We start from the raw sequence: 115,343 nt of genomic DNA, 5'->3' as shown, positions 1-115,343 counted from the left end.
GGCGCCGCCCGCGCGCTGGGTTTGACCCAGCCGACGGTCGGCCGTCATATCGACGCGCTGGAGCAATCGCTGTCGCTGTCGCTGTTCACGCGCTCGCAGTCCGGCTTTATCCCGACCGACGCGGCTTATGCGCTCCAGTCGTACGCGGAGACGCTGGCCGCCACCTCCTCCGCCCTGCTACGGGCGGCTTCAGGCCTGGGCCATGGGGAGATCAAGGGTACCGTCAGGATCACCGCGAGTGAAGTGGTCAGCGTCGAAGTGCTGCCGCCCATCCTGGCGCGGCTGACGCGCGCGCATCCCGGCATCACCATTGAGCTGGCGACGTCCAACCGCATCGAAAACCTGCTGCGGCGCGACGCCGACATCGCCGTGCGCATGCAGCGCCCGGAGCAGGATGTGCTGGTCGCGCGCCGTATCGGCAATATCGAACTGGGTTTCCACGCAAGGAAGGACTACCTGAAACGGCGCGGCACGCCGCAAACGTGGGAGCAGATGGCGGAGCATGCCCTGATCGGCATCGACCGCGAAACGGCATTCACGCGCAAGCTGCAGCACCTGATGGGCGGCCTGCAGAACGCTTCCTTCGCGCTGCGCAGCGACAGCGACCTGGTACACCTGGCGTCAATCCGCGCCGGGCTGGGAATCGGCATCTGCCAGGTCAAGCTGGCCGAGCGCGATGCGCGGCTGGTGCGCGTAATACCCGACCTGTTGACCATCCCGATGGACACCTGGCTGGCCATGCACGAAAACCTGCGCAGCAACCCGGCCTGCGCCACCACCTTCGCAGCCTTGGCCGAGGGGCTCACCGAATATGCCAATTAGATTGCGAGTTACCAGACAAAACTGGTCAATACTGCGCCATCCGGCAGGAACTCAAAAGCGATAGCGCCCTTGCTGCCCTGCTGCCATTCAGGAGTCAACGCGGCCTGGCAAACGAAGTGCAGTTCACCGCGCTCAGTGTCCAGGCCAGTCAACTGGACCGCCTCGAAACCAAAGAAGCGGCCGACTCGATAGAAGAGTGCTTTGTAAAAGGACTCCTTCCCCGAGAACGCGAGCGCCAGCAGGACCGGATCGGGCAGCGCGCTTTCGCTGCGCAGCGCGTCAAGCTCACCTGCTGTCACGGCCATCTGCTCCACCGCTTCTCTTGCGTCGTCCGAAATTGGGGCTTCAATGTCGATACCGATTCCGTTGACCGCGTCTGTGGGCATGACCGCAGCCCCTGCGTACGGGCCCTGGTGGGTAATGGAGCCTGTCATACCGGCCGGCCACACCGGCTCGCGCTGCGCACCGGTCAAGACGTCGGCATCGATGGCGCCAGCGGCACGCAGGGCGATACGCGCGGCCAGCCGCCCGTGGAAGTACTCGGCCTGCCGTTTAGGCACGCTGTGCGAGATCGTTGGGGGCAACAGCAAACCGGTTTGACTGAATGCTTCAACGCTGAAGTCCTCCAGAGCGTACTCCAGCAGACACAGGTCGATACCGCCTCGCAGTTTATGCCACGTCGTCCGTGAAGTGTTCAATGTGAAGGGAATTGAGGATGGTGTCGCGAGAATATCCGATTCAACGACACCGTGCAAGCCAGGTCGCCAGGATGAATGGCAGCGTAAAGTACGCAAGACCGGCGTCTCCCAGGGCCACGGACAGCGCGATGCCGAGGGCTGCTCCCGCAAGGCGCAGCGGCCAGCGGGTTTGACTAGCGCTCAACGCCAGCATGGTCAGCGTGCCGTTGATGCCGGCGCCGGCGGCATGGACTTCGATGCCGGAACCCGGCCAAAGCCGACCTGCCAACGCAATCGACAACCAGGACAATGCAGCGCCGGATAGCCCCCACATCGCCATATGCCAGCGGCGGCGAGCCATGGCGGCCCACAGCAGCATGCCCAGCGGGGCGACGCCGATGAACACCGCCTGCCCCATCGAGCAAAACAGATAGCTGACAGCACTCGTGCCGCAAGCGCCCGCAGGCGGCGCGACCCCTTGCAGGCCATAGCCCGCGCCCGCCACGCCGGCGAGCCACATCATCAACACAAACGGCAGCGTCAATGGCGGAATGCGTGCACGTTCGGCGGCATAGGTCAACACAACCGTCAGCGCGCCTGCCGCCGCGATCCATAGCAGCAGCGTTCCACCCAACTGATAGCTGGCGCACAGGCCGACGCCGGCCAGCGCGCCGTTGTAACCGTATAAACCGTTATCACGGCGCTCGGCGGGAAGCTTCAACGCCCATGCCGCCAGCGCGGCGCTACCAACGCCAAACACACAACCCAATGCCAACACCGGCCCGCTCAGATACAGGCAAAGCAGCAGCACGGTGCCGAATATCGGCGAATCCTGGAAGTAGATCTGCCCTATCGCCGTCAACTGGCGTTGCAGCACCAAAGGCACTGCAACGCGAGGCACCGACGACAGGATCATGCCGCTGCCGGTTCGTCGGTCGGCCAGATCTGCGCGATGCGCAGCAGGTTGGTGCTGCCCGGCTGGCCGAACGGCACACCCGCCGTGATCGCGATCTGGTCGCCGGGCTGGCCGAAGCCTTCCCGCAACGCTGCCTGGCAAGCCGCAGCCACCATGCGGTCGACATTGCGCACGTCCGGGCTGACCGTCGAATGCACACCCCACGCCAGCGCCAGGCGACGCGCGGTCGACAGGTTGGGCGTGATGCTCAGGATGGGCGCCATCGGACGCTCGCGCGCCGCGCGCAGGCTGGTGTGGCCGGAGCTGGTGTAAGTCACCGTCGCCACCGCGCCGACAATCTGCGTTACTTCGCGCAGCGCCGAGCAGATCGCGTCGCCGCTGTTGGGCATAGGGGCCTGGTTCTGGGCATCGATCATCTGGCGATACAACGGATCCTTCTCCACCTCGCAGATGATGCGATTCATGATCGACACCGCTTCCGTCGGATAAGCGCCGCTGGCCGATTCCGCCGACAGCATCACCGCATCGGCACCGTCGTAGATCGCGCTGGCGACGTCGGAGGCTTCCGCCCGCGTCGGCACCGGCGCCGATATCATCGACTCCAGCATCTGCGTGGCGATCACAATCGGTTTGCCTTGCAGGCGGCAGGCGCGCAGGATGCGCTTCTGTACGCCGGGAACACGTTCCGGCGGCACTTCCACGCCCAGATCTCCACGCGCCACCATGATGGCGTCCGATACGGCGACGATAGCGTCCAGTGCATCCAGCGCCGCCGGCTTTTCCAGCTTGGCCAGCAAGGCCGCGCGGTTGCCGACGATGGCGCGGGCCTGTACCAGATCCTCCGGCCGCTGCACGAAGGACAGTGCGATCCAGTCCGCGCCCATCTCCAGCGCGAAGTCCAGGTCTCGCAAGTCCTTCTCCGTCAGCGCGGGAATCGGCAGCACCACGTCCGGCACGTTGACGCCTTTGCGGTCCGACAGCACACCGCCATTGACGACGCGGGTGCGGATCACGCGGCCTTCGTTGCCCAGCACCGCCAACCGCAGCTTGCCATCGTCCAGCAGCAGCGACTGGCCGGCGCCTATCACTTCGAACAGCTCCGGGTGCGGCAGGCACACGCGCTGCGCCGTGCCGGGCGCGGGATCGCGGTCCAGGGCAAACTCCTGGCCCGCGACCAGCGTTACCTTACCCTCCGCGAACTGGCCCACGCGCAGCTTGGGGCCCTGCAGATCGGCCAGGATGGCGATCGGCCGTCCGGCAGTACGTTCGATCTCGCGCACGATGTTGCAGCGCGCCTGATGGTCCTGATGGGTGCCATGGCTGAAGTTAAAACGGAATACATCGGCGCCCGCTTCGAACAATGCCTGAATGGCTTCCTTGCTGCTGCTGGCCGGGCCGAGCGTGGCCACGATTTTGGCCTGACGTTGACGTCGCATTGGGTGTTCCTTTTTTACAGAATTAAGACGGCGCGAAAGTCGTTGACGTTGGTGCGGGTCGGGCCGCTGACCACCAGATCGTTCAACGCGCTGAAGTAGCCGTAGCCGTCGTTGTTTTCCAGCAGAGTCTTGGCACGCAGCTTCTGCGTCAGGCCGCGTTCCAGCGAATCGGGGCTGTACAGCGCACCAGCGTTGTCCTCGGAACCGTCGATTCCGTCGGTATCGCAAGCCACCGCGTGAATGCCGGGATGGCCATCCAGCGCCACCGCAAGGCTGAGCAGAAACTCGGCATTGCGCCCGCCACGTCCCGAACCGCGCACCGTCACCGTGGTCTCGCCGCCGGAGATGATGACGCAGGGACGCTGGAAAGGCTGGCCGCGCGCCGCCACCTGCTTCGCCATAGCCGCGTGGACGATGGCGACATCGCGCGATTCGCCCTCGATGCCGTCGGACAGAATGTAGGGCGTGATGCCGACCGCACTTGCATGCGCGGCCGCTGCCTCCAGCGCATCCTGCGCGATGGCGATGACATGATGGCTGTTGCGGGCGAAGCGCGGGTCGCCCGGCTTCGGCGTTTCGCCTGCGCCGGATTCCAGGTGCTCGCGGATGCTGTCCGGGATGGCGATGTCGTACTTGCGCAGCACCGCCAGCGCGTCAGCGCAAGTGGTCGGATCGGGCAGCGTCGGGCCGCTGGCGATGATGCCAGGGTCGTCGCCCGGCACGTCGGAGATCAGCAGCGTCACCACGCGCGCCGGTGCGCAGGCCAGCGCCAGCCGGCCGCCCTTGATGGCTGACAGGTGCTTGCGCACGCAGTTCATCTCGGAGATGGCGGCGCCACTCTTCAGCAAGGCCTTGTTCAGCGCCTGCTTCTGCTCCAGCGTGATGCCGGGCGCGGGCAGCGCCAGCAGCGAGGAGCCTCCGCCGGAGATCAGGCACAGCACCAGATCGTTCTCGCTCAGGCCCTTGACCATCTCCATCATGCGGCCCGCTGCGGCGCGGCCGGCTTCGTCCGGCACCGGATGCGCGGCCTCGATCACTTCGATACGCTCGCAGTCCACGCCATGCTCGTAGCGCGTGACGACCAGGCCGGAGATGTCACCCTTCCAGTGACGCTCGACGGCGCGCGCCATGGCGGCTGCACCCTTGCCGGCGCCAATCACCAGCGTGCGGCCGTTCTTCGGCGGCTCCGGCAGGAACGCCGGCAGGCATTTCTCCGCGCTGACAGCGTCCACCGCGCTGCCGTACAGATCGAGCAGGAATTGGCGTGGATTCAGCGTGCTCATTATGCCTCGGCGATCTGGTGGTTGGACATCAGTTCGATCGCGCGGCACAGGGCCGAGTGGTCCATGCCGCCCAGGCCATTGGCCGCGCAGGCGTTCATCAGTTCCTGCGCCATCGCGGTGTTAGGCAGTGACACGCCCATCGCCTTGGCGCCTTGCAGCGCCAGGTTCAAGTCTTTCTGGTGCAGTTCGATGCGGAAGCCGGGGTTGAAGGTGCGCTTGACCATGCGCTCGCCGTGCACTTCCAGGATGCGCGAGTTGGCGAAGCCGCCCATCAGCGCCTCGCGCACCTTGGCAGGATCTGCGCCCGCCTTGGAGGCGAACAGCAGCGCTTCGGCCACGGCCTGGATGTTCAGCGCTACGATGATCTGGTTGGCGACCTTGGTGGTCTGGCCGTCGCCGTTACCGCCGACTAGGGTGATGTTCTTGCCCATCAGTTCAAACAGCGGCTTGACGATATCGAACGCCTCCTGCGAGCCGCCGACCATGATGGTCAGCGAACCGGCCTTGGCGCCGACTTCACCGCCGGAGACCGGCGCATCCAGGTATTCGCAGCCGAGGGCATTGATCTTCTTGGCGAACTTCTTGGTTTCGATCGGCGAGATCGAGCTCATATCGACCACGATGGTGTTCGGACGCAGGCCCTTGGCCACGCCTTCTTCGCCGAACAGCGCCGTTTCAACGTGCGGCGTATCCGGCACCATGACGATGATGATGTCGGCGCGGGCGGCCACTTCGGCGGCCGAGGTGCAGACCGTGGCGCCGGCTTCGATCAGCGGGAACGGCGGGTTCTTGATGTCGTGCAGGTACAGCTTGTGGCCGCCGTTGAGCAGGTGCTGCGCCATCGGAGCGCCCATGATACCCAGACCAATAAATCCAACTCGAGACATGATATTTTCCTTGTAAAGATGTGGTTCAAACGTCTAATCAAACGCCGTGGGCGGCGCGCCAGCCCAGGCCTGCTTCCGTTGTGGTGCGCGGCTTGTATTCGCAGCCGATCCAGCCGGTGTAGCCCGCTGCATCCAGCTGCTGGAACAGGTAGCGGTAGTTGATCTCGCCGGTGCCCGGTTCGTTGCGGCCCGGGTTGTCCGCCAGCTGCACGTGGCCGATCAATTGCAGGTGCTTCTTGATCGTGTTCGTCAGCTCGCCCTCCATGCGCTGCATGTGGTAGATGTCGTACTGGATGAACAGGTTGTCCGATCCAACCGCCGCGATCAGCGACGCCGCCTGCGCCGTATTGGTCAGGAAGAAGCCGGGAATGTCGTAGCTGTTGATCGGCTCAATCAGCAGACGTATGCCTTCGTCCTTCAACGCCTCGGCGGCGAAGCGCAGGTTGTCCACCAGCGTTACCTGCGCGTCCTGCCGCGTCACGCCTTGCGGCACAATGCCGACCAGGCAGTTCAACTGCTTGACGCCCAACTCCTTGGCATAAGCGATGGCAGTCCAGACACCGTCGCGGAACTCGGCCACGCGATCCGGATGACAAGCGATACCGCGTTCACCCGCTTCCCAATGGCCGGCCGGCAGATTGTGGAGCACCAGTTCCAGCTTGTTGGCCTTCAGGCGCTCGGACAAATCGCGGGCGCTGTACGCATACGGGAACAGGAATTCCACCGCCTGGAAACCGGCGCGGGCCGCCGCTTCGAAGCGGTCGATGAACGGCACTTCGGTGAACAGCATGGTCAGGTTGGCTGCAAGTTTGGTCATGACATTGTCCTCTCAGTCCAGCAGGGAGATAGCGGTCGGTGCGTCGGCGCCGCGCAGCGCCAGCTCTTCGAACTCGTTGATCTTGTCGATGTCGGTACCCATGGCGATGTTGGTCACGCGCTCCAGAATCACTTCCACCACCACCGGCACCTTGAACTCTTCCATCCACTTGTTGGCCTGCTCGAAGGCGGCCGGCAGATCGTCGGCGTTGGTGACGCGGATGGCTTTGCAGCCCAGGCCTTCCACCACGGCGATATGGTCGACGCCATAGCCGTTCAGTTCCGGCGCGTTGATGTTCTCGAACGACAGCTGCACGCAGAAGTCCATGTCGAAGCCGCGCTGCGACTGGCGGATCAAGCCGAGGTAGGAATTGTTGACCACCACATGCAGGTAAGGCAGCTTGAATTGCGCGCCCACGGCCAGTTCTTCGATCATGAACTGGAAGTCGTAGTCGCCCGAAATCGCCACGACCTTGCGCTGCGGGTCGGCGGCCACCACACCCAATGCGGCGGAGATGGTCCAGCCCAGCGGGCCAGCCTGGCCGCAGTTGATCCAGTGGCGTGCGTTATACACGTGCAGGAACTGCGCGGCGGCGATCTGCGACAGACCGATGGTGCTGACGTAGCAGGTGTCGCGGCCGAAGGCCTTGTTCATCTCTTCGTACACGCGCTGCGGCTTGACCGGCACCTGTTCGAAGTGGGTCTTGCGGTGCATGGTGCGCTTGCGTTCATTGCACTGCGCTACCCATGCGGAACGGTCTTTCAGCTTGCCGGCGGCCTTCCACTCGGTCGCCACTTCGATCATCAGCTTCAGCGCGGCGCCGGCGTCGGAGACGATGCCGAAGTCCGGGCCGAACACGCGGCCGATCTGGGTCGGTTCGATATCGATGTGGACGAATTTACGGTCCTTGGTGTACACCTCGATGGTGCCGGTGTGGCGGTTGGCCCAGCGGTTGCCGATGCCGAACACGAAGTCCGACGCCAGCAGCGTGGCATTGCCGTAGCGGTGGCTGGTCTGCAGGCCGACCATGCCGACCATCAGCTTGTGGTCATCGGGGATCGCGCCCCATGCCATCAGCGTCGGGATCACCGGCACGCCGGTCAGCTCTGCAAACTGCACCAGCAGGTCGGAGGCATCGGCGTTGATCACGCCACCACCTGCCGTGATCAGCGGATATTCGGAGTCGTTCAACATCGTCAGCGCTTTTTCAATCTGGGCGCGGGTGGCTTTCGGCTTGTAGGCTTCCAGCGGCTGATAGGTGTCCGGGTCGAATTCGATTTCAGCCATCTGCACGTCGAACGGCAGATCGACCAGCACCGGGCCTGGACGGCCGGAGCGCATGATGTGGAAGGCCTGCTGGAATACCATCGGCACCAGCGCCGGTTCGCGCACGGTCACCGCCCACTTGGTCACGGGCTTGGCGATGGATTCGATATCGACTGCCTGGAAGTCCTCCTTGTACAGGCGAGCACGCGGCGCCTGCCCGGTAATGCAGAGGATAGGTATGGAATCTGCCTGGGCCGAATACAGGCCGGTAATCATGTCGGTGCCGGCCGGCCCGGAGGTGCCGATGCACACGCCGATGTTGCCGGCCTTGGCGCGGGTGTAGCCCTCGGCCATGTGCGATGCGCCTTCGACGTGACGCGCCAATATGTGCTTGGCGCTGCCCTGCTTCTTCAATGCCGCGTAAAATGGGTTGATCGCAGCGCCCGGAACTCCGAACACCTGATTCACGCCCTCTTTTTCCAAAACGATTGCTGCTGCCTGCGCTGCTGTCATCCGTGCCATGATTGTCCCCTGATGGTTAAGTACTGAACTTGATGGGATCATCGTAGCGGGAAAGACCTGCTGTGATAAGAAGACAAACTCTCGCTTTATTCGATACTCAAAATATTGAATAAATGTGGAATAATCGGGTTATGGATAAACTGACGCAAATCGAGGCCTTCGTCGACGTGGCCGAAAAGGGCAGCCTGGTACGCGCCGCGATGGGTCAGCACATCACGCCCGTCATGCTGGGCAGGCGTATCGACGCGCTGGAAAAGCGCCTCGGTGTAAAGCTGATGCACCGCACGACGCGGCACCTGACGCTGACCGAACAAGGCACGCTCTATCTGGACCATTGCCGCAAATTGCTCGCGGATCTGGGCCATGCGGACCGCATGGTGTCTGAAGGACGGCACCGCGCCACCGGCCACCTGATCGTGTCGGCGCCGGCGGCGTTCGGCCGCAAGCACGTGGCGCCGCATGCTGCGGGCTTTGTGCGCGCGCATCCCGACGTGCAGATCTCCTTTAATCTCACCGACCGCGTGGTCGACCTGGTGCGCGACGGCTACGACGTCGGCATCCGCATCGGCGGCGTGATCGACCCGAGCTTCGTCGCCGTCAAGCTGGCCAACAACCGCCGCGTGGTCTGCGGCACGCCGGAGTACTTCGAGCGCCACGGCATACCGCGCACGCTGGACGATCTCTCCCACCACAATTGCCTGGCCTTCAATCTACAAGGCGGGCAGCAGCGCGGCTGGTATTTCCAGCATCAGGGCAAGCAGGTGACGGTGCGCGCGGACGGCAATTTGAACTGCAATGACGGCGAGCTGCTGCACCGCTGGGCCACTGAGGGACTCGGCCTGGCGTGGCGGTCTTCATGGGAGATCGAATCGCAGCTGGCATCCGGCGAACTGATCACGGTGCTGGACGATTTCGCTTTGCCTCAATACGACATCATGGCGGTCTACCCGCAACAACGGCACCTGCCCGCCAAGGTGCGTTTCTTCATCGACATGCTCAAGGAGATCTACGCACGGCCGGATTATTGGCTGCGGCGCTAGCGGTTTGTATCCAATTTGTCACGCAAAGGCGGCCAATGGCCGCCTTTTTTTATTTTCAATAAAAAAATATCGTTCGCGCTGACAACATCCCAGTTTTTTTTGACAATTTTGTGAGTTTTGTTACTCTTTGGCACTATTTTTGTTAAATCTTTGATATCAAAATGGCACTTACTTTTAACTTGATAGCTAGATTATTTTTATAACAACTTGCATAAGGCAAGCAAATCGTGCAAAAGCGCGCCTTATACGGATTATAAAACGTACGCGGTATACCACAAATTGACAGAAAAGATTATCTGTTGGATAAAAGTGACGGAAAGGCATTTACGTAAAAAAGTGTAACAACGGTGCTATATTTTCGTTGGTAAATAGACATCGACTATCAATCATATGTCTATGAAGAAAGATGGTCACAACCCATCTCGCCCCAACTTTTTTTGCGACGTGCCGACATGGTTTTGAGCAACTCAGTTTTGGAAATCCCCGCTTTTCAGCCGGTTCCCTCCGATTTCAACGCCACCGCCCGCCCCTATCCCCGGGATGGATTGGTCCACCAGGTTTTCGAGCAAATCGCCGCGGCGGCGCCGGATCGCACCGCGATCGACTGCGGCGGCCGGACCTTCAGCTACGACGACGTCAACCGCCGCGCCAACCAGCTGGCCCATCGCCTGATCGCGCTCGGCGTGCGGCCGGACCAGCGCGTCGCACTGGTGCTCGACCGCAGCGCCGAGATGGTGATCGCCACCCTCGCCGTGCTGAAGGCCGGCGCCGCCTACCTGCCGCTCGATCCGGCCACGCCGGCCGAACGCCTGGCCGCCATCCTGGCCGACGCCGCGCCGGCGGCCATCCTGTGCGACGCCCACGTCGCCGGCCAGCCATCCACCATCGTGCAGCTGTCGCTGCGCAGCGAGGCGGAACACATCGCCCGGCTGCCGACGCACAATCCCGACGCCGCCGCGCTGGGACTGAACGTGCACCACCTGGCCTACGTGATGTACACCTCCGGCTCCACTGGCATGCCCAAGGGCGTGATGATCGAGCACCGCAACGTGCTGCGGCTGGCCGTCAACGCCGGCTTTGCGCCGCTGACCGGGGCCGATTGCGTGGCGCACTGCGCCAACCCCGCCTTCGACGCCGCCACCTGGGAGATCTGGGGCGCGCTGCTCAACGGCGCGCGCCTGCTGGTGATCGCATCGGAGACGCTACTGCGGCCGCGCGAGTTCTGCCAGGCCCTGATAGCCGGCGGCGCCACGGCGCTGTGGATGACCGCAGGCCTGTTCAACGAATACGCCGACGAGCTGGAACCGGCCTTCGCCGGCCTGACCTGGCTGCTGGCCGGCGGCGACGTGCTCGATGCGCGCCGGGTGGCGCAGGTGCTGTCCAAGCCGGGACGCCCGCGCCATCTGCTCAACGGCTACGGCCCGACCGAGACCACCACCTTCGCCACCACCTTCGAGATCGATGAGGCGGCGGCGCAGGCGGGCAGCATTCCCATCGGCCGCCCGATCGCAAACACGCAGATCCACATCCTCGACGAGCAGGGAAAACCGGTGGCGCTGGGCGTCACCGGCGAGATCCACATCGGCGGCGACGGCGTGGGACGCGGCTACCTCAATCGCCCGGAGCTGAGCGCGGAACGCTTCATCGCCGATCCGTTCAGCGACGATCCGGCGGCGCGGCTGTACCGCAGCGGCGACCTGGGACGATGGCGTGCCGATGGCGTGGTCGAATTCATCGGCCGCAACGACTTCCAGGTCAAGCTGCGCGGCTTCCGCATCGAGCTGGGTGAAATCGAAGCCCGCCTCGCAGCGTGCGATGGCGTGCGCGAAGCGCTGGTGCTGCTGCGCGAGGACAGCCCCGGCGACAAGCGCCTGGTCGGCTACCTGGTCGGCGCCGGCATCGACAAGCAGGCGGTGCGCGAGCGTCTCAAGGCGGAACTGCCGGCCTACATGCTGCCGGCCAGCCTGGTGGTGCTGGAGCGTTTTCCGCTGACTGTCAACGGCAAGGTCGATCGCAAGGCCCTGCCCGCGCCGGATCGCGAGGATGCCACAGCCGGTGACTTCGAAGCGCCGCAGGGCGAACACGAAACCGCACTGGCTGCAATATGGATGGACTTGCTGGCGTTGCGGCAGATCGGCCGCCACGATAACTTCTTCGAACTTGGCGGCCACTCGCTGATGGTGCTGCGGCTGGCGGCGAGGCTGCGCCAGGATCTCGGCGTCGAACTGTCGCCGCGCGCGCTGTTCGAGCAGGCCAGCCTGGCCGGCATGGCGGGCCTGATGGCCGGCGCTGCCCAAGCCAGTTGGACGCCGATGACCATCGGCGCGCATGACGGCGCGGCGCCGCTGTCGCACGCCCAGCAGCGCCTGTGGTTCCTCAACCAGCTCGATCCGGCCGCAGGCCTGGCCTATCACATGCCCGTCTGCTACCGCTTGAGCGGGCCGCTGAACGAGGACGCGCTGAAGGCCGCGCTAGCGCGCATCGTATCCCGCCACGACAGCCTGCGCACCAGCTTTGTGGCGGCCGACGGCGTGCCGGTGCAGCGTGTCGCCGCGTCCGGGCAGACGGCTCCTTTGCTGGAGCAGGATCTGAGCTATCTGTCGCCCGAAGACCAGGCAGCGGCGCGAGGCGCGCTGTACGCAGCCGAAATCTCCCGCCCCTTCGACCTGGCGGCCGGCCCGCTGTTCCGCGCGCTGCTACTACGCCTCGCACCCGAGACCCACGAACTGCTGCTGATCCAGCATCACATCATCTCCGACGGCTGGTCCATGGGCGTGATCAAGGCGGAGCTGGCGGAGCTGTACGGCGCCTATCTCGAAGGCCGGGCCGATCCGCTGCCGCCGCTGCCCCTGCAATATGCCGACTACGCCGCCTGGCAGCGCCGCCCCGAGCAGGCCGCCGCGCTGCAACGCCAGCTGGCCTACTGGCTCGGCCACCTGGCAGGCGCCCCGGCGCTGCTGGAGCTGCCGACCGACCGTCCGCGTCCCGAGCGCCAAAGCTATCGCGGCAGCCGCATCTTCTTCGCCCTCGACGCGGATGCCACCTCCGCGTTGCGCGCCCTGGCGCTGCGCCACAACGCCACGCTGTTTATGGTGCTGCTGGCCGGCTGGTCCTGCGTACTGTCCCGCATGAGCGGCCAATTCGACATCGTCGTCGGCACGCCGGTCGCCAACCGTCCGCGTCCCGAGCTGGAGGCGATGATCGGCTTCTTCGCCAACACGCTGGCGCTGCGGGTGCAGCTGGACGGTAATCCGACCGTCGCCCAGGTGCTGGCCGGCGTTCGCAGCGGCACGCTGTCCGCCTACGAGCATCAGGAACTCCCCTTCGACCATCTGGTGGAAGCACTCAACCCGCCGCGCAGCATGGCTTACGGCCCCTTGTTCCAGACCGTCGTCGCTCTCGACAACACGGCGAGTGAACACGGCGGCGCGCTGGCGGGACTTGTCCTGGCGCCGGCCACACTGCCACAGAGCACCACGCACTTCGACCTGTCGCTGCTGGTGGCCGACAATGGCGCGGGTATCGCAGGCAACCTGGAATACGCCAGCGACTTGTTCAACCACGCCAGCGTCCAGCAACTGGGCGACTGCCTGAAGTCGATACTGGCGGCGATGGCGGCCGACGACACCCAGACGCTCAGCCGCCTGCCGCTGCTGTCGGTCCCGGCGCGCGAGAAGCTGCTAAAGGCGTTCAACCCCGCGCCCACCGCTTATCCGCGCGACGCGCTGGTGCATCAACTGTTCGAACAGGCTGCCGCAGCCAACCCGGATGCGCTGGCCATCGAGCACGCCGGGCAGCACATCGCCTACGGTGATCTTGACCGCCGCGCCAACCAGCTGGCGCACGAGCTGCTGGCCCGCGGCCTGCAGCCAGAGGACCGCGTGGCGCTGGTGTTCGAACGCAGCCCGTTGCTGATCGTCGCCATGCTGGCGGTGCTGAAGGCCGGCGGCGCCTACGTTCCGCTGGAAGTGGACACCCCGCGCCCGCGCATCGTCCAGATCCTCGGCGACTCCGCAGCGAAGCTGGTGCTGTGCGCCCGGCCGCTGGAAGACCTGGACGCAGCCTGGCCGCAACTGGCGCTGGCCGGCGCGGATGCCACCGCCCGCGTGTCGGCACGGCCGACGCACAATCCCTGCGTAACGGGACTGCAGGCCCGCAACCTGGCCTACGTCATGTACACGTCCGGCTCCACAGGTGTGCCGAAAGGCGTGATGATCGAGCACCGCAACATCGTGCGCCTTGTCGTCAACAGCGGTTACGCCCCGCTGGCTGCGCACGACCGCGTCGCGCACTGCGCCAATCCCGCCTTCGACGCAGCTACCTGGGAGATCTGGGGCGCCCTGCTCAACGGCGCGGGCGTGGTGGTGATCGACAGCGCCACGGTACTGCGGCCGGAGGCCTTCAACCTGGCCTTGCTCGATGGCGGCGTTACGGCGCTGTGGCTGACGGTCGGCCTGTTCAATCAATACGCCGACGACCTGGAACCAGCCTTCGCCACGCTGGGCTGCCTGCTGGTCGGCGGCGATGTGCTTGACGCCAGGCGCATCGCTCATGTCCTGGGCAAGGCGCGGCGGCCGAAGCGCCTGCTCAACGGCTACGGACCGACCGAGACCACCACCTTCGCCACCAGCTTCGAGATCGGCATGGCTGCGGCCAATGCGCGCTCCATCCCTATCGGCAAACCGATCGCCAACACCACCGTGTACATCCTCGACCAGGAAGGCCAGCCGGTGCCAGCCGGCGTGGCGGGCGAGATCTGGATCGGCGGCGACGGCGTGGCGCGCGGCTACCTGAACCGCCCGGAGCAGACCGCCGAGCGTTTCGTCCGCGACCCGTTCAGCGCCGATCCGGAAGCGCGCCTGTATCGCAGCGGCGACATCGGACGCTGGCGGACCGACGGCAATATCGAATTCATCGGCCGCAACGACGCCCAGGTCAAGCTGCGCGGGTTCCGCATTGAACTCGGTGAAATCGAAACCCGCCTCGCAGCATGCGCAGGCGTGCGCGAAGCGCTGGTGGTGCTGCGCGAGGACAGCCCCGGCGACAAGCGCCTGGTGGCCTATCTCACGGCCATCCCGGGTGCAGTGCTCGACACGGCCGCCATCCGCGACCAGGTCAAGGCAGTGCTGCCGACCTACATGGTGCCGGCCGCCCTGCTGCCGTTGGAACGTCTTCCGCTGACACCGAACGGCAAGGTGGACCGCCGCGCACTGCCGGCGCCGCAGACCACGCCATCGCGCAACGATGCAACGACACCACTCAACGACGAGGAAGCGGCGCTGGCCGAGCACTGGCGCGAACTGCTGCGCCAGTCGCACATCAACGCCGAGGATAGCTTCTTCGACCTCGGCGGCCACTCGCTGCTGGCCGCCCGGCTGGTAGCGCGCATCGAACAGCAGCACGGCATCGAGTTCCCGCTCGGCGCCGTGTTCGAAGCGCCGCAGTTGCGACAGATGGCGGCGCGCATCGCCATCGAACGCGCCAACTGCCAACCCGACGTCCTGCATCAACTGCTGCAACAGCTCGACAACCTGAGCGACGCACAAGCCAGCGCGCAGCTCCATCGCACCGCCAGCCAGTGACGCGCTCTCACAACCACCACGGATAATCACATGACCGATCTGAATCAACGCCTGGCGGGCCTCTCGCCAGAGAAACGCGCATTGCTGATGCAACAGCTGAGCAAGCAGGCCGCACCCGCCGTCAGCAAGGCAATCGGCCGCAGGGCGCGGCCGCAACGCCTGCCGCTGTCGTTCGCCCAGCAGCGGCTGTGGTTTCTCGACCAGCTGGAACCCGGTTCGCCCGCCTACAACGTGCCAAGCGCGATGTGGCTGCGCGGCCGCACCGAGCGCCACATCCTGGAGCGCGCCCTGAGCGAGATCGTCGCCCGCCACGAAGTGCTGCGCACCGTGATGGCGCGCGACGAGCAGGGGCCGTATCAGAAGGTACTGCCGGCCGCGCCGTTCGCGCTGGCCTTGCACGACGTCGGCGCGCTGCCGCCCGCAGAGCGCCGCGACGCCGCCCTTCATCTTGCGCGGCAGGAGGCGCGTACCCCGTTCAAGCTGGACGTCGGCCCGCTGCTGCGCGCCACGCTGATCCGGCTGGACGATGCCGAACACCTGTTTGTGCTCAACGCCCACCACATCGCGTTTGACGGCTGGTCCAACGGCGTTCTTTACGGAGAGCTGTGCACGCTGTATGAAGCGTTCCAGGCCGGCCAGCCCTCGCCGCTGCCGGAACTGCCGGTCCAATATGCCGACTACACCTTGTGGCAGAACGAGCTGCTGGCCGAGGACAGCGAAGCGCTGGCCAAGCAGCTGGCGTACTGGCAGGAGCGCCTGTCCGGCCAGTTGCCGATACTGGAGCTGCCGGGCGACCGCGCCCGCCCCGCCGTGCAAAGCAAGCGTGGCGCGGCGCGCTGCCACCGGATCAGCGCGAAGCAGTACGAAGACATCAAGCGTTTCGGCCGCGACGAAGGCGCCACGCCTTTCATGGTGGTGGCGGCCGCGTTCCAGACGCTGCTGGCCCGCTACACCGGCCAGCAGGACCAGATCGTCGGCGTCGGCGTGGCCAACCGCCGTCGCCAGGAGCTGGAACCGCTGGTCGGCTTCTTCGTCAACACGCTGGCGCTGCGCACCGACCTGTCGGGCGACCCAAGCTTCCGCGAACTGCTGGCCCGCGTCAAGGAAGGCACGCTCGGCGCCTATTCGCACCAGGATCTGCCGATCGAACGCCTGCTGGAAGAACTGGAGCTTGAACGTTCGATGAGCCACTCGCCACTGTTCCAGGTGATGCTGTTCTTCCAGAATTTCCCCGCCCAGGAAGTACAACTGCCAGGCCTGACCTTGCATCCGACCGCGCACGGAGCGCTCGACGCCGGCACCAGCCGCTCGGACCTGACGCTGTTCGCCGGCGAGGAAGACGGCGGCCTAACGCTCTACATTGAGTACGCCACCGATTTGTTCGAAGCCTCTACCATCGACGCTTTCGCCGGCCATCTGACGCAGCTGCTGCGCAGCGCCGTCGGCGCACCGCAGCAGCGCCTGTCCGCGCTGGAGATCCTGGCGCCGCAGGAACGCCGCCAGCTGCTGCGCGACTGGAACGATAGCGCCTGCGACACCACGGCCTTTTCCAGCGTCCACGCGATGATCGAGGCGCAAGCGGCGCGCACGCCTGACGCGGAGGCGCTGCGCCACCTTGGCAGCAGCATGTCCTACGGTGAGCTGGACCAGCGCGCCAACGCCCTGGCGGCCCAGCTGCTGGCGCGCGGCGTGGGCGCGGGCGATCTGGTCGGCCTTTTCATGCGGCGCTCGCCGGAAATGCTAGTGGCGCTGCTGGGCATACTGAAGGCTGGCGCAGCCTATGTGCCGCTGGATCCAGCGTATCCCGCCGACCGCATCGCCTTCATGCTCGACGACAGCGCGGCCAAACTGGTCGTATCCGAACGGGTACTGCGCGCCGAACTGCCGCAAACGGCGCTGCAATTGCTGATGATCGACGACGTACCGGCCGGCGCGCCCGCAGTCGACGTGGCGCAGGACCGCGACGCCATCGCCTACGTCATCTACACGTCCGGCTCCACCGGCCGCCCGAAAGGCGTGCGGCTGCCGCATGGCGCCGTGGTCAACTTCCTGGTCTCGATGGCGCAGCGCCCCGGTATGACGGAGGCCGACAGGATCTGCGCCGTCACCACGCTGTCGTTCGACATCGCGGTGCTGGAATTGCTGCTGCCGCTGACGCTGGGCGCCAGCATCGAGATCGCAGATCCCGCCACCGCAGCCGACGGCGCGGCCCTGGGCCGCCTGCTGGACAACTCCAACGCCACCATCATGCAGGCCACGCCGGCTACCTGGCGCATGCTGCTCGGCGCCGGCTGGTCCGGCCGCCCCGGCCTGACAGCTCTGAGCGGCGGCGAGCCGCTGACGCGCGACCTGGCCGACAGCCTGCTGGCGTGCACCGGCGCACTGTGGAATATGTACGGCCCCACCGAAACCACCATCTGGTCCACGCTGGAGAAGGTCCAGCCGGGCGCGGAGCCGATCACCATCGGCCAGCCGATCGCCAACACGCAGATCTATATCGTCGACGCCAATATGCAGCTGCTGCCGGCCGGCGTGCCGGGAGAAATGCTGATCGGCGGCGCCGGCGTCGCCAGCGGCTACCTGCACCGCCCGGAGCTGACGGCGGAGAAATTCATCGCCGATCCCTTCGTCCCTGGCGGCACGCTGTACCGCAGCGGCGACCTGGCCCGCCGCACCCGCGACGGCCGCATTGAAGTGCTGGGCCGGATCGACAACCAGGTCAAGCTGCGCGGCTACCGCATCGAACTGGGCGAGATCGAGTCTGTACTGCAGGAGCATGCCGCCGTCGGCCAGGCGGTGGTGATCTGCCGCGAAGACCGCCCCGGCGACAAGCGCCTGGTCGCCTACTTGGTAGGAGCAGGCGATGGCGCGGCACGTCCGTCCGCCGCAGACCTGCGCAACCACGCCGCCGCGCACCTGCCTGAATACATGCTGCCGTCGGCCTATGTGTACCTGGAACAGCTGCCGCTGACACCAAACGGCAAGATCGACCGCCGCGCCCTGCCCCAGCCCGACGCCTCTGCCAGCGCGGCCGCCGGCTATCGCGCTCCGCGCAACGCCGAAGAAGAAGTCCTGTGCGGACTGTGGGCGGAGGTGCTCGGCCTGCCGCAGGTCGGCATCGACGACGACTTCTTCAAGCTGGGTGGCCACTCCCTGCTTGCCACGCGGCTGATGATGCGGATCCAGCAAAGCCTGGGCGCAGAACTGGCCTTGCGCACGCTGTTCGAAGCGCCCAGCGTGGCGGCCTTCGCCGACCTGCTGATGCGCGACCGTCTGGACGGCATCGACGACAGTGCATTGAACGGCATGCTCGACCAACTCGAAGGCCTATCCGATGAACATATCGAAGCGTTGCTAAGCGGCGCACTGGAAACCCCATGACTCAAGATCAAGCAAGCGGCGGCGCTGCGGCGCCGCTCGATGCGCGCCTTGCGCGTTTGACTCCGCAGCAGCGCGAACTGCTGCGGCAGCGGCTGAGCGGCGCGGCCCCCTTCGCCGCATCGGCGTCAGGCATCGTCGAAGCAGTAAGCCAGCTCGCACCGGTGGCGGACGGCGTCCCTTTCCAGCAAGCCCCGGCTCAGCAGCGCATCTGGTTCTTCGAGCGGCTGCAGCCTGGCAGCGGCGCCTACAACCTGTATCAGCACTACCGCCTGCGCGGTGCGCTGAACGAATCGGCGCTGGCCACCGCCTTCGACGCGATCGTCGCCCGTCATGCCGCGCTGCGCACCAGCTTCAGAGAGATCGACGGCAAGCCCGTACAAACCGTCCATGCGTCAGCCACGCTGGAAATCGAACGTCACGACCTGTCGATGCTGGAACCGGCCGCGCGGGAGCTGCGCATCACGCAACTGCTGGCACTGGAGAACACGCGTCCCTTCGACCTGTCGCGCGCACCGCTGCTGCGCGTCGGCCTGGCACGCGTCGGCGAAGACGACCATGTGCTGATGGTCGTCATGCACCACATCGTCGGCGACGCCTGGTCCTGCGGTGTGCTCCACGAAGAGCTGCAAGCCTGCTACAACGCCGCCATTTGCCGCCAACCGCTGAACGGTTTGCTGGCAGCTTTGCCTGTTCGCTATCCGGACATCGTTCAATGGCAAGCCGGCCAGCTGCAACAGCAAAAGCTGGCGAGCCAGGTCGACTTCTGGCGCAACGCCATGGCGGGCACCAGCGGACTACTGGCCCTGCCGACCGATAAGCCGCGTCCGGACATATTGGGCACGCAAGGCGCATCCCATATGTCGCTGCTGCCGCAATCCCTGGTCGAACGCCTCGAACAAATGGCGCGCGCCGAACACGCAACGCTGTTCATGGCGTTGCTGGCCGCCTTCCAGTCGCTGCTCGGCCGCCATGCCGGACAGGATGACGTGGTGCTCGGCACGCCGTTCGCCAACCGCGGCGCCAAGGAATTCGAACCGTTGATAGGCCTGTTCGCCAACACGCTGCCGCTGCGCGGCGACTTGTCCGGCGATCCGTCCTTCCGTCAACTGCTGGCGCGTACCCGCAGCCACTGTCTCGATGCCTTCAGTAACGCCGATGCCCCTCTTGAACGCATAGTCGATGCGCTCACGCTGGAGCGGGTGCCGGGACGTAGCGCGCTGTTCCAGACCATGTTCGTTCTGCAGCCGGGCAAAGAGCCGCCGCTGCAACTGCATGGACTCGCCTCCACTTCGCTGCGCACCGGCATCGACACGGCGCGCTTCGAGCTGACGCTATCGCTGTCGGCGCAGGACGATGGCATGCTGGCGACCTTCGACTACAACACCGAACTGTTCGAGCACGCCACCATCGCGCGGCTGGGCGATCAATATGCGGCGCTGCTGGTGCAGGCGTTGGCAGATCCCGATTGCCCGATGTCGCAGCTGCCGCTGCTGGACGAGGCCCAGCGCAATGAATTGCTGGCACTGGCCGACGGCGGTCCCGCCGCTGCGGTGCTGGCGCCGCCGGACGGCGGCAACCTGTATGGCTGGATCGCGGCGCAGGCTGCGCGTAGCCCGCAGGCTGCCGCCGTCGTCGCCGATGGCCATAGCCTGTCGTACGCCGAATTAACGCGGCGCGCCGGCGCCGTGGCCCAGCGATTGCTGACGCTGGGCGCGGCGCCCGGTACGCGTATCGCGCTGATGGCCGACCGCTCCGCCGAGGCCATGATAGGCCTGCTGGCCATCGTCGCAACCGGCGCCGCCTACGTGCCGCTGGACCCGTCGCATCCCGACGAACGGCTGCGCTTCATGCTGGACGACTCACAGGCGCTGGCTGTGCTGACGCCCGATGCGCTGCACCAGCGTGCAAGCACTCTCGCCGCACCATTGGGCTTGGCCGTGGCGTCCACCACGCAAACCGCCGGCCAGCAGTTCACCGTGGTCGCGGTCGCGCCAACGGATGCCGCCTACGTCATCTACACGTCCGGCTCCACAGGCACGCCGAAGGGCGTCGCGGTCAGCCACGCCAACGTCATCAATCTGACACAGGCCTTCCTGCAGCGCCACGAGTTTTCCGGCCAGCGCCTGCTGATGCTGCCGTCGCTGCAGTTCGACGCCTCCGTCGGCGACATCTTCCCGGCCCTGGCGTCCGGCGCCACGCTGGTGCTACATCCGTCACCGAATGAACTGGGGCCGCACGAACTGGAAAGCTACTGCGAGCAGTACGCCGTCACCGCCATCGACGCCCCGGCAGCCCTGTGGCGACGCTGGACCGACGGCTATGCGCAGGTGCGGCATGACGACGGCCTGCTGCCCGGACTGCGCATGATGATGTTCGGTGGTGAAGCCGTGCCGCTGTCGCAGGTGCGCCGCTTCGCGCGCCTCACCGGCGGACGCGTCACCTTGACCAACCACTATGGCCCGACCGAGGCGACCGTCTGCGCCGCCATGCTCAGCACCTGCGACGGCGCCGGTTTCGACGGCGCGGAACTGCCGATCGGCCGTCCGCTGCCCGGCGTGCAGGTGCATATCCTGGACAGCCATGGCCAACTGGCGCCGCGCGGCGTCATCGGCGAACTTTGCGTCGGCGGCGCCGGCGTGGCGCTGGGCTACCTGAACGCACCGGACATGAACCAAACGCGCTTCGTCGCCGACTCGTTCGCCGCCGCTGCCGATGCCGGCGGCTCGGAAGCGCCACGACTGTACCGCAGCGGCGATCTGGCACGCTGGAACGCCGACGGTACGCTACATTTCGTCGGCCGCCGCGATCATCAGGTCAAGCTGCGGGGATTCCGCATCGAACTGGGCGAAGTGGAAAGCGCCATCTCCGAATGCCCGGGCGTCAGCGCGGCCGTGGCGACCGTGCACGAACTGGCGCCGGGCGACCGCAGGCTGCTGGCCTACTTTGTCGCCGGCCCCGGGTTGAGTGTCGCCGACCTGCGCGGCTACCTGGCCACCCGCCTGCCGGACGCCATGCAGCCATCGCTATACCACCGCCTCGACGCGCTGCCCTTGACCGTCAACGGCAAGATCGACCGCCGCGCCCTGCCACCGCCGTCGGCACAGCAAACGCCGGCGCGCGTACTCAAGCCTGCGGCGACCGACACCGAAGCCGCCATCATGCAGCTCTGGCGCGAGCTGCTCGGCCGCAAAGAACTGAGCGTGGACGACGAATTCTTCAATGTCGGCGGCGACTCGCTGCTCACATTGCCGCTGGTATTCCGGCTCGGCCAGACGTTCGGCGTCACTGTTCCGCTCAGCGCGGTGTTCTCCGCGCCCACCATCGAAGCCATGGCCAAGCTGGTCGACGACCTGCGCGCCGGCGTGGCTGCGCCGGTGCTGGACCTCGCTGCGCAAGCCGCCTTGCCGGCCGATATAGAGCCCGCCCGCGCCGCAGCACCGACCGCACCGCGCGCCGCGCCACGGTCACTACTGATCACCGGCGCCACTGGCTTCCTCGGCGCCTATCTGCTGCGCGACCTGCTCGACGCGACCGATGCCGAAATGGTGTGTCTCGTGCGCGCCGCCACGCTGCCGGAATGCCTGCAACGCATTCGCTCCAACCTGCACAGCTACGGTTTATGGCGTGACGGCGACGAGCGGCGCATCGTGCCGCTGCAAGGCGATCTCTCCGAACCGGACCTGGGGCTGGACGCCACAACCTTCGCCGCGATGGCGGCGCGCGTTGACGTGATCTTCCACAACGGCGGCCAGGTCAACTTCCTGGCGCCTTATGAAAGCCTGGCGGCGGCAAACGCCGGCGGCACGCTGGCGGTACTGCGGCTGGCGTCCAGCGTTCGGCTCAAACCTGTGCACCTGATCTCCACGCTGGGTGTGTACGTCACCGAAGACCAGCTGGAAGCGACCGTCAGCGAGGACTCCGCGCCACCCAAGGCGGAAGGCCAGCAAGGAGGCTACAACCAAAGCAAGTGGGTGGCCGAACAACTGGCGCTGGCGGCGCGTGCGCGCGGCCTGCCTGTCGCCGTCTACCGGCCGGCCCGCATTACCGGCGATAGCCGAACCGGCGGCTGCAACCTGGGAGACTACTTCAGCTCCTGGATCAAAGGCTGCGTGCAACTGGGCCTGGCGCCACGCATCGACGGCGACGGCTTCGACATGGCGTCGGTGGACTATGTCAGCCGCGCCATCGTCCAGTTGGCACTCGGCGCCGGCGACCAGAATGGCAATTTCCACTTCCTCAATCCGCACCGCATGTCGCTGGAAGAACTGGTAGCGACGCTGCGCGCCGCCGGCTACGCGGTGGACCAGGCGGACTACGGAACCTGGAGGACCGCGCTGCAGGACGCCGCCGCCAAGTCACGCGACAATGCGCTGGCCACTTTCGCACCGCTGTTCCCGGAGCAGGTCGATCCGCGCGAACCAGCCTTCGATTGCAGCACGACGATGGACGCGGTGGCGCCGCTGGGCACCGTCTGCCCGCCGGCGGACCGCGCGCTGTTGGAGACCTACATCGGCTTCATGCAGCAGCGTGGCTTCCTGCCTGCGCCGCGCCGGAACGAGGCCGCAGCATGAGCCGCGTTGTGAGCCACGACCGTGGACTGCGCAACTTCCTGCTGATCTGGTTCGGCCAGCTGATCTCCGGCGTCGGCTCGCGCCTGTCGGCCTTCGCGCTGGGCATCTGGGTCTTGCAGGAGACCGGATCGACGACACGCTTCGCGCTGATCTTCGTCGCCATGTCGGTGCCGGCGCTGCTGGTGTCGCCGCTGGCCGGAGCGCTGGTGGATCGTTGGGACAGGCGGCGCGTCATGCTGTGCTGCGAGCTGCTGTCGGCCGCCACCATGCTGTCGCTGGCGGGACTGCTGGCCGCCGGACGCCTGGAGCTATGGCACATCTACGCCGCCGTCGCCGTCACGGCGGTGGCCAATGCCTTCCTGGCGCCGGCCTACTCGGCCAGCATTCCGCTGCTGGCCAACCGCGACCAGCTGACCCGCGTCAACGGCCTGGTACAAACCGGCGCCGCCGTCGCGCAGGTGGCCGGGCCGCTGCTGGCCGGCGTGCTCGTGACCACCTTCAGCCTGCACGGCGTGCTGCTGATCGACGCCGCCAGCTTCCTGGCCGGAGCCGTCGCGTTGGCGCTGGCCCGGGTGCCGCGGCCGGAACGCAGCGAAGGCGGCGAAAGCCTATGGCGCGAGGCCGGCGACGGCTTCCGTTACGTACGCCAGCGCGGCGGCCTGCTTGGTTTGCTGTCGGTCTTCGGCGTCAACAACTTCCTGTTCGGGATCGCCAGCATCGCCATCACGCCGCTGGTGCTGTCGTTCGCCGATCCGGCGCGACTGGGGCTGCAGATGGGCATAGGCGGCGCCGGCCTGCTGCTCGGCGGCCTGGCGATGACAGCGACCGGCGGCCCACGCCGCCGCATCCATGGAGTGCTGGGCTGCTCGCTGCTGGCCGGATTAGCAATCGCCGTGCATGGCCTGGCGCCGTCGCTCGTGCTGGTGACGGCGGCGGGCTTCGCGATGTTCGCGGTACTGCCGGCCATCAGCGCCTCCAACGACAGTATCTGGCAAAGCAAGGTGCCGGCCGAACTGCAGGGCCGCTGCTTCGCTATCCAGCGGCTGCTGTCGGAGGCCGCCATGCCGCTCGGCTACTGCCTCGCCGGGCCGCTGGCCGAGCACCTGTTCGAACCGATGCTGACGCAGGGTGGCGCGCTGGCCGGCTCGGTCGGACTGGTGATCGGCACCGGGCCCGGTCGCGGAATAGGCCTGATGTTCATCGTCCTCGGTCTGCTGATGGCGGCAGTCGCCGTGGCGGCCTACTGCATCAAGGCGATACGCCAGGTCGAACAACTGCCGGACGCTATCAGCGGCCCGGCGCAAACAGAAACGGCGCGGACGCCGCCAACCACGACGTATCGCGAGCCGGCATGAGCTTAACTCCGGCGACCGTGCATAACAACTTCTCACGATGGTGACATGATGACTCAAAAAGATCCTCAATCCACGCAGCCGCAGGCGACCTGCCCGATGGCGGCGGCCCGCGCGGAGACCGCAGCCCATCCTGCTGCATCTCCACGCCTGATGCGCGTTTCCGAAGTCGACCGCGAATACCCGGGCGGCACGCCGCTGGCCCAGGTGATGGATTGGGTGCGCGCCTTCCTGGCCCGCCCCCATCCGGAACTGGGACGCAAGGGCGCGGTATGCCCGTTCGTGCCTGTCTCGCTGCTACAGGACAGCATCTGGCTGGCGGAAATCACCGACCGTGACTTGAGCCTCGACAAGATCAGCGCGATCATCAGCGAATACCGCGATCTGTTCCTGGCCACCGAGCCGACCCGCGGACCCGATGCCATCAACAAGGCGTTCATGGTGGTCTTTCCGAACCTGGGTACGGAAGGCGCAGCCGTGGTCGACGAAGTGCAGTACCGGCTCAAGCGCGACTTCGTCGACATGGGCCTGATGTTGGGCGAATTCCACTCGGCGAACGAGAGCGAAGGCCTGCGCAACCCCGAGTTCCGGCCACTGCGCAGCCCGATCCCGATGCTCGCCATCCGGCACATGGTCGATTCCGACCTGCCCTTCCTGCTGCGTGCCGGCTATCCGGCCAGCGTGCGCGCCGCCTTCCTGCGCTCCTACCTGTACCGCATGGCCGGCACGCTGCCGAGCACCAAGCTGGAACAGGCATTGGACGGCGTGATCGAGGCCGAAGTCGAACAACGCATCGATATCCGCCTGGCGCTGCTGCCTGCCGTTGCCGCCGTCGATGCCGCGGCGGTTGCAGGCGCAGGCCCTACCGCCGTAGTGGCCGATGCTGCCGGCACCTTGCTGGGAGGCCGTCCATGACCACGGCGATCAAACCCGCGCAGGACGCCGACAGCACCCGCATCGCCATCGTCGGCGGTGGACTGGCCGGCTCGCTGCTGGCACTGGCGCTAGCTCGGCAAGGCCACGGCGTGGACCTGTACGAACGGCGGCCGGACCCGCGCCGCCAGTCGGCCGGCGCCGGCCGCTCCATCAACCTTGGCCTGTCCAAGCGCGGTATGCAAGGCCTGCGCATGGTCGGCCTGCTGGACGATGTGCTGGCCCGCTCGGTGGTGATGAGCGGCCGCGTGATCCACGCGCCAGACGGCAGCACCCGCTACCAGGCCTACGGCAAGGACGCCGGCGAAGTGCTCCATTCCATCGACCGCAACGAACTCAATCACCTGCTGCTGGACCGCGCGCAGCAGCATCCGCAGGTCAGGCTGCATTTCGAACACCGGCTGGTACGCGCGGACAAGGCCAACCGTACGCTGGAATTCGACACCCCGGATGGAAGCGTGACAGTGCAGCCGCTGTGGGTGGCCGGCGCAGATGGCGCCTTCTCCGCCATGCGTCGCGAGCTGCAGCACGGCGAACGTGCCGACTACCATCAGGAATACCTGGAATGGGGCTACAAGGAACTTACGCTGGCCGCCCGCCCGGACGGCAGTTCGGTGATCGAGCTGACCGCGCTGCACGTCTGGCCGCGCAGCCACTGCCTGTTCGTCTCGCATCCCAACTTGGACGGCTCGCACACACTGACCTTGTTCCTGCCGTTCGAGGGCGAGGAAAGCTTCGCTACCGTGCGCACGCCGGAACAGGTCAGCGCGCTGTTCGCCAAGTACTTCCCCGACCTGCTGCCGCTGCTGCCAGGGCTGCTGGATCAATGGGAGCGCCATCCGACCGGCTCCCTGATCACCACCCGCACCGCACCGTGGCGCTTCGGCGACTGGGCCGTGCTGCTGGGCGACGCCTGCCACGCCGTCTATCCGTTCTACGGCCAGGGCATGAACTCCGCCTTTGAAGACTGCTGCGTGCTGATGGCCGCATTGGCAGACCAGCCGAAGGATCTGGCCGCAGCCTTCAGCCGTTACGAACAGCAGCGCCGTCCCCACACCGACGTGCTGGCCGAACTGTCGAAGGCCAACTTCGTCGAGCTGCGGCAGAAAGTGCAGTCGCCCTGGTTCATCGCCCGCAAACGGCTGGACCTTGCGCTGAACCGATTGTGGCCGCGCAGCTGGCTGCCGCTGTACACCATGATCGCCCATTCCACCATGCCTTACGGCGAAGCGCTGGAACGCTCGCACCGCCAGGAACGCCTGCTGCGCACCGCGCTGGCCGGCATCGCCGCGCTGTGCTGCGCCGGACTGGCCTACGCCATCGGAGTCAAACCATGAATCGACCTGTTTCCATCTCCATCGAGCGGCGCGTAATTGCGCTGCTGCTGGCCGCGTTGTTCGGCATGTTCGCCGCCGTTGGCAGCAGCGTGCTGTTCGTGCCGTCGTCGCCGCAAGCCTTGCTGGCGCTACTGCCGCTGGCCGCCGCACTGCTGCTCAGCCCACGGCTGGCGCGCAGGTTGCCGGTGCAGTTCGACGGCATCTCCAATGGCCGCCGCCTGCTGTCCATCCTGTGGCTGCTGCTGGCACTGACCGCGCTGGCGCGCACCGCCGGCCTCGGGGTCTACATGGCCGATCCGCAGCGCCCGCAGGCATCCGCGATCTGGTTCGATCCGTTCTACGTCAACCACAGCTGCCTGTCCGGTTACTGGAAAGCCTCGGAACTGGCCAAGACGGGTGGCGTGAACATCTACGAAGAGACCCCGTACGAAGGCAATGAGGGCCGCTTCAAGCTGGACGCCTACCTGTATCCGCCGCAGTTCCTGCTGCTGCCGCGCGCCGTCGGCGCCGTTGGCGGCGGCTTCCTGCAACTGCGGGCGGTATGGTTCGCGCTGGATGCCGCGCTGCTGGCCGGCGCCATGCTGGCCTTGTGCGGTTGGATCGGCGGCCAGGCCGGACGTCGCGCCGCCCTGCTGCTGCCCGCCGCGTGGCTCGCGCTGCCGACCTTGATCACGCTACAGACCGGGAACTTCCAGCTGCCGGCGCTGGCCCTGTCGGTACTGGCCATGCTGCTGTTCCAGCGCGGCCGCGACCTGGCGGGAGGCGCGCTGCTCGGCGTCGCCATGGTCAAGATCTTCCCCGGCATCCTGTGCGCCTACCTGCTGTTCGGCCGCCGCTGGCGCGCGCTGGGCTGGAGCGTGGCGTGGTCGCTGGCCTACGCGGGCCTCGGCCTGGCGCTGCTGGGCGCCGCGCCGTTCAAGGACTTCATCGGCTTCGAACTGCCGCGCATCGCCAGCGGTGAGTTGTGGAGCTGGCTGGCGCTCGACGGCCTGGAAGGCGTCGCCGCCATCAACGACTCGGTTCCCGGGCTGGTATTCAAACTGCGCCTGCTTGGCCTGTCCGGCATGGATCATCACATGGTGGCCGGCGCCGCGTGGGTCTGGTCGCTGCTGCTGGTGGCGATCGCCGCGATCGCAGCCTGGCGTACGCAAGGCGCATCGCAACTGCGCCAGGCCACGGTCTGGATTTCCCTGCTAGGACTGGCGGCGCTGCGCAGCCCCTTCGTGCCCGACGACTACGGCCTGTTCCCGGCACTGTGGCTCTGGTGCCTGCTGGCCGGCTCGATCACCGTCAACGCGGCGCGCATCGCCGGGCTGGCCGTGCTCTGGCTGGGGTTCGCACTGGTCATGCCATTCAGCCTCGCCGCGCCCGGACAACTGCCCCTGCTGCTGACCGTGTCGACAGCAAGCCAGCTGCTGGCGCTGGGCCTGTGGCTGTGGGCCACGCTGCGTCCGCGCGACGGCGCGGCGCATGACCGGGCCGGGGCCGCCCATCACCGCAGTACCGCATCCAACACCGCTACCGCGCCGGCCATGGCCCAGGTGCGTTCCGATTCCTACCAATGAAAGCAATATGATGCAACTGACTACCCCTTCCCGCCTGCGCCGCAACCTGTTGTCGGCCCTGATCTTCGTCACCGCTTCCGCCGCCGCCGAGGATAAACTGCGCATCCCGCGCGCCTCGCATGCGCCTGTGCTGTCCGACTATGTCTCAGGCATCCCGGCCGATGCCGGCGTCGAAGTCAAGGGCTTCCGCCAGTTCCAGCCGGGCGATGGCCAGCCGGCGTCGCTGGAGACGCGCGCCTACCTGTCCTATGACGACCAGAACTTCTACGCCGTCTTCGTCTGCAAGGACGATCCTAAACTCGTGCGCGCCCGCATCGCCCGCCGTGAAGACCTGCCTGGCGACGACGCCGTGCAGCTGGACCTGGACACCTTCCACGACAAGCAGCGTTCATTCCGCTTCTACGCCAATCCCTACGGCGTGCAGATGGACGCCAAGCACACCGAGGGCGTGGGCGACGATTTCAACTTCGACACCCAGTGGACCTCCGACGGCAAACTGACCGCCGACGGCTACGTCGTCATGATGGCGATTCCGTTCAAGAGCCTGCGCTTCCGCAGCGCCGACGTGCAGGACTGGGGCGTGTCGGTGGGCCGCATCGTGCCGCGCCTGAACGAGTTCTCGTACTGGCCCTACATCACCCAGCGCCAGGAAGCCTTCGTGCCGCAGATGGCTGCTGCGGAAATCGCCGCCCCGGTATCGGCCGGCCGCAACATCCAGCTCAATCCCTACGCATACCTGGGCCGCAGCCGTGCGCTTGACCAGAGCGATCCGACGCGCCCCGGCTGGCAGCACGACAACAAGAACCAGGCCGGCCTGGACGCGAAGTTCGTGCTGGCCGACGCCTTCGCGGTCGACCTGACCTTCAATCCCGACTTCAGCGAAGTCGAATCGGATGAACCGCAGGTCATCATCGATCAGCGCTATGAAGTGCAGTTCCCGGAAAAGCGCCCTTTCTTCCTGGAGAATTCCGGCTTCTTCGCCACGCCGCAGCAGCTGTTCTTCTCGCGCCGCATCATCGATCCGCAACTGGGCGCGCGCATCACCGGCCGCACCGGCGACTGGTCGCTGGGCGGCCTGCTGATGAACGACGAGGCGGCCGGCAAACTGGCGGCTCCGGGCGACCCGGCCTATGGCAAGAAGGCCCGCATCACCGTGGCACGCGGCCAGCGCGACTTCGACACCGATTCGAACCTGGGCGCGATGGTGACAGACCGCCGCATCGCCGGCCATGCCAACACCGTCGCCGGGGCCGACCTACGCTGGAAGCTGAACGAGAACTGGGTGGCCAGCGGCCAGGCGGCCAGCAGCCGCACCAGCGACAGCGGCACGCCGGACAGCACCGGCAGCCTGGCCTACGCAGAGCTGCGCCGCACCGACCGCAGTTTCAATTACGCGACCACCTACCTCGACGTATCGCGCCGTTTCGAGAGCGAACTGGCCTTCATTCCGCGCACCGATATCCGTCAGCTGGGCCAGGAAGCGAGCTACATGTGGAACTTCACCGACGCCCCTTGGCTGGTCAGCACGGGGCCGAGCATCAAGGCGCTCTATACCAAGGACCACGACGGCCAGCTGCAAGACTGGTCGAGCGACGCCTGGTACACCGTCAAGGGCCTGCGCGCCACCACCTTCGAAGCCCACAAGCTCGACGCGCATGAACTGTACGCCGGCCAGCGCTTCCACAAGAACGGCTACCAGCTGGCCGCCAGCACCGAATGGTTCGATTGGCTGAACGGCTGGGTCAAGGTCGGCCAGAACGACGTGATCAACTATGTGCCGGCGGCCGGCACGCAAGCCGCCCTCGGCGACGCCCGCAGCGTCTCGGCCAATATCAAGTTCACGCCGCATCCGCAGTTCCGCGTCGAGCAGACGCTGTTCTGGAACGACCTGCGCACCAAGAGCGGCATGGCCGGCGTGGGCGCCGGCACCGGCGTGTACCGCGAGCTGCTGTCGCGCACCAAGTTCAACTACCAGTACAGCCGCTTCCTGTCGGCCCACCTGATCCTGGACTACACCAACCTGCGCACCAACAGCCAGCTGACCGCGCTCCCCGGCGGCAAACAGCTGACCGCCGACCTGCTGTTCAGCTATCTGCTCAGCCCCGGCACGTCGCTGTTCGCCGGCTATACGGACCGCCAGGAGAACCTGCAACTGGTGGGCAATCCGGCGCTGCTGGAGCGCACGCGCGGGCTTGAGCTACACACCGGCCGCAAGGCTTTCGTCAAACTCAATTACCTGTTCCAGCTCTGAACCATGCGACCCGTGCAAATTATCGTACCGATGTCCGGCTTCGGTGAGCGCTTTCGCCGTGCCGGCTACGAACTGCCCAAGCCATTGATCGAGATCGACGGCAAGCCGATCATCGCCCATGTCATCGAGATGTTCGATGCGGATGCGGACTTCCTCTTCATCTGCAACGAGGAGCATCTGCGCGAGCCGGCTTACCGCATGGAGGAAGTGCTGCGCCGCTGGTGCCCGCAGGGCCGCATCGCCGCTATCGCGCCGCATAAACTCGGCCCGGTGCACGCGGTGCTCCAGGTCGGGAATCTGATCGATCCGGAGCGCCCGGTGCTGGTGAACTACTGCGACTTCAGCTGCTACTGGGACTGGCGGCACTTCAAGCAGTTCGTCTCGATCAACGAGTGCGACGGAGCGATTCCGGCTTATCGCGGCTTCCACCCGCATACGCTGGGCAGCACCAACTATGCCTACATGCGCGAGCAAAACGGCTGGGTGCAGGCTATCCAGGAGAAGCAGCCGTACACCGACAATCGCATGGAAGAGTATGCGTCCAGCGGCAGCTACTACTTTGCGTCGGGACGGCTGATGGAAGAAGCATTCAGGGCCACGATGGAACAGCAGCTGACGGTCGGCGGGGAATATTACGTCAGCCTGGCCTACCGTCCGATGCTGGCGGCCGGCCGGCGCGTGGCTGTCTATCCGCTGCAGCACTTCATGCAGTGGGGGACGCCGGAGGACGTGGCCGAATACCGTGGCTGGTCGTCCGCCTTCGCCCGCCTCGCGCAGCGGCCGGAGTCTGCGGCCGCGTCAACGGAGGCCCCGGCGGCGGGCGCGCTGGTGCTGCCGATGGCCGGCATGGGCCAACGCTTCGCCGACCAGGGCTATGCGCTGACCAAGCCGCTGATCGGCGTCTCCGGACAGCCCATGGTGGCGCAGGCCGTGCATGATCTGCCGCCGGCGCTGCAGCACTGCTTCGTGCTGCGCGCGGACATGCCGGGCCATACCGCAATCGCTGAAGAACTGCGGCAGCGCCATCCCGGCGCTGTGATCGCCACGCTGCCCCAGGTCAGCGAAGGCCAGGCGTGCACCGCGCTGGCCGGCGTCGACGCGCTGGCCGAAGCGGGCCTGGAAGCGCAAGGCCCGTTGACGGTGGGCGCGTGCGACTTCGGCATGCTGTACGACCAGGCGGCGTTCCGTCTGCTGGCCGACGATCCGCAGGTCGACGTGATCGTATGGGGCGTGCGCGGCAACGCCAACGCCATCCGCAGACCGCAGATGTTCGGCTGGATCGACGAAGACCAGGGCCGCATCCGCCGCATATCGGTCAAGACGCCGTTGGCGGATCCCGCCACCGATGCCATCGTGCTGGGCGCCTTTACCTTCCGCCGCACCGCCGACCTGCGCCGGCTGGTGGATGCGCTGATCGCGCGCGATGGCCGCGTCAACGGCGAGTACTACCTGGACTCCTGCATCAACGACGCCATCGCCATGGGACTCGACTGCCGCCTGTTCGAAGTGGACCACTACCTGTCCTGGGGCACGCCGGACGACCTGCGCACCTTCGAGTACTGGCAATCCTGCTTCCACAAATGGGCCGGCCATCCGTACACGCTGGAGCAGGACGCCCGCGTTCCCGACGAAGCCTTGGCGGAGCTGGCGCACCGCTACCGCGCCATCACGCCGGCCGATCCCGGGAGGATGGCATGATGCGCCGCGAGCTGCCGGTGTTCCTGGTTGTCGGCACGCTGACGGTGCTGGTGGACCTGCTGGTCTATCGTGCGCTGATGGCGTCCGGGCTGGCGGCCACCGCGCCGGCCAAAGCGGTCGGCTTCCTGGCGGGTACGGTGTTCGCCTACTGCGCCAACCGCCGCTGGACCTTCGGCCACCGCGCCGCAGCTCCCGGCAGCGCGGCGCGCTTCGCCGTCCTGTACGGCGCCACGCTGGCCGCAAACGTCGCGGTCAACGCCATCGCGCTGCGGATACTGGACGCGGCCGGTCCCGCAGTCGCGGTGTCGCTGGCCTTCGTGGCGGCGACCGGCGTATCGGCCACGCTGAACTTCATCGGCATGAAGACGCTGGTGTTCTCCCACGCCCGCCGTACGGAGCTGCCATGAGATTCTCGCTGGTGATCCCGTGCTACAACGAAGCCGCCAATCTGCCGCTGCTGCTCAAGCGCTGCTTTCCGCTCGCGCTGCGGGATGACGTCGAAATTATCCTGGTCGATAACGGTTCAACCGACGACAGTCCGCAGGTGCTGGCCACGCTGCTGCCGACTTGCCCCGGCTGCCGGAGCATCCGCGTCGATGTCAACCAAGGCTACGGCTACGGCATCCTGGCGGGACTGGCGGCGGCCACCGGCGAGATCGTCGGCTGGACCCATGCCGACCTCCAGACCGATCCGCAGGACGCGCTGCACGGGCTGGCCCTGTTCGAGCGCCACGGCGACGGCATCTTCGTCAAGGGCCGCCGCTACGGCAGGCCGCTGGCCGACGTACTGTTCACGGCCGGCATGAGCGCCTTCGAGACGCTGTTGCTGGCGACCCCGCTGTGGGACATCAACGCCCAACCGACCATGTTTTCCAGGCGCTTCTTCGACACATGGCGCAACGCACCGCACGACTTCTCGCTCGACCTGTACGCCTACTACCAGGCACGCCGCGCCGGACTGGCGGTGCACCGGTTTCCCGTGCGCTTCGGCGAGCGCGCACACGGTGTCTCGCACTGGAACGTCAACTGGGCGGCCAAGCGGAAGTTCATCCGGCGCACCGTCGACTTCAGCCTGCAATTAAAAAACTCACTGAAACCATGAATCTGATCTCACATCGCCGCAATACCCTGGCCCAATTGGCCGACACGCCCGAACACCTCGGCGTGGAAGTCGATATCCGCAGCGACGGCGGACGGCTCATCATCCATCACGATGCCTTGACGCCCGGCGAGGCGTTCGAACCGTGGCTGGCGGCCTACCGCCACGGCACGCTGATCCTCAACGTCAAGGAGGAAGGCCTGGAAGCGGCGCTGATCGCGCTGCTGCGCCAGCACGGCATCGACGACTATTTTTTCCTCGACCAGTCCTTCCCCTTCCTGGTCAAATGGGCCAGGGCCGGCGAGCGGCGCTGCGCGGTACGGGTGTCGGAGTTCGAATCCATCGACACGGCGCTGACGCTGGCCGGACAGATAGACTGGGTGTGGGTCGACTGCTTCACCCGCTTCCCGCTCAGCGGCGGGGACGCCGCGCGGCTGCGCGGAGCGGGCTTCAAGCTATGCCTGGTGTCGCCCGAGCTGCAGGGGCGCGGCCCTGAGGAAATCGCCCAACTGGCGGCGCTGCTGGCCGAACGCGGCATCGTCGCCGACGCGGTCTGCACCAAGCGGCCGGACCTGTGGCAAAGCCAGGCGCAAAATCAGGTGCGTGCATGATGCGCCTGTTCCGCCATCCGCTATTCGCATTCGGCCTGGTGCTGCGGATCGCCATGCTGGCGACGATCGTGCCGCACGCCGTCACCGAGTGGTATGCGCCCTTCCTCTCCGCCAGCGCCAGCCAGCTGTCTGCCGATCCCTGGGCTGTGTTCCTCGCCCAGGGGGGCACGCCGGCGGCCTTCCCCTACGGTTACGTCATGTGGCTGGCGCTGATGCCGTTGGCCTTGGTGGCCAAGGCGGCCGGCATCGGCATCGGCCATGCCTACGGCGCCGGCTTGCTGGGTGCGGACATGCTGCTGCTGCAGGTGCTGAGCAGGATGCTGCCCGGGCGCGACACGCTGCTGCTGGCCTTGTACTGGCTGTCGCCCGTGATGCTGCTGGCCACCTATGGCCTGGGCCTGAACGACGTCGTGCCGATGCTGCTGCTGGTGGCGGCGCTGTACTGCACGCGGCGGCGGCAACTGGCTGCGGCAGGCGCCTTGTGTGCTGCGGCGGTATCGGCAAAACTGAGCATGGTGCTGGCGCTGCCCTTTTTCCTGATCTACCTGACCCGCAACCGCGCCTTGCAGCAGCAGTTGCCCGCCTTCGCGCGCGGCGCCGCGCTGGCGGGAGCCGTGTTCGGCCTGCCCTTCCTGTACTCGGACGCGGCGCTGCGGATGCTGCTGAATAATCCGGAGATGGGCAAGGTCTATCAGTTCTCGCTGCACGTCGGCGCCGGCACCACCGTGTATGTGATGCCGCTGGCCTACCTGGTCACGCTGTACTTGGCCTGGCGCGTGCGGCGCATGAACTTCGAACTGTTCAGCGCCTTGCTGGGACTGGGCTTCCTGCTGGTGGTGCTGCTGACGCCAGCCTCCCCGGGCTGGTTCGTGTGGATCGTTCCGACGCTGGTGTTCTACCAAGCCGCCAGCGACAGGTTGGCCGTGCTGCTGACGGCGGGCTTCTCGGCGCTGTTCGTGCTGGATAACCTGCCGCCCGACGTCTTGGCGGCGCTGCCGCTGGCATCGGTGACGCCAGTGGTGCACACGATGATGACCGCCGTCGGCATCGTGCTGGCGTTGCGGATGTGGCGCGAAACGGTCAGTTCGAACGATTACTTCCGTTTCAGCCGCAAGCCTTTCGTGATCGGCATCGCCGGCGATTCCGGCGCCGGCAAGGATACGCTGGCCGAATCCCTGCGAGGCCTGTTCGGCGGCCATTCGGTGGCGCACCTGTCCGGCGACGACTACCACCTGTGGGACCGGGCCAAGCCGATGTGGCAGGTCATGACCCATCTGAGCCCGATGGCCAACGACCTGGAATCCTACGCCAACGATCTGCTGGCCCTCACCGACGGCAAGGCCATCCTGTCGCGCCACTACGACCATGGCAGCGGCAAGATGAGCCGCCCGCAGCGCGTGCGCAGCAACGACTTCATCATCGCCAGCGGCCTGCATGCGCTGTACCTGCCGGTGCTGCGCGAGTGCTATGACCTGAGCATCTATCTCGATATCGACGAAGGGCTGCGGCGTTACTACAAGCTGCAGCGCGACGTGCTGGAACGGGGCCACAGCGCCGAACGGGTACGCTCGTCGCTCGACAAGCGGGAGCCAGACTCGATCCGCTTCGTGCGGCCGCAGGCGCGCCACGCCAGCCTGGTGCTGTCACTGCGGCCCATTCATCCGGACCTGTTGGAGCATCCGGTCGGCAGCGAGGCGCCGCGCGTCAAGCTGCTGGTGCGGTCCCGCAATGGCCTCAACGAGCTGTCGCTGCGGCGGGTGCTGGTCGGCGTGTGCGGCCTGCATGTGGACCTGGCGATGGACGACGACGCCAGCGAGATCGCCCTGACCATTGAAGGCGAAGCCACCAGCGAGGATATCGCCATGGCCGCCGCCACGCTGTTCCCGCGCATTACCGAGTTTCTCGACACCGTACCGCAATGGCGCGACGGCGCGCTGGGGCTGATGCAGCTGATCGCATTGGCGCACATACACCAAGCCTTGAACAAACGCTTAATCTGGTAAATCATGATGATCAAAATATCCAACGACGACCGCTTCACGCAGATCCCGGACGCCATCCTGTTCGACACCGACAACACGCTGTACCACTACGATCCGGCGCACGCGCTGGCCATGAGCGCGGTGCGCGGCAAGGTGGCCGCCACCTTCTCGCTCGACCCGGACGATTTCGACAAGGCCTATGCCAGTGCCCGCAGCGAAGTCAAGCTGCGCCTGAAGGATACGGCGGCCTCGCACAGCCGCCTGCTGTACCTGCAGCGCATGCTGGAGATCATCGGCCTCGGCTCACAGGTCCTGGTGGCGCTGGACCTGGAGCAGACCTACTGGCGCACCTTCCTCAGCAATGCGGTGCTGTTCGATGGCGTGAAAGAGCTGCTGGACGACATCCGCCTGCTCGGCATCCCCACCGCCATCGTCACCGACCTGACCGCGCAGATCCAGTTCCGCAAGATGGTCTACTTTGGCCTGGACCGCTACTTCGACTATATCGTCACCAGCGAGGAAGCGGGCTATGACAAGCCGCACGGCGCGCAGTTCGAACTGGCGTTGAAAAAAGTACGCCCCAGCGGCAACTGCATCTGGATGATCGGCGATAACCCGGTCAACGATATCGGCGGCGCCCGCCGCAGGATAGACGCCGTCACGCTGCAGAAACTGCACAACGGCGTGCAGCAAGGCCAGGGCGAGAACGCCGCCGACGCGGTGTTCCAGGAATTCGGCCAGGTGCGCAAGCTGCTCGAACGGCTAGGGGCGGCGCATTGAACGCGCGCGATGACAAGCAGGACGGCCTGCGCGCTGAGGTCAGCGCCTATTGTGCGCGGGTCGGCACCGATCCCCTGCTGGTACAGGGTGCGGGCGGCAACGCATCGTGGAAGAACGGCGATACGATGTGGGTCAAGGCTTCGGGCACATGGCTGGCGGAGGCGCAGCGGACGAATATCTTCGTGCCGGTTGACTTGGCCCATTTACGGGCCGCCATCGCCGCCGGCGATATGGAAGTCGTGCCGCGAGCGCTCGCGGGCAGCGCGCTGCGGCCGTCGATCGAGACGCTGATGCATGCGTTGATGCCCCAGACAGTGGTGATGCATCTGCATGCAGTGGAGATTCTAGCGCATCTGGTCCGTCCGGACTTCGCCGGCCCCGCACCGGCCCCGGCGCCTTGGTGCTGGGTGGATTATCACAAACCGGGAGCCGCGCTGGCCGGGGCGATTGTGGCGCGCTTGCGCGAACAGCCGGAGGCACAGATTATCTTCCTGCAGAATCATGGCGTGGTGATAGGCGGCGCCGACGTGGGCGAAGTAGAAACCATACTAACGTCGCTGCTGGCCTGCATGCGCACCGAGCCGGTCGCACCGGTCGCACCGACGGGCGCCGAGGCAAGCACAATGGCGAAGCTGACAGCCATTTCCGATGAGGGCATACAGCAGTTGGCCCTCGATCCGCGTCTGTACAAGCGGCTCCGGAAGGAATGGACATTGTGCCCGGATCATGTGGTGTTCCTCGGCGCGGAAGCCGCATGCTACGCGGACGCCGAGTCGTTCGTCGCCGCGCAAACAATGGGCGACGAAGCCAGGCTGGCCATCATCGCCGGCGTGGGTGTTTATGTGGCCGGGGACTTCGGCGCAGCCCGCACGGCGCAGCTGCGCTGCTACTACGACATCCTGGCCCGCCAGCCATCCGATGCGCCATTAACCACGCTGACGCCGCCGCAATTGGCCGAACTGCTGGACTGGGACGCCGAGCGCTATCGCCTGGCGATGGCCAGGTAGCCAAGCTGCGCGCGGCGGGCCGCCAGCAGCGCCAGGCCCACAGCCATCATAAGCAAAGTCGAAGGTTCGGGAACCGGCGAACCCGGTTCGACCGGATCGCCGGGCGGCGTATCGTCGACCACCAGTTCGCCGTAGGCCTGGAACTCGGCCACCGAATAGTGGTTGTCGCCCTTGGCCGTGATGCGGAAGGCCTTGGCCACCACCGGTGTAAGCAGCGGGCCGCCAAACAGATTCTGTCCCGTCGGGGACCGGTCGGTATTGACCGTGGTCGCCGATTGCCAGACGTTGGCGCGGTCGAGGAATTCGATGCGGTAGTCGTCGCCGTTGTCGGCTTCGAGGACCAGACGGTTGACGGAGGCGGCGTGCGCCAGCGTGATGGTCAGGCCGGCGTCCCCGCCGGACCAGTACACGGAGCCGAAATTCCACTGTTGGCCGATCGGATTGAACTCGCCATCGGTCACGCTATCGATCCGCGCGATGCCGCCTCCCAAAGTGGCGCCGGCGGAATCGCCCATGCCGTCGCCAAACGAGTCGACATCGGCGAGGTAGGCGACGTTGTCGTCAGCGTGTGCGTAACAGGAGAAGAGCATCGCGGCCATGGCCGCAGCGGTGGTCATTTTCATGTAGTGTCCTGGTTAGCGCAGCGCGGCGACATGGCGTTGACGGCGCATTTCGTCCTGCATCTGCATGGTGAGATAGGCTGCCTGGAGGGTTCCCGCATCCTGGCCTATGGTCTTGTGTGTGAGTGGGCGCGGCAGATCGGCCCATGGGCTGCGCGGCAGCTGTGCGACAGGCGTGACTACCGCCACGCGTTCGAAACCGTTGGTGGACTTCGGAGCGGCGCCGCCGCTGTTGATGGCGATGCCTGCCGAGCCGTCGTCGCTGGCGTCGGATTGGCTGCCCACAGGGCAATCGGCGTCGGTCAGCAGCACTTTGCCGTCGGCCGAAATGCAGCGATTGACGTCGGCTGCGGCATAGGCGGTGCTGGCGACAAGGCCGATGCATAACAGGCACTGTGCGATGCGGAGGGTGGCGTCCATGATAGATGTCCTTTAATAAAGTATATTAATTTTCTCGCAAGCCTGGATATCTATCTGTACGACGCCGTACGCACGGGCGAAGCCCGCTTGAATGCGTTGTTTTTTGGTCTAAGGTACAATATCGGCATGAAAGCGATATTCCTCATCCCCGCCCTCACCCTCTCCCTGGTTCACGGCTATGCCGCCGCGGAGTCCGTCCCCGATCATGGCTGGAACAACTCCGCAGAGTTGGGCGCCATCTCCACTTCCGGTAATACGGTCGGTACTTCCGTCACCGGCAAGCTGGATGCGAAACAGGAGCTGCCCGACTGGAGCAACGAGTACATCCTGGCCGGATACTTCAAGGACGAGCAGGTAACCAAGGCTGATGGCGAGAAGGTGCGCGAGCGTTCGGCGCAGCGCTATTCGTTCTCCGCCAAGTCGGCGTACAAGCTGCTGCAGGATCACGACAAGCTGTTCGCGCTGGCCACCCACGTCAACGATAAATTCGGCGCCTACACGCGCTACTCCACCGTGGGTGTCGGTTACGGCACGCAGACGTACACCACGCCGGAGCACAGCATGGACGTGGAAATCGGTCCTGGCTATTTCAACGGCACGCGTTCGACAGGCGAGTCGGAAAGCGGCCTGACCGTGCGCGGCGCGGCCAACCTGAAATGGAAACTGAGCGACACCGCCCAGTTCACGCAGAACCTGAGCGTGGAGCGCGGCACGTCCAACATCCACTCGCTGGCCGAGACGGCGCTGCGCACCAAAATCAACAGCACCATGCAGATGAAGGCCGCGTTCAGCGTCCGCAACGACACCAACGTGCCGGAAGATAAAAAGAACACCGATACCCAGACGTCGGTGACGCTGGTGTATTCGTTCTAACCCTACATGCCCTTGAAGCGGTGCTGGAAGCGCTGGCTCACGGGCAGCTTGTCGGCGTGACCGCGCAGGCTTAGCCACAAAGCGCCGTCGGCATCCCGGCTGACGGCGGCGATGCGCTTGACCGCCACCACATATCCCCTGTGTATCTGCCAGAAGCCCGCGTCCTCCAGCTCGGAGGCCAGGTCTTTCAATGGCGTGCGGATGTGGGCTTCGGCCTGCTGCGGCGTGACCACCCTCGTGTATTTAAACTCCGAACAGAAGTAGATCACATCGCTCAAGTCGATGAAGTGGATCGCGTTGCCGACGGTCGCCTGCAGCCACGAGGGCGCGGCCGGCTTGGGCGACAGCTGCTGCATCAGCCGCGCCAGGTCCGGAGGCGGTGTGCCGAGGCGCGCACGTACCCGCTCGATGGCGCGCACCAGCCGCACAGGGTCGGTCGGTTTGAGCACGTAATCGATCGCCCCTTCGTCGAAAGCGGCCAGCGCATGTTCCTGATAGGCGGTGACGAACACCACATGCGTGCGCGCGCCGAAAGTGCGCGCCACTTCCAGGCCGCTCAGGCCCGGCATGCGGATGTCGAGGAAGGCGACGTCCGGCTCCATCGCGCGGGCCAGCCGCAAGGCTTCGTAGCCGTCGGCCGCCTCGGCCACCATCTCGGCCTCCGGCCACAGGGAAGCCAGAGATTGCCGTAGTTCCGCGCGCAGCAAAGGCTCGTCGTCCGCGATCAATATGCGCGGGCGATGCGTGGACAAGGACATCATGCAGTCTCCAACGGTAAGGTGATTTCGGCTTCGGTCCAGCCGTCCGCCGCCACTTGCAAGCGGAACGCGGCGGCGCCGCCATGCAGGGCCGCCAGCCGCTCGCGCAGGTTGCGCAGGCCGACGCCGCTGCCCAACACGGATTTGCCTGGGCCGGCGCCGTTGTCGCGCACCGCCACGACCAACGCGCCTTCGCGGCGGCGCACCAGCATCCGCACGGTGACGTTGCCGGGATGCGGCTCGACGCCATGCTGCACGGCGTTCTCCACCAGCGGCATCAGCATCAACGGCGGCAGCACGAATGCGCCCAGTTCTGGCGGACAGTCGATTTCGAACTGCAGGCGGTCGCCGAAGCGTATGCCCATCAATGCGAGGTAATGCCCCGCCAGTTCGCATTCGCGCGCCATATTGGACATCGGGCTGCGCAGGTCCGGCAAGGCCGTATGCAGATAGCCGATCAGATGGTCGAGCATCGCCACCGCGCGTTCGGGATCGTGGCGCGCTAGGTAGCGCGTGTTGGCCAGCGTGTTGTAGAGGAAGTGCGGCTCGATCTGCGCCTGCAAGGCCTTCAGGTCGGCGGACAAGGCGGCCTGCTTCAACTGCGCCACCAGCAAGGCGCGAGACTGCTGCTGCGCGACCCACAGGCGTGGCGCCAGCAGCAGCAAGGCCAGCGCCGCCACCGCCAGCTGCACCAGCAAATCGTTATGCGTGATGATGCCGACCGTCGCCAGTCCGCCGTGATAAAGCAGTCCTGCCGCCCAGCTGGACAAGCCGACCATCGCCAGCAAGGCCGGCCACAGGAAGCGCCAGTCCCGCAGCCTGGCCACGGCTTCGAGCAGCGCCAGCAGGCTGGCGCCGCTGGCGCCGACCGGCAACAGCATCGCGCCGAACAAGGCGAGCAAGGTGTAAGCCTTGAGCACCAGGCATGCGAGCACGAAGCCGGCGGCCAGCACAGCGCTGAGCACCCTCTGCCGCCCGGTGCTTGACGCCACCTGCATCAACGCCAGGTAGCTGCTGCCAACGGCGGCAGTCATAAGGTCGGCGACTCCGGCAGCTTGTTGGGGCGCGGCGCGTCAACCGGTACATCCTTGCCCACGATCTCCAGCGACAGATCGTCAATCCAGACTTGCCCGACACCGGCGTTGATCACACCGAAATTGATGGACGTCGCCTCCTCCGGCACGTCCAGCGTGACGCTGCGGGTTTGCCAATCGGTGGTGCCGGATATCGGTTGGTCCTGGCTGTTGTAGAAGGCCAGGCTGACCGGCGTCTTGCCATCGACCCGCATCCACAAGCCGGCCCATTTGCTCACGTCGCGCGACTTGACCCGCGCCTGGAAGCGCACGCGCTGGCCGAGGTAGCGCTGGGAGGACACCGCCTGCGCCAGCGTGGCCCAGCTCTTGCCATCGCCCTGCGTATAGCGCAGGAACTTGGAGCCCTTGCCGCTGACGGTTTCGACGCTGTCGATGCCTGCCTGGTACGACGACGGCGCACCGCCGGTCACGAACCACGGCGCCGGCAGCTTGCCGGTCGATTCTGCGGCGACCACCCACAGCGAGGTGGCGGCGAGTGCTGCTGCGACTACGTGCATTGGTTTCATCTTATGTCCTTAATCATGTCCATGACGGGATGTCATGGGCACACTTTGCCCGATGGCGCGGCGGCGCGGGCGGCCATGCGACCGGCGCGGCCGGCGCCGGATAAGCGCGGCCAGGCCGCGATAAACGCCCCCGAAGCAGCGCCGGTTAATGCGATGCCAAGATTGAGCTTATTATAATGCCCCTCCGGCTGTCCAAAATAGCCGCAGTTTGATATAGTCGGCCCGCGCAGCGCTGCGGCTGCACACCATCCACCGTTTTCCCTTTATATATCCCGGACGTCTACATGAACACTCCACGCATTTTCGGCACCCCACTGTCTCCTACCGCCACCAAAGTCATGCTGCTCGGCTCCGGTGAACTCGGCAAGGAAGTCATCATCGCGCTGCAGCGCCTGGGCGTGGAAGTGATCGCCGTGGACCGCTATCCGAATGCGCCAGGCCACCAGGTCGCGCACCGCGCCCACGTCATCAACATGGCCGACGGCGCCGCGCTGGCCGCGCTGATCGAGCAGGAAAAGCCGGACCTGATCGTGCCCGAGATCGAAGCCATCGCCACCGACACGCTGGCCGCGCTGGAAAAAGCCGGCAAGATCACCTGCATCCCGACCGCCCGCGCCGCACAGCTGACCATGAACCGCGAAGGCATCCGCTGCCTGGCCGCCGAAACCCTGGGCCTGGCGACGTCGCCCTACCGCTTCGCCAGCAGCCTGGCGGAACTGGAGCAAGCCACCGCCGCCATCGGCTTCCCATGCGTGATCAAGCCGGTCATGTCCTCGTCCGGCAAAGGCCAGTCCAAGATCGACAGCGCCGCCGAAGTCAAAGCCGCCTGGGACTACGCCGCAGCCGGCAGCCGTGTGGATTCGGGCCGCGTCATCGTCGAAGGCTTCATCGACTTCGATTACGAAATCACGCTGCTGACGGTGCGCTCCATCGGCGCCGACGGCAAGGTCGAGACACAGTTCTGCGACCCGATCGGCCACGTGCAGGTACAGGGCGACTACGTCGAATCGTGGCAGCCTTGCCGCATGAACCCTCTGGCACTGGCGCGCGCTCGCGACATCGCCGAAAAAGTCACCGGCGACCTGGGTGGCCTGGGCCTGTTCGGCGTCGAGCTGTTCGTCAAGGAAGACATGGTCTGGTTCTCGGAAGTGAGCCCGCGCCCGCACGACACCGGCATGGTGACGATGGCGACGCAGGTGCAGAGCGAATTCGAACTGCACGCCAAGGCCATCCTCGGCCTGCCAGTCAACGTCGCGCTGAAGGCGCCGGGCGCTTCGGCCGTCATCTACGGCCAGCACGAAGCGGCAGGCATCGCCTTTGAAGGCGTGGCCGAGGCGCTGCGCGTGCCGGGCACCGACATCCGCCTGTTCGGCAAGCCGGAATCGTTCGCGCGACGCCGCATGGGCGTGGCGCTGGCCACCGCCGACGACGTGGAAACCGCGCGCAGCCGCGCCAAGGAAGCGGCGGCCAAGGTCAAGCCTGTGCTGGGCAAATAAAATTCTGCGCGCTCACCTGCTGATCGCAGCGGCGCTGACGGCGTCGATGGCGGCGCCTGCGCAAGCCGAAACGGCTGCGGAGCGCCCGCTGGTACTCGCCTTTAACCGGGTGCTGCCGTGGACCACCGAGAGCGACGGTGTCTACGGCGGCGCGTACACGGAAGTCATGCGCGAGCTGGCCCGCCGCAGCGGCATGACGCTGCAGATCAAACCATGTCCGCTGCGGCGCTGCCTGTTCATGCTCGAACAGGGCGATGCCGACGTCATGATCGGCGTGCGCGAGACGCCGCGCCGCAGCGCCTACCTGCAATTCCTGCAAACGCCCTTCCGCGAGCACAGCGCCGACCGCGTGTTCTACGTGCGCAAAGGCAGCAATATCGTCATCAACGAGTATGCGGACCTGGCGCCGCTGCGCATCGGCGTCAAGTTCGGCGCCGAGCACGTGCGCCGCATCGAGCACGATTGCAATTTGCGGAAGGAAGCGGTCAAGGACATGGAGGCCAACTTCCACAAGCTCGCGCTGGGCCGCATCGATGCGGTGCTGATACCCGAGGACCAGGGCGAGGCCGTGGTCGCCGAGCTGCACATGGAAGACCAGGTGGAGAAAGCCGCCTACCGCATGGTCGACGAAGGCCCGCCGCGCGCGGTCGCGGTATCGCGCAAGGCGGTGTCGCCGGAGCGCCTGGCGGCGCTGGAAGCGGCGATGCGCGACATGCAAAGAAGCGGCGCTGTCGCGGCGATCTACAAGCGCTATTACTACGACGCCTATCGCATCGCCCCCGGCAGCATGCTGGTCAGGTAGCCGCACGCGCGGCGACCACCTCCACCTCCACCAGGAAGTCCGGCCTGGGCAAGGCCGCCACCACCATCAGCATCGACGCCGGCCGCAGCTCGCCCAGCACGCGGCTGCGCACCGCAACGCATGCCGCCAGGTCGGCGGGATTGACCAGGTAATGCGTCATCTTGACGATATCGGCGGCCGTCATGCCCGCCTTGTCCAGCGCCGTCATGATGTTCGACCACGCCAGTTCCGTTTGGCCTGTGATATCGCTGGGCAGCGTGCCGTCCGCGCGCATGCCGGGCGTACCCGCCGTGTACAGCCAGCGCGAGCCGGCCGGCGCCTCCACCGCATCGGCATAGCGCCCCACGTGTTCCGCGATACCTGTACTGTGCTGTTTGTTCATGCTTCCCTCCTGGTTGTGGACAGTGGGTCGCATTGTGATGCAAGATGAGGGCCTGACAATTCAGCGCGGGATGAACTATGGACGACACTCCGGACATCGCATCGATCGCGGCCCTGCTGGCCGACCCCGCCCGCGCCACCATCGCCTGGACGCTGATCGACGGCACGCGGCGGCCGGCGGGCGAACTGGCTTTCGCCGCCAACATCTCGGCGCAGTCGGCCAGCGCGCACCTGGCCAAGCTGGTTGACGGCGGACTGCTGGCGGCCGACGCCCAGGGCCGCCACCGCTACTTCCGCATCGCCAGCCGCGAGGCCGCGCACCTGATCGAAGGCCTGGCCTCGTTCAGCATGGCGGCCCGTCCCAAGCAACCGCCAACACCCGCGCTGGTACGGGCCATGCCGCCGCAGTTCCTGCAGGCACGCACCTGCTACGACCACCTGGCCGGCGAGATCGCCGTGCAGCTGCTGCAAATGATGCTCGATGAAGAATGGCTGGCCGGCGCCGGCCAGGATTACGAACTGACGCCTGCCGGCAGGAGCCAACTGGCCGCGCTGGGCGTACCGGTGGAGCCGGCGCCGGGAAGCCGCCGTCCGTTCGCCCGCTGCTGCGTGGACCTGACGCAGCGCCGGCCGCACCTGTCCGGCGCGCTGGGCGCCGCCCTGCTGGCGATGTATGTGCGTGAAGGCTGGGTGCTGCCCGCGCCGCGTTCGCGCGTGGTGAGCATCACACCCAAAGGCCACGCCGCATTCGCCAGGCTGCTGGCGCCTACATCTGCCGGAACAGGTCGACGTAGTTACGGCTGACCACCAGCTGCTCCTCGCGGCCCTTGAGCTGCACCATCAGGCGGCCACGAAAATCCTGGCGCGTGCCGGCCACGTGGTGGGCGGCGACGATCACGCTGCGGTGGATCTGCCAGAACTTCTGCTCGTCGAGCTGCTCGCGCAGCTTGCTGATCGGCGTGCGTATCAGGCTCTCGCCGTCGGCCAGGAAGACGCTGGTGTACTTGTCGTTGCTCTGGAAGTAGATCACCTCGTCGACGGAGATCAGGCGCGTCTGGTCGCCTTGCGAAGCACGTATCCATTGCAGCGTGGGTGCGGGCGCGGGAGCCGTTGCAGGAGCCGCCACCGCTTGCGCCGCGCCGCCCAGTTGCGCCAGCAAGGCTTGCAGCGTCGCCGCCGTGATGCCGGCCGCCGCAGGCTCCTTGGCCCGCAGCGCCGCTTTCAGTTTGGCGACGGTCTTGTCCAGCCGCTCCAGGCTCGCCGGTTTCAGCAGATAGTCGACGGCGGAATGCTCGAACGCCTCCACCGCATACTGGTCGAAGGCCGTTACGAACACGATGTGCGGCGGCGTGGCGTCCGCCACCAGCCGGGCCGCCACGTCCAGCCCCGTCATGCCGGGCATGCGGATGTCGAGGAACACCACGTCCGGCGCCTCCTCGCCGATCAAGCGCAGCGCGTCGATGCCGTTGGCGGCCTTGGCGACCACCTTCAGTTCCGGCCACGCCGTTTTCAGTTGACCTTCCAGATAGTCGCGCAGATGTTCTTCGTCGTCTGCGATCAGGGCGCGGAGTGTTTCGATGTCAGGCTCGCATTCAAAGGCAGCATGAGGCGCACCGTCATGCCGCAAGGTTGATTTTCCAGTAATTCTACCCGAGCGGCGGCGCCGTACAAACTGCGCAAACGTTCGCGCAGGTTGCTCAGCCCTACCCCGCCGCCCGGCTTGGCCGACATGGTGCTGCCCAGGCCCGCGCCGGTGTCGCTGATTTGCAGGCGCAGATGGGCGCCATCCAGCTGCGCGCTGACGACGATCTCGCCGCCCTCCACCTTCGGCTCCAGCCCGTGCGATATCGCGTTTTCCACCACCGGCTGCAACAGCATCGGGGCGATCGCGAACTGGCGCAGCTCGTCCGGCACCTCGATGCGGTAGCGCAGCCGCTCGCCCATGCGCACCGCCAGCACGTCCAGATAGGCGGCGATCAGTTTGGCCTCGGAACCCAGCGTCGCTTCCTCGCTGCGGCTGGCAGCGAGGCTGGCGCGCAGATAGTCGATGAACCGTTCCAGCATGTGCTGGGCCTTGGCCGGCTGCGGGCCGATCAGGCTCACCACATTGGCCAGCGTGTTGTACAGGAAGTGCGGTTCGATCTGCGCCTGCAAGGCGCGCAGCCGCGCCTCCGCCAGCAGCCGCGCGCTGGAGGCGATCAGCTCCTGCTGCCGCGCCTTTTCCAGCGCCGCGGCCAGCCGGCGCTCGGCGCCGCGCCGCACCAGGTACATCAGCAGCGCGATCACCGTCGCCAGGATCACGGACTGCAGCACGGCGCTGCGGTTGTCCAGCAATTCAAAGATGTTCTTCCCGTTCAGCAGCGCCGTGCCTACGCTCAGGCCTATCAGCACGCTGGCCAGCACCAGCCCCAGGTTGAACAGCAGCCGGGGCATGCCCTTGGCGCGGCTCGGCCAGTCCTGGGTCAGCGCGTTGACCGCCGCGTGGCCGCCGTGGACCAGGAAGCCGATCAGGTTCGAAATGAACAGCATCGGCAGCCAATGCGCCTGCACCAGCGCCCACTGCCAATCCCCCAGCAGCGCCCCACGGTCGGGCGACATCAGCATCTCCAGCACCGTCAGGAGCGTGCCCAGGCCGCAGTTCCACAGCAGCGTGTACAGCAGGTTGCGCTGCGCCGTCGGCGGCCAGCGGCGGAAGAACGGGATCAGGTCCATCGGATGCGCCAGCGACGGCTCTGCGACATCCAATGAGGCCATGCTTGCCTCGCTGCGGTGGTTCATCGTGTTTTCCAAGTTAGTCATGCCGGCAGAAAGTTACCATGAAAGCAAAGCGGCGAAGTATAAGAAAGCCTCGCCATCGCCCTCGGACCGGCTTTGATGTTGTGCGCATCAAACACCGTCAGCACGGTCTGGGCGCGGCGCGAGTCCTGGGCCACGCCGACCAGGTAGCCGTCGGTCTCGGAACGGGCGCCGCGCCGGGGCACCAGCACGTGCTCCTCCACCTGCCAGCCGGCGCCGAAGCTGTAGCTGTCCGCCTTGCCGCTGTCGATGTCGACCAGGTTGACGGTGTTGAGGATGTAGTCCTTGCTGCCGGACGCCACGCCGAGCAGCACCAGCTTGCGGTGGCGGGCCGACACCACCTGCGGCGCCACCCGTGGGAATTCGCTGGCGCCGAACAGGCGTGCCTCGCGCACCTGGCCGCTGGCGTAGTCCAGCGTCACCTGCACCGTGCTGGCGGAGGCGTGGAACGGCCGCAGCTCGCCACGCATGACCAGGCCCAGTTCCGGCAGGATGTCGCCGTCATGCATCACCACGTCCAGCCGGGTGCAGGCGCCGTCTTCAAACGCATTCCCGAAGTGGAAGACCGAGCGCGCCGGCAGCTCGAACACCTGGCGCAGCTCCAGCGTGTCCTTGGCGATGACCACCGCGCGCAAGGGCCGCTTGTCGCCGGCCCAGTGCAGGTTCTCGCGATAGCTGGTGTCCACGCCGGCTTCCAGGTCGTAAGGCGGGATCAGGAAAATCAGGTGGCGGCCGCTGACCACGAAATCGTGCACCATGTTCAGCTGCGGCACCTTGACGACGGCGCTGCGTTTCAGTTCACCGGTGGCGCTCAGCTGATACAGCACCAGCAGGTTCGCACCCGGCATGGTGCCGAAGTTCCATACGCCGCCGTCGGGATCGACCTTGGGATGGGCGGAAAACGGCATCGACTTCAGCTCCGGGCTCCAGGTCTTGATGCCGCGCGTTTCCAGCGTCTGCGCATCCACCTCCACGGCGGAGCCGCCTTCCCACAAGGCGTACACGCGGCCGCCCAAGGGCAGCAGATTGGTATTGGCGGCGTTCATCGTGTCGTTGTTCTTGGGCTGCTTGCGGCCGATGTAGGTGCCGAAGGCCGGGTACAGGAACTGGTCCGCCGCGCTCTCCTCGACGAACTTCTGCGTGGCGACGAAGCGGCCGCGATGACTGACCTTGCCGCCGCCGATCTGCCAGCGCTGCACGAAGCCGTCGCCGTCGAACCAGTGGTGATAGCGCTCGCCGCCCAATTCGAATCGCCCGGGGCCGTTGCGGTAAAAGACGCCTTGCAGGTCGGCCGGCATGCGGCCGTGGACCACCGCGTCGCCGGACAGCTCGCCGGCGGCGCCGGCGAAGGCCGTCAGCCTCGGTTCGCGGGCCAGCGCCTGATGGAAGCGGCGATAGGTATCGGCGTCGGCCAGCGCGGCGCCGGAAGTCAGGCCGAGGGCGGCCAGGCCGATGCTGCGGGACAGGAATTGGCGGCGGTCGCTCATGGCAGGCCTCCGCTTAGCGCAGGTTGACGCTGGTGGTGGCGCCGGCCGCCGGCAGCGTGAAGCGCGCGGCCTCGTAGTCCGGCGGGCCGAACTTGCCCATGGCGTTGTTGCTGAAGGCGTAGTCCTCGGTCGGAATGCCGATCAAATTGCTGTCCATCTTGCCGTTGCCGTTAGCGTCGTGGAACAGCGAGTAGGCGTAGTCGCCGGGCGGCAGGTCCTTGATCTCGATCGTGATGGCGCCGGCCACCGCCGGAGCACCCGCCACGCGGAAGGCCTTCTTCTGGTAGGTCTCGGCCGAGTTGTACAGCGCGACCAGCACCTGGCCATTGGCGCTGGCGACGCCGGTGACGGTGATCGTCAGGTCGGCGGCCTGCGATGGCGCGGCGGCCAGCATGGTCAGGGTGGACAGGAAGGCGGCAACGAGACTGGTGTAGCGCATGATGAACTCCGGTGAGTGAATGAGGCTCCACTCTAGCCGGCGCTCCACAAGCGTCGGGGACGATGCGACGAAATGCGGCCGGCCGGCGCGAAATGCGCGCCGCCGTCGCCAAATGCAGGGGTGTCAGGGCCGGCGGCCGGCCGGCATGTGGCGCGAGATGATGTCCAGCATCTGCTCGACGTCGATAGGCTTGGCGATGAAGTCGTTCATGCCGGCGGCGATGCAGCGCTCCTGCTCCGACTGCATCACGCCCGCCGTCATCGCCAGGATGGGCAGGTCCAGCTTGAGCTCCTGGCGTATCGCGCCGGTGGCCGCGAAGCCGTCCATCACCGGCATCTGCACGTCCATCAGCACGATGTCGTAGTCGGCCGGATGCGCGCGCAGGCGGTCCACCGCCAGCTGGCCGTTTTCCGCCACGTCCACGCTGGCGCCGGCGTATTCCAGCATGCCGCGCGCCACCACCTGGTTGAGCGGGTGATCCTCCACCAGCAGCAGGCGCAGGCCCTTGAGGCACTGCTCCGCCGCCTCCTCGTCAACGGGGGGCGGCGGCGCCAAGGCTTCGGCCTGCGGCAGCAGGAACGGCAGCGTGACGACAAAATCGCTGCCCTTGCCCGGCATGCTGCTGACGGCGATGCCGCCGCCCATCAGCTCCGCCAGCCGGCGGCAGATCGCCAGCCCCAGGCCGGTGCCGCCGAAGCGGCGCGTGGTCGAGGCGTCGGCCTGGTTGAAGGCTTCGAACAGGCGGCTCTGCTGCTCCAGGTCCATGCCGATGCCGGTGTCGCGCACCACGAAGCGCAGGCCGACGGCGTCGCCGGCGTAACCGGCCATGCCGTTGGCCGAACGCTCCACCCGCAGCGCCACCTGCCCATGCTCGGTGAACTTGACGGCGTTGCCGAGCAAATTGATCAGGATCTGTTGCAGGCGCATGGCGTCGCCCACGACGGTCTGCGGCACCGCGGCGTCGGCGGCCACCGTCAGCTGGATGCCGCGCGCGGCCGCATTCGGCGTCATCACCGTGCTCACCGCCTCCAGCACCTCGGCCAGCTTGAAGGTCGATGGCGCCAGCTCCATGCGTCCCGCCTCGATCTTGGAAAAGTCCAGCACATCGTTCAGGATCCCCAGCAGCACATTGCCGGAGGACCGTATCATGTCCACGTACTCCTGCTGCTGCGCGCTCAGCTCCGTGTTCCCCAGCAGGTAGGCCACGCCCAGCACCGCGTTCATCGGCGTGCGGATCTCGTGGCTCATATTGGCCACGAACTCGCTCTTGGCGCGGCTGGCGGCGGCGGCGCGCTGCTCGCCAGCGGCCTGGATCAGCTCCGCGTTCTTGCGGTCGGTGATATCCATGGCCATCAGGTAGGTGCCCTGCACCTCGCCGTGGGCGTCGATATCCGGCACCAGGTCCACCATGAAGTGCTGGATCTGGCCGCCGCTCTCGAACTCGCGCTCGTAGTGCAGGCGGCCGCCGTCCAGCGCATGATCCAGGTCGCCCTGCCACGAGTCGGCGGCCTGGCCAAAGATCTCGCTCACGCTCTTGCCCAGCATGCCCTGCGGATCGATGCCCCACAACGTGCGATAGTGCTCGTTGGTGAACAGGTAGCGCTTGTCGCGGTCCAGGTAGGCGATCAGCAGCGGCAGGTTGTCGGCCAGGATGCGCGCCCGCTTCTCGCTTTCGTAGGTGCGCAGCTGGGCCGCCTCGCGCTCGGCCATCAGGCGGTAGAAGGCGCCGCTCAATTCGCCGATTTCATCCTTGCGGTCCAGCTGCAGCACCTGGATGCCGGCGCGGCTGTCCTTGACCTCGGCGATGTTGCGGCGCAGCCGCTGCAAGGGCCGCAGCAAGCGCGCGATGCCCAGCCAGGCCAGCACGCCGGCCAGGCAGGCGAACACCGTCGCGGCGGCGGCGGCCTCGTAGCGCATCTCGCGCAGCGGCGCCAGCGCCTCGTCGCTGGGGAAGCGTGCCGCCACGATCCAGCGCGCATGCTGCAGGCGGCGATACGAGTAGATGCCCTTGACGCGGTCCTTGTTTTCGGCCTCGGTCCAGCCCTGGAAGCCGTTGAGCGCCATCTCCGTCGCCCGGTTCTTGCCGGGGCGTTCGTTAATACTGTGCAGCAGGCGCGCCTTGTTCGGATGACTGAGCAGGACGCCTTCGGCCGTCATGATGAAGGTGAAGCCGGTGCTGCCCGGCTTGAGCGCGCTGAGCGACTCGAACGGCGCATAGTGCAGCAGGTTGATGCCGCCCGCCAGCACCATCGCCACGCGGCCCTCGCTGTCGAGCACCGGTGCCGTGATCAGCACCGTCGGCGCCCCGGCCAGCTTGCTCGCAAACGGCGCCGACACCACGCCGCGCCGCCGCGACAGCGTCAGGTCGAACCATTCCTCGCCGGCGACGTGGTGGGGCTGGTCCGGCAAGGCCTCCTCCAGCGCGCCGGTCAGCAGGCCTTGCGCATCGTAGATTTCAAGGAAGGAGAACTGGCCGCGCGCCGTCGGCCGCGCCTTCAGGTAGGCGCGCAGCGCGGCGGGATCGCGCAGCGTGGCCGCCGGCAGCGATTCGGCCAGCGCCGCCAGCATGGCCTTCTTGCCGGCCAGGTGTTCGTCGATGTGGGCGGCGGCGCCGGACAGCAGGGCGTACTGCTGGCTGCCGATGACTTCCTTCATATCGCGCTCGGCCAGCATCAGCGCGACGACCGTGACGGTGACGGTCGCGCCGAGGACCAACAGCATGACCAGGCCGCTGAGGCGGAATCTAAGGGTGGTCGGCAAATGCTGTTTCAACGCCATGGGCTGCGCAAGGTCACTAGAATGATGAAATTTAAGTATTACATGTCGCAGGCCGGTTGGCTACGTCCTGCTATCATAAACCCAACAAATATCGCCCCGCCGCTTTTCAGGGTATAGTGATTGCCACCCAGACAACCTAGCTATCTGCCATGCGCGCAGGCTCCAAACCGGACAATCCGGCAGCACCCCACCCCGGCCCCGCGCCGCTCGCGCTGGTGCTGCTGACTGTCTGCTACTACCTGGTCGCCAACGCCAGCCTGATGCTGGCCTTCGCCCACACCAACGCCACGCCGGTCTGGCCGCCGTCGGGCATCGCCTTCGCCGCCGTCCTGCTGATGGGCTACCGGGCCTGGCCGGCGATCCTGGTGGGCGCGCTGGCCGCCAACCTGGCCACCTTCACCGCCAACGGCCTGCCGCTGAGCACAGGCCTGGTGACGGCCTCGCTGCTGATCGCCGTCGGCAACACCCTGGAAGCGCTGGCCGGCGCCTGGCTGATGCGGCGCTACACCGACAGCGCGCGGCCGCTCAGCCAACTGCAGGATGTCTACAAGTTCGCGATGATCGCCCTGCTCATGTGCGTGCTCAGCGCCGGCATCGGCAGCAGCACGCTGGTGATCGGCGGCGTGGTGCCGGCCACCGCCTACGGCACCGTGGCGCTGACCTGGTGGGTCGGCGACATCGCCGGCGTGCTGATGGTGGCGCCGGCGATCCTGGCCTGGCGCCATCCGCGCTGGCGGCCGGCCGTGGCGCTGGAGGCGGCGCTGTCGCTGGCGGCGCTGGCCGCGCTGATCGCCTGGATCTTCGGCCGCCGATACACCGGCGACGATGGCCTGGGCTGGCTGCCCTACATCTTCATGCTGTGCGTGGGCTGGGCCTCGTACCGCCACGGCCTGCGCGGCGCCAGCGTGGCCTGCCTGGCGACGGCCGGCGGCGCGGTGTGGTGCACCATCCGCGGCCTGGGTCCGTTCGCGGTCGGCACGCTGAACGACGCGCTGATCGCGCTCGACAGCTTCGTCGTGCTGTGCAGCCTGATCGGCATGGTGCTGTGCGCCGACGCCAGTGAACGCCGGCGCATGAGCGGCGCGGTGCGCAGCCACAGCGCCGCGCAGTGGGCCACGCTGCTGATCGGCGTCGGCCTGACGGTGGTGGTCTGGCACCTGGTGGCGCTGAGCACCGAGCGCCGAGCGCGCGAACAGTTCGATACCGAATGCGGCGACATCGCCGAGCGCATCGCCAGCCGCATGGCGCTGTACGAATCGGGCCTGCGCGGGGCGCGGGCGCTGTTCAACGCCGAACCGGAGCCGACCCGCGCGCAGTGGCGCGACTTCGCCGACGCGCTGGACCTGCCGCACAGCTTCCCCGGCGTGCTGGGGCTGGGCTACGCGCCGCAGGTGCCGGCCGCCGGCCGCGACGCGCTGGCGGCGCAGGTGCGCGGCCAGGGCCATCCCGACTTCCGCATCTGGTCGCGGCCGGGCGAGAGCCTGGGCGAGATGTCGACCGTGGTGCTTTACCTGGAACCGTTCCAGGGCCAGAACCTGCGCGCCTTCGGCTACGACATGATGTCCGAGCCGATCCGCCGCGCCGCGCTGCTGGAGGCCGCGCGCACCGGCGAGCCGGTGCTGTCGGCCAGGGTGGTGCTGGTGCAGAACGGCGGCAACGAGGGCCAGCCCGGCTTCCTGATGTACTTCCCGATCTACCGCAAGGCCGCCGCGCCGGCCGCTCCGCTGACGGCGGCGCAGCGCATGGCTGCGCTGCAGGGCTATTCGTACAGCCCGATCCGCGCCGACGACATGATGGCCGGCCTGCTCGGCCCCGCCGACCAGGCGATCCAGCTGGAGATCTTCGACGGCGAACAGGCCGCGCCCGAAGCCCGCCTGTACGCCAGCAGCAAGCGCAGCGAAGACGACAGCCTGCAGTATCCCAATCCCTATCTGCGCACCGCGCCGCTGGAGCTGCTGCACCATCGATGGACGCTGCGCTTCACGTCGCTGCCGGCGTTCGAGAGCTCCATCGACCGCCAGAAGTCGCACATCGTGCTGCTGGCCGGCGCCATTATCAGCCTGCTGTTCTTCGGCGTGGTGCGGGCGCTGACCGCCCGCCAGGCCTACGCCTCCGCGCTGGCCGAGGAAAAGACCGCCGCGCTGCGCGAATCGGAAAGCTCGCTGATCGTCGCCCGCGACCTGGCCGAAGCGGCCAGCCGCGCCAAGTCCGAATTCGTCGCCAACATGAGCCATGAAATCCGCACCCCGCTCAACGCCGTGCTGGGCATGACGCATTTGTTGAACAACACCTCGCTCTCGCCCGACCAGCAGAAGTATCTGAAGATGATACGGTCGTCCGGCAATTCGCTGCTCAGCATCCTCAACGACGTGCTGGACTTCTCCAAGATCGAGGCCGGCCGCATGGAGCTGGCGCCGGCGCCGTTCCAGCTGCAGGCCGTGCTGGAGGCCATCGCCACCATCATGACCGTCAACTCCGGCGAGAAAGACCTGGAGCTGGCCATCGGCGTCGAAGCCGACGTGCCGCAGTCGCTGCTCGGCGACGGCCACCGCTTGCAGCAGATCCTGATCAACCTGGTCGGCAACGCCATCAAGTTCACCGAGAAGGGATCGGTGTCGGTGCTGGTCGAGCGCATCGGCGATGGCGACGCCGCCGGCAGCACGGCCACGCTGCGCTTCACGGTGCGCGACAGCGGCATCGGCATCCCGCCGGACCAGCTGGCGCAGTTGTTCGCGCCGTTCTCGCAGGCCGACGCCTCGATGACGCGGCGCTTCGGCGGCACCGGGCTGGGACTGGTGATCTCGCGCCGCATCGCCGCGCTGATGGGCGGCGCCATCGAAGTCCAGAGCACCTCCGGCGCCGGCAGCGCCTTCACGCTGACCGTGCCGCTGCAGCGCACCGACGAGCCGCCGCCGCAAGGCGCGCTGCTGCCGCCGCAGCACCTGCTGGTGATCGACGACGATCCGCTCGGCGCCGACTACCTGTGCCGCACCATCGTCGCGCGCGGCTGGAGCAGCGACCGGGCCGGCTCCGGCGAGCAGGCGCTGACGCTGCTGCGCACCGCCGCCACCCGCCACGACGCGGTGCTGGTCGACTGGGACATGCCGGGTATGAACGGCCTCGATACCATGCAGGCGATCCGCGCCGCCATGCCGGACCACTGCCCCGCCGTGATCCTGATGGTCAGCGCCTTCGGCCAGGGCAAGCTGCTGCACACCCAGGGCGCGGAGGCGGCCAACGCGGTGCTGCTCAAGCCCGTCACCATGGCCCGCCTGAACGAGACCCTGCAGCTGGCGTTGAACAAGGCGCCTGTCGTCGCCAGCGCCACGCCGGGCGCCGACGCCGGCGCCCCGGGCGTGCGCATCGACGGCGTGCGCATTCTGCTGGTGGAGGACAACCCGATCAACCAGCTGGTGGCCCAGAGCATGCTGTCCCATGCCGGCGCCAGCATCGAGTCGGTGGACAACGGCCGCGCCGCGCTCGACCTGCTGCGCACCGACGCCCACCGCTACGACCTGGTGCTGATGGACGTGCAGATGCCGGAGATGGATGGCTTCGAAGCCACCGCCCGGATACGCGGCGAACTCAAACTGGAGCTGCCGGTGCTGGCGATGACGGCCGGCGTCATGCTGTCCGAACGCGAGCAGTGCATCGCCTCCGGCATGAACGACTTCATCGCCAAGCCCATAGACGTCGAACAGATGCTGCGCGCGATCGCCCGCAACCTGCCGGCCGCCCAGCGCGCGGCCGCCGGCCGCTAGACCCCGCGCCGCAATACCCGATTTCATCGATTGTCTTCTGCCGGTATTTAATGTAGTATTCTATTTACTTGTTTAAACTTCAGGGAGCATCATGGATACAGTCAGCATACTTCTGTCTTCGTTCATTTTGTCGATCACCGGTTTGTTTGTCTTCATCTGGTCGCTGCGCAAGCGCCTGTTCGATGCCACTTCCGCAGCCGCCAATGTGATTTTCTCGCCCGGTGAAATCGGCCGAAGCGAGGAGCCGTCCGCCACCGCCGCCCAGCGCGCCGGCCTGGCGCAGCGTGTCGCCGCTGATACGCACGCCGAACTGACGCCGGCGCAGGAGGAGCATTTGCACCGCGAACTGGCCGAGCGCGTCGAGGCCGACCGCTCCACCGCCTTCGTCTCCTTCGTATTCCTGACCTGCGCCGTGGTATGGCTGGTCGCGGGCTCGCTGGCCGGGCTGACCAGCTCCATCAAGCTGCACGAGCCGGACTGGCTGGTGCAGCAGGCCTGGCTGAGCTTCGGCCGGCTGCGCACCATCCACCTCAACATCATCGCCTACGGCTGGGCGCCGATGGCGGCCTTCGGCATCGCCAACTGGCTGCTGCCGCGCCTGCTGAAAACCCCGCTGGTCGGTGGCCGCTTCGCAGTCCTGGGCTGCATGATCTGGAACGCCGGCCTGATCGCAGGCGTCGGCTGCATCGCCGCCGGCATCAGCGACGGCATGGAGTGGCTGGAGATGCCGTGGCAGGTCGATATCCTGATCGTCATCGGCGGCGCGCTGATGGGGCTTCCGCTGGTGTACACGCTACAGGCGCGCAAGGTCGACCATCTGTACGTGTCGGTCTGGTACATGGGCGCGGCGCTGTTCTGGTTCCCCATCCTGTTCCTGATCGCCAACCTGCCGGCCATGCACTTCGGCGTCGAGCAGGCAACGATGAACTGGTGGTTCGGCCACAATGTCCTGGGCCTGTTCTACACGCCGATGGCGCTGGCCTCGGTCTACTACTTCCTGCCGAAGATCATCGGCCGTCCGGTGCAGTCGTACAACCTGTCGCTGCTGGGCTTCTGGACGCTGGCCTTCTTCTACGGCCAGGTCGGCGGCCACCACCTGATCGGCGGTCCGGTGCCCGGATGGGTGATCACCCTGTCCATCGTGCAGAGCGTGATGATGATCGTGCCGGTGATTTCGTTCTCGGTCAACCAGCACCTGACGATGAAGGGTCACTTCTCCAAACTGGTGTACTCGCCGACGCTGCGCTTCATCGTGCTGGGCGGGATGATGTACACCCTCAGCTCCCTGCAAGGCTCGATCGAGGCCATCCGCGCGGTCAACACGGTGGCGCACTTCACCCACTTCACGGTGGCCCATGCCCACCTCGGCCTGTACGGCTTCTTCACGATGGTGATGTTCGGCGCGATCTACTTCGTCATGCCGCGCGTGATGTCGTGGGAATGGCCGTATCCCGGCCTGATCGCCGCGCACTTCTGGCTGGTGGTGCTGGGCTTTGCGATCTACTTCATCGGCCTGTCGATCGGCGGCTGGCTGCAGGGACTGGCGATGCTGGATGCGGCCAGGCCGTTCATGGATTCGGTCAAGGTGACTATCCCCTACCTGCAAAGCCGTTCGCTGGGCGGCGCCATCATGACGCTGGGCCACCTGGTATTCGCCGGCCACTTCGCCGCGATGGCGCTGCGCCACGGCCCGGCGCGCACCGGCGCCGCGCTGCTGCACGTCCCCCGCACCAACCTGGCAGGAGCCTGATCATGCATGACGAGCTTAAATTACTCAGCGGCGCGATGGTCACTCTCGCGCTGGCGACATCGGCACTGGTGGTCGTCCCCTTCATGCAGCTGAAAGGCGTGGAGCCGCCGGCCGGCCTGAAACCCTACACCTCGGCGCAGCTGCGCGGGCGCGAAGTCTATATCGCCAACGGCTGCATCTACTGTCACTCGCAGCAGCCGCGCGACCGTGCGCTGGCGCCGGACGACAAGCGGGGCTGGGGCCGCGCTTCGGTGGCCGGCGACTACCACTACGACAAGCCGCACCTGCTGGGCACCATGCGCACGGGTCCGGACCTGTTCAACATCGGCGCCCGCCAGCCCAGCCAGGACTGGCACTTGGGCCACCTGTACCAGCCGCGCGCCTACACGCCCGGCTCCATCATGCCGGCCTATCCCTACCTGTTTGAGGTGAAGGACAAGGCCGAACCCGGCGACCGTGTGCTGACGCTGCCGCCGGGCTACGAGCCGCCGCAAAAAATCGTCGTCGCCAGGCAGGAGGCGCTGGACCTCGTCACCTACCTGCAAGGGCTGGACCACACCTATCCGGTATTCGAGGGGAAGACCAAATGATCGAGCAGCCGAACGACGATGCGCGCGAGCGCGAGTATCCCGATCCGCATGAGAAGAACCGTCCGGTGCCGCGCCTGGTGCTGCTGGTGGTGTCGGCGCTGCTGGTGTGGGCGGTCAGCTACATCTTCCTCACCCAGCGCAACGATGCGCCGGAGCTGGGCGACCAGCGCACGCTGTCCACGCTGGAGGGCAAGCCCGCCGGCGCGGGCGGCGCGGCCGATGGCGCGCAGGTGTATGCGGCCAACTGCGTGGCCTGCCATCAGGCCACCGGCGCCGGACTGCCGGGCGTGTTCCCGCCGCTGGGCGGCTCCGAGTGGGTGCTGGCTGCGGACAAGCTGCCGGTCAACATCCTGCTGCACGGGATCACCGGCAAGCTGACCGTCAAGGGCACGGCCTACAGCGGCCAGATGCCGGCCTTCAAGGACAAGTTGAGCGACGCCGAGATCGCGGCGGTGCTGAGCTATGTGCGCGCAAACTTCGGCAACGCCGCAGGCAAAATCGCGGCCGATGTCGTCAAGGCGGAGCGCGACGCGGGCAAGGATCGTAAAGATCCATGGAACGGCGATGAAGACCTCGACAAGCTCAAACAGTAACAGCCTGCGTTCGACACTGGCCGCACTAGCCGTCGTGTGCGCTGTGGGCATGGCGGCGCTGTACCAGGGCACGATGGGCTTCGAAGTCGTATCGACCGAGGATGGGCGACGCTTGGCGGTGAGCCGCCAGCCGCGGGAACTGCCGGCTGCGGCGGAGCGAATGCTGGGTGCCGATGGCCGCGTCGCCATTGTCGTCTTCTTCTACAGCAGTTGCAACGCCGTGTGCTCGGTACTGGGCACCGAGTTCCAGCAGATGCAGCAGGAGATCCTCAGGCGCGGACTCCAGCGCGAGGTGCGGCTGGTCAGCATCAGCTTCGATCCGCGCGACACGCCGCCCGTGCTGGCGAACTATGCGAAACGTCTGCATGCCGATCCGGCGCTGTGGCGCATGGTGAGCGTGGACCGTGAGCTTGAACGCAAGGCGGTGCTGGATGCATTCGGCATCGTCGTGCTGCCTGCGCCGCTGGGCGAGTTCCAGCACAACGCCGCTTTCCATCTGGTCGATACGCAGGGCAGACTGGCACGCATCGACGACTACGAAGAACCGGCGCAGGCGCTGGAACATGCGCTGCAGCTGGCACGCACCACGCCGCGAGGCCGCCTATGAACCCGCGACGCGCCGCCATCGGCCTGGCCTGCCTCGCGCTCGCAGCACTGCCGCGTCATTGGCTGGAAGCTTCGATGCTGCGCCACATGCTGCTGCAACTGCCGCTGTTGGTGGCGGCAGGCTGGATGCCCGCCCGCAGGCGCAGCGGCGCGAATCCCGGCGCATTGGCGCGCTACGACGAACACGGCGTCTGCGGCCTGACCGCCCTGCTCTTCATCACCGCTTACTGGATGATCCCGCGCGCGCTGGAACAAAGCATCAACACGCCGTGGGCCGAGGTGGCGAAGTTCATCTCGCTGATCGCACTGGGCGCCATCCTGCCTGGATCGCTGAAGCGCGCCAACTGGATCGTGCAGCTCTTCTTCCTCGGGAACTTCAGCTGGATGATGGCCATCGCCGGCATCCAGTACCAAGACATGCCGCAACGCCTGTGCAACGCCTACCTGCTGGACGACCAGGCCTGGACCGGCGCCGCCCTGGTGGCCGCATCGGTGGCGATAGCCATCGCATGGTGCTGGCGCCTGGCGCCCGCATTCTCCAACAACCCAAGCAAAGCAAACCACCATGTCTCAACTGCCACTGACGCCTGAATCGATCACCACACTGGTCCACGAGTTCTACGACGAAGTCCGTGCCGATCCGATCCTGCAACCGGTCTTCGACGCCGCCATCGGCGACAACTGGACCCCGCACCTGGACCGCATGGTCGATTTCTGGTGCACCGTCATGCTGGGCAGCCGCAACTTCCAGGGCAACGTCTTCGGCAAGCACATGCTGCTGAACGGCGTCACGCCCGAGCACTTCCTGCGCTGGCTCGCGCTGTTCGAAACCAGCGCCACCCGTCTGTTCAATCCCGCCGACGCCACCGAATTCAAGACCGTAGCCCGCCGCATCGCCGCCAGCCTCCAGTATGGATTTTTCGGCGAAGTGAAGGTGGCCCAACCCAAGGAGCAATCATGAAAACCATCCCCGACACCGCCGTCCACTACAAAAGCAGCCCCGTTTTCACCGAACACACCGTGCCCGCCGCGCTGCAACGCAGCCACACCACCGCCGCCGGCGTGTGGGGCCGCATCACGATATTGGAAGGCAGTCTGCTGTACCGCATCACCGACCTGTCGCAACCGGCCGAAGAAGTGCTGCTCACGCCGGACCATCCCGGCGTGGTCGAACCGCGCATCGAACACGAAGTACAAGTGGTCGGACCGGTACGCTTCCAGGTCGACTTCCATCGTTAATACAACCCTCACCACGAAAACACCATGAACATCGACAAATTCAAGCACCAGCATATCGACATCCTCAGCGCCATCGCCGACCTGCGCAAATTGGTCCAGAGCGGCATCGCCGAACATGCGGCCGACATCTCGCACCGCATCGTCGCCATGAGCGGCGTGATCAAGCTGCACCTGGCCGTGGAAGACCGAGTGCTCTATCCAACACTGGAAGCGAGCGGCAACGCCGCGCTGGCCGGCATGAGCCAACGCTATCGCCAGGAGATGGACAACATCGCCGGCGACTACCTCGGTTTCGCCGGCCGCTGGAACACCGCGCGCCAATTGGTCGAACAGCCGGAAGCCTTTCGCGACGAAGCCAACCGCGTACTGCGGACGCTGTACGAGCGCATGATGAAGGAAGACCGCGAGTTCTACCCGGCCATCGAATCGGCCCACGCGCTGGCCTGATGATTGGACTGGTGTTTTCAGTCCGGATTGGCCTCTCCCTGCCCGTGATTGGCCTCCTACAATGGCTACATTCACCCACCACATTGAAGGAAGACCATCATGAACGCCCGCACCGATTTCTACACCGCCTCCCCCGACGCCATGAAAGCCATGATCGCGCTGGAAGTCGCGGTCAATAAACTGGGCCTGGAACCGTCGCTGCTGGAGCTGGTCAAGCTGCGCAGCTCGCAAATCAACGGCTGCGCCTTCTGCATCGACATGCACACCACCGACGCCCGCAAGGCCGGCGAGAGCGACCGCCGCATGCACGGCCTGGCCGCCTGGCGCGAAACGCCGTTCTTCACCGAACGCGAACAGGCCGCACTGGCCTGGACCGAGGCGCTGACCCAGCTCTCCACCACCCACGCGCCGGACGCCGACTACGAACGGCTGCAAGCCCAGTTCACGCCCAAGGAACAAGTGGACCTGACGCTGGCCATCAATACCATCAATTCCTGGAACCGCCTGGGCGTCGGCTTCCGCAAAATGCCGGCCCTGTAAGCGGCCCGCGGCCGGCGCAAATTGTGTCATAGCTGTCTTGGACAACGCGCGCCGGCCGCCGCCGCACACCCTCTGTAGATCAAGCACATCCTTTAGGCAAGCTTGCCGTTTGCATCATATGATACCGCTTCCATCTTGCAATTTGTTGCCTCTGCACAACGCAATTGTGACATTTCTCCACAAAATCGCCCACAAGCCCCCCTCCCCGGGCCACACTAAAAAAGGCGCACACAACAACCTATAACGGCGCCATCAACCTACGGAGGGGTACACGATGAAACAACCCAAGCTTGCGATTACAGCTTTAGCAGTCCTCGGCGCCTTAGCCGCCACCGCTGCCCATGCGCAGGACGGCATGCCGATCACCGTCAGCGGTTTCGGCACCGGCGCCCTGACGATGACCAACTCCGATCAGGCGGAATTCAACCGCGTCAACCAGGCGTCCGGCGTGACCAAGCACGCACGCCCTGGCGTCGATTCGAATCTCGGCATCCAGGCCACCGCCAAATGGAGCGACACCGTCTCGTTCACCGCGCAAGGACTGGTCCGCAAGAATGGCAACAACGATCAGTTCGGCGCAGAGCTGGCATGGGCTTTCGCCAAGTTCAAGCTCAATGACGATTTCTCGCTGCGCCTGGGCCGCATCGGCCTGCCTGTGTACATGATCTCCGACGTGCGCAACGTCGGCTACGCCAACACCATGCTGCGCCCGCCCAATGAGGTGTACCGCCAGGTCACCGCCGACAACGCCGACGGCGGCGACGTCACCTACCAGCACAGCTTCGGCGACACCACCGTGACCGCGCAGGCGGCGGTGGGCCGCACCAAGGTGCGCTCGCCGGGCAATTACTACGTCGAATTCAAGCCGGTGATCTCCACCCAGCTGGTGGTCGAAAATGGCCCGTTCACCTATCGCGTGGGCCGCTCGCAGGCCACCTTCGGCCTGTTCGACAACGCCAGCCTGACCGGTCTGGTCGGCACGCTGAACAAGGTCGGCCTGACCTCGGTGGCGAGTGAACTCAAGCTCACCGACATCAAGGGTACCTTCACGTCGGCCGGCATCACCATGGACTACAACAACATCATCGGCCAGGCCGAATACGCCAAGCGCAAGACCGAATCGCGCCTGGTGCAGGACACCAGCTCGTGGTACGTCATGATGGGCTACCGCTACGGCAAGTTCGTCCCCTACATTGTGCACGGCGACGTCAAACAGGACAGCATCCGCGACTTCGCGGGCATACCGACCGCCGGACCATTGGCCGCGCTGACCGCCGGCACCAATGCCGCCATCAAGGCCGGCCTGCAATCGACCACCGGCATCGGCCTGCGCTGGGACTTCTACAAATCGGCCGCGTTCAAGGTGCAGATGGACCGCATCAAGACGCGCGACGGCGCGGGCTACTTCCTCAATCCCAAACCGGGTTTTGCAGGCAGCACCGTCAACGTCTACGCCGCCGCCATCGATTTCGTCTTCTAAGGAGAACCCATATGAAAACGACTATCGGCAAGATGCTGCTGGCGGCAGGCGTATGGCTGGCCGCGGCCCCTGTATTTGCGGCGGAAATCGTCGTCATCGTCAGCCCGAAGAATCCGGCCACGCGCATGTTCAGCGAACAGGCGGCCCAGTTCTTCCTTGGCAAATCGACGCTGTTCACGCCGATCGAGCACACCGACGGCCCGCTGCGCAACGAGTTCTATAAAAAGGTGCTGGACAAGGACTCCACGCAGGTCAAAGCCATCTGGTCCAAGCTGGTATTTACCGGCAAGGCCAGCGCACCGAAGGAGCTGGGCTCCAGCGCCGAGGTGAAGAAGGCCGTGGCGGCCGATCCGCAGGCCATCGGCTACATCGAGAAATCGGCGGTGGACGATACCGTCAAGGTGATCCTCACGGTGCAGTAAGCCGCACCGCAAGCACACAAAGGCGCCGGAATTTCCGGCGCTTTTTTTATCGTCAGATCTGTGCGACGCCGCCATCGACGAACAGCTCGATGCCGTTCACGAAGCTGCTGTCGGCGGAGGCCAGGAACAGCACGCCCTTGGCGATTTCCGCCGGATCGCCCAGGCGGCCCATCGGCACCAGGCTGGCAAGGTGGCCATACAAACCGTCCACATGCTCGGGCGGCACCAGCCCTGCCAGTCCTGGCGTGGCCACCGGCCCCGGGCTGATGACGTTGACGCGGATGCCGCGCGGTTTCAGGTCCAGCAGCCAGGAACGGGCGAAGTTGCGCACCGCCGCCTTGCTGGCGCTGTAGACGCTGAAGTTCTCCGTGCCCTGCACCGTCGTCGTCGAACCGGACAGGATCACCGATGCGCCATCCTTCAGCAACGGCAGCGCCTTCTGCACGGTGAACACGGTGCCGCGCACATTGGCGCCGAAGATGCGGTCGAAATGCTCCTCGGTGATCGCGCCCAGCGGCTGCATGTCGCCGCCGCCGGCATTGGCGAACAGGATGTCCAGCTGGCCGGAGCGGCGGCCGATTTCCGCATACACGCGGTCCAGGTCTGCCAGGTTGGCGCTGTCCGCGCGCACGCCGACGGCCCCGTGGCCGATGGCGTCGACCGCCGCGTCGAGTTCCGGCTGGCGGCGGCCGGTAACGTAGACGGTGGCGCCCTGCCGCGCAAACTCCTGCGCCGTTGCCAGGCCGATGCCCGAGGTGCCGCCGGTGACGAGTGCTACTTTGCCTTGAAGTTTCATGATCTGCTCCATAAAGTGAGTTGAGTGCAGCCACTTTAAGGCCATGTCATTGTTCGATAAAGTAGCTATAAACGAATGCTTTATTCCCCTGTGTGTATAATCAAAAACAGGAGGAATCATGGATCAGCTACTGGCAATGCGCACCTTTGCCCGCGTGGTGGAAGCGGGCACTTTTACCAAGGCGGCCGATTCGCTGCAGATGCCCAAGGCGACGGTGACGAAGCTGGTGCAGTCGCTGGAGGCGCACCTGGGCGTGCGCCTGCTGCAGCGGACCACGCGCCATGTCGCCGTCACGGAAGACGGCGCCCTGTACTACGAGAAGGCCACGCGGCTCATCAAGGATCTCGGGGACATCGACAACAGCTTCGGCGCCGCCCACGGCACGCCGCGCGGCCACCTGCGCGTGGACACCGGCTCCTCGGTGGCCAGCCGCATCATCGTGCCGGCGCTGCCGGAATTCGTGGAACGCTATCCCGGCATCCAGCTCGACCTGGGCGTCAGCGACCGCCATGTGGACCTCATCAGCGACAACGTCGATTGCGTGATACGCGGCGGCGTCATCACCGACCTGTCGCTGGTGGCGCGGCCGATCGGCAGGACGGCGTGGATCACCTGCGCCGCGCCGGACTACCTGGCGGCGCACGGCACGCCGCGCCATCCGTCGGAGCTGGAAGGCGAACACCGGTTCATCAATTATCTGTCCGCGCGCAGCGGACGGCCGGTGCCGGCCAGCTTCGCGCGCGCCGGCCAGAAGCTGGAGATACGGCCGCGCCACGCCATCGGCATCAACGAGAGCAACGCCCACTTCGCGGCGGCGCTGGCCGGGCTGGGCGTGATCCAGACCTTCGACTACATCGCCCGCGACCACATCGCCAGCGGCGCGCTGGTGCCCATCCTGAAAAGCTGGCAGCCGGCGCCCTACCCGTTCCACATGGTCTACCCGCCCAACCGCCACCTGAGCAACCGCGTGCGCGTGTTCATCGACTGGATCACCGGGCGTTTTGCGGAACTGGCCTAGCCTTCGACCACGATGACGGGCCGCAGCCGCTTGCGCGAGGCGCGGGCGTGCGGCACCCAGGCGTGGGTCTGCCAGCGGCGCCACATGATCAAGCCGCGTATCCATTCGTCGGCGGCGTAGGCGATCCACACGCCGGGCAAGCCCCAGCCCAGCACCACGCCCAGCAGCCAGCTGCCGCCGGCCAGCACCAGCAGCATCGACAAGGCGCCCGCCATCACGGGAAAGCGCGCGTCGCCGGCGGCGCGCAGCGCGTTGATCACCACCAGGTTGAAGGTGCGGCCCGGCTCCAGCAGCACGGTGATCCACAACAGCGTGGCGCCGGCCGCGATGATCTCCTGGTCCTGCGTGAACCAGCCCAATAGCCAACGACCCAGCAGCGCGGCGCACGCGGCGATCAGCACGCACACCACCAGCCCGCGCGCCAGCGAACGCCGCACCACGCCATGCGCCTCGCGCAGCCGCCCCGCGCCGATCAGATAGCCGACCACGATTTCCACCGCCAGCCCGGTGGCGATGCTGAACATCATCACCCCGCCCATCAGCTGCAGCACATAGGCTTGCGTCGCCAGCGACCTCGCACCCAGTTCCGCCGCCGTCGCCACGCTGACCATGAAGGCCAGGCGCCAGGCGATGTTCTCGGCCGCGCCGGGCAGGCCGATATGCAGCACCGCGCCCAGTTCGCGGCGCGGCAAGCGCCACCAGTCGTCGCGCGCCACGCGGATGTGCAGGTGCACGCGCCACATCAGCAGATGCAGCGCCAGGCCGATGGCGCGGCTGATCGCCAGCGCCACCGCGTAGCCGGGCAAACCCATTGCGGGTATCGGCCCCCAGCCGTGCATCAGCGGTATCGCCAGCGCCAGGTGGCTGACGTGCATGATGACCAGCACCACCAGCGTATCCCGCGTGCGCAGGTGGGCGCGCATCACGCTGGCCATGGAGGCGTTCCACGCATCGAGCAGCATGGCCGGCGCCAGCGCCTGCAGGAACGGCGCCGCCAGCGGCAGCACTTCGGCCGGCGCGTTCAGCAGATGCAGCACGCCATGCGCGCCCAGCAGCGCCATCAGGCCGGTGACGACGCCCAGCCAGGTGCTGGCGCCCACCACCGCGCAAGCCACGCGGTCGGCCGCCGCGCGCTGGCCGCCGCCCAGGTTCTGCGTCACCACCACGCTGACGCCGGCGCCGATGATGCGGAACAGGATGAACAGCGTGGCCGACACCTGGCTGGCGATGGCGAAGGCGCCGCCGGCCGCGTCGGAGATGCGCGACGCCAGCGCCGTGCCGATCACGCTGGAGGCGATCGCCAGTCCCAGCTCGACGAGCAAAGGCCAGGCGAGGTTGAACATGGGTGGCGTGCGGATCGGCGTTTTGGAAGCGGGCATGGAGGAATGTTAAATAAGTGTTGCCAGAATCTTAGTTTATATCAACTGGAAGCGCTTTCAGGCTCTACATTGAAATTATCTATGAAGGTAGAATCGTTAGCAAAGGATACACTTCCGCTGTTCCTACCCAGCCGCGACTATCATTGTGCGATTCACCATTTACGTCGTTGCCCATTTGCTGGTCCTGCTGCTGAGCTTACTCGGCGGGCGGGCCGACGCCCAGACGCTGACGGTGTTGTATCCCGACATCGGCGATCCCTACCGCACCGTGTTCGCCGAAATCCTCCAGGGCATCGAGGAACAATCCAAGGCCAGGCCGCGCGCCATCGCGCTGACGGCGGCCAGCGACCTGGGCGAACTGCGCAACATGCTCAAGAACGGCAAGGTGGTGATCGCCCTCGGCCGCCAGGGCTTGAAGGCGGCCGGCACGCTGGATCCGGCGCAGGCCGTGGTGGTCGGCGGCGTCGGCCCGTCGCCGGACGCCGAGCGCCTCAACGGCATCAGCCTGACGCCCGACCCCGCCCTGCTGTTCTCCATGCTGAAAAGCCTGCTGCCCGGCATACGCCGCGTGATCGTGGTCTACAACCCGGCCGTCAACGAGGCGCAGATCCGCCTGGCCCGCGAGGCCGCCCGTGGCCTGGGGCTGGAACTGGCCGCGCTGGAAGCGTCCGACCTGGCCGGCGCCGCGCGCGCCTACGAAACCCAGCTGGCCGCCGCCGACGGCCATCGCGACGCGCTGTGGCTGCCGCAGGACAGCACCACCGTCGAGGAAACCACCATCCTGCCGCTGGTGCTGAAGGAGTCGTGGAGCCGCAATGTGCCGGTGTTCTCCAGCAGCGTCTTGCACGTCAAGAAAGGCGTGTTGTTCGGCATGTATCCCAACAATGTGCAGCTGGGCCGCGACCTGGCCGCGCTGGCGCTGGCCATGCAGAACGGCGAGCAGCCCAAGCGCGGCGTCACGCCGCTGCGCGCGGTGCGCAGCGCGCTCAATTCCCGCACCGCCAGCCACATCGGCCTCAATCTTGTCTCCAGCCAACAACGGAGCTTCGACGCCGTCTTCCCCGAACCCTAGGGACGAGCTCGCCATTGGCCGATTTTATTTCCGAATTGCAAAGTCTCAGCTTATACTATGAAAGCATCTTAATAACGCCATTCCTGGCGCCGCAGTAGAAGTGCAGTAAAGATCGTCTGATGAAAAACACAATATTCAATCCACGGCGCTGGAGACGCGCTGCCGCCCTGCTGCTGGCGAGCGTCGCCGGTGCCGCCCAGGCCGGGGGCGGCGTGATTCCGTCCAGCATAGCGCTGGTCAGCGCCGGCGCCGCCCATGGCGGCATGCTGATCGAACCGGCCGCGCCGCTGGTCTCGGCGCCGCAAGCACCGCTTCAGTTGTCCCCGACTATGCCGCTGCCGGCGCCGCTGCGCACCGACGTGCGCCCCGTCACCCTGGCCCAGCTGGAAGACCAGCTGCGCCGCCCCGAATTGCAGGCCTCCATCGGCAAGGGCACCATCGCCGTGGTCTACCCCAACGTCGAGGAACCGTTCCGCTCCGCCTTCATCGCCATGATCCAGGGCATCGAAGAGCGCACCAAGCTCAAGGTCCGCAGCTACCCGGTCGATCCCAAGGTCGATACCGCCGAGCTGAACGCCACGCTCAAGCGCAACGGCACCAAGGTGGTGATCGCGCTGGGCCGCCAGGGCTTGAACGCCACCGCCGGGCTGGACCGCGAGATCGCCGTACTGGCCGGCGGCGTGCTGCTGCTGTCCGACGCCGAGAACGTGATGGGCATCAGCATGACGCCCGATCCGGCCATGCTGTTCTCGCGCCTGCGCGCGCTGCTGCCGGAACTCAAGCGCGTGATCGTGGTCTACAACCCGCAGAAATCCGAATGGCTGGTCAAGCTGGCGCGCGAGGCCGCCAAGGCCCAGGGACTGGAGCTGCAAGCCCACGTGGCCGGCGACCTGGCCCGCGCCGCCCAGCTGTATCCGCAGCTGATCGCTGCCGCCGACAACCGCCACGACGCCGTCTGGCTGCCGCACGACAGCACCACCGTCGAGGAAAGCACCATCCTGCCGCTGGTGCTGCGCGAATCGTGGAACAGCGGCGTGCCTCTGTTCTCCAGCAACGTGCTGCACGTGAAGAAAGGCGCGCTGTTCGCCATGGTGCCGGATAACGTCGAGCTGGGCCGCACCCTGGCCGCCTCGGCGCTGGGCGTGATCGCCGGCGATGTGCGCCGCCGCGCGCTGGTGCCGCTGCGCGAGCTGCAGACCGCCATCAATCTCCGCACGGCCAGTCACATCGGTCTCAACCTGGGCGCATTGCAACAGCGCAGTTTCGATTTCGTCTATCCGCAGCCCTGATGATTAACATAGTCCGTAACTTCCTGCGTCGTACCGGTTTCCAGCGCCAGCTCACCGTCATCGTCTCGGGCGCGATTCTCGGCCTGGCCGTGTTCTCCGCGCTGATGAACTCGTGGGAAGCCAATGCCCGCATGCGCGACTATTTCATCGAACAAGGCCAGCGCATCGCCGACAACCTGGCCCGCCAGAGCACGCTGGCGCTGCTGTTCCACTCGTCCGAGAACGCCCGCGACGTGGTCAACTCCACGCTGTCCTTCCCCGACGTGGCGGCGCTGCAAATCATGGACGCCAAGCGCAAGGTGCTGCTGTCCAAGGTGGTGGACGGCGCGAGGCTGGACGAAGCCAATCTGTCCAAGGCGGTGCCCGCGCATGCCGGCCTGGTCGGCGAAACCGCCGACGGCTGGCTGTTCGCCGCGCCGGTCTACGGCGGCCAAAGCGAGGCCTCGCCGTTCGAACTGCAGGAACACCAGCAGCAGCTGCTCGGCTACGTCCACGTACAGATCGCCAAGAGCACGCTCAAGCAGCTGACCTGGTCTCTATTGCTGGGCAACCTGGCGCTGACCTTGTCCTTCGCCGTGGTGCTGCTGGTGCTGGGCCGCCTGCTGACGCGCCACATGATCAATCCGCTCAACGCGCTGTCGACGCTGATGCGCCGTGCAGAGTCAGGCGAGTCGGGCATGCGCGCCGCGCCGGCCGGCCCGCGCGACCTGATCGAGATGGCCCACGCCTTCAACCAGATGATGAACGTGCTGGAGCAGCGCGAGGCCGAACTGAAGGACTCGCGCGACGCCGCCGTCAACATGGCGCAGATGAAGGCGCAGTTCGCCGCCACCGTCAGCCACGAAGTGCGCACGCCGCTCAACGGCGTGGTCGGCATGCTCGACATGCTGAAGGAAACCCGCCTCACCCAGCGCCAGCAGGAGTTCGTCGACGTCGCCTGGAATTCCTCCCGCACGCTGATCGCGCTGATCAACAACATCCTCGATTTCTCCAAGATGGAAGCGGGCAAGCTCAAGCTGGAGGAAACCGAATTCTGCCTCGGCACCCTGCTGTCCGAAGTGACCGAACTGGTGGCCCGCCCGGCCCAGCAGAAAGGCGTGGCCCTGAACTGGACCATCGCGCCCGACGTGCCGGCCCGCATCGCCGGCGATTCGCTGCGCCTGCGCCAGATCCTCATCAACCTGATCGGCAACGCCATCAAGTTCACCGACCGCGGCGAAGTGGCGATCGCCGTCACGCTGCTGCCGGGCGCCGATTTCGGCCTCGGCTTCGAAGTGCGCGACACCGGCATCGGCATGAACGAGGAAGTGCGCCGCCACCTGTTCGAAGCCTATGTGCAGCCCGACCCGAGCACCACGCGCCGCTACGGCGGCACCGGCCTCGGCCTGGCCATCTGCAAGCAGCTGGTCGAACTGCTCGGCGGCCGCATCGGCGTCGACAGCGAAGTCGGCCGTGGCACCACCTTCACCTTCTCCATCCTGTGCCGCCCGGCCCTGCAGCAAGTGGCCGGCCCGCCGTTGCCGATGCGTCCGCCAACCGCCACGCCATCGGCCGCGCCGCTGCCGGTGCCATCGCTGACGCCGGCCTTGAGCCCGGCCGCCGCCGAGCCGGAGCGCCAGTTCCGCGTGCTGGTGGCCGAGGACAACCGCACCAACCAGATGGTGGCCGCCGGCATGCTGGCGATGAACGGCTGCGTCTGCGAATTCGCCGCCGACGGCGTCGAAGCCGTGCGCGCCGCCCAGCGCGAGCGCTTCGACCTGATCCTGATGGACTGCAGCATGCCGGAGATGGATGGCTACGAAGCCACCGCCCACATCCGCCTGGCAGAGCTGGCCATGGGCCGGCGCACGCCTCTGGTGGCGATGACCGCCAACACCCAGGTCGGCGACGCCGAAAAATGCCTGGCCGCCGGCATGGACGATTACCTGGCCAAGCCGATCACGCTGGTCGAGCTGCGCCACAAGCTGGAGAAATGGCTGCCGCACGGCGGCCCGCTCGGCACGCCGGCCCCGCAGGCCGCGCCGGCCCAGTCCTACGCTGCCGCGCCGCGCAGCGCCGGCATCCCCTGCCCAGTCGATCCGACCGTGTTCGACAAGCTGCGCGAAGTACTGGGCGACACGCTGCCGCACGCCGTCACGCCCTATCTGGAAGACACCCCGGCCTGCCTCGACGAACTGGAGCATGCCGTACAGTCCGGCGACATGCACACCGCCCGCGCCCGCGCCCACGCGCTCAAAGGCTCGTCCGGCAACTTCGGCGCCGAAACGCTGGCCCAACTGGCGCAGCAGGCCGAGCACTTCGCCGCCGAACAGCAGCCCGAGCAGATCGAACCGCTGCTGGCGCCGCTGCGCGCCCACTACGAAGCGCTGGCCGCCTTCCTGCAAGCCGAGATCAGCGACACCGCCCCGGCCACGCCGCAGACCGGCGACGACCGCCCGCAAGTGCTGGTGGTCGACGACGACCGCAGCACCCGCAGCACGCTGCGCCACACGCTGCAGCGCGACGGCTTCCGCGTCGAGGAAGCAGCCGACGGCGCGCAAGCCTTGGCCATGCTGGCCCGCTTCCAGCCCGACGTGATCCTGATGGACGCGATGATGCCGGTGATGGACGGCTTCACCGCCTGCGCCCGCATGCAGGAACTGCCCAACGCCGGCGCCGTGCCGGTGCTGATGATCACCGCGCTGCAGGATAATTCCTCGGTCGAGCGCGCCTTCGCCGCCGGCGCCAGCGACTACATTCCGAAACCGATCCACTACGCCGTGCTGTCGCAGCGGGTGCGCCGCATCATCGAGGCCAACCGCGCCGAGAAGCGCATCCGCCACCTGGCCTACAACGACGTGCTGACCAACCTGCCCAACCGCACGCTGTTCTTCGAGCTGCTGGCCGCCAGCATCGAGCAGGCCCGTCACGCCGGCAACGGCCAGCAGGTCGCCGTGCTGTTCATGGACCTGGACCGCTTCAAGTACGTCAACGACAACCTCGGCCACGACGTCGGCGACCGCCTGCTGCAAGCCGTGGCCCAGCGCGTGCGCCACACGGTGCGCGCCGACGACGCCGTGGCCCGCCTGGGCGGCGACGAATTCACCGTCGTCCTCAACGAACTCGACAGCCCCGCCGCGGCCGCCACCGCCGCCCATAACATCGTGCGCGTGCTGTCGGCGCCCTTCCCTATCGACGGCCACGACATCTTCGTCACCGCCAGCGTCGGCATCGCCATGTATCCGCATGACGGCGCCGACGTCGCCACACTGGTCAAGCACGCCGACAGCGCCATGTACCGCGCCAAGCGCACCAACTCCGGCTTCCAGTTCTACGAAGCGTCGATGGAGCATTCGATCTCCGAGCACGTGCGGCTTGAGAGCGACCTGCGCCGCGCGATGGAACAGCAGCACCAGCTGGAAGTGTATTACCAGCCGCAAGCCTGCCTGGCCAGCGGCAAGATCATCGGCATGGAGGCGCTGGTGCGCTGGCGCCATCCGACGCGCGGCATGATCGCGCCGGTGGACTTCATCCCGCTGGCCGAGGAAACCGGCCTGATCAATCCGCTGGGCGACTGGGTGCTGCGCACCGCCTGCGCCCAGCTGCAGCAGTTCATCTGCGCCGGCCTGCCGCCGATGCGGGTGGCGGTCAACCTGTCGGTGCGCCAGCTGCTGCAAAAGGATTTCACCGCCTCGGTCGAAGCCGTGCTGGCCGACACCGGCCTGGCGCCGCACCTGCTGGAGCTGGAGATCACCGAAAGCACGCTGATGGAAAACGCCCAGGACACGCTGGCCGCGCTGCACCGCCTGCACTCGCTGGGCGTGCGCCTGTCGATCGACGACTTCGGCACCGGCTACTCCTCGCTGTCCTACCTGAAGCGCTTCCCGGTCGACATCATCAAGATCGACCGCTCCTTCGTGCGCGACGTGCCGCAGGACGCCGACGATGCCGCCATCATCAGCGCCATCATCGCGCTGGCCCACAGCCTGCGCCTGGAGGTGGTGGCCGAGGGCGTGGAGACCGAGGCCCAGCTGCAATTCCTCAAGGCCCGCGAATGCGATCTGCTGCAAGGCTTCTACCTGAGCCCGGCCGTGCCGGCGGATCAATTCGCCGAACTGGTGCGTCGCCATATCGACACGCCTACAACAGTCGCCGCGCGAATTTGTTGATTTTTACACATAAGCAATAACCGGCAGGCTAGAATCAAAAAAACGTAACAGGAGATAGCATTTTGAAAGCGTTGAGCGCCCACCGGCTGTACCTGACCGCGGCACTCACCCTACCGCTGGTTGCAGTCCACGGCATGGCCCATGCCGATCCCGTGACTGAAGAAGACGAACTGGCGCTGGTCTACGGCACCAGCGACAGCGTCAGCATCGCCACCGGCAATCTGCAAGCGCTGCGCCGCGCCCCGGCCGTGGCCTCCGTCATCACCGCGGCCGACATCGCCGCCATGGGCGCCACCGACCTCGATCAAGTGCTGGAAAGCGTCCCCGGCGTGCACGTCAACCGCACGCCGAACAGCTACTCGCCGCTGTACGTGGTGCGCGGCATCGTCAGCGCCTACACGCCGCAAATCCTGATGCTGCAAAACGGCGTCCCCATCACCACCGCCTACGTCGGCAACAAGGGCAATATCTGGGGCGGCTATCCGGTCGAGCACATCGCCCGCATCGAGATCATCCGTGGTCCCGGCTCCGCGCTGTACGGTTCCGACGCATTCTCCGGTGTCATCAACATCATCACCAAGGGCCCGGGCGAAGCCCAGGGCAGCGAGTTCGGCGCCCGCGCCGGCTCCTTCGGCAGCTACGACGGCTGGGTGCAGCACGGCGGCAAGATCGGCCCGGTCGAAGTGGCAGCCTATGTCCGCCTCGGCAAGACCGACGGCACCGACGCCATCGTCGACGCCGATGCCCAGACCCGCAACGACACGCTGTTCAAGACCCACGCCAGCCTGGCGCCCGGCTCGCTCAACAACCAGCTCAAGGCGATCGACGCCAACCTCGACCTGATCTACGGCCAGTGGCGCGGCCGCTTCGGCTACAAGAAGCGCTACGACATGGGCACCGGCGCCGGCATCGCCTCGGCGCTGGACCCGGTGGGCCGTCAGCGCGGCGAACGCATCACCGGCAGCCTGGCCTGGGCCGATCCGCAGTTCACGCGCGACTGGGGCCTGGGTGCCAGCCTCAGCAGCCAACAGTACTCGCAGGAAGTCAGCACCATGTATCAGTTGCTGCCGCCCGGCCTGACCTTCCCGACCGGCACCTTCCCGAACGGCATGCTGGGCGCGCCGGAGACCTTCGAGCGGATCTACCGCTTGTCCGGCTTTGCCGACTACAGCGGCTTCAACAATCATCACGTGCGCATCGGCGCCGGCCACGACGACATCGAGCTGTACCGTACAACCGAACACCGCAACTTCAACTACGCGCCCAACGGCACGCCGATCCCGCTGCCTGCGGTGATCGACACGATAGGCACCTCGCCCTTCATGCTGCCGCAGCGGCGCAAGGTCGACTACCTGTATCTGCAGGACGAGTGGAATGTCGCCAAGGACTGGAACCTGACGGCCGGCGTGCGCCACGACCATTACTCGGACTTCGGCGGCACCACCAATCCGCGCCTGGCGCTGGTGTGGGACGCCAGCTTCGACCTGACCGCCAAGCTGCTGTACGGCCGCGCCTTCCGCGCCCCGGCCTTCCTGGAAAGCTACGGCATCAGCAACCCGGTCGCGCTCGGCAATCCGAACCTGAAGCCGGAACGCAACGCCACCACCGAACTGTCGTTCGCCTGGCAGGCCCGCACCGACGCCACCGTCAACCTGACCTTCTATCGCTACGATATGAAGAACATCATCCGCACCGTGGCCAACATCATCCCTGGCACCGGCGCCACCTATGCCAACACCGGCGACCAGAAAGGCCGCGGCGTCGAGCTCGAATCGAACTGGACGGTGACACGCGACCTGCGCCTGTCCGGCAACTACGCCTGGCAGCGCTCGACCGACCAGACCACGCATACGGATGCCGGTTACGCGCCGCGTCATCATGCATTCGGCCGCGCGGACTGGGCTTTCGCCAGCGGCTATCAGGCTGGTTCGCAATTAAATTGGGTGGCCGGCCGCCAGCGTGCGTTCGGCGATGCCCGTCCGGTGATTGCCGACTACACCACCATCGACTTCACGCTGGCGACCCGCAACGGCCGTAACCAGTGGAACTTCGCCCTGGCGCTGCGCAACGCCTTCAATGCCGACGTGCGCGAGCCAAGTCCGGCGCCGGGCCTGAGCCTGCCGCATGACCTGCCGATGGCGCCACGCGCCCTGTCGCTGCAAGCTTCGTACAAGATGTAAGCGGTTTCCTGTGCTTCGCTACGCAGCCAGCATGGCGGCGTAGCGGCGCGCGAAGGTGTGCACATCGCCCGGCCAGCGCGCCGACAGGTAGTTCCCATCCTGCACCACCCAAGCGGCGCGATCGTCGCCCGCACGGTCGCGCACCAGGCCGCCCGTCTTGCGGAAATAATCCGGCGTGCCGGCCGGTACGTCGATAAAGTCTTCAGGCGAGGCCAGCGCGCGCTTGACCTCCTGCTCCACGCTCCAATAGCCTGCGGGTTCGCCTTTGCTTTCGCCATAGGTGCGGTAGTAGCCCGGATCCCAGAAGCGCGCCAGGAAGCGCGTCAAATCCCAGGCGCTGCGTTCCAGCTTCCACGTCAGCGCCGTGGTCTTGCGGCCGTACAGCACCGAACGCTGTGTGCGCGGCGAGATTGAACGGGCGGCCAGCAGAACGCCGTGGCACACCGCCGCCACCGGCTTGCCGCTGTCGAAAAAATCCGCCACCACGGCTTGCAGGACCTGGTCTTCCAGATAGGGACGCATGCCCTTGGCGTGACCGCCCGGCAGCAGCAAGGCGTCGTACTGCGCGGCGTTCAGGTCTTCAAAGCGGCGCGGTTGCAGGAAGGCTGGATCCTGCTCCAGCGCGGCGTAGGCTTGGCGGCCGTGATGGTCGGCGCGCAGCATCAGGCCGAACAGGCGCAGCTTGCGCAGGCCGGGCAGCCAGCCCCACGGATCCAGGCCCTCGCCGCTGAGCATCAACGGGTCGGCATGGCCGCGCGTGCCGTCGACGGTGGCGAACTCGATGTGGTGGCCGGCATCGCGCAGAATGCGCCAGCTCAGCGCCACCTCGGTCGGATCGAAATCGTGCAGCGGTATCGGAATCAGGATGCGGCGGCAGTGGCTCATGGCGTGGGTGCGGAATGGTCGGGCATTCATTCTACATGCCGCGCACCCCAATCATCATGCTGCGCGGCGCAAGCTGCCTGCATCCGACGTCGGCGCCGGCAAGGCCGTGCGCGGTGCGGCCACCGGGAACTGGTGCACGCTGTGCTTGTCGCCTTCGATCTTGAACGAGCCCACCAGCTGCGCCAGTTCGCGCGCCTGGTCCTGCATCGCATCGGCAGCAGCAGCAGCTTCCTCCACCAACGCAGCGTTCTGCTGCGTGACATCGTCCATATCGCCGATGGCGGCGTTGACCTGCTCGATGCCGTGTTCCTGCTCGGCGCTGGCGGCGCTGATGGCCGACATGATGCCCGTCACCTTCTCCACGCTCAGGACGATCTCCTCCATCGTCGCGCCGGCCGCCTGCGCCAGCTCGCTGCCGCTGGCGATGCGCTCTGCCGATTCGTTGATCAACTGCTTGATCTCCTTGGCCGCGCTGGCCGAGCGCTGCGCCAGGTTGCGCACCTCGGATGCCACCACCGCAAAGCCGCGCCCCTGCTCGCCAGCCCGCGCCGCTTCGACCGCCGCATTCAGCGCCAGAATATTCGTCTGGAAAGCGATGCTGTCGATCACGCTGGTGATGTCGACGATCTTGTGCGCATAGTCGTTGATGCTGGCCATGGTCTGCACCACCTCCGACACCACCTTGCCGCCCTTGCCCGCCACCGCCGATGCCGATTCGGCCAGACGGTTGGCCTGGCGTGCATTGCCACTGTTCTGCTTGACGGCAGAAGTCAGCTCCACCATCGCAGAAGCCGTCTCCTCCAACGCACCGGCCTGATGCTCCGTGCGGCGCGACAAATCCATATTGCCGTTGGCGATCTCGCGCGAAGCGGCATCGATCGCCACCGCGCCATCGCGCACGCGGCCCACGGTATCGGCCAGACGCGCCGTCATGTGGCTGAGCGCATCGAACAGCTGGCCGATCTCATCGCTGCGGCCATGGCGGATCGCGCCATGCAGCTCGCCCGCCGCCACCTGTTCGGCCAGCGCCACCGCCCGCGTCAACGGACGCACGATGCTGCGGGTCAGCGCCAGCGCCAGTGCCGCGCCAACAACCAGCGTCGCCAGGCCGAAGCCCGCCAGCAGCGCGCGGCTGCCCTGGAACTGGCTGGCGGACTGCTCGGCCAGTTGCTTGGCCTGCTGCGTCTGGTAAGCCAGCAGCTTGCCCAGCGCGCCGGTGTAGGCCTGGAACACCGCCGCCATCTTGGTGTCCAGCAGATCGCTCACTTCCTGGGTGCGGCCGCTGTCCTTCAGTTTGAACAGTTCGGCGCGCAAAGCCATGTAGACGCCCTTCCTGGCGGCCACCGCGCGCAGCAGCTCCGTTTCCGCGCCCTGCGCCGGCATCGCCGCCAGCTTCGCTTCCATGGCCGTGGCCAGCTTATCGCCGGCGGTCAGCTGGGCCTGGAAGATGTCGGCCACTTCCAGGCTGTCGCTGCGGGCGATCGAGGTGGCGCGCAGGCCGTTCAGCTCAGTCATGCCCAGCAGCTCCGAGGTCAGCTGCTGCTTGGCCAGCTTCTCGCTGACCAGGTTGGAGGCGGTGTCGTTGGCCGTTTGCAGGCGCCACAGCGCCACCGCCGACATGCACGCCATTAAAAACAACAGTGCGGCGAACGATGCCATCACGCGGACACCGGTATTCAATTGAGGGATTTTCATAACGTTTCTATAAGAGAAGTGCGGTTCGTACAAGATAAAGCCGACTATACGCAGCAAATATGACCGCCTTATTACCGTACGGCAACTTCTACTTATATGTTTATTACGAAACAATAGATATTTTTCAAGAGAAACTTTATGAGGGATTCGTATATACTGCTTTGACACACTCGCCACCTCTGAAAATCGTGAGCCAACTCCTCTCCGCCGACGCCGATCTGCTGCAATCCGAACAAGACGCCCTGCTCGCGCTGAGCAAGCTGTTGCACATCTGGTACAGCGAAGCGGGCCTGCACGGCATGCTGCGCTCGCTCGACGCCACGCTGGCGCAGTGCCACGCCATCCGCGACGAATTCGCCGCAGAGAGCGCCGAGACGCGCCTGGACGCCGAACGCGGCGCCATCAGCCAGCATCTGCGCTTCATGTTGTCCTTATGCGCAGACTGATAACATTCTTTTCTTTTGGTTAAGATGTAATAGGCTTGTAACAATTTCCCACTAGCATTACCGGCACTGTAGTCAACCAAAGGTAACTGCCCGTGGAGTTCAACGCCTCTCGTTTGCACCTGCCCCGTTTTCGCCTGTCCGTCGCCGCCGACCTGTGCGTGGAGACGGTCTCGGTGGTGTCCGACACCAGCAACTTCGGCGTGCTGGAACTGTTCACCGAACGCCGCGACCTGATGAGCTTGCCGGTGCTGGAAAGCGACCGCCCTATCGGCCTCATCAGCCGCAACATCTTCATGTCGCAGATGTCCAAGCCCTTCTACCATGAGCTGTACGGCAAGAAGAGCTGCATCGCCTTCATGGACAAGGAACCGCTGATCGTCGATGCCGCCATGAGCATCGAAGAGTTGACCTTCCGCGCCGTCGAATCGGGCGAGAAGGCGCTGGCCGACGGCTTCATCGTCACCCGCGACGGCGGCCTGGCCGGCGTCGGCTTCGGCCTGCAGCTGATGAACGTGGTCGCCAATATGCAGGCCGAGAAAAACCGCCAGATCATGCACAGCATCGACTACGCCAGCGTGATCCAGCGCTCGCTGCTGCGCCCATCCGACCTGGCGCTGACCGAGACCCTGCGCGACGCCCACCTCGAATGGCAGCCGCGCGACGTGGTCGGCGGCGACTTCTATCACTTCGCGCGCTACCCCGACGGCTGGTTCGCCGCCATCGCCGACTGCACCGGCCACGGCGTGCCGGGCGCCTTCATGACGCTGATCTCCTCGTCGACTTTGGCGCAGGCCTTGCAGCAACTGGGTCCGCGCGATCCGGCCGCGCTGATCGCCGAAGTCAATCGCGGCGTCAAGAGCATGCTGGGCCAGGTCGACGAGCGCCACAGCCAGCACGGCGCGGCCGCCTCCAACGACGGCATGGACGCCGCCTTCCTGTGGTTCGACTACGCCAGCCGCCAGCTGCACTTCGCCGGCGCCAAGCTGCCGCTGTTCCAGCTCGACCCGGACCAGCAGGCGGTGCAGACGGTGGACGGCGACCGCATGGGCGTGGGCTATGTCGACACGCCGCTGGACTACGCCTGGACCAACAAGATCATCACCATCCCCGAGCGCAGCCTGCTGTTCCTGACCACCGACGGTTTGATCGACCAGATCGGCGGCCCCAAGGAAATCGCCTACGGCAAGCGCCGCATGCGCGACGTGATGCTGGCCCAGCGCGGCGCCGGCGCGCGCGACGTCAGCGACGCCATGCTGGCCGACTACCAGGCCTGGCAAGGCGAACAGCCGCGCCGCGACGACCTGACCTTTTTCTGTTTCCGCCCATAGGAGCGCCGATTTTGCTGTACGAAGAATTCAACGATTTCTGGGACGTGGCCCGCAAGCGCCACATCATCTTTTTCTACGTGGGCTATTTCTCGCAGCACGTGGTGGCCGCCATTTCCGAAACCATCAAGGCGCGGCTGGACACCGCCGGCGCCGCCGGGCCGACGCGCCGCCGCATCTTCTCGTCCTTCGTCGAAATGTCGCAGAACATCATGCACTACTCGTCGGACACGCTGACCCCGCACGAGCAAAGCGACAACCAGATGCGCCGCGGCTCCTTCTGCATCGGCATGAAGGACGACAGCTTCTTCCTGCTGTGCGCCAACCCGGTCGACAGCACCAACGTGGAGCGCATCCGCAGCCGCCTGGAGCCGCTGCATACGATGACGATGGAAGAGATCAAGTCCGCCTACAAGAAAGCGCTGCGCGACGAAACGCCGGCCGACAGCAAGGGCGCGGGCCTGGGCTTCCTGACCATGGCGCGCGACGCCAGCGAGCCGCTGGAGTTCGAGTTCGTGCAGGAAGCGCAGGATCCGGGCACCACGGTGTTCTGCATCAAAGCGATCATTTAAAAAAATCAGTACTGGAACAGTTATGGAACCACTCTTTATCAGCGCCTCGCCCACCTCGCCGGAAATCGACTTCCGCTTCGACCAGGACACCCTGTCGATCAAGGGCGAGTCCTATCCCGAAAACGCGGCTGCTTTCTACGGCCCGCTGATCGCCCGCGTGCAGGCCTACCTGGACGGCTGCAACGACGCCAGCATCACCGTCAACGTTTCGCTGGCCTACTTCAACAGCTCCAGCACCAAGATGCTGTTCTCCTTCTTTGATGCGCTGAACAAGGCCGCCATCGCCGGCAACCAGGTGCGCCTGAACTGGTACCACGACGAGGACGACGACACCATCCTCGAATTCGGCCAGGAGCTGCAGGACGATTTCGACGCGCTGGACTTCCACGACCACCCCGTGAGCGGAAACTGACCATGATGACCATCCCGGGCCGCGAAGAGGCTGACCTGTTTGCGCTGGAAAGCGCGGCGCTGGCCAACGCCCGCGCGGCCCACGCCGACCCGCGCGCCGATGCCCGCGCCGCGCTGGCCGAGATGATCGTCCACTACGAGCGCCTGATGCGCGAGAGCCGCCGCCTGATACGCCGCAGCGACCGCGCCGAACTCGATATGAACCAGATGAACCGCCAGCTGCACGAACTGGCGCTGCAACTGGAGTACCGCGCCACTCACGATCCGCTGACCGGCGCACTCAATCGCGCCGCCGTCATCGAGCACGCCTCCGGTTGTCTGGAGCGCGGCGACATGGCGCTGATCGTGCTCGATATCGACCACTTCAAATGGGTCAACGACGACTTCGGCCACCCGGCCGGCGACGCCGTGATCAAGACCGTGGTGCTGTGCCTCCAGGCGCTGCTCGGCCCCGAGGTGGCGATAGGCCGCGTCGGCGGCGAGGAGTTCTCGGTGGTGTGGCCGACCAGCTCCGTGGAAGAAGCGCAGCGGGTGGCGGCCAGCATCTGCGAAGCCATCGCCGACCAGGTGTTCGCCGCGCCGATCGATCGCCAGATCACGGCCAGCGTCGGCATCAGCTGGAACCGTGTCGGCACCAGTTTCGAAACCGCCTACAGCCACGCCGACGAAGCGCTGTACGCCGCCAAGCGCGCCGGCCGCAATTGCGTCAAGCTGCATTCCATGCTGCCGCCGCCGCATCCGGCCGCCACGCCGCCGTCGGAAGACATTTCAGTTCCTTGCCATTGAATTTGCGGGCGACAGGACAGCTGTCCGACTCCTTACGGAGGTCGCTGTAAGAGCGTTTGCTTCGGCTGCCCATCTCGCGCCCCTCTCAATTGCTTGACGAACGACACGCCCCCCCCTTCCCGCGTGAGCTAGCGCCGCTTTTCTCATGACTGCCGCACGGCGGCTCTTGCTGCCGATTTCCACTTCCACTTTGGAGCGCCTGTCGCTGCCAACCTTTGCGTAATTTGGAGTTGATCGAACCAAAGAGAAAAGAGAGTTTCCTTGAAAAATCCTTCATTTCCCAAAAAATATTATTAACACAAATCAAAAACCAAACTAAATCGCCCGCTAACATAACTCGTACGCATTCGTTGGAATCGCCAGCCCACGACCTTCTTATACCTTGGATGACGACAAACCTGTTCTGCTAGATCTAGCCGGATTAAATTCATCTGGTGCATTTGCTCAGATAGATCAGGGAAATTACTCTTATTCGCAACCCGCCGCGTCGTACGGCCAGTCCATATTTGCGAGGATTGACGTGGGTATAACCACTGTTGCTACAGACTGCATTACTGGGATGGCAGCTGCGGCCGGCGTCGCAAAGATGGGATCAGTATTAAGTCCCAGCACCAATTTTCCAACCCGAGCCGTAGCAGCAATAGGTTGCGGAGTCGGAGTTACTGGCGGACTATACCGTAGCATAAAAGATCTCTGAATTCCCCGTGCTTACTCGTCAATAATGCCATTTTTTGACGAGTAAGCGCCTAGGAGAAATAATGAAACTATGCATGATGAAATATTTTTTGATATTTCTCATAACCCATATTGCAACCGTGCTAAGCAAGGAATGGACGCCTACGCAATGGATATGGAAAAAGCAATCAGACGGAACATTTTCTCGTCTCAGCATGTTGCTTCCCGTAAGTCTCGTTGGTTCAAACGAGACATATTATTTTAATTTCGATACTGGAGCGGAAGTTTCTCTCCTTTTTAAAAATAACGTTTTCCTTGATCGACAACTCTCAGAAATAATCAATCATAGTCCTCGCGTTTATTTGTCAAAAGAATATCATGAGGCAACTAACTATGGAGTCGTTTTAGAGGGAAAGATTCTCGACGCTTCAATATCGAAGTTGCCATTTCTATTTCACAATTTAGTAACTGGTCAGAAGTCGCACGTTATCGGATCTGTTGGGTTAAATGCGTTCTCCGCAGCGGTATTGGCAATAGATTTCATTGCTAATCGTGCCATGCAGGCAGAAAACGTCGATATTATTGGATCCAGCTCGCCAGTGAATATACATTACCAGGACTACACTTTGTCTTCTGGTCTTCCACTCGTATCACTTTCCACCATGGGAAAAAAGCAAGGAATTTTCGTGTTGGATACAGGATTCAGCATCGCAGAGTTGGCAATTTTTAACTTGGATACCTGGAAAGCAGTCACGGGAAGAAGTTTGGATGACTTCCGTAACAAGAAAATCATTGAACATACGCTTGGAAGGCGACTTGTTTGCATCATCGCTCCAAGTCTACTAGATATTGATTTTGGACCAGTTCGACTGGGGAAACTGACGACCGCCTATTGCCTTCGCGATGGTATTCCTTTCAAAGAGACCGGACTTGACGGTCTACTCGGCAATCCAGTTTTTTATGATAAAGCGATACTCGTTTTTGATACAAAAAACCGCCAATTGGGCATTGGGATCGCTACGGAGCCAAAAAAATGATGAAGCATCTATTGAGCATTTCCAAAAGTGCCTTGGCCGAAGCGATATGGCCCGCCCCCCCAAGCTTGTTGAGTTGCTCCGTTTCTATTTGCCATTGACGCTATCGGGCGACACAGGTCTACAATTTCTCTCGTCAGCCCTGCATCCCTGTTGGCGTCTGTAAAGTTAAAGCGCAAATTCATGTCTCGCCCTCTGAAACGATACTTCAGCGTACCGGCGTCAACAAAGATCGGCCGTCAAAGTGGGCGCGCAGGTTGTCCACCACCAGCTGGCCCATGGCGTACCGGGTTTCCACCGTCAGGCTGCCGACGTGCGGCGTCAGCACCACGTTGTCCAGCTCACGCAGCGCCGCCGGCACATGCGGCTCGTGGTCGAACACGTCCAGCGCCGCCTTGCCCAGCACACCGTCGCGCAAGGCCGCAACCAAGGCCTCCTGGTCCACCAGCGACCCGCGCGCCACGTTGACCAGCGTACCCTGCGGCCCCAGCGCCGCCATCACCTCCGCATTCACCGCATGGCGCGTGGCCTCGCCGCCCGGCGCGCACAGCACCAGGTAGTCGCTGGCCTGCGCCAGCGCCAGCAGCGACGCGCAGCGCCCGGCCGCAGCGCCATCCACCGCGCGCGGCTGGTAGTACAGCGCGCGCATGCCGAAGGCCGCCGCCCGCGCCGCCACCGCCTGGCCGATGCGGCCGAAGCCGAACACCCCGCACACCTTGCCGCGCAGCGCCCGCGTCGGCGCCAGCGACGGGCCGTGCTCCCAGGCGCCGCTGCGCACCAGGCGGTCCAGCGCCGGCAGCCCGCGCGCCGCTGACAGCAACAGCGTCAGCGCCAGGTCCGCCACGTCCTCGGTCAGCACACCGGGAGTGTTGGTAACAAAAATGCCACGTTCCCGCGTCTGTTCCAGCGCCACCGCGTCGGTGCCGATGCCGTTGACGGCGACGATTTCCAGCTTCGGCAGCTGCGCCAGCAGCGCCGGGCCTATGCCGATCGACCCGGTCGTCAACACCCCGCGTATGCCCGACGCCACACTGGCGAGCCAGTCCGGTTGGGCCTCGCAGGGCTGGCGCCACAGGTGGTGGCAGTGGAACGCCTGCTCCAGCTGCGCCATCACGTCCGCCGACGGACTGGCCGCCAGCACCAGTATTTCCGGTTTTATATCGGTATCTTTATGCATGTGGCGATTGTACAAGCAGGCCCAGATTCCCGTTGCTTTGCATGGACTTTCTGTCGGCATTTCCGTATGCTGGACCTACCACCCTGGAGCGCGCCCCGATTTGAACGTCCCCGCCCCCACCCCGCAAACTTGCCTCGCCTTCCGCCGCTGGTTATCCGCGGCGTTGGCGGCATGCGCGATGCTGTGCGGCCCCGCGGCCGCAGGGCCCGAGCGCTGGGACAAGCTGGCCACGCCGCTGTTCGAACACCTCGGCCTGGAACAGGGACTGCCGCACCCGATCGGCATGGCGCTGGCGCAGGACGGCGAAGGCTACATCTGGGTCGGCACCCAGACCGGCCTGGCGCGCTGGGACGGCTACCATATGCGCACCTTCCATCACGACGCCGCCAACCCCGCCTCGCTGCCCGGCGACTTTATCCAGGTGCTGCACGTCGACACGCGCGGCCGCCTGTGGATAGGCACGGCCGCCGCCGGCATCGCCATGTTCGACAAACGCAGCGAACAGTTCACGCGCCTCAACGATGAACTGAGCAAGGGCCAGGTCAGCGCCCTCGCCAGCGACGCCAAGGGCAACCTGTGGATAGGCACGCCCACCGGCCTGAAATACTACGACACCGTGCAAGGCACGCTGCGCCGCTACACCCACGAAACCCATGCCGGACTGCCGGACAACCAGGTGCGCGCCCTGCTGGTGGACCACGCCGGCACGCTGTGGGTAGGTACGGGCACCGGCCTGTCGCGCCTGCGCGAGGGCGGCGCCATCACCCAGGTCGCGGTCAGCGGCGAAGGCCAGTCCGGCTGGAGCGACACCGTCATGGCGCTGGGCGAGAACGCCATGGGGCAGATCGCCTTCGGCACCCTCAAGAGCGGCATCGGCGTCATCGACTCCCAGGCCGACCGTGGCCGCATCCTGCCGATCAAGGGCGTCAAGGAACTCCAGGCCAATATGGTGCTGGCGGTGATCGAGACCACGCCCGGCACCTGGTGGGCCAGCACCTACGGCGGCGGCGTGGTCGAGTACCGCAGCGGCAGCAACGAGGGTCACCGCATCCAGCACCAGGCGGCCGTGCCCTTCAGCCTTAGCAACGACCGCACCGCCGCCCTGCTGCGCGACCGCAGCGGCATGATCTGGGTGACCACAGAGCGCGGCGTCGACTTCTACGATCCGCACAACGAGAGCGTCGATTCGGTGTTCGGCGCCCAGGGCGCGCAAGAAGCTTCCGTCACCGCGCTGATGACGGACCACCAGGGCCAGGTGTGGATCGCGCTGGCCGACCAGGGCGTCGACATCGTGCACGCCAACGGCGACCGCTCCGCCGTGCTGCGCCCCGATCCGGCCCGTCCGGACAGCGCGCTGCCCAACCGGGTGGTGCTGGCGCTGGCCGAGGCCAGTCCCGGCGAGGCCTGGATCGGCACCCAGCTGGGCCTCTACCGCACCAGCGCCAAGGGACGCAGCGTGCGCCGCGTGCCGCTGCCGCAGGCCAGCGCCTATCCGCGCATCGGCACCATCCTGGCGCGCAGGGGCGAACTGTGGCTGGGCACCTTCGACGGCCTGCTGCGCTACGACCCGCAGGCCAACACCGTGCGCCGCTACGTGCAGGGCACGGCCGATGCCGGCGGCCTGACCGACAACCGCATCCACGCGGTGGTGCCCGACGGCGACGGCGCGCTGTGGGTCGCCACCCGCAACGGCTTGAACTGGCTGGATCCGGAAACCGGCAAGGTGGAACAGATACGCGCCAATCCCGCCCTGTCCACCGCGCTGTCGGAGGCCATCATCAGCTCACTGGTGATCGACACGCGCGGCCGGCTGTGGGTAGGCACCTACGGCGGCGGCATCTGCGTCATGACCGGGCGCGATGCGCAAGGGGTGCCGGAGTTCCAGCGGGTCGGTTCCCTCGCGGGCCTGGCGACCGGCACCATCATGTCCATGCAGGCCGATCCCGTGGGCCGCATCTGGGCCGCCACCGCCGACAGCATCGCCGTGATCGACGCCGCCACCCTCAAGGCGCGCGCGCTGACCCGCGCCGACGGCCTGGCCTTCCGCACCTTCTTCATCGGTTCCAGCACCGTCACGGCCGAACGCGACCTGGTGTTCGGCGCCACCTCCGGCATGGCGGTGGTGTATCCGGGCCGCCTGAACGACTGGGGCTACCGCCCGCCGCTGGTCATCAGCGCGGTGCGCCTGGACCAGCAGCCCGTCGCTCCAGCCCAACTGGCAAGCGATAACGGCCCGACGCTGACGCTCAAGCCGGAGAACCAGGGCTTCGAAGTGGAGCTGGCCGCGCTGGACTTCTCGGCGCCGCAGCGCAACCGCTACGCCCATCTGCTGGAAGGCTTCGACCAGCGCTGGGTGGAGGCCGACGCCACCCGCCGCATCGCCGCCTACAACCATCTGCCGCCCGGCAGCTACCGCCTGCGCCTGCGCGGCAGCAACCGCGACGCGCTGTGGAACGCCGACGAGCTGCAACTGCGGGTGGTGGTGCTGCCGGCCTGGCACCAGACCTGGTGGGCCTGGCTGGGCTACTTCCTGGCCGCCTGCCTGCTGGCGTGGGGCCTGGTGCGCTGGCGCGTGCGGCAGCTGCACCACAAGGGCGAGACGCTGCAGGCGCTGGTGTATTCGCGCACCCAGCACCTGGAAAAACTCAACGCCATCGTCAAGTCGATCAACGAGCAGCTCGATTTCGACGCGCTGCTGCACACCATCCTGCATGAGTCGACCGTCATCAAGGGCATCGACTCGGCGGTGGCGCTGGTGCGCGAGGCCGGCACCGAGACGCTGTCGCTGCGCGCGGCCTGGGGCCGCATCGACACCGCGGCCGACGCCTACACCATCGACCTGCGCCAGGCCGAGCTGCGCTACGCGCCGGCCAACTGCATGATCGCGCCGGACATCTTCGAAGTCCACCACCACAATTCGCTGCCCGGCGACGTCTGCGCGCTGCTGGCGGTGCGGGTGGTGATCGACGGCCAGGTCGAAGGCTATCTGATCTTCGAGAACTACCAGTACCAGGCGGCCTTCGCCCCCACCGACCTCGATCTGCTCAAGGCGCTGAAGGAGCCGTTTGTGTCGGCCTACCAGAAGGCGCGCGCGCTGCGGCTGCTGGAACAGGCGCGCGCCAACGCCGAAGCGGCCACCCGCGCCAAGAGCGATTTCCTGGCCAACATCAGCCACGAAATCCGCACGCCGATGAACGCCATCCTCGGCTTCGCCGGCCTGGGCACGCACCTGGACCTGCCGCCGCAGCCGCTGGACTACTTCCGCAAGATCGGCCGCGCCGGCCAGAGCCTGCTGGAGATCATCAACGACGTGCTGGACTTCTCCAAGATCGAATCGGGCAAGCTGGAACTGGAGGCGCTGCCCTTCGACCTGCCCGACACCCTGAGCCAGCTGGCCGACCTGTTCTCGTGGCGGGCCGCGGAGCGCGGACTGGAACTGGTGATCTGGGCCGCGCCGGACGTTCCGTCCAACCTGCTGGGCGACTCGCTGCGCCTGAGCCAGATCCTGGTCAACCTGGTCGGCAACGCGCTCAAGTTCACCGCGCGCGGCCACATCGAGCTGCGGGTCGAGCGCGACCACCAGGCCCCCGTCCCCGGCGACGGCTACATCGCGCTGCGCTTCGTCGTCGAGGACAGCGGCCTGGGGATCAGCGAAGAGCAGCAGGCCCGCCTGTTCCAGGCCTTCGCCCAGGCCGACGCCAGCACCACGCGCCTGTACGGCGGCACCGGGCTGGGACTGGCGATCTCGCAGCAGCTGGTGCGCAAGATGGGCGGCGTGATCCGCGTCGACAGCGAACCGGGCGTCGGCAGCAGCTTCGGTTTCAGCATCGCCGTGCAGCTGGCGAGCGACCAGACCCCGCGCGCCGCGCCGCTGCCGCCGTCGGTGCTGGGCAAGCGCGTGCTGGTGGTGGACGACAGCGAGGCGGTGCGCCACATGCTGAAGATCCAGCTGTCCAACCTGGGGCTGAAGGCGCGCGCCGTGGCGTCGGGCACCGCGGCGGTGGCGGCGATGCAGCTGGACCACTACGACGTCCTGATGATGGACGCCGACATGCCCGATATGGACGGCATCGAAACCCTGCAGCGCATCGCCGGCGACGCCGAGCTGGCGGCCGTGCCGGCGGTGCTGATGACCACCGCCTACGCGCGCGAGCACAGCCGCCAGACGGGCGAGCAAAGCCGCCTGATGCCCTTCCTCGACAAGCCGGCCCACCCCTACCTGCTGCGCAGCGTGGTGCTGGCGGCGCTCGGCCTGGAAAGCACCCAGCCCGCGGTCAGGCTGGTGGCCGCGCCGTCGGTGGCGGTGCAGCGCATACGCGGCGCCCACGTGCTGGTGGTCGACGACAACAGCATCAACCAGCAGGTGGCCAGCGAGATCCTGCAACGGGCCGGTGTGCGCGTGGACCTGGCGGGCAGCGGCGAAGAGGCGGCGCGCATGACCGCCGCCGGCCGCTACGACGCGGTGCTGATGGACATCCAGATGCCGGACATGGACGGCTACCAGGCCACGGCCCTGATCCGCGCCGATCCGGACAGCGCCAGGCTGCCGATCATCGCCATGACCGCGCACGCGGTGGCCGGCTACCGCGAGCGCTGCCTGGAGATGGACATGAACGACTACGTCACCAAGCCCATCGACCCCGACACCCTGTACGCCGTGCTTGCGACCTGGGTCGAGCCGGAACCGGGCCTGCCGGAAGACGCCGATGCGCAACCCGCCGCCGTGCAGGGTCCACGCTACGCCAGCGAGGCAAGCACGGTGGCGCGGCGCGGCATCGACATGCCGGCCGCGATGGAGCGCCTGGGCGGCCACGGCCGCCTGCTGTCCCAGTTGCTGGCCCTGTTCGCCAAGGACTTCGATACAAGTTTGCAGCAGATACAACACGCCATCGACACCGGCGACTTCCCGCAAGCGGCCGAGCTGGTGCACAAGATCCGCGGCGCCGCAGGCAATATCTCGGCAACAGAGTTGTACGAATCCGCAACCGTGCTGGAAGAACACCTGCGGGGACACCCTCCCGCGCCCAAGGATGTGCTGCACGCGTTTGTGCAATCGTTCGATGTCGTGATGGAGAGCGCGCGCCAGGATGTGGCAGAGCGCGAGGCCGAGACGCCGGCCTGATTTTGATGCCAAGCTGCAACAGGTGCAAGATGCTATCTACACGACTTACCTTGAGATAGTGGCCGCTATAGCCTACGATGAAGTTGCGTTTCGAAACGCGAGATTTCCATACTTCCACACGAAAGGTTAAGACATGGCTACGCATTCCCCGCAAGATCTCGATCTGCTGCTGTCCAAACTGTCCGGCGACGACACATTCCGTGCAAGCTTCCTGAACGACCCACAACTGGCGCTGGGCACCTTGGGCATCAAGCTCGCCGCCGACAAGATCCCTGCCCTGCGCTGCCTGCCAGCGAAGGAAGTATTCATCGCCAGCCGCCACGCCATCAAAGGCAAGCTGGAAAACGCCGCCGGTGCGATTCCATTCTTCCTGTCCGGCCAGCGTTAAGGCTCGTAGCGCATTTCCACCGTATCCTGCGCGCCGGAAGCCTTCCCGCAGCCGCATACGGCGATCACCATGTCCTTCAATGGATCGAGCCCAAATACCCGCTCGATATCGATCTCATTCACCGCCGCCGTGACAAAGGCCGGCATACCAGCTTCAGTCGCCAGCAGATAGAACGTCTGCGACAAGTGGCCCGCATCGAGCAGCAGCGCGCGATAGGCCTTGGCGTGATTGCGGTACTTCCAGAAGTTGCGCTCCACCCGCGCCGCCAGCACCACCATCATCGGCGCATCGATAAACCAATCCTGGTCCGCCACCATGCGCATCGCCAGCTCCGCCGTTTGCGTGGTGTCCATGGCCGCCAGCGGCTCCAGCACGTGGCGTACGGGATGATAGTGATACAGGCCGGACGCGACGCCTTCGATGCGCTGCGCCAGCACGTAAGCCTCCACCGGATGCAGGCCGCCCGCCGAGGGGCTGAGCTTTTTCAGCACGAAGGCGCCGGGCGCCATTTCGCGTTCGCCCTGCGCGCCAAAGGCCCGCTGCAGCAGGCGCGCGGCGGTCGCCATCGGCAGCACGGCGGCGCCATCGAAATTGCGGCCGGTGTAGCGTTGGAATAGCGTGTCGTCCAGGCCTGCGCGTTCGGGTGCCGGCAGCGCCACCGCATCGGCGGGCGCAGCGCGCTCGATGACCGGGCCGGGCGGCGTGCCGTAGGAGACCACCAGCTCTTCGAAGCTGGGGAACTGCATGCCTTTGTCGACCCGCATATCGCCCCAGCGGCTGAACATGTGCGCGGTGGCAGACAGCGGCCGCCAGTTCTGCGAGCGCAGCACCTCGTCGCGTTCGCAGAAGTGCGCATGGTGCTCGGCATCGTCGCCGGCATCGTCGCCGATCAGCAGGCCGGCTTGCAGCAGGCGGGCGATGGTCGCCGCGCCGAATTTCTGTTCGCAGTCGCCGCGCTCCTGCCACAGCGTCAGGCCGATGCCGCCCAGCGCCGCCATCTCTTCCAGGCTGACTTCGACCTCCTCGCCCAGATGGGCCGCCAGCGCCATCCAGCGGATGTTCGCGCCCAGCGCGGCATCGCCGGCGAACAGCGCGGTCCAATCGATGTCGAGGTCTTCTCGGGGTTCCAGGAACAAAACGGCGCAACGTCTGATCAGCATGGTGGCCCCACTTAAAAAGTTAGCCTTGCAAACTCCAGCGCCCCAGCGCTGTGTAAGGCAGGTTCTGGCCGATGTGGCTGTGGACCAGCACCAGCTCGCGCACCGTCCAATCAATGGGACCGGCGGCCTGCGGCGGGGCCGTCACGTCATCGTACAGCAGTGTGAGGTGCGGCGTATAGCTCGGCGGATTACCGGGCAGGCCGGCCTTGAGCAAGGCCATCGCGAGACTTTTATACAGGGAGCCAAGCCCGCTTACACCATCGCCGCCGGTCAGCACGAACGGCCGGTTACGCGAGCGGTTGATGAAGGTCTGGGCCGTGTCGAAGCTGACGGCGAAAGGCGCCGTTGCTTCGGCCACCGAGGCGGCGGCCTTGCCTGCCCGCGCCACCAGGCTGTCCGGCATGCCGGGGAAATCGCCCAGGTTGCACAGCGTGGCGTGCAGGCGCGTGTCGGCGATGGCGCGGCCACGCATGCCATGCGCGGCCTTGAGCTCCGCGGTCAGCGTATTGATGCGCGCGATGGCGCCGGCGTCCGGCAGCACCGCAAAGAAGATGCGGTCCGTCAGTTCAGGTTCGGGCTCAAAGCCCGGCAGCAAGGTCTGTTGTGTCATGCCGCCAGTTTAGCGCTTGACAGCCGCGATTACAACTGTAATCATTCACAACGATTACACGTGTAAATGGAAGAACGATGAAACCTATCCCACAGATCAGCGAAGCCGAATCGGTCGTCATGGAAGCGTTGTGGGCGCACAGCCCGCGCAGCGCCGAGGAAGTGGCGGCGGCAATCGGCGAAGAGCGCGCCTGGCAGGAGTCCACCGTCAAGACGCTGCTCAACCGGCTGCTGCGCAAGAACGCCGTCAAGGTGCTGAAGGATGGACGGCGCTATCTCTACTCGGCCGCGATCACGCGTGAGCAGTGGCTGCACAGCGAAAGCAAAGGCTTCCTGGACCGCTTGTTTGACGGCCGCGTCGCGCCGCTGGTGGCGCACTTCAGCCGCCATCGCAAGTTGAGCAAGACGGACCTGGAAGAACTCAAACGCCTGATCGGAGAGCTCGATGACAGCAAGTGATTTGTCCGCAGCCCTGCCATCGCTGCTGCGCGCAAGCTGTGCGCTGAGCCTCGCCGCCCTCGTTGTGATTGCGCTGCGCCAGCCGCTGCGCCGCTGCTTTGGCGCGGGCGTCGCCTACGCCGCGTGGCTGGCCGTGCCCTTGTGCGCATTGGCCGCATTGCTGCCGGCGGCGCCGACCGGCAGCCTGCTGGTGCTCCCCGCCGCCGCCATCCAGCCGCTGAAGACCAGCATCGCCAACCTGGCGCCGCCCGCCGCACCGCCGGGACAGGCCTACCTCATCGTACTGGCATGGTTAACCGGCGTGCTGCTGGCCGCTGTCCTGCAACTCGCCCAGCAACGCGCCTACATCCGCAGCATGGGTACTCTCGCGCGGCGCGACGGCATCGCCTATGCCGATTCTCCCGATGCCGGCCCCGCGCTGGTGGGCCTGTGGCGGCCAATCATCGTCGTGCCGTTCGACTTCGACCGCCGCTACACCGCGAAGGAACGGGAGCTGATCCTGGCGCACGAACGCACCCACGCCCGCCGCCGCGACCCGCTGGCCAACGCAGCCTGCGCCGCGCTGCGCTGCCTGAACTGGTTCAATCCCCTGGTCCACATTGCCGAGCGCCTGATGCGCATCGACCAGGAACTGGCGTGCGACGCCGAAGTCGTACGCCGCCACCCCAACTCGCGCCGCACCTACGCCGACGCCATGCTCAAAACGCAGTTATCCGCGAACGACGCACCGTTCGCATGTCAATGGCAGTCCAACCACCCACTGAAGGAAAGAGTCATGAACCTGAACCGCACCACTCCACAAGCACTGCGCATCGTCGGCAGCACCCTGATCGCCGCCGCCATGACCACCGGCAGCTGGGCCGCATGGGCAGCGCAAAACAGCGCACCCGAAGGCCAGCTGTACGATATCGCCATGCACATGACCGTCAACGGCGCGACCATCTCGCCACACCTGCACACCCGCAGCGGTACTCCGGCGGCGATGCGCGTAGGCGAAGGCGCCCAGCAATGGCAGGCAGAGTTCACGCTGAAACCGGTCGACGGCGGCAAGGTCTACATCGCCAGCAGCGTAACGCGCGACGGCAAGCCGGTCGGCAAACCCGGCCTGCTGGTGGCGCTCGGCGAGCCGGCCGCCGTCAAGATCGCCCAGGACGACAACGCCGGTATGGAGATGCAACTTATAGTGACGGAAATCACCAAATAAATTACCAAACAAACAAACGTAGCCAATCAGCAATGTTTACGATAGGATATTATTCCTTGGCCATGGGGCCATATATCATCAGGGAATACCATGAAATCGAAAATGATCATTGCAGGTTTGATCGCCGCAGTTTGTGCAGCCAGCGCCTTCGCCGGCCCAGCACCATTCATGTGGTACAAGAGCAAGCTGAACGGCTCGCTGGCATGCTCTAACGCCTACATGGGTAGCGGCTGGGAACCACAACCGCAGCTGGGCACCTTCAAAAACGCCGCCTGCCGCTAAAAAAATCGGGGGCCAACTGGCCCCCGATGTTTTACTGCTTGGCTTGCTTGCGGCGTCGCATTGCCGCCAGCAGGCCGATACCGCCGGCCATCATCGCCCATTGACCGGGCTCCGGCACGGCGGAAACATTCACCGTGAACGAACCCGAATAGTCGGCGAGGCCGTTCGGCGCACTGTTGAAGACACCGACCAGATCCGGGACAGCGTTCGGCGCCGCTGGATTGGCGTAGTCGAACAAGGTGAAATTACTCAGCGTCAGCGTGGTGTTGCCCACACTGAAGGACAGCGAATTAGCTGCCTGCACATCGCCCCCATTGATACCCAGGCTGTTGCCGCCAAATGCCGCCACCGCCGGATGAACCACATTGAACGGCACGTAAGCCGAAACGCCTGGCGTGTTGTTGGCACCGTTGAAGAACAGGTTCAGGCCAGCCAAAGACGTAGGCCAGTTGAAACCGCCGCCGTCAGTGCGGAAATAGAAGGTATAGCTGCCAGGGTTGGAGAGGTCCTGGTTCAGCGAGGTGGTCGCGCCGTTGCCGCTGTTGATGAACGAGCTGGCATCGTTAGGCGTGGTCAGCAGGTACAGATTGGCAGCACCGTTGCCGCCAGTAGTATCCCAGCCGTTGCCTACGTAAACGCCGCCCGCGTTGATGTCGTACACCGACGCGCCGGTCAGCGACAACGCTTCCGCCGAAGCCGTGTTCATCAAAGTTCCACATGCTGCCGCAGCGATGACTGGCATCAGCTTGGCAAACGAAAACGCTGTCTTCAAAATAAGCTCCTGTTTTATGATGTCAAAATGGCACAAAATAGAATACCATAAACAGTGCAAATATGACAAGTAGGCAGCCGCCCTATTTAACCCGCTGCTTCTCCAGCTTGCGCGCCAGCGTGCGGCGGTGCATGCCCAGCCGCCGAGCCGCTTCGGAGATGTTGAAGTCGGTCTCCGCCAGCACCGCGTGGATGTGCTCCCACTCCAGCGTCTTGACCGACGTGGCGCGGTTGGTCAGCTCCAGCTCTGCCGCGCCGGCCACGTGTTCGAAGGCCGCTTCGATGTCGTCCGTGTTGGATGGCTTGGCCAGGTACTGGCAGGCGCCCAGCTTGATCGCCTCCACCGCCGTGTTGATGCTGGCGAAGCCGGTCAGCACCACGATCAGCATGTCGGCGTCGTGCTGGTGCAGCATCTGCACGCAGGCCAGGCCGGAGGAATTGCCCTTCAATTTCAAGTCCACCACCGCATAGCCCGGCGAGTGGTCGACCAGCAGCGCGCTGGCCTCGTCCACGTTCTCCGCCAGCAGCACCTTGTAGCCGCGCCGTTCGAAGGAGCGCCCCAGGGTGCGGGCGAAGGCGGCGTCGTCCTCGACCAGCAACAGTACGCGTTCTTCTTCAGTAGTCATATTGATTCGATTCCGGTTTGATTTCGATCTCGGCCAGCGGCAGCGTCAGGCGCACCAGCGCCCCGCCCTGCGGCCAGTTCGACGCCGTGACCGCGCCGCCCAAGGTGCGCGCCACGTTCACCACCAGGAACAGGCCCAGGCCTCCGCCCGGCCGTCCCTTGCTGGAGTTGTAAGGCTTGCCCAGCTGCGCCAGGATGTCGGGCGCGAAGCCGGGGCCAGCGTCCATCACCTGCAGCACCAATTGGCCTTCTTCCACGCTGGCCTCCATGCGCAGCCATTGCGGCGACGCTTCCAGCGCGTTGTCGAGCACATTGCAGATCATCTGTTTCAGCGTCGAGTCGGACACTACCGGATGATCCGGCGCGATGCGGTTGTCGAATTCAAACGCCACCACCGGCCGCCCGACGCGCCATTCCGCCACCAGCTCGGCCAGGAAGGTGTTGATGGTGGTGGCCGCCGACGATTCGCCGCGCGTCTCGCCGGCCGACAGCAGGATGCCGCTGACGATGGACTTGCAGCGCTTGAGCTGGGTCTGCATCTCGCCGATCTCTTCCAGCAGCTCGGCGTTGGCCTTGAACTCCGGCATATGCTTCCAGTCGCCGAGGATGACGGCCAGCGTCGCCAGCGGCGTGCCCAGCTCGTGCGCCGCGCCCGAGGCCAGCAGGCCCATGCGGATGATGTGGTCTTCTTCGGCGGCGCGCTGGCGCAGGTCGGCCAGCTTGGTGGCCGTTACCCGCATATTGCGCATGATGCGCGTGATGAAGATGACCAGCAGCGCCGCATCCAGCACGAAGCAGATCAGCATGCCCTGCACATACAGGCTGAGGATGCCGCGCGCATGATCCAGCGGCAGCGCCAGCGGTTCGGAAAACAGCGCCAGCCCGGCGATGCAGGTGCCGGTGACGCCGACGATGGTCCAGGTCGACCACGACTCCAGCAGCACCGCGCCCAGGATCACATGCAGCAGGTACAGGAACACAAAGGGATTGGTGGCGCCGCCGCTCAGGTAGAGCTGCGCCGTCAGGCTGGCGATATCGACTGTCAGCGCCAGCAGCAGCTCGCTGTTGGACACCACCTGGTTTTCCTGCCAGCGCAGGGTGCTGGCGATGTTGAAGGCGATCAGGCAGGCCAGCACGTTCAGCATGGCCGGCAACGGCAGCTGCACTTCGAACACCATGGTGGCGGCGAAGATGGTGGTGATCTGGCCGACCACGGCGATCCAGCGCAGCTGTATCAGCTGCTGCATGTTCTTGTGGCCGGCCGCGTGGGTGATGGTGTTGGCCGAAGCCTTCACCGCCGCCAGCGGTTCGATCACGGGCGCGTTGGGACGCCCCCGGTCGTATGGATTATCGTTTTTCCTGGCCATTTATGCGTCAGTTTGTGGTTTGCGTCCCTCGCGGACGACCCATGCGGCGCCGCCGGCGACCATCAGTGCCAGCGCGAACCAGGTGACAGCATAAACCAAATGGCTGTTGGCGAAGGAAACCACCGTCAGGCCGCCGATGGGCGCACCTTCGGCGGCGCCGGCGACAGCGTCGGCATCGACGAAGTATGGCGCCACAGCCGGCAAGCCGCGTGCGCGGGCGATGGCCTGCACATCACGCGTGTACCAGTAGTTGCGCGCCGGTTCGTTCTGGCGCAGGCGGCCGGACGCCTCGCCCATCCGCAACAGACCGCTGATGCTGACCGGCGCAGTGCCGGCAACGCGGGCGGCGGCGCAGGCATCGGCCGCAGCGGCAGGCGGCGCGGGCTGCGGGGCCCAGCCGCCGGAACCGGCGCGGATGAAGCCGCGGTTGACCATGACGATGCCGCCGTCGGCCGTGCACAGCGGCGTCAGCACCCAGTAGCCTATGCCACGGTCCAGCGAGGCCAGCACTTGCGTGTCCGAGCCTTGCAGGTAGACGCCGCTGAGCTGCACGCGGCGGTAGTCGTCGGCCTCGGCGTTCAGCTGCGGCCATTGCGCGCTGGCGGGCGCCGCCACCGGCGCCGCATGCACGCGCTGCTCGACGCGCTCGATCAAGGCCAGCTTCCATTGCAGGCGGAATATTTGCCAGGTCCCCAAAGCAAAAAACCCTGCGAACATCAACCCGGCCGCAATGGCCAGGCTGACGCGCAGGGCGCGGGAACGTGGGCGCGATGCCCCCGTCGTCATTGCATGTCGCGCATGTTGTGCACGTCCGTACCCATGGACGGCATCATGTTGACGTTCATGTGGTACATGACCCAGATCGAACCGGCCAGTACGATGACCAGCAGCACCAGCGTGAACATGGTCGCCAGCAGCGACCAGCCGCCTTCGATCTTGCCGTTCATGTGCAGGAAGTACACCATGTGCACCACTACCTGCACCGCCGCGAAGGCCAGGATCACCGCAGCGGTGGTGCTGGACTTGTCGAAGGCCTTGGTCATGACCAGGTAGAACGGAATCGCGGTCAGGATCACCGACAGCATGAAGCCGATCGCGTAGTCCTTCAGGCTGCCGTGGGCGCCTGCTTCATGGCCGTGGCCGTGGTCGTCATGACCGTGACCGTGGTGGTCGTGATTGTGTGCGCTCATGGCAGGACTCCCATCAGGTAGACAAAGGTAAATACGCCGATCCAGATCACGTCCAGGAAGTGCCAGAACATCGACAGGCACATCAGGCGACGGTTGTTCTCAGGCGTCAGGCCGTGCTTAGCCAGCTGGAACACCAGCGTGATCAGCCAGATCGAACCGAAGGTCACGTGCAGGCCGTGGGTGCCGACCAGCGCGAAGAACGAGGTCAGGAACGCGCTGCGTTGCGGGCCCGCGCCTTCGTGGATCAGGTGGACGAACTCGTCCAGTTCCAGGTACAGGAAGGCCATGCCGAACGCACCGGTGATCAGCAGCCAGACGATGGTGGCCTTCAGGTTTTTACGCTGCGAGGCGATCATCGCGAAGCCGTAGGTGATCGACGACATCAGCAGGAAGCCGGTGTTGAGCGCCACGGTCGGCAGGTCGAACAGCTCGGCGCCGGTCGGACCGCCCGCGTAGTTGCGGCCTAGCACGGCGTACGCCGCGAACAGGCCGGCGAACAGCAGGCAGTCGCTCATCAGGTAGAGCCAGAAGCCCAGCAGCGTGCCGTTCTCCGGGTGGTGTTCGCGCACGTAGTAGCGTGCGCTTGGGTCGGCGCTCACGGCGCCGTTAGCGATAGTTTCAGACATGGCTTTCCAGCAAACGAGTATGCGCTTCTTCGGTGCGGACGACTTCTTCCGCAGGGATGTAGTAATCGCGCTTGTAGTTAAAGGTGTGCGTGATGATGGCGGCCATCATGGCGACGAACGCCAGGGCAGCCGGGATCCACATCTGCCAAACCATGGCGAAGCCCAGGCCGAACGTCAGTGCCGAGATGATGAAGCCGGCAGCGGTGTTCTTCGGCATGTGGATGGCCACGAAGCCTTTGGTCGGACGCTTGTAGTTGTTGGCCTTCATGTCGGCCCAGCTGTCGCTCTCATGCACCACTGGCGTGAAGGCGAAGTTGTAGTCCGGCGGTGGCGACGAGGTCGCCCACTCCAGCGTACGGCCGCCCCATGGGTCGCCGGTGACGTCGCGCAGCGCGTCGCGGTTCTTCCAGCTGACGTAGAACTGCACCAGCATCGCGCCGATACCTGCGGCGATGATCAGCGCGCCGATGGCGGCGATCACGAACCATTTTTGCAGCGAAGGATCTTCGAAGTGGTTCATGCGGCGGGTCACGCCCATGAAGCCCATCACGTACAGCGGCGTGAAGGCAACCCAGAAGCCCACCAGCCAGCACCAGAACGATACCTTGCCCCAGAACTCGTCCAGCTTGAAGCCGAAGGCTTTAGGGAACCAGTAGTTCAGGCCGGCGAAGCAGCCGAACACCACGCCGCCGATGATGACGTTGTGGAAGTGGGCGATCAGGAACAGCGAGTTGTGCAGCACGAAGTCGGCAGGTGGTACGGCCAGCATCACGCCGGTCATGCCGCCGATGGTGAAGGTCAGCATGAAGCCGACGGTCCACAGCATAGGCACGTCGAAACGCACGCGGCCTTTGTACATGGTGAACAGCCAGTTGAAGATCTTGGCCCCGGTCGGGATCGAGATGATCATCGTGGTAATGCCGAAGAACGAGTTCACCGACGCGCCGGAGCCCATCGTGAAGAAGTGGTGCAGCCATACCAGGTAGGACAGGATGGTGATCACGACGGTCGCATACACCATCGAGGTGTAGCCGAACAGGCGCTTGGCCGAGAACGTCGACACGATTTCCGAGAACACGCCGAATACCGGCAGCACCAGGATGTAGACCTCAGGGTGGCCCCAGATCCAGATCAGGTTGACGTACAACATCGGGTTGCCGCCGAGGTCGTTGGTGAAGAAGTTGGTGCCGACCATGCGGTCCAGCGACAGCATGGCCAGGGTGACGGCCAGGATCGGGAAGGTCGCGACGATCAGTGCATTGGTGCACAGTGCGGTCCAGGTGAAGACCGGCATTTTCATCAGGGTCATGCCTGGGGCGCGCATCTTGACGATGGTGGCGATCAGGTTGACGCCCGACAGTGTCGTCCCTACCCCGGCCACCTGCAGCGACCAGATGTAGTAATCGACCCCGACATCAGGCGAGGCGGCGATGCCCGACAGCGGCGGGAAAGCCAGCCAGCCGGTGCGGCCGAATTCGCCGATGAACAGCGAGACCATGGTCAGCATGGCGCCGAAGGTGGTCATCCAGAACGAGAAGTTGTTCAGGAACGGGAAGGACACGTCGCGCGCACCGATCTGCAGCGGCACCACGTAGTTCATCAGGCCCGTCACCAGCGGCATCGCCACGAAGAAGATCATGATCGTGCCGTGGGCCGTGAAGATCTGGTCGTAGTGGTGCGGCGGCAGCATGCCGGCGTTGTCGCCGAAGGCGATCGCTTGTTGGGCGCGCATCATCAGCGCATCGGCGAAGCCGCGCAGCAGCATGACGATCGCCAGCACCATGTACATGATGCCGATTTTCTTGTGGTCGATGGAGGTGATCCAGTCGCGCCACAGCGGGCCCCACAGGCGGAATTTGAACATGACGGCCAGCAGCGCGAGGCCGCCGATTGCCACCATGGCGAAGGTGCCGATCAGGATGGGCTCGTGGTATGGAATTGCTTCCAGCGACAGCCGCCCAAAGATCAGTTTGGTCAGGTTGAGATCAGACATGGTCATTCTTTACGGATTGGTTGAGCCGTGGCGGTGGCGACTTTAGCTGGTTCGCACACATCTTTCGGCAGATCTTTCGCGGCAGCGGCAGCCTGCATGCGCATGGCGTCCTGCTCCATCTGGGCATTCATGCAGACCGAACCTTCGGCCACGCAGCGGTTCAGCACCAGGTCGTACAGGCCTTTATCGACGCTGCCGAAGTGCATGATCGGATGCTTGATGGTCGGCTTGTCCAGGTCCAGGTAGCCGGCGCGGGTCAGCGTGCCGCCGCCTGCGCGGGTTTTCGCTACCCAGGCGTCGAAGTCGGACTGGCTCACGCCGTGGTACTTGAACTTCATGTCCGAGAAACCGGCGCCGCTGTAGTTCGACGAGAAGCCGTCGTACACGCCCACCTTGTTCATCACCGCGTTCAGCTGGGTTTCCATGCTAGGCATGGTGTAGACCATACCGGCCAGCGCAGGGATGTAGAACGCATTCATCACGCTCGACGAGGTCATGTGGAAACGTACCGGCACGTCGATCGGCGTCACCAACTCGTTGACGGTGGCGATGCCTTGTTCCGGGTAGATGAACATCCACTTCCAGTCCATGGCCACGACCTGCACTTCCAGCGGCTTGACGCCGACGGCGACCGGACGATTTTCATCGATGCGGCTCAGCGGACGGTATGGGTCCAGCAAGTGGGTGTAGATCCAGGTGATCAGACCGAGGACGATGATGATCAGCAGCGGAGCGCCCCAGATCAGCAGTTCGAGTTTGGTGGAGTGATCCCAGTCCGGCTTGTACTCGGCGGAAGTGTTGGACTTCCGGTAGCGCCAGGCGAACAGGCAGATCAGGAACATGACGGGTACGATAATCAACAGCATCAGCAGAGTTGACACAACAACAAGGTGTGCCTGCTGGGCGGCGATATCACCGGACGGATTCAACACGACCGTGTTGCAGCCTGCTAGCCACAACAGCGGTGCGAGGAACAGTCCACGACGCGCGAGAGGAGGAATCATGAGGTAATCTACGTTACAGTATGTGGATGATGTGTTACTGTACCAATCACGGAATGTTCTTGCCATTGGACACTTTGTCCCAGGTGCCAGGACATGATCGTGATAAAAATATCAACGCACAGAGACAGAGATTATGGCCACTACGACTACACCAAATGGCGTGCAGGTTGGCGCCCAAGAACCATCTCAGGCCGGTAACGATGCACGCAACATCAACACCCGGGACGACGACCACATCTCCCCCGGCGAAATAGCGGTCGGCGTCGTCATCGGGCGCGCTTCCGAGTATTTCGATTTCTTTGTCTACGCGATTGCTTCAGTACTCGTGTTCCCTTCGCTGCTGTTCCCGTTCGACGGGCGCCTGGAAGGGACTCTTTATGCGTTCACCATCTTTTCTTTTGCCTTTATTGCAAGGCCTATCGGTACCGTCATCTCGATGGCGATTCAGCGCCGCTACGGGCGTGAGGCCAAGCTGACCGGGGCGCTGCTGCTGCTGGGTTCGACCACCGCCGGCATTGCCTTCCTGCCATCCTACGCCGACAGCGGCTTCTACGCCATCTTGATCTTGTCGGTGTTGCGCATCGGCCAAGGCCTCTCGCTGGGCGGCTCGTGGGACGGCCTGCCGTCGCTGCTGGCGCTGAACGCGCCGGAGAACAAGCGCGGCTGGTACGCCATGCTGGGCCAGCTCGGCGCGCCGACCGGCTTCTTCATCGCCGCCGGCCTGTTCTGGTACCTGATCGGCAACCTGACCGACCTCGACTTCATGGACTGGGGCTGGCGCTATCCGTTCTACGTGGCTTTCGCCATCAACGTGGTGGCGCTGTTCGCCCGCCTGCGCCTGACCTCGACCAGCGAATACGCCAAGCTGCTGGAAGAGCGCGAGCTGCAACCGACCAGCGTGATGGAAATGGCCAGCTCGCAGGGCCGCAACCTGATCATCGGCGCCCTCGCCGCGCTGGCCAGCTACGCGCTGTTCCACCTGGTGACGGTGTTCCCGCTGTCGTGGATCACGATTTACTCGCCGCGTTCGGTATCCGGCTTCCTCGGCACGCAGATGATAGGCGTGGTGCTGATGGCTGTGGGCGTGGTGGCTTCCGGCGTCATCGCCGACCGCATCGGCCGCCGCCGCACGCTGGGCACGCTGGCCATCCTGATCGCGGTGTTCAGCGGCTTCGTGCCGATGCTGCTCAACGGCGGCGAAGGCGCGCAGGATACCTTCATCATGCTGGGCTTCGCTCTGCTGGGCCTGTCGTACGGCCAGGCTGCCGGCGCTGTCACCGCCAACTTCCCGGCGCAGTACCGCTACACCGGCGCGGCCTTCACGTCGGATCTGGCGTGGCTGGTTGGCGCAGGTTTCGCACCGCTGGTGGCGCTGGGCGTGTCGTCGCAGTTCGGCCTGGCGTATGTGGGGCTTTACCTGCTGTCCGGCGCGGTCTGCTCGCTGGCAGCGCTGAGCCTGAACCGCCGCCTCGACATCCGCAACTGATCGTCCCCGCCTGACCAAGCCCGGCTGCACTGCCAGCCGGGCTTTCCCTCCTGTGGCAAAATAAGCAAACTTTCCCCACACGGAGTATTCAATGAAGGTATGCATAGTCGGCGCCGGCGCCATTGGCGGATTTATCGGCGCACGCCTCGCTGCGGCCCAGGCCTGCGATCTGAGCGCCTACGCGCGCAGCGACACCCTGGCCGCCCTGCGCCAGCACGGCTGGCGCCTGCAACAAGCCGACACCCTGATCCAGGCGCCCGCCCGCGCCAGCGACAACGCAGCCGAGCTCGGCCCGCAGGACGTGGTCATCATCGCCGTCAAAGGCCAGGCGCTGGCCGCCGTGGCTCAACAGATCGCCCCGCTGCTCACCCCGGACACCATCATCCTGCCCGCCATGAACGGCGTGCCCTGGTGGTTTGGACAGGGCGTAGCGGCTATCGGCGATGAACCGCTGGCCAGCGTCGACCCGGGCGGCGCCATCGCCGCCGCGCTGCCCTACCGCCAGATGCTGGGCTGCGTGGTCCACGCCAGCACCTCCACACCTTCACCGGGACTGGTCAGCCACAAGATGGGCAATGGCCTGATCGTCGGCGAACCGGCGGGCGGCGATTCCGAACGCGCCCAACAGCTGGGCGCACTGCTGCGCGCCGGCGGCTTCGACGTCAAGGTATCGGCCGACGTCCGCTACGACATTTGGTATAAATTATGGGGAAATATGACCCTGAATCCGGTGTCGGCCATCACCGGCGCGACGGCGGACCGTATCCTGGACGACCAACTGGTGGCCGAGTTCTGCCGCGCGGCCATGCGTGAAGCGGCCGTTATTGGCGAGCGCATCGGCTGCCATATCGCCGAAACGCCCGAGCAGCGCCATCTGGTGACGCGCAAGTTGGGCGCATTCAAAAGCTCCATGCTGCAAGACGCCGAAGCCGGCCGCATGCTGGAACTGGACGCCTTGGTGGCGGCCGTGCGCGAGATCGGCCAGCGCTTGCAGCTGGCCACCCCGCACATCGACGCCCTGCTGGGCCTGACCCGGCTGTTCGGCCGCGTGCACGGCCTGTATCCGGAAGCCCAGCAATAAGCTAAAACATCAGCAGGAGATCAGCGCTCGTCGCGGTTGCCTCGTTCATCGCGGCTGCCCGACTGGCGCTGGGCTGGATCGCTGTTTTCCTTGTTCTTCGTATCGCGGCTGGTATCCACGCTCTGCTGCTGGCTGCCGCCGCGGGTGCCGCTCTGCTGCGAGCCCGGCGTGCCCGATTGTTTGCTGGTATCTTGCGGTTTTTGATTCTGAGTCATGATCATCTCCTGTGAGTGTATGAATATGAACGCCCGGCATGGCCGGTAACGCATCATCATCCAGGCGACCACGACACGGTATAGGCGCTCCACTCCGGACCGTGTAAGACAAGACTGAGTTCCTGAAGAACATAGAGCTAGCGATCAAGAAGAATTAACTGCTCCTCCGTGAATCCTGCACGCAGCGAGCAGTAAATTACTTTTCCAAGTGACCTGGCCGACTCACCGCCTCTCCTGGCGCCAGTTATATGCACACTAGGCATGGGAACTTTTTGGGCTTCAGCTTGTAGCTCATCCCCCAGAAGGAAAATTTCCGCTACAAGTTTTCCGTTTAAAAAAATATCGCCATTCGGATTAAGCTCAACGGTAACAACAGAGATCGGATGAGAACCATTCATTGCACGCTCCTGCGCTACTGGACCTGACCACGTTCATCATACAGCTCGCACTCATCTCCTTGAACTTTGGCCGATAGACGTCGAGCTATTTCCCCCATCTTTATCAATACTTCAACGTCGGCATTTTTAACTGTGATTTTCCCCCGTCGGAAAGAAAACCATACGACATCGTCGCTCTCGCCGCGGTTTGCGTGGCTAGTCCAGACCGCGATGCCTTCGTTCTCGATGCGTATGATCTCACCGCTGGGAGAGGTGGCTTCAGCAAAGCCATCCATACGCATTTCCGCATCTTCGGCAACTAGTTGTTCCCATTCAGCTATCGTAATGACAGGGCCGTCCTTATCAAACCAATTCTCTTTTCTAGTGATATGAGTTTCGTACCCCATCGCGGCTCCATCCATACAATAATTCAAGGCCAACTCCTGAGTGCGAATAATCGACTCGGGAGCTGAACTGCGTGTCAGGCACCCGGCGGAACCGGATTTTCTTCAGATGACCAGGTAACGGCGGAAATCTTCCACCCACCCTCCGTACGCACCAGCTGCCAGCTCTCCTTACCCCAAGCACTCTTATAAGTTCCGATCATAAAAGTATAATCAAACCAGACATGTGCAATATCGCCATCCGTATCGATGCGGACATTGGAGAAAGTTTCAGACTGCGGCGCTTTGTTTTTCGCGATACTGTCAATGAACTTCCGAGGACTGCCGCCCGCCTGAACCCTGATAGCTACCGGCTCCTTCGTATCCTTGATGCTGGCGTTATACCGTTCAACACTGGCATCGGTGTACGTCGCCGTCCACGTAACATCCTCGCGCAAGAAGAGCCCCATGAAAGCAGCAGTATCTTTATTCTTGATTGCCTCCTGAAACTGCCCAATAATTTTCGTGACCTGTTTCTTGCTCACGGCAGGGGTTTCGGCAAAAGCCGGTTGATGTGTAACCAGAAAAAGACCACAAGCAAGTGCGACAGCAGAAAAGACAACTCTCATCGTTTATCCCTTGGAATGAAAACTACCGATTGGCTGTGATCTTGGTGAGTAACAGCTCTAAAACTGTAACTCATTTGACAATGTTTGTCAGTTTCGATGAAGTCCCACACGTGCGGATAGCCCGAGTCCACCAAAAACCACGCGGCGTTGCGCAAATGCCTCAATGTTGCAAACGGTGCCATATCCGTTTCCCCCAGCACCACCTCCCCATGACTCGCACAGCCATGCGTTTGGCTCGCTAAGCCACTGCAAAGTCGCCAGTCACCCCTCGGTTTCGCTCTAAGATCGGCTCATTGCAGTAATGACACCGTTTCTGAGAACCCCCATGAAACCAGCTTTGAATGTGCACGCGGCGCTGTCCGGTAAGCGCGTACTGATTACCGGCAGCACCGGCTTCCTCGCCAAGGTAGTGCTGGAAAAACTCATCCGCAGCGTGCCCGACATCGGCCGCATCGTGCTGGTGATACGCGGCGGCCGCGGCAAGACCAACGGCGATGCCCGCACCCGCTTCGAGCGCGACATCGCCACTTCTTCCGTGTTCGACCGCCTGCGCGCCGAAAAGCCGGCCTTCCTGGCCGAGTTCTTCGCCGAGCGCATCGAATGCATCACCGGCGAAGTGACCGAGCCCTGCTTCGGCCTGCCACTGGCAGGGTTCAACACGCTGGCCCGCCGTATCGACCTCGTGGTCAACGCCGCCGCCAGCGTCAACTTCCGCGAAGCACTGGACGAGGCGCTTGCGATCAACGCCCTCAGCGTGCAGCACATCGCCGAACTGGCGCGCATCGCCAACGCGCCGCTGGTGCAGGTATCGACCTGCTACGTCAACGGCTACAACCGCGGCGACATGCTGGAGCAGAACGTGACGCCGGCGCGCGCCGCCATCCCGCGCCACGCCGACGGGCATTATGATTTATACGGTTTACTCCAACACCTGCAGCACCGCGTGGCCGCCATCAAAGCCGACACCAGCGATGCCGAACAACTGCCCCGGCGCCTGACGGAGCTGGGCATCGCCGAAGCCAACTACCACGGCTGGAACGACACCTACACCTTCACCAAATGGATGGGCGAGCAGTTGGCGATGCAAGCCATGCGCGGCAAGACGCTGACCATCGTGCGCCCTTCCATCATCGAAAGCACGCTGCAGGAGCCGGCGCCGGGATGGATCGAAGGCGTCAAGGTGGCCGACGCCATCATCCTCGCCTACGCACGCGGCAAGACCAGCTTCTTCCCGGCCAAGCCGAACGAGATCGTCGACATCGTACCGGCCGACCTGGTCGCGAACAGCATCTTGCTGGCAGCAGCAGAGGCTCTGACCGAACCTGGCGCTATGCGCATCTACCAGGCTTGTACCGGCTCGGCCAATCCGATCTCGGTGGGCCGCGTGATCGAATTATTCCAGACCGAATCGCAACGCAACTGGCGCAACTACGAGCGCCTGTTCTACAACGAGCCCAAACATGGCTTCCGCGTCGTGAGCCGTCCCGTATTCCTGTTGATGCTGCGGGCCATGAGCCTTGGCGCAACCGCCTGGAGCGGCGTACGCCGCCTGCTGGGCGCGGGCGAATCGCCCAAGCTCGAAGCACTGCGTACCACGCAGCTGCTGGCATTGACGTTCTCGTTCTACACCGCGCCGCGCTATGTGTTCCATAACAAATCGCTGATGGCGCTGGCCCGGCGCTTCGGCAGCGAAGACCAGGCGCGCTACGCGGTGGACCCGGCCATCATCGACTGGCCGGACTACCTGTGCCGCATCCACATGACGGGCTTGAACCGTTATGCGCTGCGGCCGCGCTCACCCAAATCGGTGGAAGCGGCAGCGGCGGCAGCGCCTGCGCCGACGACGGAAGCAGAAGCACGACCAGTAAAAATATAAGCGGACACCGACAAAGATTCGGCGCCGCACGAGGAGACAGCATCACATGAGCAAACCAACCGCAGCACCGGCGGCAATGACGCGGCGCGACTATGCATGGCACCGCATGGACACCGACAAGAACCTGATGGTCATCAACAGCATCCTGCTGTTCGAAGGCCAGGTCGACATGGAGCGGCTGATTTCCACCATCGGCCTGCGCCTGCCCAACTACCCGCGCTTCACGCAGAAGGTGGTGCAGCGGCGCGGCCGTCCGCACTGGGTCGAGGACGACCAGTTCAACATCGCCCAGCACATCAAGCTGGAACAGATGTCGCAGGAAGTCAGTCGCGAAGAGCTGCAGGGCCACATGACCCGCATCGCCCACCTGCCGCTGGAACGCGACCGGCCGATGTGGCATATGACGGTGCTGGACCGCGTCAACGGCGGCCACGCCATCGTGTTCCGCGTCCACCACTGCATCACCGACGGCCTGGGGCTGGTGCATGTGCTGAACCACCTCACCGACGACAACGGTGTGCATGGCCGCACGCCCTCCCCGGTTGGCCATCCGCACCGCGCCACGGTGGCGCACAACGCCGTGTGTTCGGCGGTGGCGCGCGGCGTATCGTGGCTGAAGATCGCCTTCCACGTGGCGCGGCTGTCGGTGCTGTGGCCCGACGCGCAGAGCCAGTTCAAAGCGCCGATGACGGGCGCCAAGCAGTTGGTATGGCTTCCGCCGCTGGAGATGGACCGCGTGCGCGCCATGTCCAAGCGCATGGGCGTGACCTTGAACGATGTGTGGGTGGCGGCCGTCTCCGGCGCGCTGCGCCAGTACCTCGGCGAACGCGGACAGCGGCCCGACGGCCGCGCGCTGCGCGCCGCCGTCACCTTCAATCTGCGCGAGAAGGCCAACGCTTTCCAGCTTGGGAATGAGTTCGGCCTGGTGGCGGTGGATCTGCCGACCAATGTGGACGATCCCTGCGTACGGCTGCGCCAGTCCAGCGACCGCATGACGGCCATCAAGCGCTCACACCAGCCGCGCGCGACGATGGCTTTCCTGTCGATCGCAGGCTGCCTGCCGACCGCCCTGCAGCACTTCGCGCTGAACCTGTTCACGTCCAAGGGCTCGGTGGTGCTGACCAATATTGAAGGCCCGGGCAGCCGCCGTTACCTGGCCGGCTCGCGCATGACGGATCTGATCTGCTGGGTGCCGCAGGCAGGCAAGCTGGGCGTGGGGTTGGCCTTCATCTCGTATGCGGGACAGATCCAGCTGGCCCTGTTCGTCGACACCGACCTGGTGCCCGACCCGGAGCGCCTGATGACGCTGACCTACGATGCCTTCGAGGAACTGGAGCTTGCCACCCGCGCCGCGCCGGCTGAAACGCCAGAGGAAGCCGTCGACAGCGAACTGACCGGAGCACCGCTGGCCCCTGCCCGTTAGCCAGTCGTATCGAAGTCCGTGCCGGGGAAGAAGCGTTCAATAATGCGCTTCATTTCCGGCGTGGCGTCGCCATTAGTCGCCGCCCTGGTGTCAGATGGAACTGCTCGATGAAGTGGATTGGACTTTCGTTTGCACCAAATGAGGGGCGCTACGGCTGTATCTTGGTCGATCCCTTAGTCCCGCTTCCTTCCGAAGTCTGTTTTCGGTAAACACATTTCCTTTCCAGGCACCAAGCCCAACTGTACTCATCTCCTCGTTTTTTACTCTCTCACCATCAAAGTCCGTCTCTCCGTCAACAGCGCTGCCTGTCAGGTAATGGAGAGCATGAATCAGCTCGTGAGCCAACACGAGCCAAGACGGCGTATCAAAGGCATAATTCGCATTGCAGGGGTCATAATCAACACACAATACCCTTCTAATCTTACGTGCTCCGCTTCCCCCAGTTTGGTCTTTGTCTTCAGACCAAGTGCGCCCCTCGCTATAGTAGATTGCAGATGATTCCTTCGCCATCGCTGCTTTCGTCTCAGTTATCAGAGACAAGCTCACTTCAGAAGGGCTGGAATCAGTCAAGGATGGCGCGGAGCCCGACGAAGTAACAACGGTTGTCGACGACGACTCCGGGCTTGGATGAGACAACGCGAAGACGCCTAGAGTTGACCTTGGGCCGGGAAGAGCATCTGCGGATGACGATGAGGAGCTCTCGCTTGAACGAAGCAACCCCGGGGTATTAAAAGATGAAGCAGGCCCGGATGAAGTAGCCGTAGATGCCGAGGATGGCCCTCGGTTTGGAGGTGGCGCCACACGGATAGCCCGGCGTGCACCTCTTATTTGCTGGTTTTCACGTCGCTTGTTTGCTTTAATCGTTACCGACTTCCCTGCTTCTATCTCGCCTTGTATGTAAACAAGTAAAAGTTTTCCAGTCTTATATTTGTAGATATCGTCTAAATCCCGAAGAACACGACCTAAAAAATCGCTTCGAACGAGTGCCATAGTCTCGTGATCCAATTTAAAATCATCTTCTATTCCGATGCCAAACTTTGTTCTGGTAATCGCCATCGATCCCTCCTGGTTGCCCTTTCCTATAGCGTAGCATGTTGTTAATTTTAAAAGTACTCAAAATCTCCGATGTGATCGACGCCGCATCGACTCAGGAGTTGAATCATGCATCAAGCATCAAGCATCAGGCTGCACCGGATTTTCTTCAGATGACCAGGTAACGGCAGAAATTTTCCACCCAGTCTCCGTTCGCACAAGCTGCCAACTTTCCTTGCCCCAAGCGCTTTTATAGGTCCCCACCATGAAAGTGTAATCAAACCAGACGTGTGCAATATCGCCGTCCGTATCGATGCGGACGTTGGAGAAAATTTCAGACTGCGGCGCTTTGTTTTTCGCGATACTTTCAATGAACTTACGAGGGCTGCCACCTGCTTGAACCCTGGTAGCCAAAGGCTCCTTCGTGTTCTTTATGCTGGCGTTATAGCGTTCGACACTGGCATCGGTGTACGCGGCCGTCCACGTAACATCCTCTCGCAAGAACAGCCCCATAAAGCCGGCTATATCCTTGTTCTTGATTGCATCCTGAAACTGCCCAATAATTTTCCCTACCTGCTTCTCGCTCACACCAGTGTTTTCAGCAGACGCTGGCTGATGCAGCGATAGAAGTAGACTGCAAGTCAATACGGCAAAAGAAAAAACTATTTTCATCATTTCTCCTTATGGAATCAAAACTCGTCACCAGATTTTCCACCACGATTTCCCAGGCGCTTGCTTAGCCGCTTCCTCAGGCCTCCTGAGGTAGTAGTTGAACTTGGTCTTGTAGTCCCACTCATCCCATGGGGCTACGCCAAAGAGCCCGTCCATGACCTGGCCAAGCATACGTGCGGTAACGTAGGCCTCCGTGGCTATTTCTCCCGACTCCATGTTGCGGTAGGCCAGCTCGCCGTCTTCGTCGACAAGCTGCTCAGCTTGCAACCACGGCAGTTCAAGTTCCATGGGGACGCCATCATCGCTCGTCTTATCCAAGGTGTGTACGCGCGAACGAACTCGCACGCCCTTTTCCCAGATGGCATAGCCGAACGAACCGCCGGAGTCGTAGTGGCAGAAAACCACAATCACCTCCGGGCTTCCGAGTGCAGATAACAGCGCCGGTTCCAGCGCCTGCCCTTCGAAAAGAACTCGTTCCGCAAGTTCACCGTTGTAAATAAAGGTCGCACCGTTCTTCGATTCGACCGCTATGTTGCCCGGTACGCGAATGTCATGATAGTTTCGAATTTCAGAAGCCGGAATGGGGTGAAATGCGCTGCCGAAGGCACGCCGTATCATCTCCTGCTCATCCCCTGGAGTGAATGAGTCAGGCTTAAATGCCACACCTGCTGTCGACAATCCCATTACGTTTTCCTCCTTGGCCGCTATTGGCTGGAACTCAAAGAACCTTCACTCGTGTTTCGACTACCTGCTCCATGGATTCAACCGCGTCGAAGATGTGCGCCAACGCTCCTTCCATGGCTTTGGCGGTCGCGTTACCGCTTTGGTTGGTGATGATAAAAACTGCCAACTCATACTTGGGAACGATGTAGGCATAGCATTGCGCGCGCGGCACCCCGCCATGATGGACGAAGTGCGTGCCCAGCTGTCGGCTCTGGCCTATGTTCCAAAAGTAGCCGATGCTGAAGTCATCCTCAAAGCGCGCCAGCGGCTTGTGCGATTCGGAAACCGCAGGATGGCCACTCAATTGCAGCCGAAGGTACTTCACCATATCCGGCATGGTCGCCTTCAGATTGCCCGCCGCACCCCAAGGCAGCTGGGGCATCGGCGACGTGGGGACCGGATTGTCGCTGTGATAGCCAGGCGCCAGCCGGCCCACGGCATCAGCAGGCAGGCGCAACCGTACGTCATGCATACCGGCTTCGCGCGCCAGGAATTTTGCGAGCAGCGATTCGTATGGCTCACCGTAGATTCGCTCCAGAACGTGCGCGACCAACTCCGTACCCACGCTCGAATATGCATAGTTCTTGCCTAGCGGACCTTCGATATCAACTTGGTGCAGGTCTTTCCAGAACTGCGGCTGTCCATAGTTTGCATAGGCGAGGTTCAGTTTTCCCGGGGTGCCGTGATCCGTGAAATCCTTCAACACCGTATTGACTTGAAGCGGCAGCATTCCCGGCAAGCCGCTGGTGTGCGTGATCAAATGGCGCAAGCGGATCGGCTCACCACCGGACTGCAAATTTGAATAGCCGGACGGTAAATATTGTTGGACAGGTTCGTCAAGCTTCACCTTGCCTTCGATGACCGCATTCGCCAGCAACAACCCGGCGAAGGTCTTGCTGATCGAACCTATTTCGTACAGCGTCGCATCGGTGGGCCGATTGGCTTTTCCTGTTTCCAACTCCCCCTCATGCACGATGAATTCCTTGCCGCGATAAACCACTACGATCGAGGTGGCGTGCAGCAGTTTTGATTGCAGCAAACTTGCCGCTGCCTGCTTCATTGCCGTGGGAACGTCAGGTGCCGGCGCGGCCTCCGCAGGTTTGCAGAAGGCCAGCAGCAATCCCATTCCAGCAATAGCGACGGAAAGTCTGATCATCGGAAAATCTTCAAGTTACGAGGATACTATTCTCTCACAGTGAATTGCCAAACTGGAAAACAAGAACTTTCGACACTATTGCGATAGATGTCGTCATATCTCTGTCATATTCGACAAGTACATTCAGCTACCACCTTGATACTGGAGCTGAATCGCATGAATACAGTCGTCCAACCCGCGCGGGTCAGCCCTGCCGAGAGCAAGAACACCCCCATCACCGCCGCCGTCTTCTTCCTGCTGCTGGTGGCCGGCCTGCTGTTCAGCGGCTACAGCCTGCGCACCGACGTCACCGAAGCCGGCCCTGTCGCCACCAACTGGCTGCCTTACGTACTGCTCGGCGTGGCCCTGCTGATCGCCCTCGCCTTCGAATTCGTCAACGGCTTCCACGACACCGCCAACGCCGTCGCCACCGTCATCTACACCAACTCCATGCCGGCCAACGCCGCCGTCGTCTGGTCCGGCTGCTTCAACTTCCTCGGCGTGCTGACCTCCAGCGGCGCGGTCGCCTTTGGCATCATCTCGCTGCTGCCGGTCGAACTGATACTGCAAGTGGGTTCCGGCTCCGGCTTCGCCATGGTGTTCGCGCTGCTGATCGCCGCCATCGTCTGGAACCTGGGCACCTGGGCGCTCGGCCTGCCGGCATCGTCGTCGCACACCATGATCGGCTCCATCCTCGGCGTCGGCATCGCCAACGCGCTGATGCACGGCCGCGACGGCACCAGCGGCGTCGATTGGACGCAGGCCGCCAAGGTCGGCTACTCGCTGCTGCTGTCGCCGATGGTCGGTTTCCTGTGCGCCGCCTTGCTGTTGCTGGCGCTGCGCGCTTTCGTCAAGAGCCGCGAGCTGTACGAAGCCCCGGTCGGCAACACGCCGCCGCCCTGGTACATCCGCGGCCTGCTGATCCTGACCTGCACCGGCGTCTCCTTCGCCCACGGCTCCAACGACGGCCAAAAAGGCATGGGCCTGATCATGCTGATCCTGGTCGGCACCGTGCCGATGGCCTATGCGCTGAACCGCGCAATGCCGGTGGACCAGGTCACGCAGTTCGTCGCCGTGGCCCAGGTCACGCAGCAGTCGCTGCAAAGGTATCTGCCGCCCAACGCCCTGCCTGCGGCCGAGCCGCGCCCTGCACTGTCGGCCTACATCCGCAGCAAGCAACTGACGCCGGAGGTCGTGCCTGCGCTGGCCGCGCTGATCGGCGACATCCGCAACGCGGTCAAGCAGCATGGCTCGCTGGCCAAGGTGCCTGCCGAAACCGTGGGCAACGTGCGTAACGATATGTATCTGGCCGCCGAAGCGATGCGCGTGATGGACAAGACCAAGGCCGTGCCCTTCGATCCCGACACCTCCGCCAACCTGAAGGCCTTCAAGCAGCAGCTGGACGACGCCACCAAGTTCATTCCGCTGTGGGTGAAGGTGGCGGTGGCGATCGCGCTCGGCCTGGGCACCATGGTGGGCTGGAAGCGCATCGTCGTCACCGTCGGCGAGAAGATCGGCAAATCCCACCTGACCTACGCGCAAGGCGCGTCGGCCGAAATGGTGGCGATGCTGACCATCGGCGCGGCCGATGCATACGGCCTGCCGGTATCGACCACGCAAGTGCTGTCGTCCGGCGTGGCGGGCACCATGGCCGCCAACCGCTCCGGCCTGCAATGGTCCACCGTCCGCAACCTGGCTATCGCCTGGGTGCTGACGCTGCCGGTGGCGATCCTGTTATCGGGTTCGCTGTTCTGGCTGTTCTCCCACATTTTCTGACCCAGGATAGACCATGCGACTGAATGAAACCGATTTGATGGAACGCGTGCAGCGCGAACTGACCGACAGCTATGACGAAGAGCTGGAGATGGAACTGGAAGACCGCGAGATCGATCCAGTCACCCGCCAGGTGCTGGTCAGCGAACGCAGCGACGAAGCCAAGGAAGCCCGCCGGCTCTACTTCCGCGAGCTGTTCCGCCTGCAAGCGGAGCTGGTCAAGCTGCAGGACTGGGTGGTCCACACCGGCCACAAGGTCGTGATCCTGTTCGAAGGCCGCGATGCCGCCGGCAAGGGTGGCGTCATCAAGCGCATCGTCCAGCGCCTGAATCCCCGCGTGTGCCGCGTGGCCGCGCTGCCCGCGCCGAACAACCGCGAGCGCACGCAATGGTACTTCCAGCGCTACGTGTCGCACCTGCCTGCCGCCGGCGAGATCGTACTGTTCGACCGCAGCTGGTACAACCGCGCCGGCGTCGAGCGCGTGATGGGCTTCTGCACCGACGAGCAGTACGAAGAGTTCTTCCAGACCGTGCCGGAATTCGAGCGCATGCTGGCCCGCTCCGGCATCCAGTTGATCAAGTACTGGTTCTCGATCTCTGACGAGGAACAGAACGCCCGCTTCCTCGGCCGCATCCACGATCCGCTCAAGCAGTGGAAACTGAGCCCGATGGATCTGGAATCGCGCCGCCGTTGGGAGGAATACACCAAGGCCAAGGAGATCATGCTGGAGCGCACCCACATTGCGGAAGCGCCATGGTGGGTGGTGCAAGGCGTAGACAAGAAGAAGGCCCGCCTGAACTGCATCCACCACCTGCTGGAGCAGATGCCGTATGTGGAAGTCGAGCATCCGGCGATCCAGCTGCCGGAACGCGAGTACCACGACGACTACGTGCGCCGCCCGGTGCCCGCCGAAATCATCGTACCGGAAGTGTACTGAGCGACGTTGCTGTGCTAAAGTTGGCCGATCATCCATGTTAGGAGATCGACATGCAACTCGGCGCGTTTTCCATCAGCCTGGCGGTCAAGGACTTGGCCGCCTCGCGGGCTTTCTATGAAAAACTGGGCTTCAAGCAGTTCGGCGGCAACCCCGCGCAGAACTGGCTGATCCTCAAGAACGGCGACCATATCATCGGCCTGTTCCAGGGCATGTTCGAGAA

The 115,343-nt window shown here is 65.0% G+C and carries 97 protein-coding genes (2 of these 97 only partly in view); 56 read left to right on the top strand and 41 right to left on the bottom strand.

Annotated features, from left to right (window positions below; genetic code table 11):
• Window positions 1–822: the 3' portion of a LysR family transcriptional regulator gene (locus GEV01_RS02040; protein ID WP_152801207.1), read on the top strand. 72 nt of this gene lie to the left of the window's left edge; 822 of the gene's 894 nt are visible here — the last part of the coding sequence; its start codon lies off the left edge, out of view; it ends in the stop codon at window positions 820–822.
• Window positions 823–830: 8 nt separating this feature from the next.
• On the opposite strand, the gene GEV01_RS02035 is transcribed toward GEV01_RS02040, so the two are convergent.
• Genes GEV01_RS02035 through gcl form a run of 7 tightly spaced genes read right to left on the bottom strand, consistent with a single transcriptional unit; the run spans window position 831 to window position 8,626 of the window.
• On the bottom strand, window positions 831–1,577 hold the full coding sequence (locus GEV01_RS02035; protein WP_152801205.1) for a 4'-phosphopantetheinyl transferase family protein: 747 nt from the start codon (window positions 1,575–1,577) through the stop codon (window positions 831–833).
• Entirely contained in the window at window positions 1,561–2,415 is an 855-nt protein-coding gene (locus GEV01_RS02030) for an urea transporter (protein WP_152801203.1), read from the bottom strand. Before GEV01_RS02030 ends, GEV01_RS02035 begins: the two co-directional genes overlap by 17 nt.
• The gene (pyk, locus tag GEV01_RS02025) at window positions 2,412–3,851 is read right to left on the bottom strand and encodes a pyruvate kinase (protein ID WP_152801201.1); all 1,440 of its coding nucleotides are present in this window, start codon (window positions 3,849–3,851) and stop codon (window positions 2,412–2,414) included. The genes GEV01_RS02030 and pyk overlap by 4 nt, the downstream gene beginning before the upstream one ends.
• Window positions 3,852–3,865: 14 nt before the next feature.
• On the bottom strand, window positions 3,866–5,134 hold the full coding sequence (locus GEV01_RS02020) for a glycerate kinase type-2 family protein (protein WP_152801198.1): 1,269 nt from the start codon (window positions 5,132–5,134) through the stop codon (window positions 3,866–3,868).
• On the bottom strand, window positions 5,134–6,021 hold the full coding sequence (locus tag GEV01_RS02015) for a 2-hydroxy-3-oxopropionate reductase (protein ID WP_152801196.1): 888 nt from the start codon (window positions 6,019–6,021) through the stop codon (window positions 5,134–5,136). The genes GEV01_RS02020 and GEV01_RS02015 overlap by 1 nt, the downstream gene beginning before the upstream one ends.
• 37 nt (window positions 6,022–6,058) lie before the next feature.
• The gene (gene hyi / locus GEV01_RS02010) at window positions 6,059–6,838 is read right to left on the bottom strand and encodes a hydroxypyruvate isomerase (RefSeq protein WP_152801194.1); all 780 of its coding nucleotides are present in this window, start codon (window positions 6,836–6,838) and stop codon (window positions 6,059–6,061) included.
• A 12-nt stretch (window positions 6,839–6,850) separates the two neighbouring features.
• On the bottom strand, window positions 6,851–8,626 hold the full coding sequence (gene gcl, locus GEV01_RS02005) for a glyoxylate carboligase (RefSeq protein ID WP_152801192.1): 1,776 nt from the start codon (window positions 8,624–8,626) through the stop codon (window positions 6,851–6,853).
• A 131-nt stretch (window positions 8,627–8,757) separates the two neighbouring features.
• Here gcl and GEV01_RS02000 point away from each other — a divergent pair, with 131 nt between their 5' ends.
• From GEV01_RS02000 to GEV01_RS01925, 16 genes are all read left to right on the top strand, one after another.
• The gene (locus tag GEV01_RS02000; RefSeq protein ID WP_152801190.1) at window positions 8,758–9,666 is read left to right on the top strand and encodes a LysR family transcriptional regulator; all 909 of its coding nucleotides are present in this window, start codon (window positions 8,758–8,760) and stop codon (window positions 9,664–9,666) included.
• 545 nt (window positions 9,667–10,211) lie between these two features.
• Window positions 10,212–15,248, top strand: a complete 5,037-nt coding sequence (locus tag GEV01_RS01995; RefSeq protein WP_217428330.1) for a non-ribosomal peptide synthetase — start codon at window positions 10,212–10,214, stop codon at window positions 15,246–15,248.
• A gap of 30 nt (window positions 15,249–15,278) precedes the next feature.
• Window positions 15,279–18,629 carry a non-ribosomal peptide synthetase gene (locus tag GEV01_RS01990; RefSeq protein ID WP_152801187.1) on the top strand — a complete coding sequence of 1,117 codons (3,351 nt, stop codon included), beginning with the start codon at window positions 15,279–15,281 and terminating at the stop codon, window positions 18,627–18,629.
• Window positions 18,626–23,200 (top strand): non-ribosomal peptide synthetase, encoded by a 4,575-nt coding sequence (locus GEV01_RS01985; RefSeq protein WP_152801185.1) that lies wholly within the window; start codon window positions 18,626–18,628, stop codon window positions 23,198–23,200. The genes GEV01_RS01990 and GEV01_RS01985 overlap by 4 nt, the downstream gene beginning before the upstream one ends.
• Window positions 23,197–24,555 (top strand): MFS transporter, encoded by a 1,359-nt coding sequence (locus GEV01_RS01980; RefSeq protein ID WP_152801183.1) that lies wholly within the window; start codon window positions 23,197–23,199, stop codon window positions 24,553–24,555. The genes GEV01_RS01985 and GEV01_RS01980 overlap by 4 nt, the downstream gene beginning before the upstream one ends.
• A 45-nt stretch (window positions 24,556–24,600) precedes the next feature.
• Entirely contained in the window at window positions 24,601–25,467 is an 867-nt protein-coding gene (locus tag GEV01_RS01975) for a DUF6875 domain-containing protein (protein ID WP_152801181.1), read from the top strand.
• Window positions 25,464–26,822 carry an FAD-dependent oxidoreductase gene (locus GEV01_RS01970; RefSeq protein ID WP_152801179.1) on the top strand — a complete coding sequence of 453 codons (1,359 nt, stop codon included), beginning with the start codon at window positions 25,464–25,466 and terminating at the stop codon, window positions 26,820–26,822. Before GEV01_RS01975 ends, GEV01_RS01970 begins: the two co-directional genes overlap by 4 nt.
• A complete protein-coding gene (locus GEV01_RS01965; RefSeq protein WP_152801177.1) occupies window positions 26,819–28,387 on the top strand; it encodes a glycosyltransferase family 87 protein in 1,569 nt (522 codons plus the stop codon). The genes GEV01_RS01970 and GEV01_RS01965 overlap by 4 nt, the downstream gene beginning before the upstream one ends.
• A gap of 7 nt (window positions 28,388–28,394) precedes the next feature.
• Window positions 28,395–30,638 carry a carbohydrate binding family 9 domain-containing protein gene (locus GEV01_RS01960; protein WP_152801175.1) on the top strand — a complete coding sequence of 748 codons (2,244 nt, stop codon included), beginning with the start codon at window positions 28,395–28,397 and terminating at the stop codon, window positions 30,636–30,638.
• A 12-nt stretch (window positions 30,639–30,650) separates the two neighbouring features.
• Window positions 30,651–32,336 (top strand): NTP transferase domain-containing protein, encoded by a 1,686-nt coding sequence (locus tag GEV01_RS01955; protein WP_328595413.1) that lies wholly within the window; start codon window positions 30,651–30,653, stop codon window positions 32,334–32,336.
• A complete protein-coding gene (locus GEV01_RS01950) occupies window positions 32,333–32,743 on the top strand; it encodes a GtrA family protein (RefSeq protein WP_175022873.1) in 411 nt (136 codons plus the stop codon). The genes GEV01_RS01955 and GEV01_RS01950 overlap by 4 nt, the downstream gene beginning before the upstream one ends.
• A complete protein-coding gene (locus tag GEV01_RS01945) occupies window positions 32,740–33,438 on the top strand; it encodes a glycosyltransferase family 2 protein (RefSeq protein WP_152801169.1) in 699 nt (232 codons plus the stop codon). The genes GEV01_RS01950 and GEV01_RS01945 overlap by 4 nt, the downstream gene beginning before the upstream one ends.
• On the top strand, window positions 33,435–34,046 hold the full coding sequence (locus GEV01_RS01940; protein WP_152801167.1) for a phosphatidylinositol-specific phospholipase C/glycerophosphodiester phosphodiesterase family protein: 612 nt from the start codon (window positions 33,435–33,437) through the stop codon (window positions 34,044–34,046). Before GEV01_RS01945 ends, GEV01_RS01940 begins: the two co-directional genes overlap by 4 nt.
• A complete protein-coding gene (locus GEV01_RS01935; RefSeq protein WP_152801165.1) occupies window positions 34,043–36,049 on the top strand; it encodes a uridine kinase in 2,007 nt (668 codons plus the stop codon). Before GEV01_RS01940 ends, GEV01_RS01935 begins: the two co-directional genes overlap by 4 nt.
• Before the next feature lie 3 nt (window positions 36,050–36,052).
• A complete protein-coding gene (locus tag GEV01_RS01930; protein WP_235914137.1) occupies window positions 36,053–36,808 on the top strand; it encodes an HAD family hydrolase in 756 nt (251 codons plus the stop codon).
• Window positions 36,805–37,815: a class II aldolase/adducin family protein gene (locus GEV01_RS01925; RefSeq protein WP_152801164.1), complete on the top strand. Its 1,011-nt coding sequence runs from the start codon at window positions 36,805–36,807 to the stop codon at window positions 37,813–37,815. Before GEV01_RS01930 ends, GEV01_RS01925 begins: the two co-directional genes overlap by 4 nt.
• Here the strand turns inward: GEV01_RS01925 and GEV01_RS01920 are convergent.
• Window positions 37,791–38,438, bottom strand: a complete 648-nt coding sequence (locus GEV01_RS01920; protein WP_152801162.1) for a PEP-CTERM sorting domain-containing protein — start codon at window positions 38,436–38,438, stop codon at window positions 37,791–37,793. The two genes, GEV01_RS01925 and GEV01_RS01920, sit on opposite strands and share 25 nt — an antisense overlap.
• 12 nt (window positions 38,439–38,450) lie before the next feature.
• Window positions 38,451–38,855 (bottom strand): hypothetical protein, encoded by a 405-nt coding sequence (locus tag GEV01_RS01915; protein WP_152801160.1) that lies wholly within the window; start codon window positions 38,853–38,855, stop codon window positions 38,451–38,453.
• A gap of 126 nt (window positions 38,856–38,981) precedes the next feature.
• Here GEV01_RS01915 and GEV01_RS01910 point away from each other — a divergent pair, with 126 nt between their 5' ends.
• The gene (locus tag GEV01_RS01910) at window positions 38,982–39,728 is read left to right on the top strand and encodes a DUF481 domain-containing protein (RefSeq protein ID WP_152801158.1); all 747 of its coding nucleotides are present in this window, start codon (window positions 38,982–38,984) and stop codon (window positions 39,726–39,728) included.
• Between the two features lie 2 nt (window positions 39,729–39,730).
• Here the strand turns inward: GEV01_RS01910 and GEV01_RS01905 are convergent, their stop codons facing one another.
• From GEV01_RS01905 to GEV01_RS01895, 3 genes are read right to left on the bottom strand one after another with little or no spacing between them, the layout of a single operon-like run.
• On the bottom strand, window positions 39,731–40,489 hold the full coding sequence (locus GEV01_RS01905) for a LytR/AlgR family response regulator transcription factor (RefSeq protein WP_152801155.1): 759 nt from the start codon (window positions 40,487–40,489) through the stop codon (window positions 39,731–39,733).
• Window positions 40,486–41,520: a sensor histidine kinase gene (locus GEV01_RS01900; RefSeq protein WP_152801153.1), complete on the bottom strand. Its 1,035-nt coding sequence runs from the start codon at window positions 41,518–41,520 to the stop codon at window positions 40,486–40,488. Before GEV01_RS01900 ends, GEV01_RS01905 begins: the two co-directional genes overlap by 4 nt.
• The gene (locus tag GEV01_RS01895; protein WP_152801151.1) at window positions 41,517–42,086 is read right to left on the bottom strand and encodes a transcriptional regulator; all 570 of its coding nucleotides are present in this window, start codon (window positions 42,084–42,086) and stop codon (window positions 41,517–41,519) included. The genes GEV01_RS01900 and GEV01_RS01895 overlap by 4 nt, the downstream gene beginning before the upstream one ends.
• Window positions 42,087–42,370: 284 nt before the next feature.
• Here GEV01_RS01895 and purT point away from each other — a divergent pair, with 284 nt between their 5' ends.
• A complete protein-coding gene (gene purT / locus GEV01_RS01890) occupies window positions 42,371–43,582 on the top strand; it encodes a formate-dependent phosphoribosylglycinamide formyltransferase (protein WP_152801149.1) in 1,212 nt (403 codons plus the stop codon).
• A 46-nt stretch (window positions 43,583–43,628) separates the two neighbouring features.
• Window positions 43,629–44,384, top strand: coding sequence for a substrate-binding periplasmic protein (locus GEV01_RS01885; RefSeq protein ID WP_152801147.1), 756 nt, complete (start codon window positions 43,629–43,631; stop codon window positions 44,382–44,384).
• On the opposite strand, the gene GEV01_RS01880 is transcribed toward GEV01_RS01885, so the two are convergent.
• Window positions 44,377–44,766 carry a RidA family protein gene (locus tag GEV01_RS01880; RefSeq protein WP_152801145.1) on the bottom strand — a complete coding sequence of 130 codons (390 nt, stop codon included), beginning with the start codon at window positions 44,764–44,766 and terminating at the stop codon, window positions 44,377–44,379. The two genes, GEV01_RS01885 and GEV01_RS01880, sit on opposite strands and share 8 nt — an antisense overlap.
• A 77-nt stretch (window positions 44,767–44,843) precedes the next feature.
• Here GEV01_RS01880 and GEV01_RS01875 point away from each other — a divergent pair, with 77 nt between their 5' ends.
• Entirely contained in the window at window positions 44,844–45,569 is a 726-nt protein-coding gene (locus GEV01_RS01875; RefSeq protein ID WP_152801143.1) for an ArsR/SmtB family transcription factor, read from the top strand.
• Here the strand turns inward: GEV01_RS01875 and GEV01_RS01870 are convergent.
• The 5 genes from GEV01_RS01870 to GEV01_RS01850 all read right to left on the bottom strand — a co-directional run bounded on the left by GEV01_RS01870 (window position 45,532) and on the right by GEV01_RS01850 (window position 52,265).
• The gene (locus GEV01_RS01870; RefSeq protein WP_235914232.1) at window positions 45,532–46,302 is read right to left on the bottom strand and encodes a LytR/AlgR family response regulator transcription factor; all 771 of its coding nucleotides are present in this window, start codon (window positions 46,300–46,302) and stop codon (window positions 45,532–45,534) included. The two genes, GEV01_RS01875 and GEV01_RS01870, sit on opposite strands and share 38 nt — an antisense overlap.
• A 20-nt stretch (window positions 46,303–46,322) precedes the next feature.
• The gene (locus GEV01_RS01865; RefSeq protein ID WP_152801142.1) at window positions 46,323–47,564 is read right to left on the bottom strand and encodes a sensor histidine kinase; all 1,242 of its coding nucleotides are present in this window, start codon (window positions 47,562–47,564) and stop codon (window positions 46,323–46,325) included.
• Window positions 47,561–49,048, bottom strand: a complete 1,488-nt coding sequence (locus tag GEV01_RS01860) for a carotenoid oxygenase family protein (protein WP_152801140.1) — start codon at window positions 49,046–49,048, stop codon at window positions 47,561–47,563. The genes GEV01_RS01865 and GEV01_RS01860 overlap by 4 nt, the downstream gene beginning before the upstream one ends.
• 13 nt (window positions 49,049–49,061) lie before the next feature.
• The gene (locus GEV01_RS01855) at window positions 49,062–49,487 is read right to left on the bottom strand and encodes a DUF2141 domain-containing protein (RefSeq protein ID WP_152801138.1); all 426 of its coding nucleotides are present in this window, start codon (window positions 49,485–49,487) and stop codon (window positions 49,062–49,064) included.
• A 123-nt stretch (window positions 49,488–49,610) separates the two neighbouring features.
• Window positions 49,611–52,265 carry an ATP-binding protein gene (locus tag GEV01_RS01850; protein ID WP_152801136.1) on the bottom strand — a complete coding sequence of 885 codons (2,655 nt, stop codon included), beginning with the start codon at window positions 52,263–52,265 and terminating at the stop codon, window positions 49,611–49,613.
• A gap of 149 nt (window positions 52,266–52,414) precedes the next feature.
• Here GEV01_RS01850 and GEV01_RS01845 point away from each other — a divergent pair, with 149 nt between their 5' ends.
• The 12 genes from GEV01_RS01845 (at window position 52,415) to GEV01_RS01790 (ending at window position 63,693) form a co-directional block, all read left to right on the top strand.
• Window positions 52,415–56,026 carry a CHASE domain-containing protein gene (locus GEV01_RS01845; protein WP_152801134.1) on the top strand — a complete coding sequence of 1,204 codons (3,612 nt, stop codon included), beginning with the start codon at window positions 52,415–52,417 and terminating at the stop codon, window positions 56,024–56,026.
• A 91-nt stretch (window positions 56,027–56,117) separates the two neighbouring features.
• A complete protein-coding gene (locus tag GEV01_RS01840; RefSeq protein WP_152801132.1) occupies window positions 56,118–57,776 on the top strand; it encodes a cbb3-type cytochrome c oxidase subunit I in 1,659 nt (552 codons plus the stop codon).
• 2 nt (window positions 57,777–57,778) lie between these two features.
• Window positions 57,779–58,366 carry a cbb3-type cytochrome c oxidase subunit II gene (locus GEV01_RS01835; protein WP_152801130.1) on the top strand — a complete coding sequence of 196 codons (588 nt, stop codon included), beginning with the start codon at window positions 57,779–57,781 and terminating at the stop codon, window positions 58,364–58,366.
• Complete coding sequence (locus GEV01_RS01830; protein WP_152801128.1) at window positions 58,363–58,959, top strand: c-type cytochrome; 597 nt, start codon at window positions 58,363–58,365, stop codon at window positions 58,957–58,959. Before GEV01_RS01835 ends, GEV01_RS01830 begins: the two co-directional genes overlap by 4 nt.
• 34 nt (window positions 58,960–58,993) lie before the next feature.
• Window positions 58,994–59,566: an SCO family protein gene (locus tag GEV01_RS01825; protein ID WP_328595412.1), complete on the top strand. Its 573-nt coding sequence runs from the start codon at window positions 58,994–58,996 to the stop codon at window positions 59,564–59,566.
• Entirely contained in the window at window positions 59,563–60,156 is a 594-nt protein-coding gene (locus tag GEV01_RS01820; RefSeq protein ID WP_152801124.1) for a hypothetical protein, read from the top strand. The genes GEV01_RS01825 and GEV01_RS01820 overlap by 4 nt, the downstream gene beginning before the upstream one ends.
• Window positions 60,131–60,526: a group III truncated hemoglobin gene (locus GEV01_RS01815; protein WP_152801122.1), complete on the top strand. Its 396-nt coding sequence runs from the start codon at window positions 60,131–60,133 to the stop codon at window positions 60,524–60,526. Before GEV01_RS01820 ends, GEV01_RS01815 begins: the two co-directional genes overlap by 26 nt.
• Window positions 60,523–60,804, top strand: a complete 282-nt coding sequence (locus GEV01_RS01810; protein WP_152801120.1) for a DUF1971 domain-containing protein — start codon at window positions 60,523–60,525, stop codon at window positions 60,802–60,804. Before GEV01_RS01815 ends, GEV01_RS01810 begins: the two co-directional genes overlap by 4 nt.
• Window positions 60,805–60,828: 24 nt before the next feature.
• On the top strand, window positions 60,829–61,251 hold the full coding sequence (locus GEV01_RS01805; protein WP_152801118.1) for a hemerythrin domain-containing protein: 423 nt from the start codon (window positions 60,829–60,831) through the stop codon (window positions 61,249–61,251).
• Window positions 61,252–61,350: 99 nt separating this feature from the next.
• Window positions 61,351–61,791, top strand: coding sequence for a carboxymuconolactone decarboxylase family protein (locus GEV01_RS01800; RefSeq protein ID WP_152801116.1), 441 nt, complete (start codon window positions 61,351–61,353; stop codon window positions 61,789–61,791).
• Between the two features lie 274 nt (window positions 61,792–62,065).
• A complete protein-coding gene (locus GEV01_RS01795) occupies window positions 62,066–63,271 on the top strand; it encodes a hypothetical protein (protein WP_152801114.1) in 1,206 nt (401 codons plus the stop codon).
• Between the two features lie 11 nt (window positions 63,272–63,282).
• Window positions 63,283–63,693, top strand: a complete 411-nt coding sequence (locus tag GEV01_RS01790) for a type 2 periplasmic-binding domain-containing protein (protein WP_152801112.1) — start codon at window positions 63,283–63,285, stop codon at window positions 63,691–63,693.
• Window positions 63,694–63,745: 52 nt separating this feature from the next.
• On the opposite strand, the gene GEV01_RS01785 is transcribed toward GEV01_RS01790, so the two are convergent.
• A complete protein-coding gene (locus tag GEV01_RS01785) occupies window positions 63,746–64,489 on the bottom strand; it encodes an SDR family oxidoreductase (RefSeq protein ID WP_152801110.1) in 744 nt (247 codons plus the stop codon).
• Between the two features lie 118 nt (window positions 64,490–64,607).
• Between GEV01_RS01785 and GEV01_RS01780 the strand changes: the two genes are divergently transcribed.
• Window positions 64,608–65,507 (top strand): LysR family transcriptional regulator, encoded by a 900-nt coding sequence (locus GEV01_RS01780; protein ID WP_152801109.1) that lies wholly within the window; start codon window positions 64,608–64,610, stop codon window positions 65,505–65,507.
• Here GEV01_RS01780 and GEV01_RS01775 read toward each other — a convergent pair.
• Complete coding sequence (locus GEV01_RS01775) at window positions 65,504–66,886, bottom strand: MATE family efflux transporter (protein WP_152801107.1); 1,383 nt, start codon at window positions 66,884–66,886, stop codon at window positions 65,504–65,506. The genes GEV01_RS01780 and GEV01_RS01775 overlap by 4 nt on opposite strands.
• Window positions 66,887–67,031: 145 nt before the next feature.
• On the opposite strand from GEV01_RS01775, the gene GEV01_RS01770 reads away from it, so the two are divergent.
• From GEV01_RS01770 to GEV01_RS01755, 4 genes are all read left to right on the top strand, one after another.
• Window positions 67,032–67,958 carry an ABC transporter substrate-binding protein gene (locus tag GEV01_RS01770; protein ID WP_328595411.1) on the top strand — a complete coding sequence of 309 codons (927 nt, stop codon included), beginning with the start codon at window positions 67,032–67,034 and terminating at the stop codon, window positions 67,956–67,958.
• Window positions 67,959–68,077: 119 nt separating this feature from the next.
• Entirely contained in the window at window positions 68,078–69,247 is a 1,170-nt protein-coding gene (locus GEV01_RS01765; RefSeq protein WP_152801105.1) for an ABC transporter substrate-binding protein, read from the top strand.
• Window positions 69,247–73,395, top strand: coding sequence for an EAL domain-containing protein (locus tag GEV01_RS01760; protein ID WP_152801103.1), 4,149 nt, complete (start codon window positions 69,247–69,249; stop codon window positions 73,393–73,395). Before GEV01_RS01765 ends, GEV01_RS01760 begins: the two co-directional genes overlap by 1 nt.
• 62 nt (window positions 73,396–73,457) lie before the next feature.
• The gene (locus GEV01_RS01755; protein WP_152801101.1) at window positions 73,458–75,575 is read left to right on the top strand and encodes a TonB-dependent receptor plug domain-containing protein; all 2,118 of its coding nucleotides are present in this window, start codon (window positions 73,458–73,460) and stop codon (window positions 75,573–75,575) included.
• Window positions 75,576–75,593: 18 nt separating this feature from the next.
• Here GEV01_RS01755 and GEV01_RS01750 read toward each other — a convergent pair whose 3' ends face one another.
• Entirely contained in the window at window positions 75,594–76,490 is an 897-nt protein-coding gene (locus GEV01_RS01750) for a type 1 glutamine amidotransferase domain-containing protein (RefSeq protein WP_235914135.1), read from the bottom strand.
• Between the two features lie 24 nt (window positions 76,491–76,514).
• On the bottom strand, window positions 76,515–78,155 hold the full coding sequence (locus tag GEV01_RS01745) for a methyl-accepting chemotaxis protein (RefSeq protein WP_152801099.1): 1,641 nt from the start codon (window positions 78,153–78,155) through the stop codon (window positions 76,515–76,517).
• A 188-nt stretch (window positions 78,156–78,343) separates the two neighbouring features.
• On the opposite strand from GEV01_RS01745, the gene GEV01_RS01740 reads away from it, so the two are divergent.
• The 6 genes from GEV01_RS01740 to GEV01_RS01715 all read left to right on the top strand — a co-directional run bounded on the left by GEV01_RS01740 (window position 78,344) and on the right by GEV01_RS01715 (window position 83,407).
• Complete coding sequence (locus GEV01_RS01740; protein WP_152801097.1) at window positions 78,344–78,601, top strand: hypothetical protein; 258 nt, start codon at window positions 78,344–78,346, stop codon at window positions 78,599–78,601.
• A 92-nt stretch (window positions 78,602–78,693) separates the two neighbouring features.
• Window positions 78,694–79,929, top strand: coding sequence for a SpoIIE family protein phosphatase (locus tag GEV01_RS01735; RefSeq protein ID WP_328595410.1), 1,236 nt, complete (start codon window positions 78,694–78,696; stop codon window positions 79,927–79,929).
• A gap of 11 nt (window positions 79,930–79,940) precedes the next feature.
• Complete coding sequence (locus GEV01_RS01730; protein WP_152801095.1) at window positions 79,941–80,498, top strand: SiaB family protein kinase; 558 nt, start codon at window positions 79,941–79,943, stop codon at window positions 80,496–80,498.
• Window positions 80,499–80,520: 22 nt separating this feature from the next.
• Window positions 80,521–80,910 carry a DUF1987 domain-containing protein gene (locus GEV01_RS01725; protein ID WP_152801093.1) on the top strand — a complete coding sequence of 130 codons (390 nt, stop codon included), beginning with the start codon at window positions 80,521–80,523 and terminating at the stop codon, window positions 80,908–80,910.
• Between the two features lie 2 nt (window positions 80,911–80,912).
• On the top strand, window positions 80,913–81,695 hold the full coding sequence (locus GEV01_RS01720; protein WP_152801090.1) for a GGDEF domain-containing protein: 783 nt from the start codon (window positions 80,913–80,915) through the stop codon (window positions 81,693–81,695).
• 770 nt (window positions 81,696–82,465) lie between these two features.
• Window positions 82,466–83,407, top strand: coding sequence for a hypothetical protein (locus GEV01_RS01715; RefSeq protein ID WP_152801088.1), 942 nt, complete (start codon window positions 82,466–82,468; stop codon window positions 83,405–83,407).
• A 205-nt stretch (window positions 83,408–83,612) separates the two neighbouring features.
• On the opposite strand, the gene GEV01_RS01710 is transcribed toward GEV01_RS01715, so the two are convergent.
• Window positions 83,613–84,581, bottom strand: coding sequence for a 2-hydroxyacid dehydrogenase (locus GEV01_RS01710; protein WP_152801086.1), 969 nt, complete (start codon window positions 84,579–84,581; stop codon window positions 83,613–83,615).
• 178 nt (window positions 84,582–84,759) lie between these two features.
• Here GEV01_RS01710 and GEV01_RS01705 point away from each other — a divergent pair, with 178 nt between their 5' ends.
• Together GEV01_RS01705 and GEV01_RS01700 are read left to right on the top strand one after the other, a co-directional pair.
• Window positions 84,760–89,703, top strand: a complete 4,944-nt coding sequence (locus GEV01_RS01705; RefSeq protein ID WP_152801085.1) for a hybrid sensor histidine kinase/response regulator — start codon at window positions 84,760–84,762, stop codon at window positions 89,701–89,703.
• A gap of 133 nt (window positions 89,704–89,836) precedes the next feature.
• Entirely contained in the window at window positions 89,837–90,091 is a 255-nt protein-coding gene (locus GEV01_RS01700; protein ID WP_008448927.1) for an NHLP-related RiPP peptide, read from the top strand.
• Here the strand turns inward: GEV01_RS01700 and GEV01_RS01695 are convergent.
• Window positions 90,088–91,251 (bottom strand): putative peptide maturation dehydrogenase, encoded by a 1,164-nt coding sequence (locus tag GEV01_RS01695; protein WP_152801083.1) that lies wholly within the window; start codon window positions 91,249–91,251, stop codon window positions 90,088–90,090. The genes GEV01_RS01700 and GEV01_RS01695 overlap by 4 nt on opposite strands.
• A gap of 19 nt (window positions 91,252–91,270) precedes the next feature.
• Window positions 91,271–91,861, bottom strand: a complete 591-nt coding sequence (locus tag GEV01_RS01690) for a 2'-5' RNA ligase family protein (RefSeq protein WP_152801081.1) — start codon at window positions 91,859–91,861, stop codon at window positions 91,271–91,273.
• 77 nt (window positions 91,862–91,938) lie between these two features.
• Here GEV01_RS01690 and GEV01_RS01685 point away from each other — a divergent pair, with 77 nt between their 5' ends.
• The 3 genes from GEV01_RS01685 (at window position 91,939) to GEV01_RS01675 (ending at window position 93,805) form a co-directional block, all read left to right on the top strand.
• Window positions 91,939–92,319, top strand: coding sequence for a BlaI/MecI/CopY family transcriptional regulator (locus GEV01_RS01685; protein WP_152801079.1), 381 nt, complete (start codon window positions 91,939–91,941; stop codon window positions 92,317–92,319).
• Window positions 92,306–93,523, top strand: coding sequence for a M56 family metallopeptidase (locus GEV01_RS01680; RefSeq protein ID WP_152801077.1), 1,218 nt, complete (start codon window positions 92,306–92,308; stop codon window positions 93,521–93,523). Before GEV01_RS01685 ends, GEV01_RS01680 begins: the two co-directional genes overlap by 14 nt.
• Window positions 93,524–93,613: 90 nt before the next feature.
• Window positions 93,614–93,805: a hypothetical protein gene (locus GEV01_RS01675; protein ID WP_008448933.1), complete on the top strand. Its 192-nt coding sequence runs from the start codon at window positions 93,614–93,616 to the stop codon at window positions 93,803–93,805.
• A gap of 31 nt (window positions 93,806–93,836) precedes the next feature.
• Here GEV01_RS01675 and GEV01_RS01670 read toward each other — a convergent pair whose 3' ends face one another.
• The 8 genes from GEV01_RS01670 to cyoA all read right to left on the bottom strand — a co-directional run bounded on the left by GEV01_RS01670 (window position 93,837) and on the right by cyoA (window position 101,381).
• Window positions 93,837–94,577 carry a PEP-CTERM sorting domain-containing protein gene (locus tag GEV01_RS01670; protein ID WP_152801075.1) on the bottom strand — a complete coding sequence of 247 codons (741 nt, stop codon included), beginning with the start codon at window positions 94,575–94,577 and terminating at the stop codon, window positions 93,837–93,839.
• An 82-nt stretch (window positions 94,578–94,659) separates the two neighbouring features.
• Window positions 94,660–95,202, bottom strand: a complete 543-nt coding sequence (locus GEV01_RS01665) for a response regulator transcription factor (RefSeq protein WP_008448936.1) — start codon at window positions 95,200–95,202, stop codon at window positions 94,660–94,662.
• Window positions 95,192–96,568, bottom strand: coding sequence for an ATP-binding protein (locus tag GEV01_RS01660; RefSeq protein WP_152801073.1), 1,377 nt, complete (start codon window positions 96,566–96,568; stop codon window positions 95,192–95,194). Before GEV01_RS01660 ends, GEV01_RS01665 begins: the two co-directional genes overlap by 11 nt.
• Entirely contained in the window at window positions 96,569–97,354 is a 786-nt protein-coding gene (locus GEV01_RS01655) for an SURF1 family protein (protein ID WP_152801071.1), read from the bottom strand.
• Complete coding sequence (cyoD, locus tag GEV01_RS01650; protein WP_152801069.1) at window positions 97,351–97,758, bottom strand: cytochrome o ubiquinol oxidase subunit IV; 408 nt, start codon at window positions 97,756–97,758, stop codon at window positions 97,351–97,353. Before cyoD ends, GEV01_RS01655 begins: the two co-directional genes overlap by 4 nt.
• The gene (gene cyoC / locus GEV01_RS01645) at window positions 97,755–98,384 is read right to left on the bottom strand and encodes a cytochrome o ubiquinol oxidase subunit III (RefSeq protein ID WP_152801067.1); all 630 of its coding nucleotides are present in this window, start codon (window positions 98,382–98,384) and stop codon (window positions 97,755–97,757) included. Before cyoC ends, cyoD begins: the two co-directional genes overlap by 4 nt.
• Window positions 98,377–100,377, bottom strand: coding sequence for a cytochrome o ubiquinol oxidase subunit I (gene cyoB, locus GEV01_RS01640; RefSeq protein ID WP_152801065.1), 2,001 nt, complete (start codon window positions 100,375–100,377; stop codon window positions 98,377–98,379). The genes cyoC and cyoB overlap by 8 nt, the downstream gene beginning before the upstream one ends.
• 2 nt (window positions 100,378–100,379) lie before the next feature.
• Window positions 100,380–101,381 carry a ubiquinol oxidase subunit II gene (cyoA, locus tag GEV01_RS01635; protein WP_152801063.1) on the bottom strand — a complete coding sequence of 334 codons (1,002 nt, stop codon included), beginning with the start codon at window positions 101,379–101,381 and terminating at the stop codon, window positions 100,380–100,382.
• Between the two features lie 133 nt (window positions 101,382–101,514).
• Between cyoA and GEV01_RS01630 the strand changes: the two genes are divergently transcribed.
• Window positions 101,515–102,867, top strand: coding sequence for an MFS transporter (locus GEV01_RS01630; RefSeq protein WP_152801061.1), 1,353 nt, complete (start codon window positions 101,515–101,517; stop codon window positions 102,865–102,867).
• Window positions 102,868–102,958: 91 nt separating this feature from the next.
• Entirely contained in the window at window positions 102,959–103,948 is a 990-nt protein-coding gene (locus GEV01_RS01625; RefSeq protein ID WP_152801059.1) for a 2-dehydropantoate 2-reductase, read from the top strand.
• Window positions 103,949–103,968: 20 nt separating this feature from the next.
• On the opposite strand, the gene GEV01_RS01620 is transcribed toward GEV01_RS01625, so the two are convergent.
• From GEV01_RS01620 to GEV01_RS01605, 4 genes are all read right to left on the bottom strand, one after another.
• Window positions 103,969–104,163: a hypothetical protein gene (locus tag GEV01_RS01620; protein ID WP_229224808.1), complete on the bottom strand. Its 195-nt coding sequence runs from the start codon at window positions 104,161–104,163 to the stop codon at window positions 103,969–103,971.
• 137 nt (window positions 104,164–104,300) lie between these two features.
• Window positions 104,301–104,561, bottom strand: a complete 261-nt coding sequence (locus GEV01_RS01615) for a hypothetical protein (protein WP_152801055.1) — start codon at window positions 104,559–104,561, stop codon at window positions 104,301–104,303.
• A gap of 14 nt (window positions 104,562–104,575) precedes the next feature.
• Window positions 104,576–104,974: a hypothetical protein gene (locus GEV01_RS01610; RefSeq protein WP_235914133.1), complete on the bottom strand. Its 399-nt coding sequence runs from the start codon at window positions 104,972–104,974 to the stop codon at window positions 104,576–104,578.
• Window positions 104,975–105,021: 47 nt separating this feature from the next.
• Complete coding sequence (locus GEV01_RS01605; RefSeq protein WP_152801053.1) at window positions 105,022–105,552, bottom strand: Cif family virulence factor; 531 nt, start codon at window positions 105,550–105,552, stop codon at window positions 105,022–105,024.
• 325 nt (window positions 105,553–105,877) lie between these two features.
• Between GEV01_RS01605 and GEV01_RS01600 the strand changes: the two genes are divergently transcribed.
• Complete coding sequence (locus tag GEV01_RS01600) at window positions 105,878–107,428, top strand: fatty acyl-CoA reductase (RefSeq protein ID WP_152801052.1); 1,551 nt, start codon at window positions 105,878–105,880, stop codon at window positions 107,426–107,428.
• A 46-nt stretch (window positions 107,429–107,474) separates the two neighbouring features.
• Window positions 107,475–108,851 (top strand): wax ester/triacylglycerol synthase family O-acyltransferase, encoded by a 1,377-nt coding sequence (locus GEV01_RS01595; RefSeq protein WP_152801050.1) that lies wholly within the window; start codon window positions 107,475–107,477, stop codon window positions 108,849–108,851.
• Between the two features lie 90 nt (window positions 108,852–108,941).
• On the opposite strand, the gene GEV01_RS01590 is transcribed toward GEV01_RS01595, so the two are convergent.
• From GEV01_RS01590 to GEV01_RS01575, 4 genes are all read right to left on the bottom strand, one after another.
• Complete coding sequence (locus tag GEV01_RS01590) at window positions 108,942–109,907, bottom strand: M91 family zinc metallopeptidase (protein WP_152801048.1); 966 nt, start codon at window positions 109,905–109,907, stop codon at window positions 108,942–108,944.
• 117 nt (window positions 109,908–110,024) lie between these two features.
• On the bottom strand, window positions 110,025–110,555 hold the full coding sequence (locus tag GEV01_RS01585) for a nuclear transport factor 2 family protein (protein WP_152801046.1): 531 nt from the start codon (window positions 110,553–110,555) through the stop codon (window positions 110,025–110,027).
• Between the two features lie 27 nt (window positions 110,556–110,582).
• Window positions 110,583–111,239 (bottom strand): DUF6928 family protein, encoded by a 657-nt coding sequence (locus GEV01_RS01580; RefSeq protein WP_152801044.1) that lies wholly within the window; start codon window positions 111,237–111,239, stop codon window positions 110,583–110,585.
• 34 nt (window positions 111,240–111,273) lie between these two features.
• The gene (locus GEV01_RS01575; RefSeq protein ID WP_152801042.1) at window positions 111,274–112,434 is read right to left on the bottom strand and encodes a serine hydrolase domain-containing protein; all 1,161 of its coding nucleotides are present in this window, start codon (window positions 112,432–112,434) and stop codon (window positions 111,274–111,276) included.
• A gap of 156 nt (window positions 112,435–112,590) precedes the next feature.
• On the opposite strand from GEV01_RS01575, the gene GEV01_RS01570 reads away from it, so the two are divergent.
• The 3 genes in view from GEV01_RS01570 to GEV01_RS01560 are tightly spaced (at most 50 nt apart) and all read left to right on the top strand, a layout consistent with a single transcriptional unit that may run on beyond the window.
• A complete protein-coding gene (locus GEV01_RS01570) occupies window positions 112,591–114,189 on the top strand; it encodes an inorganic phosphate transporter (RefSeq protein WP_152801040.1) in 1,599 nt (532 codons plus the stop codon).
• A 13-nt stretch (window positions 114,190–114,202) separates the two neighbouring features.
• The gene (gene ppk2 / locus GEV01_RS01565; RefSeq protein WP_175022871.1) at window positions 114,203–115,123 is read left to right on the top strand and encodes a polyphosphate kinase 2; all 921 of its coding nucleotides are present in this window, start codon (window positions 114,203–114,205) and stop codon (window positions 115,121–115,123) included.
• Window positions 115,124–115,173: 50 nt separating this feature from the next.
• Window positions 115,174–115,343, top strand: the beginning of a protein-coding gene (locus GEV01_RS01560; protein ID WP_152801039.1) for a VOC family protein. Its footprint extends 202 nt past the window's final position; the window shows 170 of its 372 coding nt (coding positions 1–170); its start codon is at window positions 115,174–115,176; its stop codon lies off the right edge, out of view.

Source organism: Rugamonas rivuli, assembly GCF_009380165.1.
GTDB classification, from domain to species: Bacteria; Pseudomonadota; Gammaproteobacteria; order Burkholderiales; family Burkholderiaceae_D; genus Rugamonas; species Rugamonas rivuli.
The sequence above is the reverse complement of the archived record's forward strand: the minus strand, read 5'-3'. Positions and strand labels throughout refer to the sequence as shown.

What these genes read in the sequence shown, in the direction of transcription:
- GEV01_RS01605 (WP_152801053.1), bottom strand. Translation starts at nt 105,552, where the DNA reads ATGAGAGTTGTCTTTTCTGCTGTCGCACTTGCTTGTGGTCTTTTTCTG.
- GEV01_RS01945 (WP_152801169.1), top strand. Translation starts at nt 32,740, where the DNA reads ATGAGATTCTCGCTGGTGATCCCGTGCTACAACGAAGCCGCCAATCTG.
- GEV01_RS01800 (WP_152801116.1), top strand. Translation starts at nt 61,351, where the DNA reads ATGAACGCCCGCACCGATTTCTACACCGCCTCCCCCGACGCCATGAAA.
- GEV01_RS01665 (WP_008448936.1), bottom strand. Translation starts at nt 95,202, where the DNA reads ATGACTACTGAAGAAGAACGCGTACTGTTGCTGGTCGAGGACGACGCC.
- GEV01_RS01575 (WP_152801042.1), bottom strand. Translation starts at nt 112,434, where the DNA reads ATGATCAGACTTTCCGTCGCTATTGCTGGAATGGGATTGCTGCTGGCC.
- GEV01_RS01860 (WP_152801140.1), bottom strand. Translation starts at nt 49,048, where the DNA reads ATGAGCGACCGCCGCCAATTCCTGTCCCGCAGCATCGGCCTGGCCGCC.
- GEV01_RS01920 (WP_152801162.1), bottom strand. Translation starts at nt 38,438, where the DNA reads ATGAAAATGACCACCGCTGCGGCCATGGCCGCGATGCTCTTCTCCTGT.
- GEV01_RS01585 (WP_152801046.1), bottom strand. Translation starts at nt 110,555, where the DNA reads ATGAAAATAGTTTTTTCTTTTGCCGTATTGACTTGCAGTCTACTTCTA.
- GEV01_RS01700 (WP_008448927.1), top strand. Translation starts at nt 89,837, where the DNA reads ATGGCTACGCATTCCCCGCAAGATCTCGATCTGCTGCTGTCCAAACTG.
- GEV01_RS02015 (WP_152801196.1), bottom strand. Translation starts at nt 6,021, where the DNA reads ATGTCTCGAGTTGGATTTATTGGTCTGGGTATCATGGGCGCTCCGATG.
- GEV01_RS01935 (WP_152801165.1), top strand. Translation starts at nt 34,043, where the DNA reads ATGATGCGCCTGTTCCGCCATCCGCTATTCGCATTCGGCCTGGTGCTG.
- GEV01_RS01655 (WP_152801071.1), bottom strand. Translation starts at nt 97,354, where the DNA reads ATGACGACGGGGGCATCGCGCCCACGTTCCCGCGCCCTGCGCGTCAGC.
- cyoA (WP_152801063.1), bottom strand. Translation starts at nt 101,381, where the DNA reads ATGATTCCTCCTCTCGCGCGTCGTGGACTGTTCCTCGCACCGCTGTTG.
- GEV01_RS01745 (WP_152801099.1), bottom strand. Translation starts at nt 78,155, where the DNA reads ATGAAAATCCCTCAATTGAATACCGGTGTCCGCGTGATGGCATCGTTC.
- GEV01_RS01840 (WP_152801132.1), top strand. Translation starts at nt 56,118, where the DNA reads ATGGATACAGTCAGCATACTTCTGTCTTCGTTCATTTTGTCGATCACC.
- GEV01_RS01950 (WP_175022873.1), top strand. Translation starts at nt 32,333, where the DNA reads ATGATGCGCCGCGAGCTGCCGGTGTTCCTGGTTGTCGGCACGCTGACG.
- GEV01_RS01805 (WP_152801118.1), top strand. Translation starts at nt 60,829, where the DNA reads ATGAACATCGACAAATTCAAGCACCAGCATATCGACATCCTCAGCGCC.
- GEV01_RS01750 (WP_235914135.1), bottom strand. Translation starts at nt 76,490, where the DNA reads ATGAATGCCCGACCATTCCGCACCCACGCCATGAGCCACTGCCGCCGC.
- GEV01_RS01900 (WP_152801153.1), bottom strand. Translation starts at nt 41,520, where the DNA reads ATGACTGCCGCCGTTGGCAGCAGCTACCTGGCGTTGATGCAGGTGGCG.
- GEV01_RS01940 (WP_152801167.1), top strand. Translation starts at nt 33,435, where the DNA reads ATGAATCTGATCTCACATCGCCGCAATACCCTGGCCCAATTGGCCGAC.
- GEV01_RS01690 (WP_152801081.1), bottom strand. Translation starts at nt 91,861, where the DNA reads ATGACACAACAGACCTTGCTGCCGGGCTTTGAGCCCGAACCTGAACTG.
- GEV01_RS01590 (WP_152801048.1), bottom strand. Translation starts at nt 109,907, where the DNA reads ATGGCGATTACCAGAACAAAGTTTGGCATCGGAATAGAAGATGATTTT.
- pyk (WP_152801201.1), bottom strand. Translation starts at nt 3,851, where the DNA reads ATGCGACGTCAACGTCAGGCCAAAATCGTGGCCACGCTCGGCCCGGCC.
- GEV01_RS01830 (WP_152801128.1), top strand. Translation starts at nt 58,363, where the DNA reads ATGATCGAGCAGCCGAACGACGATGCGCGCGAGCGCGAGTATCCCGAT.
- GEV01_RS01710 (WP_152801086.1), bottom strand. Translation starts at nt 84,581, where the DNA reads ATGCATAAAGATACCGATATAAAACCGGAAATACTGGTGCTGGCGGCC.
- GEV01_RS01975 (WP_152801181.1), top strand. Translation starts at nt 24,601, where the DNA reads ATGATGACTCAAAAAGATCCTCAATCCACGCAGCCGCAGGCGACCTGC.
- GEV01_RS01620 (WP_229224808.1), bottom strand. Translation starts at nt 104,163, where the DNA reads ATGACTCAGAATCAAAAACCGCAAGATACCAGCAAACAATCGGGCACG.
- GEV01_RS01695 (WP_152801083.1), bottom strand. Translation starts at nt 91,251, where the DNA reads ATGCTGATCAGACGTTGCGCCGTTTTGTTCCTGGAACCCCGAGAAGAC.
- GEV01_RS01765 (WP_152801105.1), top strand. Translation starts at nt 68,078, where the DNA reads ATGAAAAACACAATATTCAATCCACGGCGCTGGAGACGCGCTGCCGCC.
- GEV01_RS01660 (WP_152801073.1), bottom strand. Translation starts at nt 96,568, where the DNA reads ATGGCCAGGAAAAACGATAATCCATACGACCGGGGGCGTCCCAACGCG.
- GEV01_RS01775 (WP_152801107.1), bottom strand. Translation starts at nt 66,886, where the DNA reads ATGCCCGCTTCCAAAACGCCGATCCGCACGCCACCCATGTTCAACCTC.
- GEV01_RS01705 (WP_152801085.1), top strand. Translation starts at nt 84,760, where the DNA reads ATGCTGTGCGGCCCCGCGGCCGCAGGGCCCGAGCGCTGGGACAAGCTG.
- GEV01_RS01680 (WP_152801077.1), top strand. Translation starts at nt 92,306, where the DNA reads ATGACAGCAAGTGATTTGTCCGCAGCCCTGCCATCGCTGCTGCGCGCA.
- GEV01_RS01985 (WP_152801185.1), top strand. Translation starts at nt 18,626, where the DNA reads ATGACTCAAGATCAAGCAAGCGGCGGCGCTGCGGCGCCGCTCGATGCG.
- GEV01_RS01885 (WP_152801147.1), top strand. Translation starts at nt 43,629, where the DNA reads ATGGCGGCGCCTGCGCAAGCCGAAACGGCTGCGGAGCGCCCGCTGGTA.
- GEV01_RS01835 (WP_152801130.1), top strand. Translation starts at nt 57,779, where the DNA reads ATGCATGACGAGCTTAAATTACTCAGCGGCGCGATGGTCACTCTCGCG.
- GEV01_RS01865 (WP_152801142.1), bottom strand. Translation starts at nt 47,564, where the DNA reads ATGACTAACTTGGAAAACACGATGAACCACCGCAGCGAGGCAAGCATG.
- GEV01_RS01790 (WP_152801112.1), top strand. Translation starts at nt 63,283, where the DNA reads ATGAAAACGACTATCGGCAAGATGCTGCTGGCGGCAGGCGTATGGCTG.
- purT (WP_152801149.1), top strand. Translation starts at nt 42,371, where the DNA reads ATGAACACTCCACGCATTTTCGGCACCCCACTGTCTCCTACCGCCACC.
- GEV01_RS01880 (WP_152801145.1), bottom strand. Translation starts at nt 44,766, where the DNA reads ATGAACAAACAGCACAGTACAGGTATCGCGGAACACGTGGGGCGCTAT.
- GEV01_RS01685 (WP_152801079.1), top strand. Translation starts at nt 91,939, where the DNA reads ATGAAACCTATCCCACAGATCAGCGAAGCCGAATCGGTCGTCATGGAA.
- GEV01_RS01965 (WP_152801177.1), top strand. Translation starts at nt 26,819, where the DNA reads ATGAATCGACCTGTTTCCATCTCCATCGAGCGGCGCGTAATTGCGCTG.
- cyoC (WP_152801067.1), bottom strand. Translation starts at nt 98,384, where the DNA reads ATGTCTGAAACTATCGCTAACGGCGCCGTGAGCGCCGACCCAAGCGCA.
- GEV01_RS02020 (WP_152801198.1), bottom strand. Translation starts at nt 5,134, where the DNA reads ATGAGCACGCTGAATCCACGCCAATTCCTGCTCGATCTGTACGGCAGC.
- GEV01_RS01785 (WP_152801110.1), bottom strand. Translation starts at nt 64,489, where the DNA reads ATGAAACTTCAAGGCAAAGTAGCACTCGTCACCGGCGGCACCTCGGGC.
- GEV01_RS02000 (WP_152801190.1), top strand. Translation starts at nt 8,758, where the DNA reads ATGGATAAACTGACGCAAATCGAGGCCTTCGTCGACGTGGCCGAAAAG.
- GEV01_RS01570 (WP_152801040.1), top strand. Translation starts at nt 112,591, where the DNA reads ATGAATACAGTCGTCCAACCCGCGCGGGTCAGCCCTGCCGAGAGCAAG.
- GEV01_RS01580 (WP_152801044.1), bottom strand. Translation starts at nt 111,239, where the DNA reads ATGGGATTGTCGACAGCAGGTGTGGCATTTAAGCCTGACTCATTCACT.
- GEV01_RS01845 (WP_152801134.1), top strand. Translation starts at nt 52,415, where the DNA reads ATGCGCGCAGGCTCCAAACCGGACAATCCGGCAGCACCCCACCCCGGC.
- GEV01_RS01895 (WP_152801151.1), bottom strand. Translation starts at nt 42,086, where the DNA reads ATGAAACCAATGCACGTAGTCGCAGCAGCACTCGCCGCCACCTCGCTG.
- GEV01_RS01980 (WP_152801183.1), top strand. Translation starts at nt 23,197, where the DNA reads ATGAGCCGCGTTGTGAGCCACGACCGTGGACTGCGCAACTTCCTGCTG.
- GEV01_RS01810 (WP_152801120.1), top strand. Translation starts at nt 60,523, where the DNA reads ATGAAAACCATCCCCGACACCGCCGTCCACTACAAAAGCAGCCCCGTT.
- GEV01_RS01960 (WP_152801175.1), top strand. Translation starts at nt 28,395, where the DNA reads ATGATGCAACTGACTACCCCTTCCCGCCTGCGCCGCAACCTGTTGTCG.
- GEV01_RS02030 (WP_152801203.1), bottom strand. Translation starts at nt 2,415, where the DNA reads ATGATCCTGTCGTCGGTGCCTCGCGTTGCAGTGCCTTTGGTGCTGCAA.
- GEV01_RS01600 (WP_152801052.1), top strand. Translation starts at nt 105,878, where the DNA reads ATGAAACCAGCTTTGAATGTGCACGCGGCGCTGTCCGGTAAGCGCGTA.
- GEV01_RS01815 (WP_152801122.1), top strand. Translation starts at nt 60,131, where the DNA reads ATGTCTCAACTGCCACTGACGCCTGAATCGATCACCACACTGGTCCAC.
- GEV01_RS01630 (WP_152801061.1), top strand. Translation starts at nt 101,515, where the DNA reads ATGGCCACTACGACTACACCAAATGGCGTGCAGGTTGGCGCCCAAGAA.
- GEV01_RS01725 (WP_152801093.1), top strand. Translation starts at nt 80,521, where the DNA reads ATGGAACCACTCTTTATCAGCGCCTCGCCCACCTCGCCGGAAATCGAC.
- GEV01_RS01990 (WP_152801187.1), top strand. Translation starts at nt 15,279, where the DNA reads ATGACCGATCTGAATCAACGCCTGGCGGGCCTCTCGCCAGAGAAACGC.
- GEV01_RS01915 (WP_152801160.1), bottom strand. Translation starts at nt 38,855, where the DNA reads ATGGACGCCACCCTCCGCATCGCACAGTGCCTGTTATGCATCGGCCTT.
- ppk2 (WP_175022871.1), top strand. Translation starts at nt 114,203, where the DNA reads ATGCGACTGAATGAAACCGATTTGATGGAACGCGTGCAGCGCGAACTG.
- GEV01_RS01625 (WP_152801059.1), top strand. Translation starts at nt 102,959, where the DNA reads ATGAAGGTATGCATAGTCGGCGCCGGCGCCATTGGCGGATTTATCGGC.
- GEV01_RS01905 (WP_152801155.1), bottom strand. Translation starts at nt 40,489, where the DNA reads ATGATGTCCTTGTCCACGCATCGCCCGCGCATATTGATCGCGGACGAC.
- GEV01_RS01875 (WP_152801143.1), top strand. Translation starts at nt 44,844, where the DNA reads ATGGACGACACTCCGGACATCGCATCGATCGCGGCCCTGCTGGCCGAC.
- GEV01_RS01780 (WP_152801109.1), top strand. Translation starts at nt 64,608, where the DNA reads ATGGATCAGCTACTGGCAATGCGCACCTTTGCCCGCGTGGTGGAAGCG.
- GEV01_RS01820 (WP_152801124.1), top strand. Translation starts at nt 59,563, where the DNA reads ATGAACCCGCGACGCGCCGCCATCGGCCTGGCCTGCCTCGCGCTCGCA.
- GEV01_RS01715 (WP_152801088.1), top strand. Translation starts at nt 82,466, where the DNA reads ATGATGAAATATTTTTTGATATTTCTCATAACCCATATTGCAACCGTG.
- GEV01_RS01675 (WP_008448933.1), top strand. Translation starts at nt 93,614, where the DNA reads ATGAAATCGAAAATGATCATTGCAGGTTTGATCGCCGCAGTTTGTGCA.
- GEV01_RS01930 (WP_235914137.1), top strand. Translation starts at nt 36,053, where the DNA reads ATGATGATCAAAATATCCAACGACGACCGCTTCACGCAGATCCCGGAC.
- GEV01_RS01615 (WP_152801055.1), bottom strand. Translation starts at nt 104,561, where the DNA reads ATGAATGGTTCTCATCCGATCTCTGTTGTTACCGTTGAGCTTAATCCG.
- GEV01_RS01595 (WP_152801050.1), top strand. Translation starts at nt 107,475, where the DNA reads ATGAGCAAACCAACCGCAGCACCGGCGGCAATGACGCGGCGCGACTAT.
- hyi (WP_152801194.1), bottom strand. Translation starts at nt 6,838, where the DNA reads ATGACCAAACTTGCAGCCAACCTGACCATGCTGTTCACCGAAGTGCCG.
- GEV01_RS01910 (WP_152801158.1), top strand. Translation starts at nt 38,982, where the DNA reads ATGAAAGCGATATTCCTCATCCCCGCCCTCACCCTCTCCCTGGTTCAC.
- GEV01_RS01795 (WP_152801114.1), top strand. Translation starts at nt 62,066, where the DNA reads ATGAAACAACCCAAGCTTGCGATTACAGCTTTAGCAGTCCTCGGCGCC.
- cyoD (WP_152801069.1), bottom strand. Translation starts at nt 97,758, where the DNA reads ATGAGCGCACACAATCACGACCACCACGGTCACGGTCATGACGACCAC.
- GEV01_RS01720 (WP_152801090.1), top strand. Translation starts at nt 80,913, where the DNA reads ATGATGACCATCCCGGGCCGCGAAGAGGCTGACCTGTTTGCGCTGGAA.
- cyoB (WP_152801065.1), bottom strand. Translation starts at nt 100,377, where the DNA reads ATGTCTGATCTCAACCTGACCAAACTGATCTTTGGGCGGCTGTCGCTG.
- GEV01_RS01855 (WP_152801138.1), bottom strand. Translation starts at nt 49,487, where the DNA reads ATGCGCTACACCAGTCTCGTTGCCGCCTTCCTGTCCACCCTGACCATG.
- gcl (WP_152801192.1), bottom strand. Translation starts at nt 8,626, where the DNA reads ATGGCACGGATGACAGCAGCGCAGGCAGCAGCAATCGTTTTGGAAAAA.
- GEV01_RS01760 (WP_152801103.1), top strand. Translation starts at nt 69,247, where the DNA reads ATGATTAACATAGTCCGTAACTTCCTGCGTCGTACCGGTTTCCAGCGC.
- GEV01_RS01850 (WP_152801136.1), bottom strand. Translation starts at nt 52,265, where the DNA reads ATGGCGTTGAAACAGCATTTGCCGACCACCCTTAGATTCCGCCTCAGC.
- GEV01_RS01970 (WP_152801179.1), top strand. Translation starts at nt 25,464, where the DNA reads ATGACCACGGCGATCAAACCCGCGCAGGACGCCGACAGCACCCGCATC.